90 protein-coding genes and 5 pseudogenes (1 of these 95 only partly in view) are annotated in these 115343 nt (G+C 71.1%); 32 read left to right on the forward strand and 63 right to left on the reverse strand.

Annotation, left to right across the window (positions count from 1 at the left end):
- Positions 1–196: 196 nt before the first annotated feature.
- Together ACIQTP_RS35045 and ACIQTP_RS35050 are read left to right on the forward strand one after the other, a co-directional pair.
- Positions 197–1585: an OFA family MFS transporter gene (locus tag ACIQTP_RS35045; protein ID WP_403407600.1), complete on the forward strand. Its 1389-nt coding sequence runs from the start codon at positions 197–199 to the stop codon at positions 1583–1585.
- Position 1586: 1 nt separating this feature from the next.
- Positions 1587–2990 carry an OFA family MFS transporter gene (locus ACIQTP_RS35050; RefSeq protein WP_403407602.1) on the forward strand — a complete coding sequence of 468 codons (1404 nt, stop codon included), beginning with the start codon at positions 1587–1589 and terminating at the stop codon, positions 2988–2990.
- A 120-nt stretch (positions 2991–3110) separates the two neighbouring features.
- On the opposite strand, the gene ACIQTP_RS35055 is transcribed toward ACIQTP_RS35050, so the two are convergent.
- From ACIQTP_RS35055 to ACIQTP_RS35150, 20 genes are all read right to left on the reverse strand, one after another.
- A complete protein-coding gene (locus tag ACIQTP_RS35055) occupies positions 3111–4277 on the reverse strand; it encodes a sugar phosphate isomerase/epimerase family protein (protein ID WP_403407603.1) in 1167 nt (388 codons plus the stop codon).
- 176 nt (positions 4278–4453) lie between these two features.
- On the reverse strand, positions 4454–5854 hold the full coding sequence (locus ACIQTP_RS35060; protein ID WP_403407606.1) for a nucleotide pyrophosphatase/phosphodiesterase family protein: 1401 nt from the start codon (positions 5852–5854) through the stop codon (positions 4454–4456).
- Positions 5851–7020, reverse strand: a complete 1170-nt coding sequence (eboE, locus tag ACIQTP_RS35065) for a metabolite traffic protein EboE (RefSeq protein ID WP_403407608.1) — start codon at positions 7018–7020, stop codon at positions 5851–5853. The genes ACIQTP_RS35060 and eboE overlap by 4 nt, the downstream gene beginning before the upstream one ends.
- 3 nt (positions 7021–7023) lie before the next feature.
- A complete protein-coding gene (locus ACIQTP_RS35070) occupies positions 7024–7872 on the reverse strand; it encodes a TatD family hydrolase (RefSeq protein WP_403407610.1) in 849 nt (282 codons plus the stop codon).
- The gene (locus ACIQTP_RS35075; RefSeq protein WP_403407612.1) at positions 7872–8576 is read right to left on the reverse strand and encodes an EboA domain-containing protein; all 705 of its coding nucleotides are present in this window, start codon (positions 8574–8576) and stop codon (positions 7872–7874) included. Before ACIQTP_RS35075 ends, ACIQTP_RS35070 begins: the two co-directional genes overlap by 1 nt.
- Positions 8573–9574: a sugar phosphate isomerase/epimerase family protein gene (locus ACIQTP_RS35080; protein ID WP_403407614.1), complete on the reverse strand. Its 1002-nt coding sequence runs from the start codon at positions 9572–9574 to the stop codon at positions 8573–8575. The genes ACIQTP_RS35075 and ACIQTP_RS35080 overlap by 4 nt, the downstream gene beginning before the upstream one ends.
- On the reverse strand, positions 9571–10548 hold the full coding sequence (locus ACIQTP_RS35085) for an SCO3242 family prenyltransferase (RefSeq protein ID WP_403407615.1): 978 nt from the start codon (positions 10546–10548) through the stop codon (positions 9571–9573). Before ACIQTP_RS35085 ends, ACIQTP_RS35080 begins: the two co-directional genes overlap by 4 nt.
- Positions 10545–11678: an inositol-3-phosphate synthase gene (locus ACIQTP_RS35090; RefSeq protein WP_403407765.1), complete on the reverse strand. Its 1134-nt coding sequence runs from the start codon at positions 11676–11678 to the stop codon at positions 10545–10547. The genes ACIQTP_RS35085 and ACIQTP_RS35090 overlap by 4 nt, the downstream gene beginning before the upstream one ends.
- A 123-nt stretch (positions 11679–11801) precedes the next feature.
- Complete coding sequence (locus ACIQTP_RS35095; protein ID WP_403407617.1) at positions 11802–13145, reverse strand: ThuA domain-containing protein; 1344 nt, start codon at positions 13143–13145, stop codon at positions 11802–11804.
- A 15-nt stretch (positions 13146–13160) separates the two neighbouring features.
- On the reverse strand, positions 13161–15665 hold the full coding sequence (locus tag ACIQTP_RS35100; protein WP_403407619.1) for a PQQ-dependent sugar dehydrogenase: 2505 nt from the start codon (positions 15663–15665) through the stop codon (positions 13161–13163).
- Positions 15666–15745: 80 nt separating this feature from the next.
- Positions 15746–16750, reverse strand: coding sequence for a sugar phosphate isomerase/epimerase family protein (locus ACIQTP_RS35105; protein WP_403407620.1), 1005 nt, complete (start codon positions 16748–16750; stop codon positions 15746–15748).
- Between the two features lie 14 nt (positions 16751–16764).
- A complete protein-coding gene (locus ACIQTP_RS35110; protein WP_403407621.1) occupies positions 16765–17994 on the reverse strand; it encodes a Gfo/Idh/MocA family protein in 1230 nt (409 codons plus the stop codon).
- 52 nt (positions 17995–18046) lie between these two features.
- On the reverse strand, positions 18047–19105 hold the full coding sequence (locus tag ACIQTP_RS35115) for a substrate-binding domain-containing protein (protein WP_403407623.1): 1059 nt from the start codon (positions 19103–19105) through the stop codon (positions 18047–18049).
- Positions 19106–19147: 42 nt separating this feature from the next.
- Complete coding sequence (locus tag ACIQTP_RS35120; protein WP_403407625.1) at positions 19148–20170, reverse strand: ABC transporter permease; 1023 nt, start codon at positions 20168–20170, stop codon at positions 19148–19150.
- Positions 20167–21684, reverse strand: a complete 1518-nt coding sequence (locus ACIQTP_RS35125) for a sugar ABC transporter ATP-binding protein (protein WP_403407627.1) — start codon at positions 21682–21684, stop codon at positions 20167–20169. The genes ACIQTP_RS35120 and ACIQTP_RS35125 overlap by 4 nt, the downstream gene beginning before the upstream one ends.
- A gap of 202 nt (positions 21685–21886) precedes the next feature.
- Positions 21887–23068 carry an ROK family transcriptional regulator gene (locus ACIQTP_RS35130; RefSeq protein WP_190168110.1) on the reverse strand — a complete coding sequence of 394 codons (1182 nt, stop codon included), beginning with the start codon at positions 23066–23068 and terminating at the stop codon, positions 21887–21889.
- 256 nt (positions 23069–23324) lie between these two features.
- The gene (locus tag ACIQTP_RS35135) at positions 23325–23999 is read right to left on the reverse strand and encodes a GntR family transcriptional regulator (protein WP_095851607.1); all 675 of its coding nucleotides are present in this window, start codon (positions 23997–23999) and stop codon (positions 23325–23327) included.
- 150 nt (positions 24000–24149) lie between these two features.
- Positions 24150–25097, reverse strand: a complete 948-nt coding sequence (locus ACIQTP_RS35140) for a beta-ketoacyl-ACP synthase III (RefSeq protein ID WP_402045087.1) — start codon at positions 25095–25097, stop codon at positions 24150–24152.
- 181 nt (positions 25098–25278) lie between these two features.
- Entirely contained in the window at positions 25279–25452 is a 174-nt protein-coding gene (locus tag ACIQTP_RS35145; RefSeq protein ID WP_403407630.1) for a hypothetical protein, read from the reverse strand.
- Positions 25418–26755 (reverse strand): OFA family MFS transporter, encoded by a 1338-nt coding sequence (locus ACIQTP_RS35150; RefSeq protein WP_403407631.1) that lies wholly within the window; start codon positions 26753–26755, stop codon positions 25418–25420. Before ACIQTP_RS35150 ends, ACIQTP_RS35145 begins: the two co-directional genes overlap by 35 nt.
- Before the next feature lie 233 nt (positions 26756–26988).
- Here ACIQTP_RS35150 and ACIQTP_RS35155 point away from each other — a divergent pair, with 233 nt between their 5' ends.
- Genes ACIQTP_RS35155 through fdhD form a run of 5 tightly spaced genes read left to right on the forward strand, consistent with a single transcriptional unit; the run spans position 26989 to position 33435 of the window.
- Positions 26989–27960 (forward strand): 2-dehydropantoate 2-reductase, encoded by a 972-nt coding sequence (locus ACIQTP_RS35155; RefSeq protein WP_403407632.1) that lies wholly within the window; start codon positions 26989–26991, stop codon positions 27958–27960.
- Positions 27957–29876: a molybdopterin oxidoreductase family protein gene (locus ACIQTP_RS35160; RefSeq protein ID WP_403407634.1), complete on the forward strand. Its 1920-nt coding sequence runs from the start codon at positions 27957–27959 to the stop codon at positions 29874–29876. The genes ACIQTP_RS35155 and ACIQTP_RS35160 overlap by 4 nt, the downstream gene beginning before the upstream one ends.
- A gap of 4 nt (positions 29877–29880) precedes the next feature.
- Positions 29881–31713 (forward strand): NADH-ubiquinone oxidoreductase-F iron-sulfur binding region domain-containing protein, encoded by a 1833-nt coding sequence (locus ACIQTP_RS35165; RefSeq protein WP_403407636.1) that lies wholly within the window; start codon positions 29881–29883, stop codon positions 31711–31713.
- Positions 31710–32570 carry a 2Fe-2S iron-sulfur cluster-binding protein gene (locus tag ACIQTP_RS35170; protein WP_403407638.1) on the forward strand — a complete coding sequence of 287 codons (861 nt, stop codon included), beginning with the start codon at positions 31710–31712 and terminating at the stop codon, positions 32568–32570. The genes ACIQTP_RS35165 and ACIQTP_RS35170 overlap by 4 nt, the downstream gene beginning before the upstream one ends.
- Positions 32571–32577: 7 nt before the next feature.
- A complete protein-coding gene (gene fdhD / locus ACIQTP_RS35175; RefSeq protein ID WP_402045102.1) occupies positions 32578–33435 on the forward strand; it encodes a formate dehydrogenase accessory sulfurtransferase FdhD in 858 nt (285 codons plus the stop codon).
- A gap of 91 nt (positions 33436–33526) precedes the next feature.
- On the opposite strand, the gene ACIQTP_RS35180 is transcribed toward fdhD, so the two are convergent.
- Complete coding sequence (locus ACIQTP_RS35180; RefSeq protein WP_403407639.1) at positions 33527–34363, reverse strand: LysR family transcriptional regulator; 837 nt, start codon at positions 34361–34363, stop codon at positions 33527–33529.
- Between the two features lie 149 nt (positions 34364–34512).
- Between ACIQTP_RS35180 and ACIQTP_RS35185 the strand changes: the two genes are divergently transcribed.
- Entirely contained in the window at positions 34513–35232 is a 720-nt protein-coding gene (locus ACIQTP_RS35185; protein WP_403407641.1) for an SDR family oxidoreductase, read from the forward strand.
- Positions 35233–35263: 31 nt separating this feature from the next.
- Here the strand turns inward: ACIQTP_RS35185 and ACIQTP_RS35190 are convergent, their stop codons facing one another.
- Entirely contained in the window at positions 35264–35806 is a 543-nt protein-coding gene (locus ACIQTP_RS35190; protein ID WP_403407643.1) for an isochorismatase family protein, read from the reverse strand.
- Between the two features lie 19 nt (positions 35807–35825).
- Positions 35826–36260: a MarR family winged helix-turn-helix transcriptional regulator gene (locus ACIQTP_RS35195; protein WP_403407645.1), complete on the reverse strand. Its 435-nt coding sequence runs from the start codon at positions 36258–36260 to the stop codon at positions 35826–35828.
- Between the two features lie 104 nt (positions 36261–36364).
- On the opposite strand from ACIQTP_RS35195, the gene ACIQTP_RS35200 reads away from it, so the two are divergent.
- The 3 genes from ACIQTP_RS35200 (at position 36365) to ACIQTP_RS35210 (ending at position 40579) form a co-directional block, all read left to right on the forward strand.
- A complete protein-coding gene (locus ACIQTP_RS35200; protein WP_403407647.1) occupies positions 36365–37288 on the forward strand; it encodes a zinc-binding alcohol dehydrogenase family protein in 924 nt (307 codons plus the stop codon).
- A gap of 155 nt (positions 37289–37443) precedes the next feature.
- Positions 37444–39324 (forward strand): exo-alpha-sialidase, encoded by a 1881-nt coding sequence (locus tag ACIQTP_RS35205; protein ID WP_403407648.1) that lies wholly within the window; start codon positions 37444–37446, stop codon positions 39322–39324.
- Between the two features lie 10 nt (positions 39325–39334).
- Positions 39335–40579 carry a hypothetical protein gene (locus ACIQTP_RS35210; protein ID WP_403407650.1) on the forward strand — a complete coding sequence of 415 codons (1245 nt, stop codon included), beginning with the start codon at positions 39335–39337 and terminating at the stop codon, positions 40577–40579.
- Here ACIQTP_RS35210 and ACIQTP_RS35215 read toward each other — a convergent pair.
- A complete protein-coding gene (locus ACIQTP_RS35215; protein ID WP_402045126.1) occupies positions 40512–41552 on the reverse strand; it encodes a bile acid:sodium symporter family protein in 1041 nt (346 codons plus the stop codon). The two genes, ACIQTP_RS35210 and ACIQTP_RS35215, sit on opposite strands and share 68 nt — an antisense overlap.
- A 154-nt stretch (positions 41553–41706) precedes the next feature.
- Here ACIQTP_RS35215 and ACIQTP_RS35220 point away from each other — a divergent pair, with 154 nt between their 5' ends.
- Complete coding sequence (locus ACIQTP_RS35220) at positions 41707–42612, forward strand: LysR substrate-binding domain-containing protein (protein ID WP_403407652.1); 906 nt, start codon at positions 41707–41709, stop codon at positions 42610–42612.
- Positions 42613–42670: 58 nt separating this feature from the next.
- Here the strand turns inward: ACIQTP_RS35220 and ACIQTP_RS35225 are convergent, their stop codons facing one another.
- On the reverse strand, positions 42671–42802 hold the full coding sequence (locus ACIQTP_RS35225) for a hypothetical protein (protein WP_403407654.1): 132 nt from the start codon (positions 42800–42802) through the stop codon (positions 42671–42673).
- 635 nt (positions 42803–43437) lie between these two features.
- On the opposite strand from ACIQTP_RS35225, the gene ACIQTP_RS35230 reads away from it, so the two are divergent.
- Complete coding sequence (locus tag ACIQTP_RS35230) at positions 43438–45264, forward strand: AMP-dependent synthetase/ligase (RefSeq protein ID WP_403407656.1); 1827 nt, start codon at positions 43438–43440, stop codon at positions 45262–45264.
- Between the two features lie 24 nt (positions 45265–45288).
- Here the strand turns inward: ACIQTP_RS35230 and ACIQTP_RS35235 are convergent, their stop codons facing one another.
- The 8 genes and pseudogenes from ACIQTP_RS35235 to ACIQTP_RS35270 form a co-directional block, all read right to left on the reverse strand.
- Positions 45289–47316 (reverse strand): PQQ-dependent sugar dehydrogenase, encoded by a 2028-nt coding sequence (locus ACIQTP_RS35235; protein ID WP_403407657.1) that lies wholly within the window; start codon positions 47314–47316, stop codon positions 45289–45291.
- A gap of 12 nt (positions 47317–47328) precedes the next feature.
- Entirely contained in the window at positions 47329–52806 is a 5478-nt protein-coding gene (locus ACIQTP_RS35240) for a glycosyl hydrolase family 28 protein (RefSeq protein WP_403407659.1), read from the reverse strand.
- An 11-nt stretch (positions 52807–52817) separates the two neighbouring features.
- Complete coding sequence (locus ACIQTP_RS35245) at positions 52818–53618, reverse strand: Tat pathway signal sequence domain protein (RefSeq protein ID WP_403407661.1); 801 nt, start codon at positions 53616–53618, stop codon at positions 52818–52820.
- 7 nt (positions 53619–53625) lie between these two features.
- Positions 53626–54799: pseudogene (locus ACIQTP_RS35250) on the reverse strand (glycoside hydrolase family 105 protein).
- A gap of 23 nt (positions 54800–54822) precedes the next feature.
- On the reverse strand, positions 54823–55908 hold the full coding sequence (pqqE, locus tag ACIQTP_RS35255) for a pyrroloquinoline quinone biosynthesis protein PqqE (protein ID WP_403407663.1): 1086 nt from the start codon (positions 55906–55908) through the stop codon (positions 54823–54825).
- A complete protein-coding gene (gene pqqD / locus ACIQTP_RS35260; RefSeq protein WP_403407665.1) occupies positions 55905–56159 on the reverse strand; it encodes a pyrroloquinoline quinone biosynthesis peptide chaperone PqqD in 255 nt (84 codons plus the stop codon). Before pqqD ends, pqqE begins: the two co-directional genes overlap by 4 nt.
- 503 nt (positions 56160–56662) lie before the next feature.
- Positions 56663–57373 (reverse strand): annotated as a pseudogene (gene pqqC, locus ACIQTP_RS35265) (pyrroloquinoline-quinone synthase PqqC); the annotation flags it as partial.
- Positions 57374–57391: 18 nt separating this feature from the next.
- Complete coding sequence (locus ACIQTP_RS35270; protein ID WP_403407785.1) at positions 57392–57586, reverse strand: pyrroloquinoline quinone precursor peptide PqqA; 195 nt, start codon at positions 57584–57586, stop codon at positions 57392–57394.
- 325 nt (positions 57587–57911) lie between these two features.
- On the opposite strand from ACIQTP_RS35270, the gene ACIQTP_RS35275 reads away from it, so the two are divergent.
- Both ACIQTP_RS35275 and ACIQTP_RS35280 read left to right on the forward strand, forming a co-directional pair.
- On the forward strand, positions 57912–58703 hold the full coding sequence (locus ACIQTP_RS35275) for an aldo/keto reductase (RefSeq protein WP_403407766.1): 792 nt from the start codon (positions 57912–57914) through the stop codon (positions 58701–58703).
- 237 nt (positions 58704–58940) lie between these two features.
- Positions 58941–59636 carry a glycoside hydrolase family 75 protein gene (locus tag ACIQTP_RS35280; RefSeq protein WP_403407667.1) on the forward strand — a complete coding sequence of 232 codons (696 nt, stop codon included), beginning with the start codon at positions 58941–58943 and terminating at the stop codon, positions 59634–59636.
- 37 nt (positions 59637–59673) lie between these two features.
- On the opposite strand, the gene ACIQTP_RS35285 is transcribed toward ACIQTP_RS35280, so the two are convergent.
- On the reverse strand, positions 59674–60375 hold the full coding sequence (locus tag ACIQTP_RS35285) for an SDR family oxidoreductase (RefSeq protein ID WP_403407668.1): 702 nt from the start codon (positions 60373–60375) through the stop codon (positions 59674–59676).
- Between the two features lie 85 nt (positions 60376–60460).
- The gene (locus tag ACIQTP_RS35290) at positions 60461–64063 is read right to left on the reverse strand and encodes a hypothetical protein (RefSeq protein WP_403407669.1); all 3603 of its coding nucleotides are present in this window, start codon (positions 64061–64063) and stop codon (positions 60461–60463) included.
- Positions 64064–64318: 255 nt separating this feature from the next.
- On the opposite strand from ACIQTP_RS35290, the gene ACIQTP_RS35295 reads away from it, so the two are divergent.
- Positions 64319–65707 carry a glycosyltransferase family 39 protein gene (locus tag ACIQTP_RS35295; protein ID WP_403407671.1) on the forward strand — a complete coding sequence of 463 codons (1389 nt, stop codon included), beginning with the start codon at positions 64319–64321 and terminating at the stop codon, positions 65705–65707.
- A 10-nt stretch (positions 65708–65717) separates the two neighbouring features.
- Here the strand turns inward: ACIQTP_RS35295 and ACIQTP_RS35300 are convergent, their stop codons facing one another.
- Positions 65718–66614, reverse strand: coding sequence for a class I SAM-dependent methyltransferase (locus tag ACIQTP_RS35300; RefSeq protein ID WP_403407768.1), 897 nt, complete (start codon positions 66612–66614; stop codon positions 65718–65720).
- 139 nt (positions 66615–66753) lie between these two features.
- Between ACIQTP_RS35300 and ACIQTP_RS35305 the strand changes: the two genes are divergently transcribed.
- Entirely contained in the window at positions 66754–67524 is a 771-nt protein-coding gene (locus ACIQTP_RS35305; RefSeq protein ID WP_403407673.1) for a phytanoyl-CoA dioxygenase family protein, read from the forward strand.
- Between the two features lie 28 nt (positions 67525–67552).
- Here the strand turns inward: ACIQTP_RS35305 and ACIQTP_RS35310 are convergent, their stop codons facing one another.
- Positions 67553–69268 (reverse strand): glycoside hydrolase family 6 protein, encoded by a 1716-nt coding sequence (locus ACIQTP_RS35310; protein ID WP_403407675.1) that lies wholly within the window; start codon positions 69266–69268, stop codon positions 67553–67555.
- A gap of 123 nt (positions 69269–69391) precedes the next feature.
- Positions 69392–70864, reverse strand: a complete 1473-nt coding sequence (locus tag ACIQTP_RS35315; RefSeq protein ID WP_403407677.1) for a cellulase family glycosylhydrolase — start codon at positions 70862–70864, stop codon at positions 69392–69394.
- Positions 70865–71120: 256 nt separating this feature from the next.
- Here ACIQTP_RS35315 and ACIQTP_RS35320 point away from each other — a divergent pair, with 256 nt between their 5' ends.
- Together ACIQTP_RS35320 and ACIQTP_RS35325 are read left to right on the forward strand one after the other, a co-directional pair.
- Entirely contained in the window at positions 71121–74042 is a 2922-nt protein-coding gene (locus tag ACIQTP_RS35320) for a glycoside hydrolase family 48 protein (protein WP_403407679.1), read from the forward strand.
- Positions 74043–74487: 445 nt separating this feature from the next.
- Positions 74488–75033 (forward strand): hypothetical protein, encoded by a 546-nt coding sequence (locus ACIQTP_RS35325; protein ID WP_403407681.1) that lies wholly within the window; start codon positions 74488–74490, stop codon positions 75031–75033.
- A gap of 90 nt (positions 75034–75123) precedes the next feature.
- Here the strand turns inward: ACIQTP_RS35325 and ACIQTP_RS35330 are convergent.
- Positions 75124–76242, reverse strand: a pseudogene (locus tag ACIQTP_RS35330) (rhamnogalacturonan lyase); the annotation flags it as partial.
- A gap of 13 nt (positions 76243–76255) precedes the next feature.
- A pseudogene (locus tag ACIQTP_RS35335) lies at positions 76256–77189 on the reverse strand (helix-turn-helix transcriptional regulator).
- A 40-nt stretch (positions 77190–77229) separates the two neighbouring features.
- Here ACIQTP_RS35335 and ACIQTP_RS35340 point away from each other — a divergent pair.
- Positions 77230–77727, forward strand: coding sequence for a hypothetical protein (locus ACIQTP_RS35340; RefSeq protein ID WP_403407682.1), 498 nt, complete (start codon positions 77230–77232; stop codon positions 77725–77727).
- Complete coding sequence (locus tag ACIQTP_RS35345) at positions 77724–78194, forward strand: hypothetical protein (RefSeq protein WP_403407684.1); 471 nt, start codon at positions 77724–77726, stop codon at positions 78192–78194. Before ACIQTP_RS35340 ends, ACIQTP_RS35345 begins: the two co-directional genes overlap by 4 nt.
- Here ACIQTP_RS35345 and ACIQTP_RS35350 read toward each other — a convergent pair.
- Both ACIQTP_RS35350 and ACIQTP_RS35355 read right to left on the reverse strand, forming a co-directional pair.
- Positions 78163–78921, reverse strand: a complete 759-nt coding sequence (locus ACIQTP_RS35350; protein WP_403407685.1) for a class I SAM-dependent methyltransferase — start codon at positions 78919–78921, stop codon at positions 78163–78165. The genes ACIQTP_RS35345 and ACIQTP_RS35350 overlap by 32 nt on opposite strands.
- A 5-nt stretch (positions 78922–78926) precedes the next feature.
- On the reverse strand, positions 78927–79232 hold the full coding sequence (locus tag ACIQTP_RS35355) for a 4a-hydroxytetrahydrobiopterin dehydratase (protein WP_403407687.1): 306 nt from the start codon (positions 79230–79232) through the stop codon (positions 78927–78929).
- A gap of 255 nt (positions 79233–79487) precedes the next feature.
- Here ACIQTP_RS35355 and ACIQTP_RS35360 point away from each other — a divergent pair, with 255 nt between their 5' ends.
- Together ACIQTP_RS35360 and ACIQTP_RS35365 are read left to right on the forward strand one after the other, a co-directional pair.
- Positions 79488–80339: a helix-turn-helix domain-containing protein gene (locus ACIQTP_RS35360; RefSeq protein ID WP_403407689.1), complete on the forward strand. Its 852-nt coding sequence runs from the start codon at positions 79488–79490 to the stop codon at positions 80337–80339.
- 55 nt (positions 80340–80394) lie between these two features.
- Complete coding sequence (locus tag ACIQTP_RS35365) at positions 80395–81261, forward strand: helix-turn-helix domain-containing protein (RefSeq protein WP_403407691.1); 867 nt, start codon at positions 80395–80397, stop codon at positions 81259–81261.
- An 86-nt stretch (positions 81262–81347) separates the two neighbouring features.
- Here ACIQTP_RS35365 and dnaK read toward each other — a convergent pair whose 3' ends face one another.
- The 6 genes from dnaK to ACIQTP_RS35395 form a co-directional block, all read right to left on the reverse strand.
- Positions 81348–83213, reverse strand: a complete 1866-nt coding sequence (gene dnaK / locus ACIQTP_RS35370) for a molecular chaperone DnaK (RefSeq protein ID WP_403407693.1) — start codon at positions 83211–83213, stop codon at positions 81348–81350.
- A gap of 129 nt (positions 83214–83342) precedes the next feature.
- A complete protein-coding gene (locus ACIQTP_RS35375; RefSeq protein WP_060901013.1) occupies positions 83343–83768 on the reverse strand; it encodes an OsmC family protein in 426 nt (141 codons plus the stop codon).
- Between the two features lie 131 nt (positions 83769–83899).
- Positions 83900–85636, reverse strand: a complete 1737-nt coding sequence (locus ACIQTP_RS35380) for a hypothetical protein (protein WP_403407770.1) — start codon at positions 85634–85636, stop codon at positions 83900–83902.
- Between the two features lie 71 nt (positions 85637–85707).
- A complete protein-coding gene (locus tag ACIQTP_RS35385) occupies positions 85708–86769 on the reverse strand; it encodes an ATP-binding protein (protein ID WP_403407696.1) in 1062 nt (353 codons plus the stop codon).
- Between the two features lie 179 nt (positions 86770–86948).
- Complete coding sequence (locus ACIQTP_RS35390; protein WP_403407698.1) at positions 86949–89033, reverse strand: phage holin family protein; 2085 nt, start codon at positions 89031–89033, stop codon at positions 86949–86951.
- Between the two features lie 88 nt (positions 89034–89121).
- Positions 89122–89556 (reverse strand): hypothetical protein, encoded by a 435-nt coding sequence (locus tag ACIQTP_RS35395; RefSeq protein ID WP_403407700.1) that lies wholly within the window; start codon positions 89554–89556, stop codon positions 89122–89124.
- Positions 89557–89641: 85 nt separating this feature from the next.
- On the opposite strand from ACIQTP_RS35395, the gene ACIQTP_RS35400 reads away from it, so the two are divergent.
- On the forward strand, positions 89642–90415 hold the full coding sequence (locus tag ACIQTP_RS35400) for an MBL fold metallo-hydrolase (protein WP_403407702.1): 774 nt from the start codon (positions 89642–89644) through the stop codon (positions 90413–90415).
- 38 nt (positions 90416–90453) lie between these two features.
- Positions 90454–91104, forward strand: coding sequence for a DedA family protein (locus ACIQTP_RS35405; protein ID WP_403407771.1), 651 nt, complete (start codon positions 90454–90456; stop codon positions 91102–91104).
- Between the two features lie 73 nt (positions 91105–91177).
- Here ACIQTP_RS35405 and ACIQTP_RS35410 read toward each other — a convergent pair whose 3' ends face one another.
- The 4 genes from ACIQTP_RS35410 to ACIQTP_RS35425 form a co-directional block, all read right to left on the reverse strand.
- Entirely contained in the window at positions 91178–92245 is a 1068-nt protein-coding gene (locus ACIQTP_RS35410) for an MBL fold metallo-hydrolase (RefSeq protein WP_403407704.1), read from the reverse strand.
- Positions 92242–93489 (reverse strand): aminotransferase class I/II-fold pyridoxal phosphate-dependent enzyme, encoded by a 1248-nt coding sequence (locus ACIQTP_RS35415; RefSeq protein WP_403407705.1) that lies wholly within the window; start codon positions 93487–93489, stop codon positions 92242–92244. The genes ACIQTP_RS35410 and ACIQTP_RS35415 overlap by 4 nt, the downstream gene beginning before the upstream one ends.
- Before the next feature lie 37 nt (positions 93490–93526).
- Positions 93527–94600, reverse strand: coding sequence for a hypothetical protein (locus ACIQTP_RS35420; RefSeq protein ID WP_403407707.1), 1074 nt, complete (start codon positions 94598–94600; stop codon positions 93527–93529).
- A 158-nt stretch (positions 94601–94758) separates the two neighbouring features.
- On the reverse strand, positions 94759–95346 hold the full coding sequence (locus tag ACIQTP_RS35425) for an ANTAR domain-containing response regulator (protein ID WP_403407708.1): 588 nt from the start codon (positions 95344–95346) through the stop codon (positions 94759–94761).
- A 338-nt stretch (positions 95347–95684) separates the two neighbouring features.
- Between ACIQTP_RS35425 and ACIQTP_RS35430 the strand changes: the two genes are divergently transcribed.
- Positions 95685–96812, forward strand: coding sequence for a PAS domain-containing protein (locus ACIQTP_RS35430; protein WP_403407710.1), 1128 nt, complete (start codon positions 95685–95687; stop codon positions 96810–96812).
- A gap of 3 nt (positions 96813–96815) precedes the next feature.
- Here the strand turns inward: ACIQTP_RS35430 and ACIQTP_RS35435 are convergent, their stop codons facing one another.
- Together ACIQTP_RS35435 and ACIQTP_RS35440 are read right to left on the reverse strand one after the other, a co-directional pair.
- A complete protein-coding gene (locus tag ACIQTP_RS35435; RefSeq protein ID WP_403407711.1) occupies positions 96816–97610 on the reverse strand; it encodes an RNA polymerase sigma factor SigF in 795 nt (264 codons plus the stop codon).
- 189 nt (positions 97611–97799) lie between these two features.
- Complete coding sequence (locus ACIQTP_RS35440; protein WP_403407713.1) at positions 97800–99812, reverse strand: hypothetical protein; 2013 nt, start codon at positions 99810–99812, stop codon at positions 97800–97802.
- Between the two features lie 145 nt (positions 99813–99957).
- Here ACIQTP_RS35440 and ACIQTP_RS35445 point away from each other — a divergent pair, with 145 nt between their 5' ends.
- Together ACIQTP_RS35445 and ACIQTP_RS35450 are read left to right on the forward strand one after the other, a co-directional pair.
- A complete protein-coding gene (locus ACIQTP_RS35445) occupies positions 99958–100344 on the forward strand; it encodes a DUF2795 domain-containing protein (protein ID WP_403407714.1) in 387 nt (128 codons plus the stop codon).
- A 58-nt stretch (positions 100345–100402) separates the two neighbouring features.
- Positions 100403–100945, forward strand: a complete 543-nt coding sequence (locus tag ACIQTP_RS35450) for a type 1 glutamine amidotransferase domain-containing protein (RefSeq protein WP_403407716.1) — start codon at positions 100403–100405, stop codon at positions 100943–100945.
- Positions 100946–101102: 157 nt separating this feature from the next.
- Here the strand turns inward: ACIQTP_RS35450 and ACIQTP_RS35455 are convergent, their stop codons facing one another.
- Together ACIQTP_RS35455 and ACIQTP_RS35460 are read right to left on the reverse strand one after the other, a co-directional pair.
- Positions 101103–101339: a DUF6158 family protein gene (locus tag ACIQTP_RS35455; RefSeq protein ID WP_168497440.1), complete on the reverse strand. Its 237-nt coding sequence runs from the start codon at positions 101337–101339 to the stop codon at positions 101103–101105.
- Positions 101340–101533: 194 nt separating this feature from the next.
- Positions 101534–103153, reverse strand: a complete 1620-nt coding sequence (locus ACIQTP_RS35460; RefSeq protein ID WP_402045249.1) for an ABC-F family ATP-binding cassette domain-containing protein — start codon at positions 103151–103153, stop codon at positions 101534–101536.
- A gap of 157 nt (positions 103154–103310) precedes the next feature.
- Here ACIQTP_RS35460 and ACIQTP_RS35465 point away from each other — a divergent pair.
- The 3 genes and pseudogenes from ACIQTP_RS35465 to ACIQTP_RS35475 form a co-directional block, all read left to right on the forward strand.
- Positions 103311–103898, forward strand: a pseudogene (locus ACIQTP_RS35465) (phosphatase PAP2 family protein); the annotation flags it as partial.
- Between the two features lie 143 nt (positions 103899–104041).
- On the forward strand, positions 104042–104863 hold the full coding sequence (locus ACIQTP_RS35470) for a class I SAM-dependent methyltransferase (protein ID WP_403407719.1): 822 nt from the start codon (positions 104042–104044) through the stop codon (positions 104861–104863).
- Between the two features lie 42 nt (positions 104864–104905).
- Positions 104906–105076 carry a hydrophobic protein gene (locus tag ACIQTP_RS35475; protein WP_402045255.1) on the forward strand — a complete coding sequence of 57 codons (171 nt, stop codon included), beginning with the start codon at positions 104906–104908 and terminating at the stop codon, positions 105074–105076.
- Between the two features lie 173 nt (positions 105077–105249).
- Here the strand turns inward: ACIQTP_RS35475 and ACIQTP_RS35480 are convergent, their stop codons facing one another.
- Together ACIQTP_RS35480 and ACIQTP_RS35485 are read right to left on the reverse strand one after the other, a co-directional pair.
- A complete protein-coding gene (locus ACIQTP_RS35480) occupies positions 105250–107097 on the reverse strand; it encodes a transketolase (RefSeq protein ID WP_403407773.1) in 1848 nt (615 codons plus the stop codon).
- Between the two features lie 17 nt (positions 107098–107114).
- Positions 107115–108458: an NAD(P)/FAD-dependent oxidoreductase gene (locus ACIQTP_RS35485; RefSeq protein WP_403407721.1), complete on the reverse strand. Its 1344-nt coding sequence runs from the start codon at positions 108456–108458 to the stop codon at positions 107115–107117.
- A 180-nt stretch (positions 108459–108638) separates the two neighbouring features.
- On the opposite strand from ACIQTP_RS35485, the gene ACIQTP_RS35490 reads away from it, so the two are divergent.
- Positions 108639–108995 carry a VOC family protein gene (locus ACIQTP_RS35490; protein ID WP_402045263.1) on the forward strand — a complete coding sequence of 119 codons (357 nt, stop codon included), beginning with the start codon at positions 108639–108641 and terminating at the stop codon, positions 108993–108995.
- A gap of 114 nt (positions 108996–109109) precedes the next feature.
- On the opposite strand, the gene ACIQTP_RS35495 is transcribed toward ACIQTP_RS35490, so the two are convergent.
- The 5 genes from ACIQTP_RS35495 to ACIQTP_RS35515 form a co-directional block, all read right to left on the reverse strand.
- On the reverse strand, positions 109110–111083 hold the full coding sequence (locus ACIQTP_RS35495; RefSeq protein ID WP_403407723.1) for a DUF5107 domain-containing protein: 1974 nt from the start codon (positions 111081–111083) through the stop codon (positions 109110–109112).
- A 113-nt stretch (positions 111084–111196) separates the two neighbouring features.
- Complete coding sequence (locus ACIQTP_RS35500; protein ID WP_403407725.1) at positions 111197–111748, reverse strand: GNAT family N-acetyltransferase; 552 nt, start codon at positions 111746–111748, stop codon at positions 111197–111199.
- Positions 111749–111774: 26 nt separating this feature from the next.
- On the reverse strand, positions 111775–112716 hold the full coding sequence (locus ACIQTP_RS35505; protein WP_403407727.1) for an LD-carboxypeptidase: 942 nt from the start codon (positions 112714–112716) through the stop codon (positions 111775–111777).
- Entirely contained in the window at positions 112713–114749 is a 2037-nt protein-coding gene (locus ACIQTP_RS35510; RefSeq protein ID WP_403407729.1) for a prolyl oligopeptidase family serine peptidase, read from the reverse strand. The genes ACIQTP_RS35505 and ACIQTP_RS35510 overlap by 4 nt, the downstream gene beginning before the upstream one ends.
- Positions 114750–114759: 10 nt before the next feature.
- On the reverse strand, positions 114760–115343 hold the end of the coding sequence (locus ACIQTP_RS35515) for a M20/M25/M40 family metallo-hydrolase (RefSeq protein WP_403407775.1). The gene runs 763 nt beyond the window's last position; 584 of the gene's 1347 nt are visible here — the last part of the coding sequence; its start codon lies beyond the right edge, outside the window; it ends in the stop codon at positions 114760–114762.

Consider the following 115343-nt stretch of genomic DNA (forward strand, 5'->3'; position numbering starts at 1 on the left):
AGACGGGGGGGGGGGGGCGCGGCGCTTTTACGCGGGGGGGGGGGGGGGGCCGGGTGGGGGGGGGGGGGGCTGGGGGCCCCCCGGGGGGGGGGCCCGGGGGGGGGGGGCGCCCCCCCCCAGGACCCGTGCGCACACGAAAGGCATTTGGACAGGGGGCGCTGGCCAGATCTTTCGACGCAAGGGGTGCTGAACCGACATGACAACCACCGACCTATCGACATCCGTCCCCTACAGGGAGGTGACGGATCGCAACGGCCGCCTGTACCGCATCGGTGAGACCGATCGGGACATCATGGGGCGACCACGCTGGACCATGGTGCTCTTCCCCTGGATGGGGATGCTGGGCATCAGCTCCTCGGAGTACGCGTTCACCTCCGCCGAGGACACCCTGCACGACGCCCATCTCTGGGGCAGCGGGCACATCTTCTGGCTGATGGGCGTCTGGATATTCTTCCAGGCCGCCGTCGCCTTCCCTGCCGGGCAACTGCGTGAGAGCGGACGGCTGCCCGCGCGGCACGCCATGATGCTCGGCGCGCTGGGCACCGTCCTGGGGTACCTCTCGCTCGCGTTCGCGCCGCATGTGACCGTCGCGTACATCGGTTTCGGCATGTTCAGCGGCATCGGCGCAGGCCTGGTCTACGCGACCTGCGTGAACATGGTCGGCAAGTGGTATCCGGAGCGCAAGGGCGGCAAGACGGGCCTGGTCAACGGCGGTTTCGCCTACGGCTCGGTGCCCTTCGTCTTCCTGTTCACCTCGTACATGGACCTCGGGAACTACCAGGGCGTCCTGGTGGCGGTGGGCCTGTCCTGCTGTGCCGTGGTCGCCTTCGCGGGCTGGTTCTTCAAGGACCCGCCCAAGGGCTGGTGGCCCGCGCACGTGGACCCGCTGAAGGTGTCCGACGACCCGAGGATTCGCCGGGCGCTGGAGAAGAACCCGCCGGCGGTGAAGCAGTACACCCCCAAGGAGGCCGCCCGTACGCCCGTTCTCTGGATGATGTGGTTCTGTCTGCTGTGCACCGCCGGGATCAACATCTTCGGTATCGCCTTCCAGGTGCCGTTCGGCAAGGACATGGGGTTCGCGGGCGGGATCGTGGCCACCGCGATGTCCCTGAAGGCGATCGTCAACGGCACGGGTCGCGGCGTGATCGGCTGGATCTCCGACCGCTTCGGACGCCGCAACACACTGATCATCGTCTGTCTGGTGCTGGGCTCCGCCCAGTTCGGGGTGCTGGTCTCCGGCCAGATGGGCAGCATGCCGTTCTTCCTGTTCTGCTCCATGGTCTCCGGATTCGGCGGCGGGGCGATCTTCCCGCTGTTCGCGGCCATGACGGCGGACTACTTCGGCGAGAACAACAACGCGTCCAACTACGGAATGGTCTACAGCTCGAAGCTGATCTCGGGGCTCGTGGGCTCGGGCATGGGCGCGGTCGTCGTCGGCGCGTGGGACTACCACGGGGCCTTCGTGCTCGCGGGCTCCATCGGCCTCGCCTCCGCCGTGCTGGCGCTGTTCCTCAAATCACCGGGCCGGCCGAAGGCCCGGAGCATCGTCCCCAACCCGCAACCGCTCGGCGAGGAGATGGCGTGACATGACGACAGAACCCATCGCCACCCAGGGCGCTTCGGCCAACGCCGGCGCCTCGAATGGCTCGTACCGCGAAGTCACCGACGCCCGGGGCCGCATCTACCGGATCGGTGAGACGGACCGCGACATCCTGGGCCACTCCCGCAAGTTCATGGTGTATCTGCCATGGATCGCCATGATGGCCATCAGCGTCTTCGAATACGCGTACGGCTCGGCCGAGGACACCCTGTCCCACGCCCACGGCTGGACGCAGAGCAACACCTTCTGGATATTGAGCGTCTGGGTCTTCTTCCAGGCCGGCATCGCCTTCCCTGCGGGCTGGCTGCGGGAGCGGGGCCTCCTCACCGCCCGCAGGGCCATGTACGTAGGCGCGGTCATGTGTGTGATCGGCTTCCTCGCCCTCTCGCACCTGAGCAACGTACTCCTGGCCATCCTGGGCTTCGGCGTCATCGGCGGCCTCGGCTCCGGCCTGGTGTACGCGACCTGCATCAACATGGTCGGCAAGTGGTTCCCCGAACGTCGGGGCGGGCGGACCGGATTCGTCAACGGCGGCTTCGCGTACGGCTCCCTGCCATTCATCTTCATCTTCAACTACGCGTTCGACACCGGGAACTACCACCGCGTCCTGGACCTCATCGGCTGCTACGTGATGATCGTCGTGCTGTCCTGCGCGTTCTTCTTCAAGGACCCGCCGAAGAACTGGTGGCCCGCGGACATCGACCCGCTGACGTACGGCGGCAACAGCAAGACTTCCGCCGCCCTCGCCAAGAACCCTCCCGCGGTGAAGCAGTACACGCCCAAGGAGGCCGTCAGGACGGGTGTGCTGCCCCTGATGTGGATCACGCTGGTCATGACCGCGGGCGTGTCGATCTTCGGGATCTCCTTCCAGGTCGACTTCGCCAAGGAGGTGGGCTTCGGCCCGCTGGTGGCGGCGTCCTCGATGGGCATCATGGCCGTCATCAACGGGATCGGCCGGGCGGTGGTGGGCTGGCTGTCCGACACCTGGGGCCGCAAGCTGACCCTGGTGTTCGTCATCGTCGTGCTGGGGCTCGCGCAGTTCGGCGTGATCTGGGCCGGTGACGTCAAGAGCGAGTGGCTGTTCCTGTTCTTCGCCTTCCTCTCCGGGTTCGGCGGCGGCGCGTTCTACCCGATGTTCGCGGCGCTGACCCCGGACTACTTCGGCGAGAACTACAACGCCACCAACTACGGCCTGGTGTACAGCGGCAAGCTGATCAGCGGTCTGTTCGGCGGCGGTCTCGGCTCGATGGTGGTCGCGGCCTGGGGCTACAACGGCGCGTACGCGCTGGCCGGCGGTATCTCGATGCTGGCGGCGGCGATCGCGTTGCTGCTGAAGCAGCCGGGGCGCGACAGCGAGGTGCGCACCCCCCAACCGCAACCCGCGAGCTGAGAGGTCTTCCGGCCAACGGATCGAGAGGTCCTCTTACCGGCACGGAGCACGGATCGGGCGGCCCTCCCCACGTGGCACGTTGTGGGAAGGGCCGCCCGGTGCAGGTGCGCAGCCGCGATGCTAGTGACGCCGCTCGCGGAGGGCCGCGAGGTTGCCGTAGCCGATCTTCGCGTGCGTGAGTGACTGCCCGGGATCCGTGGCGCTCGGGGCGTTGTCCTGCTCGACCATCGGGTTGTGGTAGTTCCGGTCACCGACACGCGAGAAGAACGTGGTGTAGTCGATGACGCCGGTGCCGAACGGCACCATGTCGTAGCCCATGCCGTTCGTCGTGTTGACGACGCCGTCCTTGGCGTGGAAGAGCGGGTAGCGCTTGTTGTTGCGGACGACGAGGCCGGCGGGATCGAACACCTTCTCCCGGGTGGAACCGTCGTGGGCCGTGTACGTGTGGAACTTGTACTGGGCCACGTGCGCCCAGAAGATGTCCATCTCCAGCCAGACCACCTTCGGGTCGGTGATCTTCAGGAAGTACTCGAGCTTGCGGATGCCGGAGCTGCGGGTCGGGTTGCCCTGGGCGTCCAGCGGGCCTCCGTCGAGCAGGAAGCCGTACGCCGCGTCGTGGTTGTGGGTGTACAGCTTGAGGCCCTCGCGGCGGGCGATCTCGCCGAGCGCGTTCCACTTGTCGCCTGCCACGTCCCAGTCGGCGCGGTAGGCGCTGCCGGTGGGGTCGCCACCGGTGCCCATGTGCGCCATGCCGAGGATGTTGGCGATCTCCAGGTGCTTCTTGAAGGTGTCCAGGTCGGCCGTGGTGAGGGGCCAGGACGGGGGTATGAAGCCGTGGTTGCCCTGCGCCCGCAGCCCGTACTCGTCGAGCCAGGAACGCAGCAGCTTCGCGCCCTGTACGGACTCCAGGCTCGCGCCGCCGGGAGCGTTGGCGTGCTGGCCGTATCCGGCGAACTCCACCTGCCGGTAGCCGAAGCGCGAGAGTTGCCTGAAGACCTCGCGGAAACCGGAGGGCAGGTCGGTGGCGAGCGGGTCGCGGCCCGTGGCGTCCCGGACGGTGTAGAGGATGATGCCGCGCTTGTTCGCGGGGACGAGGACGTCACCGCCGTGGTCGTGGCCGTGGTCTCTGCCCCGGTCCTGGGCGAGGGCTGGCGCGGCGCCGAGGACGGGTGCGGCGATCGCCGCGGTCGCGGCGGCGGTGCAGGTGCTGAGGAAACGGCGGCGGTTGATGCCGAGCGTGCGGCGCAGGGCGTCGCCGGTGGCGGATTCGTCGTTGAACGCGGTCACGGTTTCTCTCTTTCGGATCGGTGTGCGGCGGTGTCGGATGCCGGGTGGTCTGCTGCTCGTGCGCAGGTCAGAGGCGTGCGAAGGGCTAGCCGGACGCGTTGTCAGTGGCGCGTGCTTCACTTTCCGTAGTTGCTCGTGACGGGTCGTGACGGGTTGTCGTGGCTCCTACGGCCTCGTCATGCGAGGCCGGCCAGATCGAGCAGCAGGGATTTCACTTCGGTGGCCGCGATGCGGCCGGGAGCGGTGTGGGGGGTGGAGCAGATGAGGAGCGGACCTTCGTCGTCGCTCGTGGGAAGGCGGCCATGGCTGCCGCGAATAGGTGAGGGGTCCAGCGGCACGACCGCCATGCGGTAGCGCAGGCCGAGCTTCTTGCGCGCCAGTGCCGTGGCCGCCTTCACCTTGACGTAGGGATCGAGGGGATCCATGAAGAGTTCGACCGGGTCGTAGCCGGGTTTGCGGTGGATCTCGACGAGTTGCGCGAAGTCGGGCGCGCGGGCGTCGTCGAGCCAGTAGTAGTACGTGAACCAGGCGTCCGGCTCCGCGACGGCGACGAGTTCGCCGGAGCGCGGATGGTCGAGGTGGTGGATCTTCTTGCCCTCGTCGTCGAGGAGCCGCTCGACGCCGGGCAGGTCGGCGAGGGCTGCCTTGGTGGCCTCCAGGTCCTCGGGGCGGCGCACATAGACATGGGCGATCTGGTGGTCGGCGACCGCGAAGGCTCGGGAGGCCATCGGGTCGAGGTACTCCATGCCGTCCTGTGTGTGCACTTCGAGGAGTCCGGCGCGGCGCAGGGCGCGGTTGATGTCGACGGGGCGGTCCGCGCGGGTGATGCCGTACTCGGAGAGCGCGACGACGGTGCGGCCTTCCGCCCTCGCGTCGTCGAGGAGGGGGGCCATGGCCGTATCGAGGTCGGCGGCCGCCTGGAAGGAGCGCGGGTCGTCGGGGCCGAAGCGCTGGAGGTCGTAGTCGAGGTGAGGGAGGTAGCAGAGGGTCAGGTCCGGTCGGCGGGTGCGGTTGATGTGGCGGGTCGCGTCGATGATCCAGCGGCTGGAGACGAGGTCGGCGCCGGGCCCCCAGAAGTGGAACAGGGGGAACGTGCCGAATTTCTCGGTGAGTTCGTCGTGCAGGGCCGGGGGCCGGGTGTAGCAGTCGGGTTCCTTGCGGCCGTCGGCGTAGTAGACGGGACGGGGAGTGACGGTGATGTCGGTGTCGGCGCCCATGGCGTACCACCAGCAGATATTGGCGACCGTGTAGCCGGGATGCGCGCGGCGGGCGGCGTCCCACAGCTTGTCGCCGGACACCAGGCCGTTGTGCTGCCGCCACAGCAGTACGTCGCCGAGCTCGCGGAAGTACCAGCCGTTGCCGACGATGCCGTGCTCGGACGGGTGGGTGCCGGTGAGGAAGGTGGACTGGGCGGCGCAGGTGACGGCGGGCAGGACGGTGCCGAGCGGGGCGCGGAAGCCGGATTGGCCGAGGGCCTTGAGGTGGGGCATGTGGTCGAGGAGACGGGGGGTGAGGCCGACGACGTCGAGGACGAGGAGAGGAGTGGGGCCGGCCGGCTCCTGTGGTGGTGGGGTCACGGCAGCTCCTTGAGGCCGAGGTCCGTCAACAGGTCCCGGGCGAGGGTGAGTTCGGCGGCGATGCCGTCGGCGAGCTGGGCGCGGGCACGGGGGCGCAGCTCCGGCGGGAGGGCCTGCCAGGTGTAGGTCTCGACCTCCAGGTGGTGGGTGAGGGGGTGCGGGCCGCCGACGAGGCGGGTCAGTGCGGCCCGCAGGACGGGGAGGGTGGAGGTGAGGGGTGCGGCGGGGGCCGCGTGCAGCGGGACGTGGAAGTGGGCGCGCCACGGGGAGGCGTCGGGCAGGGCGTCACCGGCGAGGGCCTCGCCGAGGTCGTCTGTGCCGCGCAGGCCCGCGGCGGTGAGGGTGCGGGTCTGGTGCAGGAAGCGGGGTTCGTCGAAGGCCGAGAGGGCGGCGCGGACATCGGGGAGATGGGGGTGTTCGGCGTGCAGGGCGGCTGAGAGCTGGGATTTGACGATGGGGACGCGGGCCTGTGTGAGCGCGTCCAGGGCGGTGTGCGGGTCTTCGAAGGAGGTGGCGAGGTGGCAGGTGTCGACGCAGATGCCGATGCGGTCGTGACCGATCGCGGTGAGTGGGGCGAGGGCGTCGCGGGTGGTCTCGACGGTGCAGCCGGGTTCCGGTTCCAGGCCGATGCGCAGGGAGCGGCCGGTGAGTTCGTGGAGGGCGTCGAGGCGTTCGGCGAGCGTGGTCAGCGCGGTGTGCGCTGCCGTCGCCCGCTCCTGGTCGTATGCGGTGCGCCAGCCGAGGGGCAGGGTGGAGATGCTGCCTTCGGTGACGTCGTCGGGCAGGAGCTGGGCGAGGACTCGGGCCAGGTCGGTGGTGTGGGCGAGGCGTTCGGGGTCGGCCCAGTCAGGCTGGTAGACGCGGTACTTGACCTCTTCGGCGCCGAAGCCTTCATAGGGGAAGCCGTTGAGGGTGACGACTTCGAGGCCGCGGCGTTCGAGTGCGGTGCGCAGGCCGCGCAGCGCGGCGGGATCGGTGACGAGGGCGTGCGCGGCGTCCCTGGCCAGCCACAGGCCGATACCGAGGCGGTCGCGGCCGAGGCGGCGGCGGACGGGTTCGCAGTGGTCGCGGAGTTGGTCGAGAACGCCGTCGAGGGTTTCGGCCGGGTGGACGTTGGTGCAGTAGGCGAGGTGGACGGTGGAGCCGTCGGGGTGGCGGAAGCGCATCGCTCACTCCCCGCCACGCAGGATGGAGTTGCCTTCGTGGGTGACGTCGGGGGTGGTGACATCGAGGTTCAGCCGTCCGCTGAGGCCGTAGAAGGCGACGGGGTTGCGCCACAGCACCCGGTCGACGTCGTCGTCGGTGAACCCGGCGGCCAGCAGGGCGTCGGCGACGCGGCGGGTCTTGAGGGGGTCGCTTCTGCCCCAGTCCGCGGCCGAGTTGACGAGTACACGCTCCGGCCCGTACTCCGTCAGGACGGCGACCATGCGTTCCTCGTCCATCTTGGTGTCGGGATAGACGGAGAAGCCCAGCCAGCAGCCGCTGTCCTTGGCCTCCTTGACGGTGTTCTCGTTGAGGTGGTCGACCAGGACGCGGTCCGGGGACAGCGCGGACTCCCGGACGACGTCGAGGGTGCGGCGCAGGCCGGCCTGTTTGTCGCGGTGCGGGGTGTGGACGAGCGCGGGGAGCTCGTGGTCGGCGGCGAGTTGCAGCTGGGCGGCGAGGGCGGTGTCCTCGGCGGGCGTCATCGAGTCGTAGCCGATCTCGCCCACGGCCACGACCTGGTCCTTGACGAGATAGCGGGGCAGTTCGCCGAGGACGGGGACGCAGCGGGGGTCGTTCGCCTCCTTGGGGTTGAGGGCGAGCGCGCAGTGGTGGGCGATGCCGTACTGGGCGGCGCGGAAGGGTTCCCAGCCGAGGAGGGAGTCGAAGTAGTCGAGGAAGGAGGCGACCGAGGTGCGGGGCTGGCCGAGCCAGAAGGAGGGCTCGACGAGGGCGCGGACACCGGTGGTGTGCATGGCCTCGTAGTCGTCGGTGGTCCGTGACGTCATGTGGATGTGGGGGTCGAAGATGCGCATCAGGACTCCTTGCCGGATGTGCGGGAGGTACCGCACGGGCCTGCGGGGGCGGCGGTGGGCTCGGTCAGGGCCAGGACGCGGTACAGGTCCTCGGGGACGGGACGGTCCGCGGCGGTGCGTTCGCGCGCGTAGTCGCCGAGCATCCGGGCGAGTTCGGCGTCCGCGTGGGCGCGCGGCGCCAGGTCGGCTACGACGTCCACGGGCACGCCGGTGAACAGGCACTTGAGGACGGCGTGCCGCCAGGTGTGGGCGTCCAGGTGGCGGGCGGCGTACGGGCCGAGGGCGGCGGCGACGAGCCGGGTGTCGTTGGTGCGCAGAGCGTCCTCGACGAGGGGCAGCGCGTCGGGGCCGGGCACGAGGTGGGGCAGGGCGTGCAGGACGGCCCGGCGTTCGGCGGCCGTGCCCTGCCGGTAGACGCGGGCGAGTGCGTCCGGGTCGGCGCGGGCGGCGTGCAGGAGGAGCACGCGGGCGGCGTCGGCGTGCTCGGCGCCGCAGCGGCGGCCCGCCTCGGCGATGCGCAACTCCCAGACGGAGATGGGTCCGTGGGTGCCGGGGTGGTCGGCGGCCTCGTCGAGGGCCTGGTCCAGCCAGGCGCGGGCGGCCGGGGCGAGGGAGGTGTTCAGGCGGGTGCGCAGGACGGCGAGGGCGGGTTCGGCCGGGTGGCTCGCCGTGCTGCCGTGGGGTGCGTGCGGGTGGTGGTTCACGAGGTGCTCCCTTCGGCGCCTGCGGGGATCGCCCGGGCCGCGCGGTGGAGGAACGGGAGGGACTGTGCGGCGAAGTGGGGGCCCGCGTGGGAGTGGCGGGGCAGTTCGACGACGGTCAGCGCCTGGTAGCCGGTGGCTGCCAGGGCTTCGAGTACGGGCGGGAAGTCGATCTCCCCGTCCCCGAAAGGGAGGTGTTCGTGGTGGCCGCGGCGCATGTCCTCGATCTGGACGTGCCGCAGCCAGGGGGCGGCGGCACGGACGCAGTCGGCGGGCGGCAGGGGTTCCAGGCACTGGCAGTGGCCGATGTCGAGGGTGAGGCCGAGGGCGGGCGGGTCGCCGAGGATGCGGCGGAGGTGGTGGAAGTCGGCGAGGGTGGCGAGGAGATGGCCGGGTTCGGGTTCGACGGCGAGCGGGATGCCGGCGTGGGTGGCCGCGTCCAGCACGGGGGTGAGTGCCTCGGCGAGGCGCTTCCAGGCGGTGTCCTCGGCTGTGTCGGCCGTGACAGTTGGGTTGGCCGTGTCGGCCGGGTTGGCCAGGTTGGCCGTGTCGGCCGGGTTGGCCGGGAGCACGCCGGCCGGGAGCACGCCGCTGAAGCAGTGGACGGCGTGGGCGCCGAGGTCGGCGGCGATCCGGACGGCGCGGATGAGGAGGTCGACGCGGCGGAACCGGTCGGCCGGGTCCGGGTCGAGGAGCGAGGGGCCGTGCTTGCGGCGCGGGTCGAGGACATAGCGGGCACCGGTTTCGACGGTGACGCCGAGTCCGAGGGTGTCCAGCCTGCGGGCCACCTTCCGGGTGCGGGCGGCGACGTCCGGGGCCAGAGGATCCAGGTGCATATGGTCGAGGGTCAGGCCGACGCCGTCGTAGCCGAGGTCCGCGAGGAGGCCGAGGGCGTCGTCGAGGCGGAGGTCGGCGAGGCCGTTGGTGCCGTAGCCGAAGCGCAGGGGGTGGGTGTTCGTGGCACGCGGCCGGGGGCTCGTGCGGTGGGGTGCCGGGGTCATGTGACGCTCACCTTCCTCGCGAATCTGCGGGCCGCCGGGGCGAGGGCGGCCGTGAGGAGGGCGGACGCGGGGGCGCCGGAGCGGGCCGCGAGGGCGGCCTGGAGGGGGATCATGGCGCGGATTCCGCCGCTCACGGCTCGCTGGGTGAGCGGGGGTGAGGGGTTGAGGGTGGCGTGGAGGAGAGGGCGGCCCGAGGTGGTGACGAAGGCGGCGGCGAGGGCGGTGCGCAGGGCGTCCGCGGCGGGGTGCCGGGAGGGGACCGCGCCCGAGGCCCCCGGGGTCCTCGTCAACCTCCAGGCGAGCGTGCCCGTCGTGGTGAGCGCGGCGAGCGGTGCGAGCGGGGCACCACCCCGGGTCTCGCCGCGGGACACCGTGGTCACCGCGAGGGTGTGGGTGGCCAGGGTCAGGGCGGCGGGCAGGGCGGGGCGGGCGCTGCCGCCGGTGGCCGTCGCGCCGAGGAGCAAGTCCAGGCCGCGCGCGGTGGCCATCGCCGCCGGCCCGGCGGGGGTTCGCTTGAGCGCGAGGTCGTACGCCCAGACGGTGACGGCGAGGGGGGCCGCGACGGCGAGGGCGGGGCGTCCGGCGCGTGCTGCCAGGGCCAGGCCCGCCGCCGTGAGGGCGCCTGCGGCTGCGAGGGCCGCGGACGGTCGGACGCGTCCGGAGGGCAGCGGGCGGTGTGGGCGTTCGAGGGCGTCCTCGGTCTGGTCGGCCCAGTCGTTGAGGGCCATGCCCGCCTCGTACAGACAGAGGGAGGAGGCGATGGCGAGCAGGGTGCGGGGGCTGGGCCGGGTGCCGGTGGTGGCGGCGCCGGCGAGGGCGTCGCCCGGGACGGTGAACAGGGCGGGCAGGCGGAGAAGTTCGGCCCAGGCCCTGGCACCGGCCCTGGCGCCAACCCTGGCCGTCGTACTCACTCGAGGGCTCTGCGGCGACCTCGTCGTGGTCGGTCGGTCCGGCCTGGGCGAGCGCGGCGTCATCGGGTCTCCCCGGGGAGTGCGCGGAGGCGTTGCGCGAGCCCCGCCAGCGCCGCGTACTGCTCACCCAGCGCCGCGGGCCCGTCGCCCACCGGGTCCTTGAAGTAGAAGCCGAGTTCGCTCAGGGGGCCCGAGAGACCGGCCTCGTGCGCGCGGGACACCAGGCGCGCGAGGTCGAGGATCAGGGGCGCCGCCAGTGCGGAGTCGCAGCCCTGCCAGGTGGTCTGGAGGATCATCCGGGTGCCGAGGAAGCCGTCGAAGGCGATGTGGTCCCAGGCGGTCTTCCAGTCGCCGAGGGCCGGTACGTCGTCGATGTGCACCTCGCCCTGCGGGGCGCCGCCCAGGGTGTCCGCGAGGACCCGTTCCTTGCCGGTGTTCTTGGCCGCGGCGGCGGCCGGGTCGGCGAGGGAGGCGCCGTCGCCGCCGCCGAGCAGGTTGGTGCCGGACCAGGCGCGGACCGCCAGTGCGCGCTGCGCGAACATCGGGCCGAGCACCGACCGCAGCAGGGTCTGGCCCGTCTTGCCGTCGCGGCCGGCGTACGGGAGGCGGGCGGCGCGTGCCGCCGAGGCCAGCGCCGGGTGGTGCAGGCCGGTGGACGGGGTGAAGTTCACGTAGGGGCAGCGGGCCGCCAGCGCTGCCGCCGCGTACAGCGAGCTCGGGGGCAGGGCGGAGCCCACGGGTGCGGGTTCGGTGGAGGCCACGTTGAGCACGACCGCCCGGGTCAGGCCCCGTCGTCGTACGAAGTCGCGCAGGTCGGCCGCGAAGGCGTCCACGAGCTCCGACTCGTCCCGTGTGTCGCCGGGGGCGGGGCCGCCGGGGCGGATCTCCGCGTCGGCGGCCTCCAGTTCGGCCGCGATCGCCGAGGGGAGGCCGGGTGGCAGCACACCACCGGCGGCCAGGGCCTCGGCCCGTTTCGGCAGTGGGCAGTCCACGGTGTCGTGGCCGCCGAAGACGAGGGAGGACAGGGTGGGCAGGCCGCACTCGGCGAAGAGGGATGTCTCGGTGACCATGCCCGTCGGGGGGTGCAGGCCGGCGGTGAGGGCCGCGCAGCCCGCGATGACGGTGGTGGCGACGGAGCCGCGGGCTCCGATCAGCCACACCCCCACCCGAGGTTCGGAAAGGGACGCGGGCATGGGTGACATGGGCAGCCTCCTTGTCGTACGTCAGCCACACAGGAGAGAGGGGAGAAGAGAGGAGAAAGAAGCGTGGGGGGCGAGACGGCGGGCGGGGGTCCGGCGTCCCCCGCCCGCCGCCGGTCAGTCGCCCTTCGTGGGCAGTTCCTTGATCCGGACGTCGCGGAAGGACACCTGGTCGTCGGCTCCGTGGTTCTGCAGGCCGATGTGTCCGTCGCGCAGGCTTCGTACCGGATCGGTGTTGGTGAAATCGTTGATCTTCACGCCGTTGAGCCAGACGCGGAGGTGCTCGCCCTCCACGCGGATCTCGTACGTGTTCCACTCCCCCGGCGGGTTCAGCGCGCGGTCGCGCTTCTTCAGGTCGGCGGACTGGAAGCTGTACACGGCCCCGGTGGTGCGGTCGGGGGCGTCGGTCGCGTCGATCTGGATCTCGTAGCCGTTGTCGACGGCCGACCAGGGGTCGTCGGACTCCGGAAACCCGACGAACACTCCGGAGTTGTCGTCCCCGGCCACCCGCCAGTCCAGCTTCAGCGAGTAGGAGCCGAACTCGGAACCGGCGTACCAGAGCATGCCCAGGCCGCCGTGCGATGTCAGCGTGCCGTCGTCGCTCAGCGAGAACGAGCCCGGGCCCGCCTGTTTCCACGCCGACAGCGACTCGGCCGTGCCGTCGAAGAGCGGCCGGTAGCCGTTCTCCGGGCGGCAGTCGGCCTGTGCGGCGCCGATGGCGTACCGGATGCCGCCCAGCAGGTGCTGCCGGAAGGCGGGTTCCGCGTACGACTCCTTGGTGTGGCCGCCCCCGGTGTAGAAGGCGCGGCCGCCCCGGTACTCCTGGCACCAGGCGATCGGATGATCGCCGCTCATCGTGCCGCCGGTGTAGGAGGACTCGTCGAGCGAGGCGAGGACGTGGGCCCGGTCGCGCGGATTCGAGCGGTAGTTGTACCACTCGTCCGTGCGTTCCCAGGATCTCGGGAGCTCCGAGGTCGCCGGGTGGGAGCGGTCCTCGACGGTGACCGTCGCGGGCTGGATCGCGGGGTGCGACTGGAAGTACGCGCCCGCGAGGCCGCCGTAGAAGGCCCAGTCGTACTCGGTGTCGGCGGCCGCGTGGATGCCCACATAGCCGCCGCCCCGCTTGATGTACCGCTCGAAGGCGGCCTGTTGGGTGGTGTCGAGGACGTCACCGGTCGTCGAGAGGAACACGACGGCGTCGTACCGCGCCAGGTTGCGCGCGGTGAAGGCGCCGGCGTCCTCCGTGGCGTCGACCGCGAAGCCGCCCGTGGCCCCGAGCTCCCGTACGGCCGCGATTCCCTCGGGGATCGAGTCGTGCCGGAAGCCCGCGGTCTTCGAGAAGACCAGGACCCGGCTCCTGTCGGGACCGTCCGCGCCCTTCGAGGCCGCCGGTCCCGACACGCAGCCGAGGAGCAGGGCGGCAGCGGCACCCACGGTGAACATGCGTATCGATGTGCGCATGACCGTCACCCCCCGTCAGCTCGTCGTGAAGGTGAAGTCGTCCACGTCGTAGAGCGCTCCGGTGCCGCTTCCCTTGAAGACGAGATAGAGCGTGGTGGTGCCGCGCGGGGCGTGCGCGAGATCGGCGCTGACGTCCTGGAAGGTGTCCCAGCCGCCCGTCACCGGTACGGTCGCCCGGCCCAGCGTGCGGCCGGTCGGGGAGCCCGCGCGGATCTCGAGGGTGCCGCCCGCGCCGGCGGAGGACACGCGCGCCGTGATCTTCTTGGCGTCGCTCAGGGAGTAGGGCGTGAAGGAGATCCAGTCGCCGCTGTTGATGTCGCCGACGGTCTTGCCGCCGTGCGCGGTGGTCTTCGGCTGGACGGTGATGCCGGAGGCCTTGCCGTAGTGCTCGGCCTGGCGGTGCCTGGGCTGGAGCACGTTCTGGTCGTGGGTGGTCAGCGGGGCCTGGCCGCCACCTCCGCCGTCGGTGTACTCGGCGTCGAGCACTCCGAAGATGTTGGCGTCCTGGTCGTGGCCGCCGTCGGCGCTGGTCTGGAGGGTGCCGGAGCAGCCGTTCGCCGAGGTGAGCGGGTGGCCGTGGCTGTCGTGGCCGAGGATGAAGGTGACCTTCACCTTGGCGCAGTCGATCGCGCGGCCGTCCTCGGGGTCGGTGACCTTCACCTTGAACGGCACGGGGTCACCGAAGCTGAACAGCTGACCGTCACGCGGTTGTTCGATCACAACCTTGGGTGCGGTGTTGCCGACCACGATCTGCACGCTCGCGCCGCCGGTGCGGCCGGTCGCGTCCTTGGCGGTCACCGTCGCCGTGTAGGTGCCGTTCGTCTTGTACGTGTGCGAAGGGTTCGCCGCCGTCGACGTACCGCCGTCGCCGAAGTCCCAGCTGTAGGTGAGGGCGTCGCCGTCCGCGTCGGACGAACCGGCCGAGGAGAACTTGACCTTGAGCGAGGCCTGCCCCGAGGTGCGGTCGGCCGCGGCCTGTGCGACGGGCGAGTGGCCGTCGGTGGCGTTCTCGATGCGGTAGAGGCCCGAGTTCTCGTCGCCGCCGAACCAGGCGGTGCCGTAGTCGAGGACGTACAGGGCGCCGTCCGGTCCGAACGCCATGTCCATCACCTGCGTGCCGGTCCATGGAACGGAGTTGATGGACTGCACCGTGCCGGAGGAATCGCTGGCGATCCACTTGATCCAGCGGCGGCCGAACTCTCCGGCGAAGAAGTTCCCGTCGTACGCCTGCGGGAACTTCACGGGTGAGTCGAGCGAGGCGTCGTAGTGGTAGACCGGGCCGCCCATCGGGGACTCCGAGCCGCTGCCGAACTCCGGGACGGAAGCGCCGTCGTAGGGGATCCAGGCGGGCTGGGCCGGGGGCAGGTCCGTCAGTCCCGTGTTGTGCGGGGAGGTGTTCTTCGGGGCATTGCAGTCGAAGGCGGCGCCGGAGGTCTTCGTCGCGAAGTCGTAGTCCACGTAGGCGTCGTTCTTGCCCGTGCAGTACGGCCAGCCGAAGTTGCCGGGTCCGGTGACGCGGGCGAACTCGACCTGGCCGCCGGGGCCACGCGCCGGGTCGGCCGCGCCCGCGTCGGGGCCGTAGTCACCGACGTAGACGATGCCCGTCGCCTTGTCGACGCTGAAGCGGAACGGGTTGCGGAAGCCCATCGCGTAGATCTCGGGGCGCGTCTTGTCCGTGCCGGGCGGGAAGAGGTTGCCGTCGGGGATGGAGTACGAGCCGTCGGCGTTCACCTTGATGCGCAGGATCTTGCCGCGCAGGTCGTTGGTGTTGCCGGCCGAGCGCTGGGCGTCGAAGACCGGGTTGCGGTCGGGGCGCTCGTCGATGGGCGTGAACCCGTCGGACTGGAAGGGGTTGGAGTCGTCCCCGGTCGACAGGTACAGGTTGCCCGCCGCGTCGAAGTCGATGTCGCCGCCGACGTGGCAGCAGATGCCGCGGGTGGTCTTGACCTCCAGGACGTTCTTCTCGCTGGCGGTGTCGAGGGTGCCGTCCGTCTTGAGGACGAAGCGGGAGAGACGGTTGACGCCGTCGAAGGGTGCGAAGTCGGCCGCCGTGCCCGTCTCGGGGGCGTCGCCCGCCGGGGTGTTCAGCGGCGGCGCGTAGTAGAGGTAGATGAAGCGGTTGTCGGCGAAGCCCGGGTCTATGCCGACGCCTTGCAGGCCTTCCTCGTCGTGTGTGTAGACGTCGAGTTTGCCCGCGATCCTGGTGTTTCCGGCCGCGTCGGTGAGGCGGAGTTCGCCGTCGCGCGAGGTGTGCAGGACCGAGCGGTCGGGGAGCACGGCGAGTGACATCGGCTCGCCGACCTCGGGCTCGCCCTTGGCGAGGGTGACCTGCTGGAAGTCCTCCGCCGCCGCGGTGTTCCCCGGGTCGGCGACGGCTGCGCCGGCCGGGGGTGCGCTGAGGGTGAGCGAGGCGGCCGCGAGCAGCGCGCCGCTCAGCAGGGCGAGCGCTCGGCGGAATACGGGGCGTTGTCTGTGTGTCTGGGTTCTGTCGGTGCGGGTGGCGCGGTCTTTCCCGTGCACGAATGCCTCCAGAAAGGGGCCGGTTGTACGAGCGGGTGCTTGCGCCGGGGTGCGCCGTCACCCCGGAGACACAGGAGAAGTCAGTCGTTGCCGCCGAACGCCGCGTCGAAGGATGCCGACGGCGGCTCGAAGTCGTACGCCTTGAGACGGGTCAGGGCCTCGGGTGCGCCCTGGAGCCGGTCCATGCCGGCGTCCTCCCACTCGACCGAGATGGGGCCCGTGTAGTCGATGGAGCGGAGCATGCGGAAGACGTCCTCCCAGGGGACGTCGCCGTGCCCGGCCGACACGAAGTCCCAGCCGCGCCGGGGATCGCCCCAGGGCAGGTGCGAGCCGAGGCGGCCGCCTCGGCCGTCGAGCCGCTTGCGGGCTTCCTTGCAGTCGACGTGGTAGATGCGGTCGCGGAAGTCGTAGAGGAAGCCGACCGGGTCCAGGTCCTGCCAGACGAAGTGCGAGGGGTCGAAGTTCAGTCCGAACGCCGGTCGGTGGTCGACTGCCTTGAGCGCGAGCTGTGTCGTCCAGTAGTCGTAGGCGATCTCGCTCGGGTGGACCTCGTGCGCGAACCGCACGCCCTGTGCGTCGAAGACGTCCAGGATGGGGTTCCAGCGCGTCGCGAAGTCCTCGTAGCCGCGCGCGATCATCGACTCGGGGGCGGGCGGGAACATCGCGACCAGGTGCCAGATCGCCGAGCCGGTGAAGCCTACGACCGTGTCGACGCCGAAGGCCGCCGCGGCGCGCGCGGTGTCGGCGATCTCGGCGGCGGCCCGCTGCCGTACGCCCTCGGGTTCGCCGTCGCCCCAGATCCGGGCGGGCAGGATCGCCTGGTGCCGCTCGTCGATGATGGCGTCGCAGACGGCCTGGCCGACCAGGTGGTTGGAGATCGCCCAGCACTTGAGGCCGTACTTGTCGAGGAGCGCGTGCCGGGAGTCGATGTACGAGGGGTCCGCGAGCGCCTTGTCGACCTCGAAGTGGTCGCCCCAGCAGGCGAGTTCGAGGCCGTCGTAGCCGAAGTCGCGGGCGAGGCGGCAGACCTCTTCGAGGGGCAGGTCGGCCCACTGGCCGGTGAAGAGTGTGAAGGTGCGCGGCATGTCCGGGGGCCTCCTCAGACCGCGATGGGTGTGTAGACGGAGTTCTTCTCGGCGCTCTCCTCCACCGCCGCGAGGACGCGCTGCACGCGCAGCCCGTCGGCGAAGGACGGTTCGGGGCGCCGGCCCGCGGCGATGGCCCGCACCAGGTCGCGGGCCTGGTGGGTGAAGGTGTGCTCGTAGCCGAGGCCGTGGCCCGGCGGCCACCAGGCGTCCAAGTAGGGGTGGTCGGGCTCGGTGACGAGGATCCGGCGGAAGCCCGCGTGCGTGCCGGGCTCGGTGTGGTCGTGGTACGAGAGCTCGTTGAGCCGTTCCAGGTCGAAGGCGAGCGAGCCGCGCTCGCCGTTGAGTTCGATGCGCAGGGAGTTCTTGCGCCCGGTCGCGAAGCGGGACGCCTCGAAGGAGGCGAGGGCGCCGGAGGCGAAGCGGCCGGTGAAGAGCGCGGCGTCGTCGACGGTGACCGTGCCGACGCCACCTGCCCGCGGGCTCGTCTCCGATACGGCGGACAGCCCGCTCGACGCTCCGGCGGGCAGCGGGCGCTCCCGTACGAACGTCTCGGTGAGCGCGGAGACCCCGACGACCGGCTCGCCCGCCAGGTACTGGGCGAGGTCGACGATGTGGGCGCCGAGGTCGCCGAGCGCTCCCGATCCAGCGAGCTCCCTGCGCAGTCGCCAGGTGAGCGGGAACTCCTGGTCCACCAGCCAGTCCTGAAGGTACGTCACCCGCGCGTGCCGCAGGGCTCCGAGCCGCCCCTCGGCGACCATTTTCCGGGCGAGTGAAGTCGCGGGAATTCGGCGGTAGTTGAAGCCGACCATGGACATCTGACCGCGGGCGAAGGCGGCCTCGGCGGCCTGTGTCATCGCCTCCGCCTCCTCGACCGTGTTCGCGAGGGGCTTCTCGCACAGTACGTGTTTGCCGGCGGCCAGGGCGGCGAGGGCGATCTCGGCGTGGCTGTCGCCGGGGGTGCAGATGTCGACGAGGTCGACGTCGTCCCGGGCGATCAGGGCCCGCCAGTCGGTCTCGGCCGCCGCCCAGCCGTGCCGGTCGGCCATGGCCCGCACCGCGCTCGCGTCCCGGCCGCAGACGGCGGCGAGGACCGGGCTGAGCGGCAGGTCGAAGACGCGGCCCACGGTGCGCCAGCCCTGGGAGTGGGCGGCGCCCATGAAGGCGTAACCGACCATGCCCACGCCAAGCGTCGGCTTGCCCGCGTTCGCCCCGGCTGCCTCGCCCTGGTGCGGCTGTCCCATACGGATGTCCTCCTCGTCGTCGTGACGCTGTGGGGGGTGTGAGCGGGGCGGATCACCTGAAGCCGGTGGCCATGTACTGGCCGACGTTGTCCTTGTCGACGACGGCCGAGTAGAGCGTGAGCGAGACCGGGACCTCGAACTCGGCGAGCCCCCCGATCGCCTTGCCCTGGCCGAGCGCGCGAGCGAGGTCGATCGCGGAGGCTGCCATGGTCGGCGGGTAGAGGACGGTGGCCTTCAGGACGCTGTTGTCGGCCTGGATGGCCTGGAAGGCGGAGAGCGCGCCCGCGCCGCCGACCATCAGGAAGTCCTCGCGCCCGGCCTGCTTGATGGCACGCAGGGCGCCCACGCCCTGGTCGTCGTCGTGGTTCCACAGGGCATCGAACTTCGACTGGGCCTGCAGGAGTTGGGCCATCTTGGCCTGACCGGACTCGACGGTGAAGTCGGCGGCCTGACGGGCGACCTTCTTGATGTTGGGGTAGTTCTTCAGGGCCGCGTCGAAGCCCTGGGTGCGCTGCTTGGTGAGTTCCAGGTTGTCGAGCCCGGCGAGTTCGATGACCTTGGCGTCCTGCTTGTCCTTCAGCTTCTCGCCGATGTAGTGGCCCGCGCTGAGGCCCATGCCGTAGTTGTCGCCGCCGATCCAACAGCGGTACGCCTGCGGGGTGTTGAAGATCCGGTCGAGGTTGACCACCGGGATGCCCGCACGCATCGCCTTCAGGCCGACCTGGGTGAGTGCCTTGCCGTCGGCGGGCAGCACCACCAGAACGTCGACCTTCTTGTTGATCAGTGTCTCGATCTGGCCGATCTGCGCGGCCGTGTCGTTGGAGCCCTCGGTGATCTCCAGTGTCACGTCCGAGTACTTCTTGGCGCGGCTCTTGGCGTTGTCGTTGATCGCGTTGAGCCAGCCGTGGTCGGCCTGCGGACCCGCGAAGCCGATGGTGACGTGCTTGCCGGGCTTGTCGTCGGCGGCCGGCCGGCTGTCCGCGGCCGTCGTCTCGTCCTTGGTGTCGTTGCTGGTGCAGCCGACCAGGAGGGCGCCGGCCGAGGCGGCGGCGGTCCCGAACAGGAGTCCTCTGCGGCTCGTGAAGCTGGTGGAGCTCGTGGATTCTGGCATGGCGGTGGGCCCTTCCCGTGTCAGGTGCTGCTTGCTCCCGTGTCAGGTGCTGCTTGCTGCCGTGCGCCGCTGGACCAGGACCGCGGCGACGATGATCGCGCCCTTGGCGATCTGCTGGACGTCGCTCTGCAGGTTGTTCAGCGCGAAGATGTTGGTGATCGTGGTGAAGATCAGGACACCGAGCACCGAGCCGGTGATGGTGCCGCGGCCCCCGCTGAGCAGGGTCCCGCCGATGATCGCGGCCGCGATGGCGTCGAGTTCGTACAGGTTGCCGTTGGTGTTCTGGCCGGAGCCGGACAGGATGATCAGCAGGAAGGCGGCGATGCCGCAGCACAGTCCGGAGAGCAGGTAGAGGTACAGCCGCTGGCGTCGCACGTCGATGCCGGCGAGCCGGGCCGCCTCCGCGTTGCCGCCTACGGCGACCGTGCGGCGGCCGAAGGTGGTGCGGTTGAGAATCAGCCAGCCGATGATCGTGACGACGGCGAAGACCAGTACCAGCGGCGGGATGCCGAGGACGTACGAGTCGCGTTCGCCGAGCTTCAGGATCCCGTCGATGGTGACGATCTGGGTCTTGCCGTCGGTGATCTGGAGGGCAAGGCCGCGGGCCGAGGCGAGCATGGCGAGCGTCGCGATGAACGGGACCATCCCGCCGTACGCGATGAGCAGGCCGTTGACCAGGCCGCAGCCCACGCCGACGAGCACCGCGGTGAAGAGGATGCCCGCGAAGCCGTACTCCTGGGTGGCGACCGTCGTGGCCCACACCGAGGACAGCGCGACGATCGCGCCGACCGACAGGTCGATGCCGCCGGAGGTGATGACGAAGGTCATGCCGACGGTGACGACGCCGATCACCGAGGCCTGGGTGAGGACGAGTTGGAGGTTGCGGGTGTCGAGGAACTCGTCGGGCTTGGTGATGCCGCCGATGACGATCAGGGCGACGAGCACGCCGAGCAGCGAGAGGGTGCGGACGTCGGCGCGGGCCGCGAGGGTCCGCCACGCGGGGGGTTCGCCCATCGGCGGCACCTTGTCGGTGCTGCCCCGGGGCGGGGACACGGGCTGCGTCATGACGCCGGGCTTCCTTCCATGACAAGGTCGAGTACGCGGTGTTCGTCGAGTTCCTGGGCGGCCGCCGTGTGCACGACGCGGCCCTCCCTGAGCACCAGCACGCGGTCGGCGAGTCCCAGCACTTCGGGCACCTCGCTCGACACGAGCAGGACCGCGAGGCCTTCGTCGGCGAGGCGGCGGATGACCGCGTACAGCTCGGCGCGGGCGCCGACGTCGACACCGCGGGTGGGTTCGTCGAGCAGCAGGACGCGGCAGCCGCGCAGCAGCCAGCGGGCCAGGACGGCCTTCTGCTGGTTGCCGCCGGACAGCGTCCGGATCGGGACGGACGGGTTGTCGGGGCGCAGCGACAGCTCACGTGTCGCGGCCCGCGCGGCGCCTCGCTCGGCACTCCGGTCGATCCAACCCCCACGTGAGAAGCGGGACATGGAGGACACGGACACATTGCGGGTGACGGACTCCAGCATCAGCAGGGCCTGTGCCTTGCGCTCCTCGGGCGCGAGTCCGAGTCCGGCGCGGACGGCGGCGCGTACGCTGCCGGTCCGCAACGCCCGTCCATCTACGCTGACTTGACCAGCCGTCGGCTTGCGGGCCCCGTAGATCGTCTCCAGGATCTCGGAGCGCCCGGAGCCGACGAGCCCGGCCAGGCCGACGATCTCGCCGGGGCGCAGTTCGAGGTCGAGGGGCTCGAACTCGCCCGCGCGTGCGAGTCCTTGGACTCTGAGCACCGGCTCGGACGTGGGCTGCCGCGTGGGCCGTTCCGGGAAGACGTACTCGACGTCGCGGCCCGTCATGAGCGCCACGACCTCGCGCGTCGGGGTGGACTTCGCGGGCAGCCCGCCCGCCACCGCGCGGCCGTCCTTCAGTACGGTCACCCGGTCGCCGATGCGGCGGATCTCCTCCAGCCGGTGCGAGATGTAGACGACGGCGACGCCGTCCGCGGTGAGGTCGCCGACGATACGGAAGAGGTTGTCGACCTCGTCGGGGTCGAGGGCGGCGGACGGTTCGTCCATGACGATGAGGCGTACGTCGTGGGAGAGTGCCCGCGCCATCGAGACGATCTGCTGCTGGGCGGCCGACAGCTCACCGACGAGACGCGCCGGGTCGATCTCCGGATGGCCGAGTCGGCGTAGCAGCCTCGCCGTTGACGCCTTGGCCGCCTTTCCCCGTACGACGAAACCGGCGGCGGTGGGTTCATGCCCGAGGTGAACGTTCTCGGCCACCGACAGGCCCTCCACCAGGTCCAGTTCCTGGTAGATGGTGGCGATGCCGAGGCGCATGGCGGCGATCGGGGAGCGGAGCGTGACGGGTTCGCCGCGCCAGCCGATGGTGCCGCCGTCGGGCTGGTGGGCGCCGGCCAGGACCTTGATGAGGGTGGACTTTCCGGCCCCGTTCTGGCCGAGCAGACAGTGGACCTCGCCGGCCTGGACGTCGAGGTCGACGCCGTCGAGGGCCCGGACTCCGGGGAACGACTTGGTGATGCCGGACATGGTGAGCAGCGGTGGTTCTGGTGCCATGACGGTTCCCCTTGGCGGGCGTGCGGGCCGGTTTCAGGGCGGTGCGTCCGCGGAGCGGGCGTTTTCGGGCAGGGCAGAGCAGGGCGCTGTACGGGTGGGGTGCTTTGGTGAGGTGACCTCTGGTGAGATGACCTCTGGTGCGGCTCTGGCAGGAGTGCTTCGTGCGGCTCTGACGGGAGTGCTTCGTGCGGCTCTGGCAGGGTTACGCGGGCGAGAACAAGTGGTCGCTGATCAGCCGGGCCGCGCCGATGACCCCGGCGGTCGGTCCCAACTCCCCCAGCACGATGGGTAGGTTGCCGGTCGCCAGCGGCAGCGACTGGCGGTACACCTGGGTGCGGATCGCGGCGAGCAGCGTGTGGCCGAGGCCGGTGACACCGCCGCCGATCACCACCAGGCCCGGGTTGAAGAACGAGACGAGGCCGGCGATGACCTGCCCCGTGCGGTTGCCGCCCTCGCGGATCAGCCCGAGGGCGGTGGCGTCGCCCGCGGCGGCCGCGGCGGCGACGTCGACGGCGCTCAGCGTGCCCGCCGCCTCCAGCCGCGCGGCAAGCTCCGCCGAAAGCCCCTGCTGGGCGGCCTCCGTGGCGTCCCGGGCGAGCGCGGCCCCGCTGAAGTGGGCCTCCAGGCAGCCCCGGTTGCCGCAGGCGCACGGACGCCCGTCGGGCACGGCCTGGATATGCCCGATGTCGCCGGCGCTGCCCGTCGTACCGCGGTAGACCTCACCGCCGACGACGATGCCGCAGCCGATGCCGGTGCCGATCTTGACGCAGAGGAAGTCGCCCACGGAGCGTGCTACGCCCGCGTGCTGTTCCCCCATGGCCATCAGGTTCACGTCGTTGTCGACCATGACGGGGCAGCCCAGGTCCTGGCTGAGTGCCTCGCGGACCGGGAAGCCGTCCCAGCCGGGCATGATCGGCGGTGCGACCGGAACGCCCTCGGGGAAGCGGACCGGACCCGGGACGCCGATCCCGGCGCCGTCGAATTCCTCCGCCAGCCCCGATGACCTCAACTTGGCCGCCATGGAAAGGACTTGCTCGAAGACGGCGACCGGTCCCTCGCGGACGTCCATGGGCTGGTTGATGTGCCCCAGGACCTCCAGCTCCGCGTTGGTGACGGCCACGTCGATCGAGGTGGCCCCGATGTCGACGCCGAGGAAGCGCAGCGCCGGGGCAAGCCGGATGTTGTGGGAGCGACGCCCGCCACGGGATGCGGCGAGGCCGTCGGCGACCACGAGCCCGGTCTCCAGGAGCCGTTCCACCTCGACGGCCAGCTTCGACCGGGAGAGGTCGACCTGATCGCCCAGCTGGGCCCGGGAGTTGGGGCCGCCGTCGCGCAGCAGGCGCAGCAGTCGCGCCTGGTGCGCGTTCGCGGGTCGTGCCGTCATGCGTCTCACGAGCCCCTCCCCGCCTCAATCGGCCAGTGTCCAAAGGGTTTTGGCCACATCCCTGTGGCTTGCTTTCGATGGGAACGTAGCAGCGGCTGCCGGGACTGGGAAGAAGTTGCGCAGACATTGCCGTCAACTTTCTCCACTGAGTGGACAAAGAGAGACCCGGACGTAGCCCGTCCGGGTCACAGGGGGAGCGCACGAATGAGGTGGGTTACTCCTCAGGCCACTTCTCGGTGGGCCACTTCTCGGTGGGCTACTTCTCGCGCTCGTGGTACGTCTTGCGCGTGTGCTCCGTGTGGGCGCGCATGACCTGGGTGGCGCGGGGTTCGTCGCGGGCGGCGATGGCCGCGATGAGGTCGCGGTGCTCGATCCAGGACTGGTGGCCGCGCTGCCGGGCGACCGGGGTGTAGTACCAGCGGACCCGGCGGTCGACCTGGGCGGCCAGCTCGGCGAGGACCGTGTTGCCTGCGAGCTCCATGACCTTCGCGTGGAAGCGGGCGTTCATCGCGACCGCGCCGTCCACGTCGTCGGCGGCGACCGCGCGCTCGCCCTCGGCGCACAGTTCCTCGAGCGCGGTGATGCCGGCGGTGCCCGCGTTGGCGGCGGCGAGCCGGGCGGCCTCGGCCTCCAGCAGCGTACGGACCGTGAGGAGCTGGTCGGCCTCCTCCTCGGTCGGCTCGTGCACGAAGGCGCCCTGGGCGGGCCGAAGATCGACCCACCCCTCCGTGTTCAGCCGCTGGAGCGCCTCGCGGACCGGCTGCCGGGAGACGCCGAGATGCCCGGCGAGCTCGCTCTCGACCAGGTGCTGGCCCGGCTGGAGGGCACGGGTCGTGATGAGTTCGAGCAGCGCCTCGTAGACGCGGTCGCGCAGCGGGCCGGGCCGTTCGAGTTTGGGCACCGCCCCCGGCGGCAGTCCTGTCGACAACATCGCGGTCCCCTCCTGCCGAGCCATCCCGTCACAGTCACCGGAAAGCACGTGTCAAAAGACAGTATCGATTGTCTTTCGTCTACAGTCTACGGCGCACCATGGCCAGACCCGCGGAGAGTCGGACGCGTCACACTCGGTGGTCCGCGCACGTCAGGGACAGCGGACGACCTGTCCCGCGTAGGAGAGGTTGCCGCCGAAGCCGAAGAGGAGGACCGGGTCGCCAGTGCTGATCTCGCCGCGTTCGACGAGCTTGGAGAAGGCGATCGGGATGCTGGCGGCGGAGGTGTTCCCGGAGTCGACGACATCGCGCGCGACGACGGCGTTCACTGCGCCGATCTTCGCGGCGAGGGGTTCGATGATGCGCAGGTTCGCCTGGTGCAGGACGACCGCGGCGAGGTCCTCGGGCGCGAGCCCGGACCGCTCGCAGGCCTGCCGGGCGATCGCCGGGAGCCGGGTCGTCGCCCAGCGGTAGACACTCTGCCCCTCCTGCGCGAACCGCGGGGGCGTGCCCTCGATGCGCACGGCGTTCCCCATCTCGGGCACCGATCCCCACAGCACCGGCCCGATCCCGGGCTCTGTGCCGGGGACGGCTGCCTCGACCACCGCGGCCCCCGCCCCGTCCCCTACCAGGACACAGGTCGTACGGTCGCTCCAGTCCGTGACCTCCGACATCTTGTCCGCGCCGATGACGAGGGCGCGGGTCGCCGCCCCCGCGCGCACGGCGTGGTCGGCGGTGGCGAGCGCGTGCGTGAAGCCCGCGCAGACCACGTTGACGTCCATCGCGGCCGGGGAGGGCACGCCGAGGCGGGCGGCCACCCGGGCGGCCATGTTCGGGGAGCGGTCGATCGCCGTGGAGGTCGCGACCAGCACCAGGTCGATGTCGGCCGAGGTCAGACCCGCCGCCGCGAGCGCCTTGGCCGCGGCGTGCGCGGCGAGCTCGTCGACGGGCTCGTCGGGACCGGCGATGTGGCGCGTACGGATGCCCACCCGGCTCGTGATCCACTCGTCACTGGTGTCGACCAGGCCCGCCAGGTCCTCGTTGGTGAGTACCTTGGCGGGCTGGTAGTGGCCGACGGCCGCGATGCGTGAGCCGTTCATTGGGGGGTCTCCCTCATTGCCTTGGGTAGGGGGATCCTCCAGTCTGATCAGTGACTCGCGGGTACGACGGCAGGTGTTGCCACAGGAAAGCGGCGTCAGGCTTGTCGGCTTCTGTCAGACCTTCGGACGCTCTGCCAACGTCCGTACACACGCCCGGCGCCTCAGTCCGTACGGCGCGGCCCTATCCCGTGAACAGCTGTTTGGCCTTCAGGACGAGCTCGTACAGGCCGTAGCAGAGCGGCGCCCCCACCCACAGCCAGGCGAAGGCGATCAGCGGAATGGGGGTCCCCCCGCTCGAGCGAAGCCGAGAGTGGGGGAGGTCAGGCGGACTGCTGGGGCTGGACGGAGTCGTCATCGGCGGCCTCCCTCGGGGCGGGGATGTGGTGGCGGGTGTGGACGGGTCGCACCAGCTCATTGGCGACGAACCCGACGACCAGCAGCCCGATCATGATCAGGAACGAGGTGTCGTACAGCTGCGCGCCGTGCTTGCCCGCCTCCTTCTGCCGGTCCGCGATCCAGTTGACGATCAGCGGACCGAGGACGCCGGCCGTGGACCAGGCGGTGAGCAGCCGGCCGTGGATGGCGCCGACCTGGTAGGTGCCGAAGAGGTCCTTCAGATACGCGGGAATCGTCGCGAAGCCGCCGCCGTAGAAGGAGAGGATCACCAGGGCGCAGACGATGAACAGGGGCTTGGAGGAGTCCCCGAACTGCGAGATCAGCAGATACATGACCGCGCCCACGCCGAGGTAGACGCGGTAGATGTTCTTGCGGCCGATCAGGTCGGACGTGGACGACCAGCCGATCCGGCCCGCCATGTTCGCGGCCGAGAGCAGCGCCACGAAGCCCGCGGCGGCGGAGACCGACACCGGGGTGGAGGTGTCCGCGAAGAAGTCGGTGATCATCGGGGCGGCTTTCTCCAGGATGCCGATGCCCGCGGTCACGTTCATGCAGAGCACGACCCACAGGCACCAGAACTGCGGGGTGCGCACGGCGCTGTTCGCGGACACCTGCACCCCGTCGAGCGGCGCGGGTCCGGTCTTCACCGGAGGCTTGTCGCCGCGCGGCACCCGCACCAGCAGGACGCCGAGCGTCATGAAGACGGCGTACGACAGCCCGTGCACGAGGAAGGCGAGCGCGATACCGGAGGAGTCGGAACCGAAGGACTTCAGCATCTGCGCGGACCACGGCGAGGCGATGAGCGCACCGCCGCCGAAGCCCATGATCGCGATGCCGGTGGCCATGCCGGGCCGGTCCGGGAACCACTTGATCAGAGTCGAGACGGGTGAGATGTAGCCGATGCCGAGGCCGATCCCGCCGACGAAGCCGTAGCCGAACACGATCAGCCAGTACTGCTCGGTGGCGGCGCCGAGCGAGGCGATCAGGAAGCCGGTGGAGAAGCAGACCAGGGCGACGGTCATCGCCCAGCGCGGTCCGTTGCGCTCGACGAGGGTGCCGCCGAACGCTGCGGACAGTCCGAGCATGACGATGCCGAGCTGGAAGGGCAGCGCGCTCTGGGTCCCGCTGAGGCCGAGCGCGGATTCGAGCGGCGGCTTGAAGACGCTCCAGGCGTATGCCTGGCCGATGGACAGGTGGACGGAGAGTGCGGCGGGCGGGACGAGCCAGCGGCTCCAGCCGGGTGGCGCGACAGGGGGACTCATGATCCCGGACGATAGGAAGCGGTTGCCCGGTTGTGAAGCCGTCCGACACCAACTCGTCGACGGTATGCGGTGAGCGGTATCCATCGCGCGACGAACGGTCGGCCGGCCTCTCACGGTGGCCCGTCGAGGTGCTGCGCGAAGCCTTGCCGCTCCAAGTTCCATACTGTAGACAATATTTCGTCGACAGAGTTCGGCAGTTCCTCGGTACCCTCGACCGAACGGAGCGAGCCACAGTGAAAGTCGCCGTTCTCGGCGCCGGTGCGATCGGCGCCTACGTCGGCGCCGCGCTGCACCGCGCGGGCGCCGAAGTACACCTCATCGCCCGTGGACCGCATCTTGCGGCCATGAGGCAGCACGGAGTCCAAGTCCTCAGTCCGCGCGGCGACTTCACCGCGCGCACCCATGCCACCGACGACCCGGCCGAGGTCGGCCCGGTCGACTACGTCCTGCTCGGCCTGAAGGCCAACTCGTACGCGGCGTGCGGGCCGCTGATCGAGCCTCTGCTGCACGACACCACGGCGGTGATCGCCGCCCAGAACGGCATCCCCTGGTGGTACTTCCACCGGCACGGCGGCCCGCACGACGGCCACCGTGTGGAGAGCGTGGACCCGAACGGCGCGGTCAGCGCGGTGCTCGCGCCCGAACGGGCCATCGGGTGTGTCGTGTACGCCGCGACCGAGCTGGAAGGACCGGGCGTCGTACGGCACTTGGAAGGCACCCGGTTCTCCATCGGTGAGCCCGACCGCACCCTCTCCGAGCGGTGCACGGCGTTCAGCGAGGCCATGACGGCCGGCGGCCTCAAGTGCCCGGTCGAACGGGACCTGCGCAACGACATCTGGCTCAAGCTGCTCGGCAACATCTCCTTCAACCCGATCAGCGCGCTGGCCCGCGCGACGATGCGGCAGATGTGTCTGCACGGCGGCACCCGCAAGGTCATCGAGATCATGATGACCGAGACGCTCGCGGTCGCCGAGGCGCTCGGCTGCGAGGTGGGCGTCTCCATAGAACGGCGGCTGGCCGGCGCCGAGCGCGTCGGTGACCACCGCACCTCCACTCTCCAGGACCTGGAGCGCGGCAAGCCGCTCGAACTGGACGTACTGCTGGCGGCGGTCGTCGAGCTGGCGGACATCACCGGCGTCGAGGTGCCCACCCTGCGCACCGTCCACGCCATCTCGGACCTGCTCGCGCTGAGGAGCGCCGCATGAGGAAACGTGAATCGAAGATCTACGCCCGGCTCACTCACCCCCTGGTCCGTGACGCGCGCGACGAGCCCTTCAGGCGGGCCACCTGGGACGAGGCCCTGACCCGCGCGGCGGCGGGACTGAGTGCCGCCCGCGGCGCCTTCGGCCTGTTCTCCTGCGCCCGCGCGACCAACGAGATGAACTACGTGGCCCAGAAGTTCGCCCGGGTCGTGATGGGCACGAACAACGTCGACTCCTGCAACCGCACCTGTCACGCCCCGAGCGTCGCGGGTCTGAGCGCCGCCTTCGGCTCCGGCGGCGGCACCTCCTCGTACGCGGAGGTCGAGGAGACCGACCTCATCGTGATGTGGGGCTCCAACGCCCGCTTCGCGCACCCGATCTTCTTCCAGCACGTGCTGAAGGGGATCAGGAACGGCGCCCGGATGTACGCGGTCGACCCGCGCCGTACCTCCACGGCCGAGTGGGCGGAGAGCTGGCTCGGTCTGAACGTCGGCACCGACATCCCGATGGCGCACGCGATCGGCCGCGAGATCATCCACGCGGGCCTCGCCAACCACGCCTTCATCGAGCGGGCGACCAGCGGCTTCGAGGAGTACAAGGCGCTCGTCGAGCCCTGGACGCTGTCGCTCGCCGAGAAGGTGACGGGCGTACCGGCGGCGGCGATACGGCAGTTGGCGCACGCGTACGCGCGGGCCGAGCGCGCCCAGCTGTGCTGGACCCTCGGCATCACCGAGCACCACAACGGCACCGACAACGTCCGTGCGCTGATCAACCTGACCCTGCTGACCGGGCACGTGGGCCGCCACGGCTCCGGGCTCCAGCCCCTGCGCGGGCAGAACAACGTGCAGGGCGGCGGCGACATGGGCGCCATCCCCAACCGCCTCCCCGGCTTCCAGGACATCCTCGACCCCGAGGCGCGGCTGAAGTTCGAGTCCGCCTGGGACACCGTCATCCAGCCGCACTACGGGCTGAACCTGACGGAGATGTTCGAGGCCATGGAGGAGGGCACGCTCAAGGCCGTCTACTGCATCGGAGAGAACCCGGCGCAGTCGGAGGCGGACAGCGAGCAGGCGGTACGGCGGCTGGGCGCGCTCGACTTCCTCGTCGTGCAGGACATCTTCCTCACGAAGACGGCCCAGTTGGCGGACGTCGTGCTGCCCGCGACCGCCGGCTGGGCGGAGACGGAGGGGACCACCACCAACAGCGAGCGGCGTGTGCAGCGGGTACGCGCGGCGGTGACGCCGCCGGGTGAGGCCCGCGAGGACATCGACATCCTCTGCGACCTCGCCGCGCGTCTCGGGCACGACTGGAAGTACGCCGACGCCGAGGCCGTCTGGAACGAGCTTCGGTCGGTGTCGCCGGACCACTACGGGATGACGTACGAACGTCTGGCGGAGCACCAGGGCATCCAGTGGCCCTGCCCCGACGTCGGGCGGCTCGAACCCACCTACCTGCACGGCCGGTTGTGGGCCTCCGACCCTGTCGAGCGCGGCCGGCCCGCGCCGTTCGGGATCGTCCAGCACGACCCGCCCGTGGACCTGACGGACGAGCAGTACCCGATCCGGCTCACCACCGGGCGGCGGCTCGACTCGTACAACACCGGTGTACAGAGCGGCGGTTTCGCCTCGCCGCTGCGGCGCGGCGAGTACGTCGAGCTCTGCCCGGAGGACGCCGAGCACTACGGGGTCGTGGTGGGCGAGGAGGTCCAGGTCTCCTCGCGCCGGGGATCCGTCGTGGCTCCCGTGTGGATCGACACCGCGCTGCGGCCCGGACTGGCGTTCATGACCATGCACTTTCCCGACGAGGTGGACACCAACCAGCTGACGATCGAGGCGAACTGTCCGATCGCGGGGACGGCGGAGTTCAAGGCGTCGGCCATCCGGATCGAGAAGCTGCCGGTCGCGATTCAAGTGAGGTGATGTGGTGGATCTGCACTTCGGTGACAGCAAGCCGACGGACGAGGAGCGGGCGGCGATCGACGCGCTGCTCGGTCCTCCGGAGTCCTCCTGGGAGGGGGCCGCGCGCGATGAGATGAGGGCCGCCGACCTCAGGTGGGCGCGCGGCGGCCGGGAGGCGCGCGAACGCCGCGACCTGCTGTTGCCGGGGCTGCACGCCGTCAACGACCGGATCGGCTGGATCAGCGAGGGCGCGCTCGGCTACCTGTGCCGCCGGCTGACCGTGCCGCCGGCGGAGGCGTACGGGGTCGCGACGTTCTACGCGATGTTCTCGGTGAAACCACGCCCCGCGACCGTGCTGCACGTGTGCACGGACCTCGCGTGCGCGGCGGCGGGTGCGGCGGAGCTGTGTGCCGGGGTCGAGGCCCGCCTCGGGCCCGGCAGCGGCGTCGGCGTCGAGCGCAGCCCCTGCCTCGGCCTGTGCGAGCGCGCTCCGGCGGCCCTCGCGGTCAGGGCGGGCGATCCCGTGCGTACGGCCGTGTCGGCGCCCGCCACCGTCGCGCGGGCGGCGGAGGCGGCGGAGTCCCCCGACTCCGCGCCCGAGGAGCCGACCGCGGCCTTCGCGGTGCCCCAGGCGGGCGATCCGTCCCTCGTGCTGCTGAGCCGTGTCGGTGTGGTCGACCCCGCCTCGCTCGACGACTACCGGGCGCACGGCGGGTACGCGGCGCTGCGGCGGGCCTTCGTACTCGGGCCGGCCGGGGTCATCCGCGAGGTCACCGACGCGGGCCTGGTCGGGCGCGGCGGCGCCGCCTTCCCCACCGGCCGCAAATGGCAGGCCACGGCGTCCCAGCCCGACCATCCGCACTATCTGGTGTGCAATGCCGACGAATCCGAGCCGGGCACCTTCAAGGACCGGGTCGTCATGGAGGGCGACCCGTACGCCCTCGTCGAGGCGATGACGGTCGCGGGGTACGCCGTCGGCGCGCACAAGGGTTACCTCTATCTGCGCGGCGAGTACCCGCGCGCCCTGCACCGCATGGAGCACGCCATCGGGCAAGCACGCGCGCGTGGCCTGCTCGGCGAGGACGTGCTCGGCCAGGGGTACGCCTTCGACATCGAGATCCGGCGGGGCGCGGGGGCGTACATCTGCGGCGAGGAGACCGCCCTGTTCAACTCGATCGAGGGGTACAGAGGAGAGCCGCGTTCCAAACCGCCCTTCCCTGTAGAGAAGGGTTTGTTCGGCAAACCCACTGCCGAGAACAACGTCGAGACCCTGGTGAACGTCCTGCCGATCCTGACGAAGGGGGCCGAGGCGTACGCGGCCATCGGCACCCCGGGCTCCACCGGCCCGAAGCTGTACTGCGTGTCGGGCAGCGTGGACCGGCCCGGAATCTACGAACTGCCGTTCGGGCCGACTCTGGGCGAGCTGCTGGACCGGGCGGGCGTGCGTGAACGGCTGCGCGCGGTGCTGCTCGGCGGCGCGGCGGGCGGTTTCGTACGGCCCGACGAGCTGGACATCCCGCTCACCTTCGAGGGCACCCGGGAGGCGGGCACGACCCTCGGCTCGGGTGTGGTCATGGCCTTCGACGACACGGTCCCGCTCCCCCGCCTCCTGCTGCGCATCGCCGAGTTCTTCCGCGACGAGTCGTGCGGGCAGTGTGTGCCGTGCCGGGTCGGGACCGTACGGCAGGAGGAGGCGCTGCACCGGATCGCCGAGCGGACCGGCGCGGCGGCGGCCGACGACGTCGCCCTGCTCAGGGAGGTCGGCCGCGCGATGCGGGACGCCTCGATCTGCGGTCTCGGGCAGACCGCGTGGAACGCCGTGGAATCCGCGATCGACCGCTTGGGGGCCTACGAATGACCGCGATACCGCTGGGAGTGCCGCGTCGGCTCGTCGAGTTCACCCTCGACGGGCAGGAGGTCAGGGTTCCCGAGGGCTCGACGATCCTCGACGCCTGCCGGGCAGTGGGCAAGGACGTGCCCACCCTCTGTCAGGGCGACACGCTCACCCCCAAGAACGCCTGCCGGGTCTGTGTCGTCGAGCTCGAGGGCGCCCGGACCCTCGTCCCGGCCTGCTCCCGCAAGGCGGAGGCGGGCATGGAAGTGCGGACGCAGACCGAGCGCGCGCGCCACAGCCGCAAGATCGTCATCGAGCTCCTCGCCTCCTCGGTCGACTTGTCGACCACCCCGAAGATGGCCGGGTGGATCAAGGAGTACAAGGCGAAACCGGACCGCTTCGGCCCCGACGCGGCGCGCCTCAACGAGGAACCGAAGATCGACAACGACCTCTACGTCCGCGACTACGACAAGTGCATCCTCTGCTACAAGTGCGTCGACGCGTGTGGCGACCAGTGGCAGAACACCTTCGCGATCTCGGTCGCGGGGCGCGGTTTCGACGCCCGGATCGCCGTGGAGCACGATGCCCCGCTGACCGACTCGGCGTGCGTGTACTGCGGCAACTGCATCGAGGTGTGCCCGACGGGGGCGCTGTCGTTCAGGTCGGAGTTCGACATGCGGGCGGCGGGTACGTGGGACGAGTCGGCGCAGACCGAGACGACGACGGTGTGCGCGTACTGCGGTGTGGGCTGCAACCTCACCCTGCACGTGCAGGACAATGAGATCGTGAAGGTCACCTCCCCGCACGACAATCCGGTGACCCACGGCAATCTCTGCATCAAGGGCCGCTTCGGCTACCAGCACGTACAGAACCGGGACTGATCAGGACATGGGACGAGTCACGGAACGACGCAAGGTGATCCGCATCAGGGACGGGGCCATCTCCACCCGCCCCGACACGCTCGTCGCCGAGGAGCCACTGGAGATCCGCCTCAACGGGAAACCGCTCGCGATCACCATGCGCACCCCCGGCGACGACTTCGCGCTCGCGGCGGGCTTCCTCGTCAGCGAGGGGGTCTTCGGCCGGGCCGACGAAGTGCAGAACATCGTCTACTGCGCGGGGGCTACTGTCGACGGGTCCAACACGTACAACGTCGTGGACGTCCGGACGGCACCCGGAGTCGTGCTGCCCGACATCACCCTGGAGCGCAACGTCTACACGACCTCGTCCTGCGGCCTGTGCGGCAAGGCGAGCCTGGACGCGGTCCGTACGACGGCCCGCTGGGCCATCGACGACGGCGCCGACACTCCCCCGGTCCGGCTGGAGCCCGCTCTCCTCGCCGGCCTCCCCGACCGGCTGCGCGAGGCCCAGCGGGTCTTCGACCGGACCGGGGGTCTGCACGCCGCGGCCCTGTTCACGGAGGACGGGGAGATGCTCGACGTACGGGAGGACGTGGGCCGCCACAACGCGGTCGACAAGCTGGTCGGGCGCGCCCTGCAACGCGGCGACCTCCCGCTCTCCCGCACGATCCTGCTGGTGTCGGGCCGGGCTTCCTTCGAGCTGGCGCAGAAGGCGGTCATGGCGGGCATCCCCGTACTGGCGGCGGTCTCGGCACCGTCCTCGCTGGCGGTGGACCTGGCCGCCGAGACCGGGCTGACCCTGGTGGGCTTCCTGCGCGGCCCCTCCATGAACGTGTACGCGGGCGAGCACCGCATCGCCCTGCGGGCCGCGGCCGCCCAGGGCTGACCGGCTCCCCGCGGCACGGCGGCGGGGCCCCGAGCGGCGGGGAGCGCCCCCTGCGCCGTAGGGGCCCCGCCTCAGCCCGCCGCGTCCGGACTCACAGCTCCTCGTCCCGCGCCGGGTCGGCGAGGGGGGCGAGCAGGGCGAAGGCGGTGATCAGGGTCGAGCGCCGGCTCGCCTCCCAGGCGAGCAGCACCTCGTCGCGCTCCGCGTCCGGCACCGGTACGTAGGTGATGTCCGGACGCGAGTACTGCTCGGCGACGGACTCCGGAACGAGCGTGATGCCGGCCCCGCTCGCCACGGACTCGAACTTCTCTTCGATGGTGCGGATCGGCAGCTCGCCGGGACCGGGGTCGGCGTACCTCAGGCGGGGTTCGTCCGCCAGGTCGGCCAGGGCGAGCTCCGGTTTGCCCGCGAGCCGGTGGTCGGCGGGGAGCATCGCCACACGCGCCTCGCTGAACAGCGGCAGCAGCGTGAGGCCCTGCTCGCGGATCGGACGGCGTACATAGGCGAGGTCGACGGTTCCGTCGAGGATCAGCCGCTCCTGGTCGTCCCATTCGACGCGGCGGGCGAGCGCCTCGACGTCCGGGTGGGCGGCCCCGAAGGCGCGCAGGGCGCGGGTCACCACGACGCCGGCCCGGAAGCCGACGACCAGCCGGCGCGGTCCGCCTGCGGCCCGGCGCACCCGGAGCCTGGTGGCGTCCGCGGTGGCGAGCAGCTGCCTTGCGTCGTCGAGGAGTTGACGACCGGCCACCGTCAGGGTCACACCATGGCTGTCCCGTTCGAGGAGCGGTGCGCCCAAGTCCTTCTCCAGGGCCCGGATCTGACGGCTCAGGACCGGCTGAGCGATGTGCAGCCGCTCCGCCGCGCGGCCGAAGTGCAGCAGCTCGGCGACCGCCACGAAGTAGCGGATCTTCCGCAGGTCAAGGTCCATGGCCGCCCCTTCCGTCGTCGCGGTGGCGATGCCTTCAGGGTATCGCCACCGCCGAAAGAGGTCTTGGACGGCGGGCTGCCCGCGGCAGCAGGCTGGAACACGTCAAGCAAGCACGGAAGCGGAAAACGGAAGACGAAAGGGGAACGGACATGAGTCTGCGAGGAGAGCGGGTCGTGGTCATCGGCGGCACGGCGGGCATCGGGCTCGCGGTGGCGGAGGCCGCCGCACGGGAGGGGGCGGACGTGGTGGTCGCCTCGCGCCGGCAGGCGGCCGTGGACGGGGCGCTGCGGCGGCTGCCGGAAGGGGCGCGAGGGCATGTGCTCGACGTGACGGACGAGGACGAGGTGCGCGGCTTCTTCGCACGGGTCGGGGACTTCGACCATTTGGTGTTCACCGCCGGGGAGTCACTGCTGCTGGAGGAGCTGGCGAACGCGGACATCGACCGGGCGCGGCGCTTCCTGGACACCCGGTTCTGGGGCGCTTACACGGCGGTCAAGTACGGCGCACCGTCGATCAGGAAGGGCGGTTCCATCGTGCTCACCACGGGCACCGCGGGCCAGCGTCCGATGCCGGGCACGACCGTGGCGGCCGGCCTGTGCGGGGCGATGGAGTCCCTCACCCGCGCACTGGCACTGGAGCTGGCGCCGATCCGGGTCAACGTGGTCTCCCCCGGTGTGGTCCGCACCGAACTGTGGCGGGAGCTGCCGGAGGCCGAGCGCGAGGGCCTGTTCGCGTCCGCCGCGCAGTCGCTGCCGGTCGGGCGGGTCGGGGAACCCGAGGACGTGGCGGAGGCGTACTTGTACCTGATGCGCGGCCGGTTCAGCACCGGTTCGACCGTCATCGTGGACGGCGGCACGGTGCTGGTGTGACCGCGCGGGATCTCCTGCCCCGCTCCGCGCCTCAGCCCGCGCTGAAGTGCACCTGCGCGGCGGTCACGACCGTGCCCAGGCGTGGGAAGTCGAGGCGGACCGACGCCTCGTGCTCGGGCGCGGTGAGGGCGGCCATCGCGTCCTCGGCGAACACGAGGTCGTAGCCGAGGTCGCCGGCGGCGCGGGCGGTGGACTCGACGCCGAGGTTGGTGGCGATCCCGCCGAAGACCAAGGTGGAGATGCCGCGCTCCCGCAGCCGCTCGTCGAGACCGCTGCCCTGGAACCCGCCGATGGTCCGCTTCACGACTTCGAGGTCACCCTCCGCCGCGAGCCCGGCGACGAGTCCGCTGCCGGGCGGCTGCTCGGGCAGCCCGGGCCGTTCGCCCCGGACGAGCACGACGAGCGCGCCCGCTTTGCGGAAGGTGGCCGCCAGCTCCTCGGCGGCGGCGAGGACTTCGGTGCCCTTGCGCGGTTCCACGGGCAGCCCGACGATGCGCTCCATCAGATCCACGAGCACCAGAGCGGTGCGCGCGGCGTCGAGGGCGAGTCGGGGTTCGGTTTCGGATGCGGTCATGACGGAACGTTAGCCCGCCTTAGCCGTCCGTACCGGAAATCCGGATCAACAAGGCCATGAACTGCTCCCGCTCGGCCTCCGAGAGCGGCGAGAGGAGCGCGTCGTTGGCCTCGCGCGCCGCCCGCTCGCAGCGCGCGAGGAGGCGTGCGCCCTCCTCGGTGATGGACACCGCGTTCTTGCGCCGGTCCCTGGGGTCGGGTTCGCGCAGCACCAGGCCCGCGCCCTGGAGGTCATTGAGGACACCGACCAGGTCCTTGGGATCGAGCTGGATGCTGCGGCCCACTTCGGCCTGGGCGACGGGGCCGAGATCGGAGACGGCGGAGAGCACCACGTGATGCCACATCTTCATGCCCTCGGCGGCCAGCGCCTCGGCGACGAGGGCACGGCCGCGGACGGCGGCGCGGCCGAGGAGCCAGCTGGGGAGGGCGCGGATGGCTGGCAGGGGGGCGGGCATGGGACCAGCCTAGCGAATAACCGTTGGGCATCCCCATGAATCTCGGATACCGTTGGGATTCCCAACGACCCGAGGGCGCTCACCCCCTCACCCCTGGAGGTGCGATGCGTCGCGTCCGATACGAGCACACCGGCGGCCCCCTGTTCCTGGAGGACGTTCCCGTGCCCGCCGCCGGGCCCGGCGAACTACTCGTGCGGACCGAGGCGATCGGCGTCACCCTTCCCGTCGTCCGCAAGGTCACCGAGGCCCCCGAGCCGATCCCGCTGGGCGGCGAGGTCGCGGGCGAGGTCGTCGCCGTCGGCGCGGGCGTCACCCGCTTCACGGCGGGCGACCGCGTCACCGGACTCTGCTTCGGGCACGGGTACGCCGACCACGCCCTGCTGAACGAGACCATGGCCTCCCTTGTCCCGGCGGGCGCGAGCGCGGTCGACGCCGTCACCCTCGTCCGCAGTGGACTGGTCGCGTTCGGCGCCCTGGAGGCGGCGCGGCCCGCGCCCGGCGAGGCGGCGCTGATCACCGGCGCGGCGAGCGGGGTCGGCCATCTCGCCGTCCAACTCGCCCGGCTGCGGGGCGCGTCACGTGTCGTCGGGGCCGTGTCCGCACCCGCTTCCGGCAAGGCGGAGTTCGTGCGGGCCCTCGGCGCGGACGAGGTGATCGCGTACGACTCCGGGGACTGGGGCGAGCCGGTCGACTACGTTCTCGACGCGGTCGGCGGCGACCTGCTCAGCCCGGCCGTCGCCGCCCTCGCCCCGGGCGGCCGGCTCGTCGCGTACAGCTCGGGCGGCGGGAGCGTGCGGGCGTACGACCTGCTGGTGGGCGCCAAGTCCGTGATCGGCTTCCAGATGGCCCTGATCGTCCGGAACGAGCCGGAGCGGTACGAGCGGTGGCGCGTGGAACTGTGGCGGCTGTTCGCCGAGGGAGCCCTACGGCCCGCCGTGCACGGGGAGTTCGCCCTGGAGGACGCGGCGCGGGCGCACGCGGCGATCGAGTCACGGAGCAACCTGGGGAAGGTGGTGCTGCGCCCCTGACAGACGAGTTCAGATTTGGCGTGAACACGACCTGTACTCGCTTCTTGTGGGGCCGTTGAGGGCCCAAGTAGCGTCTGCGGCACACACATTGGACGTCGGATGTCGGATGTCCAGATCGCCCTGGTTGCCCAGAGAATTGAAGGGCAGGTCGCACCATGTCGGCACGTCTCCGCGCACGTCTGAGATCCACCCTGACCGCCGTCCTCACGGCCGCCGCACTGTGCGTTGTCGCGCTGCCGAGCCCCGCGAGGGCCGACGCGCCGGACACGTCCGGTGCGTTGTTCGAACAACAGGTGCTCTTCAGGGCCTCCCAGGATCCCGGCTACGCCTGCTTCCGCATTCCGGCCGTGGTGCGGAGCACCCACGGCACCCTGCTGGCGTTCGCCGAGGGGCGCGTGGACGACTGCGGCGACGCGGGTGACATCGACATCGTCGTCAAACGGTCGACCGACGGCGGCCGCACGTGGGGGCCGCTCCAGGTCGTCAACGAGGGCGCGGGCGACACCCACGGCAACCCGGCCCCGATCGTGGATCGCGAGACCGGTCGCATCGTGCTGGCGGAGACGTACAACACGGGCCGCACGGACGGGCGCGGTTGCGACGTCCCCTGCGACCGCACCCCGCATCTCCAGTACAGCGACGACGACGGCCTCAGCTGGTCCGCGCCGCGCGATCTGAGCGCCGAGATCCTCCCGCCGAACTGGAACTCCTGGTACGCCACCGGTCCCGTGCACGGCATCCAGCTGACCCGTGGCAGGCACGCCGGGCGGCTCGTCTTCGGCGTCAACACCGAGACCTGGAACGGCAGTCGGGTCACCGCCAACAACGCCGCCCTCATCACCAGTGACGACGGCGGCGATCACTGGCGGATCGGCGCGAGCGACTCCTGGCCGATCGCGGACGACGGCGCCTTCCGCCAGAAACCGTCCGAGCTGACGCTCACGGAACGCGCCGACGGGTCCGTCCTCGTCAGCGGGCGCGAGCAGGACGGCACCGACCTCGGCCACCGCACCCAGACCGTCAGCCGCGACGGCGGCGACAGCTTCACGGCCCCCTTCCGCGACCTCCCCGGCCTCTACGCGCCCCAGGTCCAGGGCTCCGTACTCCGCCTCGGCGACCGCATCCTGCTGGCCTGCCCCGGCGACCCCGACCGCCGCAGGACCATGATGATCCGCTCCTCGTACGACGGCGGGCGCAGCTGGGACAGCGTGGACCGCGGCACGGTCGTCACCACCGACTGGTCGGGCTACTCCGACCTGGCCGGGATCGGCGACGGCGCCGTGGGGCTGCTGTACGAGGGCGGCGCGGTCGACGCGCGCGACGAGATCCGCTTCGCCCGCTTCACCGAGGACTGGCTCACCCCGCGCCGCGGCCCCGACCCCACCACCGCCGACCTCGCCCGGCACGCCGAACCGGCCGCGGTCCTCGGCGGCGCCCGGGAGACGGCGGGCGTGCGCGGTGGCGCGCTGGAGTTCGACGGCGCCGACGACGCCGTACGACTGCCGTATCAGGACCGACTCCCGCTCGGGACAAAGGACTTCACCGCTTCGCTGTGGTTCCGCTACACGGCCATCGGCGGGGAGCAGCCGCTGCTGTGGATGGGCGGGATCGGGACGACCCAGCCGCAGGTGTGGATGCGCGCCGAACCCGCGTCCCACAGGATCACCGCGCTGATCACCACCAGGAACGGAGCCGCGGCCCCGGCCTCCGCCTCCGTGCGCACCACGAGCGCCTACAACGACGGCCAGTGGCATCATCTGACCCTGCGCCGGGGCGACGGACTGCTCACACTCGCCGTCGACGGTACGGCGGTCAGCGCCGCGGACGTGCCCGGGTCGGTCAGCCGCAACTCGCCGTTCGGGGTCCATGTCGGGCAACGGATGGACAGCCGGGCGTACTTCACCGGAGCGATCGACGAAGTACGTGTCCACGACCGGGCGTTGAGCGACGACGAGCTGTCCGCGCCGCCCTCCCGGGAAGTGACCCGGGACACCGTCCTGTATCTGCCCATGGACCAAGTGCGCGGCGGACACTAACGTCCCGTCCGTGCCCGACGACGCACGAGCACGACGACGACGGACCGGGGCCGGCCTCGGTGTCCTGCTCGCCCTGGTCTGCGCGGCCGTGCTGCTCACCGCCCTCCCCCACCACGACCGGGAGGGCGGCGGCGCGTGCCCGGCCCGTACGCTGCGGTCCTGGAGCGCGGACGCGCGGCTCACGGCCGAGTTCGCGCGGTACGGCGACGACGCGAGCCGTGTCGACGACTGGACCGGCGGCGACGGCACGCACTCGGTGCGACTGCCGGACGGGCGGGTGCTGTGGCTCTTCTCGGACACGTATCTGGGCCAGGTGCACGGACCACCGAACCCGGTCGGCGAGTCGTACACGTGGCGCGACACGAGCGCGCCCCTGGTGCGGAACTCGGCCGTGGTGATGTCGAAGGAGGGGCGGCTGGGGACGACGCTTGCGACGCCGGTGTTCCCCGACCCGGGGCCGGGGCGGTGGCGCTGGCCGGTCGCGGCCCGTGTCGAACCCCGCTCCCCCGGCTCCTCCGAGCGGGTCGTCCACGTCCTGCTGTGGACCCGTACCGCCGGCCAGGCTCCCTGGATCTACGGCGTGCCCACGTCCACCGAGGTCGCCACGCTCTCGCTGCCGGGCCTGCGCCTCGAAAACATCACCACGGTCCTGGACCAGACTTCCGTGGCGGATCCCTCCCGGCGGGTGCTGTTCGGCACCTCGACGGTCGACGCGGGCGCGTGGACGTACGTCTTCGGCGGCGACGACGGGCAGGCCGCCTCGCGCCCCGCCTCACAGGCGTACGTGGCGCGGGTGCCGCGCGGCCGGCTCGGGCAGCCGGCGGCCTGGGAGTACTGGGACGGCACCGGATGGGCGGTACGGGCACGGCCGGGTCCGGTGCTTGGGGACGGGCGGCGGACGGGGGTCGCCAGCGCGTTCACGGTGGTGCGGGACGGCGGGACGTACGTCCTGTTCACGATGGCGGCGGGCACCGCGGGCCTGACGACGATCACCTCGTACTGGGCGTGCGCGCCGACCGGCCCCTGGCACGGGCCCGCCCGGAGCTTCGGTCCGTCCCTGCCGCAGGGGCAGGTGGCCGCGTACAACCCGCAGGTGCACGCGGCGCTGAGCGACGGCGACCGGCTCGTCCTGAGCTATGACGTGAACTGGCTGGACGCGACGGGCGGAGTCTCGGCGCAGGCGAACCTCAGTCGGAACGTGGCGCTGTACCGACCGAGATTCGTGACGCTGCGACTGGGGGAACCGGGGTCGTAGCCGCCTCGGGGTCGTGGGCGCGGCGTTTGGCGATCACCGCGCACACCATCAGCTGCATCTGGTGGAAGAGCATCAGCGGCAGCACGGCGAGCGAGGCGTGCGCGCCGAACAGCACGCTGGCCATGGGGAGCCCCGAGGCGAGGGACTTCTTCGACCCGGCGAACTGGATCGCGATGCGGTCCTCGCGGTGGAAGCCCAGTGCCCTCCCGCCGTACCAGGTGAGCGTCAGCATCACGGCGAGCAGCACGGCCTCGACCGCGAGCAGCCCCGCCAGTCGGACCGCGCTCACCTGGTGCCATATGCCCTGCACCATGCCCTCGCTGAACGCCGTGTAGACGACGAGCAGGATCGAGCCGCGGTCGACGTATCCGAGGACCTTCTTGTGGCGTGTGATGAACCGGCCGATCCAGCGGCGCAGCACCTGCCCGGCGAGGAACGGCACCAGCAGTTGCAGCACGATCTTGACCAGCGAGTCCGCGGAGAAACCGCCGCCGCTGTTGCCCAGCAGTGCCGCGGCGAGCAGCGGGGTGACGACGATGCCCACGAGGGAGGAGAAGGAACCGGCGCAGATCGCGGCGGGCACGTTGCCGCGGGCCATGGAGGTGAAGGCGATCGACGACTGGATGGTCGAGGGGACGAGCGTGAGGAAGAGCAGACCGGTGTAGAGGTTGTGTGTCAGGAGCACCGGTTCGAGGCCGCGGGCGGCCAGGCCGAGCAGCGGGAAGACGACGAAGGTGCAGGCCAGGACGGTGACGTGGAGCCGCCAGTGCTTGAGGCCCTCGACCGCCTCATGGGTGGAGAGCCGGGCCCCGTAGAGGAAGAAGAGGAAGGCGATGGCGGCCGTGGACGCGCCCGACGCGACGTCGGCGCCCGTACCCCGTGCCGGGAGCAGGGCCGCGAGGCCCACGGTCCCGAGCAACAGCAGGATGTACGGGTCGATCGGCATCCAACTCGGCCACTGCAGGCGTTTCACGGTGCTCCACTGCTCAGACGTCGTACGGGGCCGGCCCCGGGCAAGGGGCGGTCCCGGGGCGGGTCGTGCCCTCTCCATCGTCCTCTTCCGGCCCGTGATCGGGAATCCGTCATACCGTTCTGACTGTCATCGCGATTCGCGATAGCGTGGCGGTGTGTACGACCCCTCCCAGCTGCGTACCTTCCTGGCGGTGGCCCAGACCCTGAACTTCACGCAGGCCGCCCGGCGGCTCGGGCTGCGCCAGTCCACCGTCAGCCAGCACGTACGCCGCCTGGAGGACGCCGTGGGACGGCAGCTGTTCTCGCGGGACACGCACTCCGTGGAGCTCACCGAGGACGGCGAGGCGATGCTCGGCTTCGCGCGCCGCATCCTGGCGGTGCACGAGCAGGCGACCGCCTTCTTCACGGGCACCCGCCTGCGCGGCCGGCTGCGCTTCGGCGCCTCCGAGGACTTCGTGCTGACCCGGCTGCCGGAGATCCTGGAGGGCTTCCGGTACGACCATCCGGAGGTGGACCTGGAGCTGACGGTCGAGCTGTCCGGCACGCTGCACGAACAGCTCACGGCGGGCAAGCTGGACCTGGTGCTGGCGAAGCGGCGGCCCGAGGACCCGCGCGGCGAGCTGGTCTGGCACGACCGCCTGGTGTGGATCGGCGCGGAACGCCTGCGGCTCGACCCCGACCGCCCGGTCCCCCTGATCGTCTACCCGCCCCCGGGCATCACCCGCGCCCTCGCGTTCGAAGCCCTGGAGCGCCAGGGCCGCGCGTGGCGCATCGCCTGCACCAGCGGCAGTCTGAACGCCCTGGTCGCGGCGGCCCGCGCGGGCCTCGGCGTGATGGCCCACTCACGCGGACTGATCCCCCCGGGCCTCGTCCGCGTCCCCGACCGTGCGGGCCTGCCGGAACTGGGCGAGGTCGACTTCGTCCTGGTGCACGGACAGCGCCGTACGTCCGCGCAGGGTGCGGCGGACGCGCTCGCGACCGCGATCCTGGGTGGCGGGGACCGGCTGCTCCGGGGCGGCGGGACCAGGGGCCGTCCGCCGGATCAGGCCGGGGGAAAATGACGGTGCCTCATCGGCGCGGTGGCGCGGGCGGCGGTCGGGCCGGTGCTCGGCGGGCTGCTCACCGAGGGGCCGGGCTGCGGTGGATCTTCTTCGTGAACCTGCCGGTGAGCGTGGCCTCAGTACGGATGACGCCACGAGTGGTGCCGGAGTCGCGCGGACCGGCCGGGATGGCCGTGCTGGACGCGGGCACGGGGTGGACGGTGCTGGTGCCGGGCCTCGTCCTGGTCGGCATCGGCACGGGCGCTCTCGCACGACGCGGCCCACACCCTGGCACGGCGGCGGCGCCGGGGCACGGCGCGGCCCCCTCGCCGAACACACCCTGCGAGCCGCGTTCGCCTCGGGGCTCGACTCGGCGTCGGTGGCGGCGGGCGTGACGGGGACGGTCGCCGGTGCGCTGGTACTGGTGTTGGTGCGGACGCCGCGCGCTGTGACGGACACGGCCGAGGCACCGGCGGAGCGGGCGACGGCGTCCCGCGCATGACACCGGTGAGGGCCCGGTCATGACACCGGCGGAACCGGTTCCGAAGCCACCGGGACCGGCTCCGCCGGTAGCCGCAGAGCACGGAATCAGAAGTTCCGTGTCCGGTATCCGGCGCCCCGGACCCCGTAGGAGGGTCGTACAGATTCCGTGGAGATTACGGGACCGAAACCTACGGAACCGTAAGGAATTCTGTCCGGCCCTTCCCCATGTGCGGGCATTTTCTCTGCTGACCTGTGCGTATGCCGCACACACACCCGGCCGACCCCTACACCGGCACCCCTCCCGCCCGACGGCGAGGTGGGGTAGCTTTCACGGCGCTGTGCGGAGCGCCACTAGGAGCGGGATTGCGCGAGTTCACCAACCCTCCGTTGGCGTCGGCGCCGCCGGTGGGCGGCCTGGCCGACGTCGTGTTCGACCATGCCCAGGAGGACCCGCTGCACATCGCGCTCGGCCGCAAGGACGAGCAGGGTCAATGGCGCGACGTGACGTCCGCCGAGTTCCGCGACGAGGTCCTCGCCCTTGCCAAGGGGCTGCTCGCCCAGGGGATCCGGTTCGGGGACCGGGTCGCGATCATGTGCCCCACCCGCTACGAGTGGACGCTCTTCGACTACGCGTTGTGGACGATCGGCGCACAGGTCGTGCCCGTCTATCCGACCTCCTCCGCCGAGCAGGTCTTCTGGATGCTGTACGACGCCCAGGTGTCGGCGATCATGGTGGAGCACGAGGACCACGCGATGACGATCGCCACGGTCGTCGACCGGCTGCCGCAGCTGCACAAGCTGTGGCAGCTCGACGTGGGGGCCGTGCAGGAGCTGTACGAGGCGGGCGCGCACCTCGACGACGAAGTGGTGCACCGGCACCGGCGCGCGGTCACCCCGGAGTCGATCGCGACGATCATCTACACCTCGGGCACCACCGGGCGCCCCAAGGGCTGTGTCATCTCCCACGCGAACTTCATGTTCGAGGCGGACACCGTCATCGAGCGCTGGGAGCCGGTCTTCCACTCCAAGCGCGGTGACGAGGCGGCCACGCTGCTGTTCCTGCCGCTCGCCCATGTCTTCGGGCGGATGGTGCAGGTCGCGGCGGTCCGCGGGAAGGTCAAGTTCGGGCATCAGCCGCAGCTCAACGCGGCGGCTCTGCTGCCGGACCTGGCCGCGTTCAAGCCGACGTTCTTCCTCGCGGTGCCGTACATCTTCGAGAAGGTCTTCAACGCCGCCCGCCGCAAGGCCGAGAAGGACGGCAAGTCGGGTCCGTTCGAGAAGGCCGTAGATGTCGCCGTGCGCTACGCGGACGCCGTCGAGGAGAAGGCATGGGGCATCGGACCCGGCCCTTCGGCGAGCCTGCGGATGCAGCACCAGTTCTTCGACAAGGTCGTCTACTCCAAGGTCCGCAATGCCATGGGCGGCCGGGTCAGGCACGCCATGTCGGGCGGTTCGGCGATGGACCGGCGGCTCGGACTGTTCTTCGCGGGCGCCGGTGTCGTCATCTACGAGGGGTACGGGCTCACGGAGTCGACGGCCGCCGCGACCGCCAACCCGCCCGAGCAGACCCGGTTCGGCACCGTCGGCCAGGCGATCCCCGGGACCACCGTGCACATCGCGGACGACGGCGAGGTCTGGCTGCGCGGCGAGAACGTCTTCCAGGGCTATCTGAACGACCCCAAGGCCACCGACGCCACCCTGCACGACGGCTGGCTGGCCACCGGCGACCTGGGGTCCCTCGACGAGGACGGCTATCTCACCATCACCGGGCGCAAGAAGGAGATCCTGGTGACCTCCGGCGGCAAGAGCGTCTCGCCCGGCGTCCTGGAGGAGCGGGTGCGCGACCATCCGCTGGTCGCCCAGTGCATCGTGGTCGGCAACGACCGGCCCTACATCGCGGCGCTCGTCACCCTCGACTCCGAGGCCGTCGATCACTGGCTCCAGATGCGGGGGAAGGCGCGGCTGTCCGCGGCCGACCTGGTACGCGACCCGGACCTGGAGACCGAGGTGCGGCGGGCGGTGGTCGCCGCGAACACCCTGGTCTCACAGGCCGAGTCGATCCGTACGTTCCGGATACTGGCGAACCAGTTCACCGAGGAGCACGGGTTGCTGACGCCTTCGCTGAAGTTGAAGCGGAAGGCGATCGAGGCCGCGTATGCGACGGAGGTGGAGGCGTTGTACCGGACATGAGCCCGGTACGACGCCTCGGTCCGGCTAGCTGATGCTCACCTTGAAGATCTTGTCCGAGCCGTCCGCCGCTCCTCCGTTGTTGTCGCAGTTGGTGGTGGAGAGCCAGAGCTGGTCGGCGCCGGGCACCTTGGTGACCGTGCGCAGGCGGCCGTAGGTGCCGACGTAGTACGCCGTCGGCGTGCCGACGTTCTCCGTGTCGCCGGTGATGGGGACGCGCCACAGCCGTTCGCCGCGCAGGGACGCCATGTAGACGACGTTGCGGACGATCGCGATGCCGCTGGGTGACGCCTCGGAGACGTTCCAGGTCGCCTTCGGGTTGGTCATCCCGGAGACACTGCAACTGCCCTCGCAGGTCGGCCAGCCGTAGTTGGCGCCCGGTTTGATGAGGTTGAGTTCGTCCTTGGAGCTGTTGCCGAACTCCGCCTCCCACAGGCGGCCGTTGCGGTCGAAGGCGAGGCCCTGCGGGTTGCGGTGCCCGTAGCTGTAGACGTAGTTGCCGAACGGGTTGCCGGGGGCGGCCTTGCCGTCCGTCGTCATCCGCAGGATCTTGCCGTTCAACGACGTCTTGTCCTGGGCCAGTTCGGGTGTCTGGGCCTCGCCGGTGGAGACGTACAGATAGCCGTCGGGGCCGAAGGCGAGGCGTCCGCCGTTGTGGTAGCGGTTCTTCTTGATGCCCTGGAGGAGGATCGTGTAGTCGGTGAGGGTGCTGCCGTCGTAGGTCATGCGGACGACGCGGTTGCCCTCGGAGGCCGTGTGCATGAAGTACACGTAGTGGTTGGTGGCCCATTTCGGGTCGACGGCCACGCCCAGCAGTCCGCCCTCGCCGTTCGTGGTCACGGCGTTCGGCACGGTTCCGACCTGGGTCCTCGTGCCGTCCTTGGTGACCTTCCAGACACGGAAGTCGTCCCGCTCGGTGACCAGCGCCGTCTGTCCGTCGGGCATCCAGTACGTGCCCCAGGGGATCGTCCAGCCGCTGGAGACGGTCCCGATGGACGAGGGGACCCCGCCGTCGGTGGCGCAGGCCTTGGTCGTGAAGGTGACCGTGTTGCTCTGCGGCGACACGTTGCCGGCGGCGTCGCGCGCCACCACGTTGAGCGTGTACGGGCTGTTGCAGGCGAGCCCGGTGAGCGTGGTCGACGTAGCGGTGACGCTCTTGTAGACCGTCGTGTCGCTGCGCACGTCGTAGCCGACGACCGCCTTGTCGTCGGTCGAGGCGCCCCAGCTCAGGTCGGCGCTGGTGGCCGTGACGTTCGACGAGGTGAGGGTGCCGGGCTTGGTGGGTGGGGCGGTGTCGGAGCTGGTCCGGGTCGTGCAGTCGACGACCGGACTGGCCTGGGAGGCGTTGCCGGCCGCGTCGCGGGCGATGACGGTGAGATTGTAGGTGGTGTTCGGGCTCAGGCCGGTGAGCACCTTGGAGGTCGCGTCGCCGACCGCCTCGCCGAGCTTGTTGCCGTGCTCGTAGAGGTCGTACGCGGCCACGCCGACGTTGTCCGTGGAGGCGCCCCAGGAGAGGGTCAGGACGTCTTCGCCGATGGCCGAGCAGCTCGGCTGGCCGGGTCGAGACGGGGCCTGGGTGTCCGCCGCCGCAGCAACGCTGACGCGGTCGAGGTTGGGGCCGCCGTTCGCCGTGGTGGCGGTCGCGCGGATCTTGTTGGACCCGGCGTCGAGCTGGACGTTCACACTCTTCGTCGCCCAGGTGTTCCAGTCGTTGGTGGCCGGGAAGGAGACCCCGGAGGCGACGACCGTGCCGTTGACGGACAGGTCCATCGGGCGGTCGACGCTCGTGCCGTTGGCGTAGCGCAGGGCCAGCGAGGAGGTGCCGGCCGTGGCCGCGCTCACCGTGAACTCCACGTACGAGCCAGTGATGTTGGTGTAGTCGACGAAGCCGGTGCCCGTGTAGCCGGTGTGGTTGGTGGCGACGGCGCCCTGCGAGATCGTGGCGTCCTCGGCCTGGTAGTCGGTGGCCGCCTGCGCCGCCGTGCCGGTCAGTGCGACCAGCGGCACGGCCAGGACGAGCGAGAGGCACCAGGGCAGCGCTCTGTTGGGTTTCATGGGTTCGTCCCCTCAGCCCGTGTACTGGGCGAAGACTTTGAGGTAGTCGTACGGCTGCTGCGACACGCCGCTGCAGGAGTCACCGTCGGAGCCGGAGCCGCAGGCCCGGTCCCGGTTCACGGACCAGTAGGTCAGGCGCCCGATGTGGTGCTGCTGGGCGTAGGCGAGCATCGTCTTGAAGTCGGCGAGGCGGACCAGTTCGCCGGAGTCGTCGGTCTTGCCGTTCATGGACGACAGGCCGATGTGCGCGTACGCCGTCGCGTCGCTGTATCCATAAGCCGACTTGACCCGCGCCTTCAGGCCCTCCATGGCCTGGGTGGTGAGCGTGCCCATGTTCGTGGTGCCGCCGCCGAAGTCGAACGGCATGATGCACCAGATGTCGTTCGCGAGGCCCGAGGCGGCGCCGCGCTTGATCATGTCGACGCCGGTGGAGTCCGGGCCGCTGGTCGTCGTGCCGAAGGTGATGACCGTCTTGAGCCCGGAGTTGCCGGCCTTCACGATCTTCAGTGCGTCGATCACGCGCTGCCGGACGGTGGCGTTGCTCCACTCGGTGTTCTCGATGTCGATGTCGATGACCTTGAGGCCGTAGGCGTTGATGACCTTCTGGTAGGCGCCCGCGAGCGCCGAGGCGCTGGAGCACTTCTCGCCGAGTTTGGCGCCGCTCCAGCCGCCGATGGAGACGACGACGTCACCGCCGGCCGCACGGATCGCGTTGATCTTCGACTGGTCGTTGCCGCCGGTCAGCGGGCGCGAGCCGTCCCACTTCGGGTTGCAGGAGCCGTCGGAGAGGACGAACGCGAGCGTGAACCATTTCACCCCGGTGGCCGACATGACCGAGGTCGGGTTCTGCGGGCTGCCCCAGCCGAGGTACTCGTAGGGCGCCACCGCCATGCCGGGTGAGGCCGCGGCGGCCTTCCGGGCGGTGCTCACCGGCTTCACCCGGATCAGGCGCGTCTCCCCGGGGCGCAGGGTCGCGCTGTACGAGTCGGCGATCGTGCCCTTGTGGGAGCCCGACCACAGGTCCGTGACGTCACCGGAGCCGGTGAAGCCCACCTGCGACCAGTTCACACTCACCGTGGAGTTGCCGGACGTACCGGTGTTGAAGAGGGCGACGACGTACTGGCCGTCGCTCTCCTTCTTGCTCCAGACCTGCTTGACGCCGCTGCTCACGATCCGCTTCGCGGCGACGCCGTCCTGGTCGACACCGATGAGGCGGTCGTTGGTCAGCATCGGTTTGTCGACGGAGTCGAGGTTGGTCAGGTCCGTGCCGAGCAGCAGGGGCGCGCCCGCCATCGCCCACAGGGTGAGGTGCGAGCGGCGCTGGTCCGCGGTGAGGCCCGCCTGGTCGCCGTTGCCGATCTCCAGGGAGTCAAGGTCGTTCCAGCCACCAGGATCTGCGTACTGCTGCCAGTTGGCGGCCGAGGTGAAGCGGGCGGACACATGCGACCAGTCGGTCAGCGGATAGCCGCTGCCGTTGTCGCCGGAGCCGCAGTAGCACTCGACGTCGCCCTGGGTGCGCCAGCTGTTCGCCAGTGACTTCCAGGTGGAGGCCTGGGCGATCGGCAGGTTGTTGGAGAGGGCGAAGCTGATGGGTCGGCCGGTGGCCCGCAGCGCCTTGTCCCAGGCCTGGACGTCGGGGATGTCGGCGCCGCCCACCCCGTCGATCTTCAGGTAGTCGACTCCCCAGGAGGCGAACTGCTCGGCCCATGAGTTCACGAACTCCTGGGCGCCGGGCTTCCCGTAGTCGATGTAGTACATGTTCTTGCAGTTGTAGTTCTTCTCGGTCTTCGAGGTGTCCGCGATGTCGGCCGCGTGGTACGAGGTCCCCTCGATCGGTGTGTTCCTGGTGACGGCGTTCTTGGCGATGCCCGGCGTCACATAGAAGCCGAACTTCAGGCCCTTGGAGTGGATGTAGTCGGCCAGCGCCTTGATCCCGGCGGGGAATTTGGCGGGGTCGACGGTCCAGCGCCCGTAGGAGTCGACGACGAATCCGTTCGCGTCGCACTTCTGCCAGAAGTCGTCGAGGTTGATGTACACGAAGCCGTGGTCCTTGAGCCCGCTCGCGACGAGCGCGTCGGCCTGGGCCTTGATCTTCGCCTCGGTCGGCCACCGGCGCACGAAGCTCCAGCTGCTCCAGCCCATGGCGGGACGGAGGGCCTGGCCGTTGTCCGAGTACGTGTGGACGGTGGCCGCCGGGGTGGCGTACGACGTGCCGATCCAGGCCTCGTCGATCCGCAGCCGCTTGTAGCGGGTGGTGTCGGTGGACGCGGCCCAGGTGGTGTCGACTTCGAGGCGTACGTAACGGGCGTTGGCGGCGGTCAGGTCGATGCCCTGGATACCCCGCCTGCTGGCGAGCTGACCGGTCTTGACCGCGCTGCCCCAGGTGGACCCGTCGTTGCTGAGGAACACCTTGTAGTCCTTGATACGTGCGGACTGCTCGGTGTCGGAGCGCGCGTAGGCGACGGAGTCCTCGCGCTGGTTGAGGCCGATGTACTGGACCTTCTTCGCGCTGCCGAGGTCGAAGGTGAGGTTGACGGGCAGCGTCTTGTTGCTGTCCCAGTAGGTGAGGTAGTCGCCGTCGCCCGCGGCCGCCGCGCCGTGACCGCTCGCCGAGGCGCTCGCGGACATCGTGACGCCGGACGCGATGCCCTGGCGGCCGGCCGTGGTGACCTTGAAGACGGTGTCGTACGGGTCCCAGTTCGCCAGTCCGTTCAGGCTGAGCACGCCTCCCGACTGGGACCACGAAACAGCCGCGCCCGTACGGAGGTTGGTGACGGATGCGATGCGGTAGCCGTTGTCGCGGATGCGCAGGGTGCTGGTGCTGGGCGGGGTCAGTACGTGGATGTACTGGAGGCCGGGGTCGGTCTTGCTGACCGTGGTGACACCGTGGGCCCGGTCGTTCCAGAAGCCGGGCTTGAGACCGCCGTACAGGTAACCGCCGCCCTCGGTGCCGTGCAGTGACTGCCAGATGGGGCCCAGATAGGAGTTGGCGAAGTTGTTGAAGGCCTCCTGGTTCGTCGGGAACTTGCCGTTGACCTGCGCGGTCTCGGCCATCAGGGCCTTCACGGAGGAGCCCGCGTTGGTGATCAGCCTGCCGAGGGTGAGCATCTTGTCGACGGACGGGTTGGAGCCGTCGTACCACCACGCCCCGCTCGACGGCAGCTTGAAGTCGGCTTCGGTGAGGCGGGGCCCTGCCGTGTAGACGGCCTGAGGATAGTCGTAGGACGGGGTCATGCCCGTCTTCTGCTCATTGCTGATCATGTCCATGATTGGCGTGTCTTCGTTGTTGTTGCTGAGCGTGTAGTTCGGGCGCTTCTGCTGGATCTGCGCGTAGAGGTCGTGGCTCTCCCAGTACGCGTTGTCGTTGTCGATCCAGAAGCCGCCGAGGTCCGGATAGCGGTCCATGACCTCGAAGAAGTTGTCGTAGCTGAAGCGGCCGAAGCCGTCGCGGGTGGTGAGGTCGACGTCGGTGCCCTTGTAGGCGGAGTACGCGGCCGAGTCGAGCCACTCGTGGCCGCCCTCGTCGTGCCACTGGGGGTCGTCGGTCATGTAGAGGATGACCTTGAGACCCTTGGCCTTGGCGGCGGTGATGAGTTCGCCGAGGAAGTCCCGCTTGGTGGAGCAGCTGCCGGGGATCTTCGAGGGCCAGGGGCGGGCGTAGCCGAGGCGGCTGTGGAAGGTGGCGAGGACGAGGTACTGGGTGTGCAGTTTCTGGGCCTCGTTCACCCAGTAGTCAGGCGTCCAGCCGCCGTTGGTGACGTCGTTCTCCCAGGCGGTGCAGCTGGTGTGCGCCGGGGCGGTGCGTTCGCCCCAGTGCAGGAAGAGTCCGCCGACGGAGCCGCGCAGGAAGGTCTGGCGGGGGTTTTCGAGGTCGAGCGGCTTCACACCTGTGTGCGGCCGCCGCACGGCGGTGGTCGCCGTCGCCGCGCTCTTGGCCGCCGTACCGCAGTTCTCACTGGAGCCGCCGGCCGAGACCCGCAGCGCGCCGCCCGAGGTGTTGTGACTGTCCGTCAGGCAGTAGCCGGTGACGTTCTGGAAGCCCATGTCGTGGGGTGAGTCACTCCCCCGCTGGGCCGTGAACCGGGTGAACCTGATCCCGCTCGCGGCGTTCGCGATGACGGCCGGGCGTCCGTCGTCGGCCGCGTACTTCACCGAGCTGTCCGTGAAGGTGACGTTGTCGGCGTTGTGGACGTACCAGCCGTAGGCGGGCCGCGTGCCGATGGCCTTCGGGTTGTAGTCGCCCGGGTCATTGCTCGGCACGGCGGTGGACATGGTGCCGTTGCCGCCGGGGACGGTGATGTCGACGTGGGTGAAGGTGACCCCGTTGATCCGGTGGCCGCTCTCGCCCCACAGCGTCGGGCTGAAGGACGGACTCACCCCGGTCGCCGTGATGTTGTCGTACGTGACGTTGCTGATCGACCCGATGCCGGGACTGTTGCCGCAGCGCTTTCGGGTACCGATCTTCTGCATGATGGGCGAGTGGACGCCGGTCATGGTGATGTCGCGGTAGTGGACGTCGGAGATCTTCGCGCCGTCCATGGAGACCATGCCGAGCCCGGACTTGTTGGAGCCCTCGATGCGGATCTTGGCGAACTGGTAGTCCGAGAAGTCGCCGCAGGTCTCGGACCCGAACATCAGGGCGTTGCAGCACACCGCCGACAGATACGAATCGCTCACCTGCACATGGCCGTTGGGGAGCTTGGCGCCGAGCGCGTAGTCGCTCTTGAAGACGAGGGCGTCGTCGTTGGCCTTGATATTGGCATGCGTGACCGTGACGTCGGTCGTGCTGATGATGTTCCAGCCGTCGCGGTCGCTCGCCGTGTCGATGGTCAGGTGGTCCGAGGTGACGTTCGTACAGCCGTTGATGAGGGCCGCGAAGTGGCCGCCGCGCCGCAGGGTGAGGCCGTCGCCGAGGCGCAGGCCGTCGCAGCGGGTCAGCGAGAGGATCTTGTCGGCCTCGCCGGACTTGGGGTTGCCGGTGATGAGGTTGCCGAGGCCGTCGATGACGCCCTCACCGACGAAGCCGATGTGTGTCAGCCGGTCGCCGTAGATCATCGCGTTGTGGAAGTGGCTGTGCCCGTAGTCCTGGTAGGCGTCGTTGGGGTTGGCCTCGGGCGGGTCGTAGGTGTCCGCGCTGGAGCCCTGGATCGTCGCGCCCTTGTCCACTTGAAGAGTGACCTCGCTCTTCATGTGGATGGTGTTCTTGGACTTGTACTGGCCGGCGGGGAAGCGGACGGTGCCGCCGCCCGCCGCGTTGGCGGCGGTGATGGCCTTGTTGATGGCGGGGGTGTCGTTGGTGGAGCCGTCGCCCTTGGCTCCGTAGCCGTGGACGTCGAAGACGGCGGCGTGGGGCGTTTTGGCGGACGTGGACGTGGGTGGGGTGGCGGTTCGGGGGGTCGCGAGGGCCTCGGGGTGGGTCAGGCCGAGTACGACGGCGAAGGCGAAGAAGACGCTCGCCGCCCAACTCCTTTTTCTCATGGGGGGTTTCATGGAACGGCTCCTCATACCAGTTGGTAGCCGCGCAGGTCGGTCAGCAGCAGGTAGCAGTCCTGCAGGGACCCGGAGGTGTCGCCGAGGGACCGGTAGATGCCCCACTTGGGGCGCACCCGGTCGGCGCGGAAGGTGTCGACGCCCGTCCTGGACTTGTCGATGACCGTGGTCGAGCCGCTCTTGAGGATCCAGCGGACCGAGCCTGACGTGCCGTCACCGACCTTGATCTGGAAGTCGACGTCCGTCCACTTGTCGTGCAGCGGATCCAGGTCCGTACGGCCGATGAGGATGTCGTCGATGGCGAGCTTCAGCTCGATGGTCTGTACGCCGTTCACCCGGCGCAGTGACTGCACGACGATCGGCGAGGTGCCGGTGCCCGGCTGCTTCATCTGCATGATGCGGGTGAAGGTCGTGGTCGCCTTCAGCGAGTTCGGGATGTACATCGAGTACGTGACGCGCCACGTCTGCCCGGGGGTCCACTTGAGGTAATTGCCGCCGCTCGTGCGCAGCCCGGTGACCTCCTGGCGCTGGCGGTCGGTGGAGGTGTCGCGGTCGACGGTGTGCATGTTGAAGCGCCAGTTGTCGCCGGTGGCGAAGATATGCGGCCGGCCCGCGGGATGCGAGTCGGCGCGGTCGTCCTCGATCGTCTCGAAGGCGCCGAGCTTGTCGCCGCTCGCCGACGGGGACCACTTCAGCTGCCAGGAGGCGGCGTGGGCGGCGGTGGCCGTCGCCGGGATGCCGACCGCGGCTCCGGCGGCTCCGGCGGCGCCGCCGAGCGCCGCGCCGAACAGGGTCCTTCTGGTGGTGCTCATGGCTGACTCACCTCGTCCTGAGTGGGTGGGCTGTGAGCTGTTCGTTCATGATCAGAAAGGCGCCGAGACCGTGGAAGTCGTTCATGGCCCGGTCGCGGGCGATGTAGTACGCGTAGTCGCCGACATTGGTGCCGATGGAGATGTCGGTGAGGTTGGTGCGGCCGTCGGAGCCGACCGAGATCCTGGCGAGGACGCCCTGGTATCCGCGCCCGGCCACGGACGCGTAGTGCGGGTCGAGGTAGCCCTGCTGGGCGCCGCGTGAGAGGGCGTAGGTGAACATGCTGGAGCAGGACGTCTCGGTCCAGTTGTCGCTGCGGGAGCCCTTGTCGATCACCTGGAACCAGCGGCCGGTGGCCGGGTCCTGGTACTTCTCCAGACCTGCGGCCAACCGCCTGAAAATGCTGACGAGTTGGGGCCGTCTCGGGTGATTGACCGGGATCGCGTCGAGCACGTTGACGATCGCCATCGCGTACCAGCCGACCGCCCGGCACCAGTGTTCCGGGGCGAGACCGGTCGCCGGGTCGGCCCAGCCCGCCGTTCTTGGACTCGTCGTAGGCGTGCTTCAACAGGCCGTTCGCCACCTGGAGATGGTTGCCGTAGACGTAGAGCTGCTTGGCGGCCTCGTCGTTCGCGTAGGTCGTGTCCCCGAACTCCTTGCCGTACTCGACGAGGAACGGGTTCACCATGTAGACGCCGTCCGACCAGAGTTGGTGGGCCCGGCTGCTGGTGTCGGCGTGCCAGAAGCCTCCGTCGGAGGTACGCGGGTAGGTGTTCAGACGGCTTCGGATCTTCAGGGCCGCCTTGCGGTAGCGGTCCTGGCCCGTTTCGTGATGCAGGATCGTCAGCAGCCGGCCCGCCTGCATGCTGTCGAGGCTGTTGAAGCTCTGGCCGATCGAACCGTCGCTCGCCACGAAGCGGTCGACATAGCTCTTGATGTAGATGAGATAGCGGGCGTCGTGCGTGCGCTGGTACGTGAGGTACTGGCCGTAGAGGTACAGCCCGACCGGGTACGACCAGCCGCCGATCGTGCTCGGGGTGTAGCGGGCCATGGTCGAGTCGATCAGGGCGACGGACCAGTCCTGGGCGGCGGCGGGCCTTCCCACAGGCGCTCGGGGTAAGGGTGTCGGGGGTGCGGTGGCGGCCACGGTGGTCAGGCCGGCGGTGGTGAGCACGCCCGCCATCAGCGCTGCCCGCAGTCGTAGTCTCATGTTCCTTCCTCTCGGTAGGCGTAGGCGGAGTTCCTGAGCGGGGCCTCGTCGACGAGCGCGCGGACGAGGTGGTGGTCGGGTGCGCGGAGGCAGGCCGGGTCGGTGCGGGAGGCGTCGCCGGTGAGCGCGTACGCCTGGCAGCGGCAGCCGCCGAAGTCGGTCGTGTGCAGGGCGCAGCCGCGGCAGGGTTCCGGCGTCCAGGCCTCGCCCCGGTAGGCGTTGAAGGCCTTCGACTCGCGCCAGATCCAGTCGAGCCGGTGTGCGCGCATGTTCGGCGCGTCGAGTGCGGGGAGTGTCGCGGCGGAGGGGCACGGGAGCGCGGTGCCGTCCGGGGCGACGGTCAGGGAGACGGCGCCCCAGCCGCCCATGCGGGGTTTCGCGGTGGCGTCGAGCAGATCGGGGGCGACCCAGACCAACTCCAGGGAACCGGTGAGTTGTTCGTGGCGGCGGCACACGGTGACGCGGGCCCGTTCGCCCTGCTCCCGGGTCGGCAGCAGGGCGGTGCGGTTGCGGGCGGCCCAGCCGTAGTACTGCGTGTGGGCGAGCTCGATCCGGTCGGCGCCCCAGGCGAGGGCGAGCGTGAACAGGTCGTCCACGGCGTCGATGTTGGCCCGGTGCAGCACGACGTTCAGACCGAGTGGCAGCCCTGCCGCCCGTACCAGCCGTGCGGCGCGCTCCTTGGCGGTGAACGCGCGTGCTCCCGCGCTGCGTTCGGCGGCCCGGGGATCGGTGTGCTGCACGGAGAGCTGGACGCTGCGCAGCCCCGCGTCCAGCAGCTCCGCGAGCCTTCGCTCGTGCAGACCCACACCGCCGGTGACGAGCTGGGCGTAGAGGCCGGCGGTGTCGGCGCCCGCGACGATCCGGGCGAGATCGCGCCTGAGGAGGGGTTCGCCGCCGGACAGGTGGGTCTGGACAACGCCCAGGTCAGCGCCTTGACGAAAGACGTCGGTCCACTGTTCGGCGGTAAGCTCTCTTGACCGACTGATCAGTTCGACGAGGTTGGAGCAATACGCGCAGCGCAGCGGGCAGCCGTGGGTGAGTTCGGCCAGCAGGGCCCAGGGGGATCGAGCGGTCGCGGTCATCGCAGCCAGCCCTCCTCGTGCAACGCCGAGAGGAATCGGGGCACTTCGTCGGTGACCGGCGCGCCGGGGAACCGTTCGGCGAGCTCGGCGACGATCTCGGGCACCTCGCGCCCGCCGTCACGGAGCCGGACGACATTCCCGGCATGGCCGCGCAGCATGACGACGCGTTCGGGCATGAGCAGCAAGTCGGTGTCGCGGACGGGATCATGGCGGAGCATCACATGGCGGGCGAGCACGGGACGCCAGGTCATGGGAGGCCCCCTGCGGGGCCGGGCACCACCGGGGTGTCCGTCTGCACGGGTGCACCGGGGCGGCGGGCCGGGACCTTCGTCGGCATCGACGCACCCGAGGTCCCTGCCTGCGCCGCCGCGCCCGAGGTCCCTGCCTGCGCCGCCGCGCCCGAAGCCCCGGAGGCCACGTCGCCGCCGACCGCGTCCCGCGTGGCGCGGGAACGCCACTGCGCGGGCCCGCGCGCACGCGGCCCCGCCACCGAATCCGACGGACCCGGCGAGACGACCCCGGGCGAGACATCCCCTGACGCTGACTCAGACACGAGGGGCGAGGCATCTCCCGGCGCACGCTCAGACGCGAGCGGTGAAGCATCTCCCGTCGCACCTTCAGACACCAGGGACAAGGCATCCCCCAGCACATGCTCGGACACAAGCGGCGAGGCATCCCCCGGCACACTCTCAGGCACGACAGACAAGGCATCCCCCGACACCCCGTCCGACGTGCCCGTCGGCAAGGAGTCGCTCGCCTGGTCCACCGCGTCCAGGAGCGCCGACAGCACCTCGCACTTGAACGTCAGCGCCGCCACGGCCCGTTCCTGCTGCTCACGGGTGCGGGCCCAGCCCTGGACCAGGGCGAGCGCCTCCTCGCTGTCACGGCCGCCCTGCCCGTTGCGGGTACGGAAATACGCGAGCCCCTGCGCCTCGATCCAGGGGTAGTACCGCTCGAACGCGGCGATCCGCGTGCGCATCAGCCCTGGTGCGGACAGCTCCGTGAGGGAGGCGGCGACGGCGTCGAGCGCGGGGCGCAGGCGGCAGAAATTGACGTAGCCCTCGACCGCGAGGCGGACGCCGGGCAGCACCCGGGCGGTGTCCCACAGCGTCGGCCGTTCGAGGCCGGCGGCCTCGCCCAGCCGCAGCCAGCGTTCGATGCCGCCCTGTCCTGCGGCCGTGCCGTCGTGGTCCTGGATCCCGCGGACCCACGCCCGCCGCAGTGCGGGATCGTCGAACTCGGCCAGGATCAGGGCGTCCTTGACGGGGATGTGGCGTTGGTAGTGGAAGCGGTTGATGATCCAGCGGCGCAGCTCGGCCGGGGTCAGCTCACCCTGGTGCATACGGACGTTGAAGGGATCGCGGTCGTGGTAGCGGTCCTCGGCGACGGTACGCAGCCGCTCGGTGAACTCGGCGGTTCCCCAAGGGGCCGCAGCACCGTCGTCGCGCGCCGGTGTCGCGGTCATGGTTCGACAGCCGTGGGGCTAGGCCGTAAGTGCCGGGTGCGGCCCGGCGGGTGCCGGTTCGGCCACCAGGCTCGGGCGGTCACCGAGGGCGTACGCGGTGACCCCCAGGGCGTTCTCGACGACCAGATACCCGGGGGTCTCCCAGACCCTTTCCTCCGATGTTTCCCGAATGACCTGCTCCGCGCGGCGGCCTTCGAGGGCGCTCTCGTTCATGTGCGCATACCTGCTTTCCTGATGGGTGGGGGGGTGTAGAGCCCAGACAGGTGCCGATGTTCACATGCGTGCACCGAGTTCATGAACCCGTTCGGTGACGTCCTACAGAGTGGTCGGATGACGGAACTCGGTCAATGGTCCGGACCGATGAGGTCGGATCCATTTCCGGCCAATCCCCGACCCTCACCAGGAATCCACAGAGAATCCGCCGGCCAGGAATGCATAACGGCCGGTGATCGTTGACCATGGGAGTACCACCCGACGACTTAAGGATCGAGAGCTCGTGAGCAAGGTCCCCCCGATCATCCTGAACAACGGCGTCGAGATGCCGCAGCTGGGCTTCGGTGTCTGGCAGGTCCCGGACGACGAGGCGGAGCAGGCCGTCGCCACGGCACTGGAATCCGGATACCGCAGCATCGACACGGCGGCGATCTACGGCAACGAGGAGGGCACGGGCAAGGCCATCGCCGCCTCCGGCATCCCCCGTGAGGACCTCTTCGTCACCACCAAGCTCTGGAACAGCGACCAGGGGTACGACTCGACGCTCCGCGCGTTCGACACCTCCCTGGAGAAGCTCGGCCTGGACTACCTCGACCTGTATCTGATCCACTGGCCGCTGCCGTCCCGGGGCAAGTACATCGACACGTACAAGGCCTTCGAGAAGCTCTACACGGACGGCCGGGTCAAGGCCATCGGTGTCTCCAACTTCTATCCGGAGCACCTGGAGAAGCTGATCGAGGCGACGTCCGTCGTCCCGGCCGTCAACCAGATCGAGCTGCACCCGCACCTCCAGCAGCACGCGGCCCGGGAGTACCACGCGGAGCAGGGCATCGCCACCGAGGCCTGGTCCCCGCTCGGCTCGGGCAAGGGCCTGCTGGAGGTCCCGGCGATCGTCGCCATCGCCCAGAAGCACAACCGCACTCCGGCCCAGATCGTGCTGCGCTGGCACATCCAGCTGGGCAACATCGTGATCCCCAAGTCCGTGACCCCGTCCCGGATCAAGGAGAACATCGACGTCTTCGATTTCTCGCTCGACGCCGAGGACATCGCGGCGATCAGCGCACTGAACGAGGACCGTCGCCTGGGTCCCGACCCGGCGACGTTCGACATGGGCTGAGCCTGATGCCCATGGGCTGACCCGCCCCGACCCCGTCGCCGGCCCGGACGCGCATCGCGTGTCCGGGCCGGCGACGTTTTCCCACGCACGCGTCGACGCGCATCGACACCCCCTCCACGCCGGTTTCCGCTCCTGGACCGGACCAACTCCGCTGGAGGGCTTGACGCGGTCATGTAAGAGGGCCACCTTGTACGGCAACCCGGTAAGGAAACTTTCCTAACAGAAGGGTCCCCCACAGTGTGCTCTCGAACACTGACCCTCGCGGCCGTCGCCGGTGCCGCGCTCCTCGCCACCGCGGCACTCCCGGCCAGCGCGTCGGGCTCCGTCACCCCCCGTTCCGCCCAGGAGGGTTCGGTCAGCGCGGCCGAGCTGCTCGCCAAGGTGACGTCCTGTTCGCAGATATCGAGCGGCAAGTACAAGACCGACGACGAGACCTCGGCCACCATCCCCGTGTGCGGCAAGAACGGCGCGGTGTTCTGGAAGGCCGACATGGACATCGACTGCGACGGTCAGGTCACCAGCAAGTGCAACGGCGACGCCGACCCCTGGTTCCAGGACGACACGGCGTTCCACCAGTCCGACGGGAAGCCGCTGCGCGCCGAGTCACTGCCTTATGTGGTCGTGCCCAGCACCAGCAGCATCTGGAAGTACACGAGTTACGGCATCAAGGGCGGCGGTGTCGTCGCCGTGATCTACAACAACAAGGTCGAGTACGCGGTGGTCGGCGACACCGGGCCCACGAAGATCATCGGTGAGGCGTCGTACGCCACGGCGAAGGCCCTCGGTATCGACCCCGACCCTGCCACGGGCGGGGCCGACTCCGGGGTGACGTACATCCTGTTCAAGAACTCCCAGGTGTCGCCGATCGAGAGTCACAGTGCGGCGGTGTCGCTCGGGGACTCGTTGGCGAAACAGTTCCTGCAGAACAACTGAGGTTCCCGCGACAGCTGAGGCTTCCGCGGTTCCGACGTCAGTTGGGCTGGCCGATCGGACGTACCACCACGGTGTTCACATCGACGCCCGACGGCTGTCCGATCGCCCAGACGATCGACTCGGCGAGCTGGTCCGCCGTCAGCAGATGACCGGGTGGCAGGCTCCCGTTGCTGTCCCAGAACGGGGTCTCCACCCGGCCCGGCGAGATCAGGGTCACGCCGACACCGAACTCGGTCACCTCGCGACGGGCGTTCTCGGCGAGCCCGGTCACGGCCCACTTCGTGGCCCCGTAGAAGTTGCCGGGACCGTGGACGTGGCCCGCCACACTCCCGACCAGCACGATCCGGCCCCGCGTCTCCTTCAGGGCGTCGATGGAAGCCCTGATCAGCAGCGCGGGACCGAGCACATTGGTCAGCACCATCTCGGACCAGCCGGCCGGGTCACCGCCGGCGACGGTGTCGTGCGTGGCGAAGCCCGCGTTGGCGACGACGGTGTCGAGGCGGCCGAACTCCTTGAGCGTCAGCTCGACCGCGGCGCGCACCTGGTCGTACTCGGCCGCGTGCCCGACCACCGTCAACAGCTCCTCGGGACGTCCGAGTTCCTCGGCGAAGGCACGCAGCCGCTCCTCACCGCGGCCGGTGACCGTGACCCGGTGGCCGTCGTCGAGCAGTCGCCGCGCGACCGCGGCGCCGATACCGCTTCCGCCACCGGTGACGAGTGCGACAGGTGAGTCGGTCATGGATACCCCCGTATGTGTGTGAAGACCTGCGGGAGTACATCACTTGGAGCTCTCTCGAAGTCAAGGCCGGCACCGCCGACCTCCCTCAACACGTCTGCCGGTAGGGCACGTCGGGCAGATATCTGCGCCACTCGGCCCGGGTCGCCCCGCCCCCCGCCCGGGCGCACACATCGTCCGCCGCGCGGTCCGGCGTCAACTTCGCCGAGCGCAGAGGCAGATGAGCTGTCGCGATGTGCAACTCCGTTGCACCCGGGGTGAATCCGATCGCGAGGACGGGCCCGTCACCGGCCGGCAGGGTCGCTCCCGCCAGGCGCGGGGACGCCGTCTCCCACACGCGGACCGAGCCGTCGTCCCGGCTCGCGGCCAGCAGCGAGCCGTCGGCCGAGAAAGCCAGGGCGGGCCGCTCGACGGTGGAGTCGGCGACTGCCAGGACGGCGATCCGGTGCTGCCCGCCCGCGTCCCACAGAGTGAGTCGCCCCTGGATGTCGGCGGCGGCCAAGTAGCGTCCGTCCGGGCTGAAGGCCGCGGTCGGCAGGAGATCCTCGCCCTCGAGTCCCTGCCTGCGGCTGCCCGTCGCGACGTCGATCAGGACTCCTTCGGCGGTCACGACCGTACGCCCGGCCGGGTCGATCGCGGCGGGGACTTCGCTCCGTCTTCCGACGACGTGGGAGACGGGGTGCGCGCCCTGACGGGTGACGCGGATCCCGTCGCGGGTGCTGACGGCGGTGTGCACCGTGCCGTCCGCGGCGACCGCACGCACCGCCGGCCGCACCGCGGGTTCGGCCGGCCTCCCGTCGGCGTCGAACGAGGCGTCGGGCCGCGCCTTCTTCCGCCACGCCGTACTGATGAGCCCGTGCAGCGAGAGGGTGCGTACGACTCCCGCCTGGGAGCCTTCGCGGTAGCGCAACACGCCCTCGCGCGGGTCGAGCCGGATGTCGGTGACGGCGGGGGTCTCGACGGGGAACGTGATGAGCGGTCGGCGCGGCCCGCCGTCCGCCGGGGCCGGGCTGTCCGTACGCCACAGGGCGAGACCGGCCGAACCCCGGCCGAGGACGTAGGCGCCCGTGGGGTCGAACTCCACCGAGTTGACGCCCGCGCCGGGCATCGGCAGGAGGGGACGTCCCCCGTCGGCATGGAAATCCCAGGTGACGACGCCGTCCGCGGTTCCCCCGGCCAGCGCGCGGTTGTCGGGGGTGAAGGTCAACTCGTCCGACCGGCACAGCAGCCGCCGCGTCCGCGCGGGCGGATCGGTCACGACCCGGCGCCGCTCGACGACGTCCCAGACGCGCAGTTGTTCACCGTCGTGGGTGCACCAGGCCAGGAACCGGTCGTTCGGGCTCATTACCGGCAGCGGTCCGTCCGGATCGCCCTCTGGATGCCGGAAGAGGACCCGCTCCCGTCGTACGTCCCACACCTCGACGGTGGCCCGCTCGTCTCCGGCCTCGCGCCGTACGACGAAGGTGCGTCCGCTCGGCCCGAACGCCCCGTCAGTGTCGGTCCAGGATCCCGGCGCGATCCGGTGGCTCTCGCCATCGGACAGGTTCCTGACCGTCGCGCCGTCACGGCCGCGGTACGCGATCCAGCGTGCGTCGGCGCTGACGTCGGTGATCCCCTCCGAGAGACCGGGCAACGCGACCTCACGCAGTTGCCGCTGACGGCGCACGTCCCACTGAACGACCTTGTCCCGTACGACCGTTGTGTAGATCCGACCGTCCGCGCTGAGCCAGTACGGCGCGTCGAGGGCGCGGACCTGTGCGGGTGGGGTGAAGGCGGCCTGGTCGCTCTGGGCGGCGGCCGTCCGGACCGCCGCGCGTGTCTCGGGCAGGTCCGCGGTGCGCCAGGCCGCGAGCGCGAGGCGCATCGCCGTGCGCGGATCCGTCGGCCGGAGCGTGTCCGCGAAGGCGGCGACTCGGCGGGCCTCCGCCTCGTCGCGTTGCCGTGCACTGACCCCGCTCTGCCGCCAGGCGGCCACACCGGCCACGACGGCGAGGCAGAGCAGCACGGCGAGGGACATGGTCAAACTCCGCAGACGGCGGGCCGCACGGGCGGCGGCACGAACACCCGACTCGTACGCCGTCACGCTCGCGGCCAGGAAGTCCCGCTCCAGCGGGCTCAACTCACCTTGTTCAGAGCCGAATTGCTCGCGGACCGCCGTCAGACGCACTCCCCGGTAAAGGGCTCCGGCGTCCCGGTCCAGCTGCTGCCAGGTGCGCGCCGCCTCGGTGAGCCTGCGATGCAGCCGCAGCCGTTCGCGGTTCTCGTCCACCCAGCCGCGCAGCCGGGGCCAGGCACTGATCAGGGCCTCGTGCGCGAGGTCGACGGTGTCGCCGTCGACGGTCAACAGGCGGGCCCTCACCAGCTGTTCGACCACGAGCGCCGTGGTGCCGGCTTCCCCCAGTTCGTCGCGGTGGACGGGCCGCCGGGTGTCCTCGGCCCCGTCACCGGGGTTCACCAGCCGCAGCAGCAGCGCCCGTACCGCGGCCGCCTCGACGGGGGTGCAGCGCGCGTACACCTCCTCCGCGGTGTGCGCGACGGCGCCCTGGACGCCGCCGATCGCCTCGTACGCGGCCAGCGAGAGGGTACGGGCGCTGCGGCGCCGCCAGATCTCGCGCAACGCGTGTGCCATCAGGGGCAGACCGCCCGGCTCGTCGGCCACGTCCGCCACGATGCGGGCGGTGAGGGCGCGTTCGACGACGACCCGTCGCGCGGCGGCCGGCCGGACGACCGCCTCGCGCAGCCGCTGCGGGGTCATCGGCCCGACGAGCAGGGAGGAGTCGCGCAGCGCCTCGGCGAGCGGGCCGTGTTCGGCGCACCGTCCGTAGAAGTCGGCGCGGACCCCGATGATCACGCGCAGTCCGCTGTCCGGGTCCAGTGCCGTGAGCAACCGCTCGATGAACAGGGCCCGTTCACCAGGGTCGGTGCAGAGCGCGAAGAGCTCCTCGAACTGGTCGACGACGAGCAGGGTGTCGCCGGGCGCGTCGTGCGGGACGAACAGCGCCTCATGGGTGCGGGCCGGGTGGGCGCCGGGGGTGAGGATGCGGATCGCGGCGGGGGCCGGGGGGTGAGTGGCGGACAGCGGGGAGGGGACGGCGGACGGAGCGGGCTCGGTGGCTGTGGTCCCGAATTCGGACACGGGGGGCCTGCGTTGTCCGGGGAGCGACGCGCGAGCCCGCACTGCGGCTGCCGGCTCCGCTGCCCCGGCGCCGGCCGATGCGCGCAGCGCCGGTATCAGCCCCGCCCGTAAGAGGGACGACTTGCCGCTGCCCGAGGCGCCGACGACGGCCGACACCCGCCTGCGGCCGACGAGTCGCAGCAGTTCGGCGATCAGGTCGTCGCGGCCGTGGAAGCGGTCCCGGTCGGCGGGCTCGAAGCGGGCGAGTCCCGGGTACGGGCCCTCGGCGTCGTCCGGTGCGGGTGTGCCCGCCTCGTCCGCGAGCGCCGCGCGCCAGCGCCGCTCCCACACGGCAGGGTCCCCTCCGCACGCGCTGACGTACGCCAGGAGCACCGGCAGTGTGGGCAGTTTCTCGCCCGCCGCCGCGGCGGACAGTGTGGGCCCCGAGTAGCCCGCCCGACGGGCCATCGCGCGGTAGGTCGGAGCGCCCGCCTCGTCGCGGAGCCCCCGCAGCTCGAAGGCGAACCGCGCCGCCGCGCCCTGCGCCGGATCCAACGGCTTCTCTCGGCGTCCCACCGGTGACTCCCCCCGTCCGCGGCGGCCCGATCCGTCGGCACCGCTCCCCACCTGCATTGATAGGTGCCCCGCGACGGGGCTGCCCATCAATCGTCCGGCGGCTGGACTCGACGGTGCACGTCCTCGGGACCCCGTCGGAGGGGACCGCGAGTCATCGCCCACGCGCCGGAGTCAGCCATCGCCACCACACACACTTCCAGACCGCCACTCGCCCCCGCACGGTTGCCGTCGCCCGCCCCGCGCAGCCCACTGACGGTGTTCGCCCCCGCACTGCTCTCGCTCGCCCTCGGACTGTGGGGCGTACGGCGTGGCGGCACCATGTGGCGGGACGAGGCGGTGACGTACGACATGGCGCGGCGGTCGCTGGCCGACCTGTGGTCGACACTCGCTGACGCCGACGCCGTACACGGTCTGTACTACCTGCTCATGCACCTGCTGTTCGAGGTCAGCGGCGGGCTCGACCCGCTCCTGGTGCTCCGGCTCCCGTCGGTCCTCGCCACGGCCGCGGCGACGGGAACGCTGGCCCTCCTCGGACACCGGCTGGCCGGGCCCCGCGCGGGTCTCCTCGCGGGGTCCGTCTTCGCGCTGCTGCCGCAGGTCCAGCGGTACGCGCAGGAGGGCCGGTCGTACGCGATCGTGTGCGCGCTGGTCGTGTGGGCGACGTATCTGCTGGTGCGGGCGGTGGCGCGCCGGGACGGCCGGACCTGGGTCGCCTACGGCGTGGTACTGGTGGCCGCCGGGCTGCTGCACGAGTTCGCCGTACTGGCCCTCACCGCGCACGCGGTCGCCGTGCCGCGCGCCGCCCGCCGGGCCTGGGCCGGGGCGGCGGCGTTGGTCCTCGTCACGGTGGCGCCGCTCGCCGTCCTGAGTACGCGGCAGTCGGATCAGGTGTCGTGGATCGGCAGACCGGGCGCTGGAGCGCTCGCGGGGTTCGCGGGAACGGCCGCCGTCGCCCTGGCCTGCGCGGCGATATGCCGGAACCCCACCTCCCGCGCACTCCGGGGCGTCCGGCTGCCCGCCCTCGCGCTCGGGCTCCTCGTCCTGCCCGCCCTGCTGCTCCTGCTGGTCTCGCTGGTCACACCCCTGTACGTGGACCGCTATGTGCTCTACGGCCAGAGCGGCACCGCCCTGTTGACCGGCGCGGCGCTGGACCGGCTCACCCGGGCCCGGCGGACCCGCGTGGCGGCGCTGACCTGTGCGGGCGCCGCCGTTCTCGCGCTGCTCCCCGTCACTGTGCAGCTGCGTACACCGCAGAGCCGGGTCGACGACGTGGGCGCCGTCGCCCGGGCCGTCGCCGAGGCCGGTGCGCCGGGTGACGGGGTCCTCTATCTGCCGGCGCGGCGCCGGGTGTGGTCCCTGCCCGACCCCGGATCCGTGCGCGGGCTGCGCGATCTGGCCCTCGACCGTGCACCCGCCGCCTCGCACACCCTGTACGGCACCGAGGTTCCGGCGCCGATCGTCCGCGCCCGCATGCTCACGGCGGCCCGTATCGTCGCCGTGAGCGATCCCGCGGGGCAGCCGCTCGACGCGACCCCGGGCGAGATCGTCAAACGGCGGGTCCTGGCCACGTACTTCGAGAAGTGCGGCACGCGCCGGGTCCAGGGCGCCCGGGTCACCGTGTACGCGCGCCCGGGCATGTGCTGACCGGCCGGAACTACTCCGGCTTCACCGCGACGTGCAGGGTGTGCGCCGCCAGCAGGAAGACGTCCGGCCGGTGGTGGACGCTCGCCTTGTCGTCCGGGTCGAGGAGACGGTCGAGGGTGGCGAGGTCGTCGGCGTCGAGGCCGGGGGCGAGGGAGTCGCGGCGGTGGGTGAGGGAGGTGACGACGAAGGCGCGCGTCTCGTCCGAGACCGGGGCGGGCAGGTCGACGAGGAAGGTGCGGGTCGCGGTGTGGCGCAGGCCGACGGCGGTCATCAGGGCGGGCCAGTCCTCCGTCTCGGCCACCGCTCCGGGCAGCTCGTCCCGCATCCGGGCGAACCACTCGTCGTGGACCGCGTCGACACGGGACTGGAGGCCGGGGCGACCGACGCCGATGTCACGCGGGAAGTAGCGCGTGGGCAGGCCGCCCTCCATGAGGGCGAGGGTGCCGCCGGGCGCCAGGGCACGCGCGAAACCGGCGAGCGCGGCGCGCTGGTCGCCCACGTGGTGCAGGGACCTGCTCGCCCACAGCAGGTCGGCCGGGTACTCCAAGTCACCGAGTCCGTCGCCGAGTTCGGCCCGCATGGCGCTGAAGCGGTCGCCGACGCCGAGCCGGTCGGCGCGGGCGCGGGCTCGCTCCAGCAGGGGTTCCACCTCGTCCACGGCCACGACCCGCGCCCCGGGGAAGGTGTCCGCGAGGAGACAGGAGATGACACCGGGGCCACTGCCCGCGTCCACGATCAGCCCGGTCTCGGACCGCTGGTCCCGCAGCCAGGCCGCCGCCTCGCTGTACCGCGGGCTGAACAGCTCCGCCTCCTGCTCCAGCATGGGGATCATCCTGGCGAAGTCCATGTGGGTGTGGTCGTGAGCGTGCCGGTCGTTCTCGTGGTTGTGGTGGTGGTCGTGCGCCATGGTGGTCCGCCTCTCGTCCGGGTGCATGGACAGCGTGCTCCTCGGCTCCCGGAAACGGCCAACGATGTTGCGCGAACAGCAAATCCGGCGGTCGGAAAATCTGATGCGTCCGAAGCGGCCCGTCCCCGAGCATGGCTCCATGGACGACGAGATGGTGGAGCGGTTCCTCGAGGACGGGTTCGTGAAGATCGAGGGCGCCTTCCCGCCGCGCGTCGCCGAGGGCTGCGCCCGGCTGCTGTGGAAGGAGGCCGGGTACGACCCGCACGACCCCGGCACCTGGAAGGACCCCGTGCACTGGGTGAGCAACATGGCGCAGGGCCCGTTCGCTGCCGCGGCCAACTCCCCCGCTCTGCACCAGGCCTTCGATCTGCTGGTCGGTGAGCGCCGCTGGGAGCCGCGCTACGCGCTGGGCAGCTTCCCGCTGCGGTTCCCGCACACGCGGGAGCCGGACGACGCGGGCTGGCACATCGAAGGGAGCTACCTCCCCGACGGCGAGACGCTCTACCACTCCAATCTCCGCTCGCGGGGCCGGGCCCTGCTGATGCTCTTCCTGTTCAGCGAGGTGACCGAGACCGACGCGCCGACCCGTATCAGGGTGGGCTCGCACCTCGATGTGCCCCCGGTCCTGGAGCCGTACGGCGAGGCGGGGGCCTCGTTCCTCCAACTCGGTCCGAAGGTGGCCGAGGCCTCCGCGCACCGCCCGCTCGCCCTCGCCACCGGCCGCCCCGGCGACGTGTTTCTCTGCCACCCGTTCCTGGTGCACGCGGCACAGCCGCACCACGGCACGCGCCCGCGTTTCATGGCGCAGCCGCCGCTGTATTCGGCGGTGCCCTACGAGCTGGAGCGGGCGGACGGCGACTACTCGGCGGTGGAGTTCGCGATCCGCCGGGGGCTGGCCCAGGAGGCCTGACCCCCGGCGGATCACCAGGTCGGGCGGCCTACAGCGGCGGATACGCGTTCGTCATCAGCTGCTGGAACTGCGCCGAGAACCAGTGCCCCGACAGCGGGGCGTTCGGCAGCGCGCCGGACATGTTGTTGTTGTTCCGGGGGTTGCCCGTGTACGTCGGGTCGCACATCCGGTCGAAGCCCTTGCCCTCGTCGTTGGCGATGGCGGAGCTGGAGCCGTCGGACTCACCCGGGGGCTTCATCCACACATAGGCGTCGATCCCGGTGGCCGGGGATGCCTGCGGGCGCTCGCCGAGACCGGCACCGGCCTGGTTGCACCAGTTCCCGACGTGGATGCGGCGGTCGTAGCGCCCGCCGTCGACGTACGTGTCGACGCTGGTCGTCGCGCCGGGACCGGTGGGCCGGGCGGTGCCGCCCCAGCCGTTCCTGGAAGTGTCGATCAGCATGCCGATGCCGGAGTTGAAGCCGACCGAAACGAGCTGGGTGCGGAAGGCCTGGGCGAAGGACAGCTCGTCGACGTAGCGGTTCCAGTCGACCCACTTGGACTGGCGGACGGAGGTGCCGTTCACCGTGTCGTTGATGGTGAAGTTGTTCTCCTTCAGGGCGCTGTAGTTCGCCGTGTTGGTGATGAACCCGGCGACGTCGTCGACCGTCGCGCCCTCGCTGGTTGCCGCCTGCTTGAACAGGGTGGCGGAGGGGGCGAAGTTGTCGTCCCAGCCGATCCAGCCGTGGTGGCCGGCGTCGAGGTAGTTGTAGACGTTCGGGATCGCGCCGAGCTTGGCGAGCGCGTAGCCCACGCCCTTCACGTAGTTGCCGTTGGCGAGCATCGTGTCGCACTGCGGGGTGGCGGTGGCCCGGCTGCCGGTGTTGGTGACGAGGTTCGGCAGCGAGTCGATCTCGATGGTCGTGACGATCCGCAGCGAGGCGTACTTGCTGTCCGCGAGGATCGCCGCGATCGGGTCGATGAACTGGGTCTTGTACTTGTCGATCTCCGTCGGGCCGAGCTCTCCGTTGGAGGCGAGGGCCGCGCAGTCACGTCCGGGCAGGTCGTAGACGACCAGTTGGACGACCTCTTCGCCGCTGCCCTTCTGCGCGAGCGCCGCGTCGAGGTGGGCGCGCAGGCCCATGCTGCCACTCGCCCCGTTGATCGCGGCGATCCGGTCGAGCCAGACGCCGGTGGGCTGGTTGGAGATCCGGCTGCCGCCGGTCTCCGCAGCCGCCTTCGCGGACCACTCCGGGTTCACGTACACCTTGGCACCGGCGTACGGGTTGTCGACTCTCCCGGAGGGGTCGCTGCCCCCTCCGCCGCCTCCGCCACCGCTGCCGTCGTCAACATTGCAGGTCACCCCGTCGAGGGTGAAGGAGGTGGGCAGTGCGTTGGTGCCGCTGTAGGAGGCGTTGAAGCCGAAGCTGACCGAACCGCCGTTCGCCAGCGTCCCGTTGTAGGTCTCGTTGGCCGCGGTGACGGCGGTGCCGCTCTGGCTGATCTTCGCGTTCCAGCCCGAGGTCACCTTCTGGTTCCCGGCGTACGCCCACTTCACCGCCCAGGAGGTCTTGGCGGCGCTGTTGTTGGTGACCGTGACGGCGGCGGTGAAGCCGGTGTCCCACTGGTTCTGCACCTTGTAGTCGACGGTGCAGGGGATGGCGGCGATCCCGGCGGGGTCCGCCGGGACGGCCGCCACGGCGGTGCCCGAGGCCCCGGCGAGCAGGACGAGCGCTCCTAAGAGCGCGGATTTGGTACGACTCATGAGTGCGGGTTCCCATCTCGTCTTGTGCGGGTGTCCGTTGACTTCCTGCACTGGTGTCCGTTGACTTCCAGCGCAGGTGTCCGTTGACTTCCAGCGCGGGTGTGCGGCTGATTCCTGCGCCGGTTATCCGTTGAGGGCGCGCAGATGATCACGCAGCCCGACTCCGTACGACGTGGGAGTGCCGCCGTAGTCGGAGATCAGGGAGGGACCGGAGGAGCAGTCCCAGGTGTTCCAGGTCCAGCCGAGGTAGGAGAGCCCCCGGTCGTCGAACCACTTCATCGCGGTGTCGATGAAGCCGTGGGAGCAGGTGTTCTCGCCGATCTCCCCCGCCACGAGCGGGACTTGGGCCGCCACCGGGGCGAGCGTCGAGTTCCAGCAGCTCTCACTGGCGCAGGTGTTGAAGTTGTAGGTGTGGAAGGCGGCGGCCAGGTTGCCCGTCGGATCGCTGGGCTTGTACGTCAGCCACTGGCTCAGGTCGTTGGAGTACGCGAGCCCGCCGGCCAGGATCAGGTTCCTGGCGCCGGTGCCGCGCACCGCGTCGACCAGGTCCTGCATCCCGGCGACCTCGTAGCCGATGCCCGGGCAGGTGCCCCCGTCCTTCCAGCAGGCCCACGCCTGGGCGGTGGTGGAGGTCGCCCGGTCCGGGTAGGGCTCGTTGAACAGGTCGAAGGCGACGGCCTGGTCGTCCTTGAAGGTGCCGGCGACCGAGGACCAGAACGCCGGGCTGTACTGCGCGTCCGGCATCGGCTTCTGGCAGGTGGCGTGCACGTCGGAGCAGCCTGCCGAGTTCCCGGTGTACTGCCCGTAGTTCCAGTGCAGTTCGACGAGCGGGGTCATCCCGTGCGCCTCGACCTTGGCGACCAGGTCCTTGACGGCGGAGATGTAGTTCGCGCCCGCGTACTCCGGTTTGATGTTGGACAGGCCGAGCCAGCACTCCTCGTTGAGCGGAATGCGGACCGTGTTGGCCTTCCAGTCGGCGATCGCCTTGACCGAGGCGTCGTCGACCGGGCCGTCGAAGACGCCGTATCCCTGGACGCACATGAACTCGCCGCCGGAGCGGTTGACGCCGAGCAGCCGCCGCGTGGTGCCGTCGGCGTCGACGAGCTTGTTCCCGGAGACGTGCAGCTTGGGTGCCGTACCGGTCGTGGGCGGCGGGTCCGTCGGGGTCGGCGACGGCTCCGTGTCCACGTTGCACGTCGTCCCGTTGAGCTTGAACGTCGTGGGTACGGCGTTGCTCCCCGACCAAGAGGCGAGGAACCCGGCGCTGACACTGGCCCCTGAGCCGAGCGAACCGTTCCAGCTCTCGTTGGCCGCGGTGACCGTCGTGGCGGACTGGGACCACTTGGCGTTCCAGCCCTGGCTGACCTTCTGACCGCCCACGAAGTCGAAGGTGAGACTCCAACTACTCAGCGCGGCTATGTTGTTGGTGATCTTCACGGCGCCCTGGAAGCCGGTGTCCCACTGGCTGGTGACGGAGTAGTCCACCGTGCACGCGGGTGTGGCTCCTGAAGCCGTGACGACCGGCGCGATCGCGGTGCCCACGAGGGCGACCGCGGCGCCGACCACTAAAAGTCCTGAAAGCGGAGGGTGTCGCATGAGCGACTCCTTGCAGCTCGGGCGCGTCGTGACGGACGCGTCGACTGATGGAACCGCTCCCACTGGTGCGGATGAAGTTAGCGCCAAGTGCCGGTAAAGGACAGAGGCGTCGCACTGTTGATCAATCGAACAATTTCGACTCTTCAAGCACCTTGACCCCTTCGACCCCCCTCTCCAATATGGGAGCGCTCCCACTGGTTCAAGGCTTGTTGCTGCTCCGCCCCCACTTCTCCGAGCCGCAAGGAGGAACCAGCACATGCACCCCAGTTCCAGAAGGAGACGCCGCAGGACCCGCCGACTGTGGACCGCCGTGGTGGCGGCCCTCGCGCTTCCGCTCACGATGCTCGCGAATGGTTCAACTCCAGCTCACGCAGCGGGAGTTCAGTGCAGTGTCGACTACAAGACCAATGACTGGGGCTCCGGCTTCACCGCGGATCTCACCCTCACCAACCGGGGCACGGACCCGATCAACGGCTGGACCCTGACGTACGACTACGCGGGCAACCAGACGCTGACCAGTGGCTGGAACGGGACCTGGTCGCAGTCCGGCAGGACGGTCACCGCGAAGAACGCCTCCTGGAACGGGACGGTCGCCGCCGGGGCAGCGGTCTCCACCGGTGCGCAGTTCACCTACAGCGGCGCCAACACGGCGCCCGCCTCCTTCGCGGTCAACGGCACCACCTGCACCGGCGCCCACCAGCCGCCGGTCACCGTGCTGACCAGCCCGGCCGCGGGCGCGGTCTACACGCAGGGCGACGCGATCCCGCTGGCCGCGACCGCCGCGGCCGCCGACGGCGCGACGATCAGCAAGGTCGAGTTCTACGACGACACGACCCTGCTGGGCACGGACACCAGCTCCCCCTACACACTGTCGACCTCCGGCTTGACCGTGGGCAGCCATTCGCTGGTGGCCAAGGCGTACGACAGCCTGGGCGCTTCCGCGGCGTCCACACCGGTCGGCATCACGGTCGCCTCGGGTCCCGCCGTGGTGGCCTCGCCGACCCAACTCGGCGTCCAGCAGGGGAAGTCGGGAACGTTCGCCATGCAGCTTTCGAAACAGCCGGCCGCGAACGTGACGGTGACGACCGCCCGTGCGGACGGCAATCCGGGACTGTCCGTGACCGGCGGCGCCTCGCTCACCTTCACCCCGGCCAACTGGAACACGGCACAGAACGTCACCATCACCGCCGACGCCTCCGGGACCGGCGCCGCGACCTTCACGGCCTCGGCGACCGGGTACGCCAAGGCGACGGTCACCGTGACGGAGCTGGCCGCGTCGAAGGCGTACGACGCGCGCTTCCTGGACCTCTACGGCAAGATCACCAACCCGGCGAACGGCTACTTCTCACCCGAGGGCATCCCCTACCACTCGGTGGAGACGCTGATCGTCGAGGCGCCGGACCAGGGTCATGAGACGACGTCGGAGGCCTACAGCTATCTCATCTGGCTGCAGGCGATGTACGGGAAGGTCACCGGCGACTGGTCCAAGTTCAACGCCGCGTGGACGACCATGGAGACGTACATGATCCCCACCCACGCCGACCAGCCGACGAACTCCTTCTACAACGCCTCGAAGCCCGCGACCTACGCACCGGAACTCGACACCCCGAACGAGTACCCGGCCAAGCTCGACACGGGCGTCTCCGTCGGCTCCGACCCGATCGCGGCCGAGCTGAAGAGCGCGTACGGCACGGACGACGTGTACGGCATGCACTGGCTCCAGGACGTCGACAACGTCTACGGCTACGGCAACGAGCCCGGCAAGTGCGAGGCCGGACCGACCGCGACCGGACCGTCGTACATCAACACCTTCCAGCGCGGCGCGCAGGAGTCGGTGTGGGAGACGGTGCCGCAGCCGACCTGCGACGCCTTCAAGTACGGTTCCACGAACGGCTACCTGGACCTCTTCACCGGGGACTCCTCGTACGCCAAGCAGTGGAAGTACACCGACGCGCCGGACGCCGACGCGCGGGCCGTGCAGGCCGCGTACTGGGCCGACGTGTGGGCCAAGGCGCAGGGCAAGGGCGGCGACGTGTCCGCGACCGTCGGCAAGGCGGCGAAGATGGGCGACTATCTGCGCTACGCCATGTACGACAAGTACTTCAAGAAGATCGGCAACTGTGTCGGCCCGTCCGCCTGTGCGGCCGGCACCGGCAAGGACGCCTCGCACTATCTGCTCTCCTGGTACTACGCCTGGGGCGGCGCGACCGACACCTCGGCGGGCTGGGCCTGGCGCATCGGCTCCAGCCATGTGCACGGCGGCTACCAGAACCCGCTGGCCGCGTACGCGCTCAGCTCGTACGCCGATCTGAAGCCCAAGTCCTCGACAGGGGCGGCCGATTGGGGCACCTCCCTCACCCGGCAGCTGGAGTTCTACCGCTGGCTGCAATCCGACGAGGGCGCCATCGCCGGTGGCGCGACCAACAGCTGGGCGGGCCGTTACGCGACCCCGCCGGCCGGGACGCCGACCTTCTACGGCATGTACTACGACCAGCAGCCCGTGTACCACGACCCGCCGTCCAACCAGTGGTTCGGCTTCCAGGCCTGGTCCATGGAGCGGGTCGCCGAGTACTACCAGCAGACGGGGAACGCGAGCGCGAAGGCGATCCTCGACAAGTGGGTCTCCTGGGCGCTGTCCAAGACCACGGTCAACCCGGACGGCACCTACCAGATCCCCTCCACGCTCCAGTGGTCCGGCGCCCCGGACACCTGGAACGCGTCGAGTCCCGGTGCCAACAGCGGACTTCACGTCACGGTCGCCGACTACACCAACGACGTCGGTGTGGCCGCCGCGTACGCCAAGACCCTGTCGTACTACGCCGCCAAGTCCGGCAACGCCCAGGCGAAGACGACGGCGAAGGCGCTCCTCGACGGCATGTGGAGCAACTACCAGGACAGCCTGGGCATCGCCGTCCCGGAGACCCGCGCCGACTACAACCGCTTCGACGACACGGTCTACGTCCCGAGCGGCTGGAGCGGCAAGATGCCGAACGGCGACACGATCAACTCCACCTCGACCTTCGCCTCGCTCAGGTCCTTCTACAAGAACGACCCGAACTTTTCGAAGATCGAGGCGTATCTGGCGGGCGGAGCCGCGCCCTCCTTCACGTACCACCGGTTCTGGGCCCAGGCGGACATCGCCCTGGCCATGGGCTCGTACGCGGAGCTTCTCGAATAGTCCCCGCCGGGCGCTCCGCGGGTTGGGCGGTATGTGAGCTGCGGGCCCGTAGTGGCCGGTCGCGCAGTTCCCCGCGCCCCTGAAGGGGCGCGGTAGCTCGCCGCGCTTCACCGGAACCGCCTGAAAGCTCCGCGTGCGCGGTCCCGTCACCTGACGACGGGGCCACCTGGCCGGGCGGCCCCCACCCGCACTGGGGGCCGCCCGGTCGTCATGCCCTCCTTCAGAGAGGCCCCTGGAAGAGCGCGCGGGGACGAGGGCGAACATGAAGCCATCGTCCTTCACCGCGCATGACGGTGCGCTGGAAAATAGCGACGAAGGTCCGATTGGGAAGCGTTTACCCCACCCATCATGATCACAACTCCGTCACTACCCTCACCCCCTACTCACATTTTCTTCACACCTCCCTATACGGTCACCCCACCTCGAAACATCCCTGGGGGGGACCATGTCGTACAACCAGCCGCCGCCACCGCCCGGATACGGTCCGCAGCCTGTGCCGCCCGCCCCTGCCCCGCATCCGGCCAGGCCGCGCTGGGCACGGAAGCGCTACGTGCTGGGCGCGATCGGTTTCGCCTTCTGTCTCGGCATCGGCGCCGGCGGAAGCGACAACGGTGGCGACAGCACCAGCCAGGCCGACCACACCACGAAGGCGGCGGCAGGCAAGGTGCGGCCGACCCCCACCGTCACCGTCACCACGACGGCCACCGCGAAGCCGGAGCCCGCACCGACGGTCACCGCGACGAAGACGGTCAAGGTCAAGGTGACCGTCACCGCGAAGGCCGCCTCGGGCAGCGGCTCCGGCAGCAGTGGTGGCAGCAGCAGCAGCGGGGACAGCGTCGGCACGTGCTCGATCACCTCCAACTCCGGCAACTGCTATTCGGCGGGCCAGTACTGCCGGAACAGCGACCACGGTGCCAGTACGACCACCGCGAGTGGCAGCAGGATCAAGTGCGTGTACCGCTCCAACGCATGGCGCTGGTCCTACAGCTGACAGCGAAGCCCTTGCCTGCGGACGGCATCCTCGGGGCCGCCCGGACCGGCAGGGCTTCCCGGCCCTCGTAGAGCACCGGCCCAGCTCTGTTCAGGGGGTGTACACCGTGGGGCGCGGTGCTGTCGGCATTCCGTCGCCGATGAAGAAGCTCGGGTGTGGGGGCTGGTTGTAGGCGGTGTTCTGCCAGGCCAGGGCCGTGCGGTACTGGGTGTCGTGGAGGAGGGTGGTGATCCTTGTGGTCGTCTCGTAGGGGGTGGAGTAGATCCTGAGGGCCGTGTTGTCGGTCGTCGGCCAGACGACCTCCTCGCGCCAGTCGCCGAGGATGTCGCCGGACAGTGACGGGGTCGCCTTGGTGCTGTTGTTGGAGTGGACGCCCGCGCCGGTCAGCAGCCGGGCGTCGGACGAGGTGCCGTACTTGTCGATGTGGGTGTCGTCGAGGAGTTCGCGGACCGGGTCGCCGTCCCACCAGGACAGGAAGTTGACGCTGCCCGGCTTGCGGGTCGCCACCACCGTGCCCTCGGGGTTGCGGACGCCGTCGGCACGCGAGGACCAGGACTCGGCGCCCGCGCTGCCCGCCCAGATGTCCCCGGACACGCCTCGGCCGTTGTCGCCGTTGGCCGCCGTGGACCACAGGATCGCGCCCGTCTTGGCGTCCGCCATCCAGGACGCCGGTTTCGAGGAGTCCTCGTCGACCTTGAACTCCTCCAGGCCGGGGCGTGCGGGGTCGAGGTCGCCGACGTGCATGGCGTCCCCGTGCCCGTTCTTGGTGGTCCACAGGCCGTTGCCGTCGTCGTCCACGGCCATCGAGCCGTACGCGACCTCGTCCTTGCCGTCCCCGTCGACGTCCGCGACCGACAACTGGTGGTTGCCCTGGCCGTCGTAGCCCTTGCCGCTGTTGGTCGAGGAGTTGGTGTCGAAGGTCCAGCGTCGGATGAAGGCGCCGCCCCGCCAGTCCCAGGCGGCGACGACGGTACGGGTGTAGTAGCCGCGCGCCATGACGAGGGAGGGCCGGGAGCCGTCCAAGTAGGCCGTTCCCGCGAGGAATCGGTCGACGCGGTTGCCGTACGAGTCGCCCCAGGAGGAGACCGTGCCGCGCGCCGGGACGTAGTCGACGGTGCCCATGGCGGCGCCCGTCCGCCCGTTGAACATGGTCAGGTACTCGGGCCCGGACAGCACGTATCCGTTGGAGTTCCGGTAGTCGACAGTTGCGTGCAGGTGCTCTCTACACGTACAGACGGGCCAGTGCCGCCACCGTGCGCGCGATGCGCTCCCGCAGTTCGGCGGGCTCCAGCACCTCGATCGCCGCGCCCAGTCGGAGGAATTCGTCGTGAGCCTGGTCGATGGACTCGATGGGGACGGTAGCGCGCGTCCAACCATCCTTGTCCGTAGGGCCTTTGACCTCGAGGGGCCGGGCCGCCGGACCGGCGAGAACGGTTCCCGGCGCGATCCGGATCACTGCCTCGGCGCGGTGCAGCCGGTCGTGGAACTCCTGTTGGTACGCCGTCCAGGTCGAACGTCGCCGGCCGGCCGAACTCCTCTTCGGTCGAGGTGAGTTCGAGGATCTGATCGACACGGAAGGTGCGCGGTCCGGGGCCCGCGACGACGTACCAGCGGCCCGCCTTCAGGACCAGGCCGTACGGCTCCAGGCGGCGCCGCACATCCGTGGGCTCGCGCCAGCGGCGGTACAGGACGTGCAGCACCCGCGCGTTCCAGACGGCGTCGGCGACGGCGGGGAGGTACGGGGTGTCGTCGGCGTCCGCGTACCAGCCGGGGGCGTCCAGGTGGAAGCGGCCGCTGATCCGGTCGGCGTGCGTGCGCAGCTCGCGCGGGAGGGCGGCGCGCACCTTCAACTGGGCGGCGGCCAGGACCGGGCCGAGGCCCAGCTCGGCGGCGGGGCCGGGGACGCCGGCGAGGAAGAGGGCCTCGGCCTCCCCCTCAGTGAGGCCGGTGAGACGGGTGCGGTAGCCGTCGAGGAGGCGGTAGCCGCCGGCGTGCCCCGCGTCGCCGTACAGCGGGACGCCCGCCGCGCTCAGTGCCTCGACGTCCCGGTAGACCGTGCGGACCGAGACGTCGAGCTCCTCGGCGAGGTCGGCGGCGGTCATCCGGCCGCGGGTCTGGAGCAGCAGGAGGATCGAGACGAGCCGGCTGGACTTCACTGACACAGGATGTCAGTGAAGCCGGCCTAGCGTGCGCGTCATGGCTTCCACCACCTTCCCGAACTTCAGGGAGAAGTTGCTGACCGTGCCGCCGCCCATCGAGGTGGCGGGGCGACGGATCAAGCGCTACCACGTCACCGCGGACCCGGCCGGTATCGCGCCCGACGTCGAGGCGGCGGCGTACGCGACGCTGCCGCAGCTGCTGCCCGAGCCCGACGGCACACCGCCCGCCACCTTCGTCGTACTGCACCGGGGCGGCGACGACGGCGCCTACCTCAACGCGTACAGCTGGGTGTGGGACAACGTCCTGCACTTCCGCGGCGCGTCGGCGGGCCAGCCGGTCCTCGGCTGCCCGGACCGGGACCCCACGCACTTCATCACACCCGACCTCCCCTGGATCGGCTGCGTCTGGGAGCTGCCGCCGATCCTGCACGAACGCGACGCCTGGGTGCGCCACATGCTCGCGCCCGACGCCCCCGACCTCGACGCCTACCTTGCCGACTCCCTCCCCGAGGGCACGACTGGAGACCGCTCATGAGCAGCCCGCGCGACTTCGACTTCTTCCACGGCGAGTGGGACGTCCACCACAGGCGTCTGACCGACTTCCTCGACCCCGGCAGCGGCTGGGAGGAGTTCGGGGCCACGAACCGCTGCTGGAGCCTGTTCGACGGCGCCGCGAACATCGACGAGATGACGGTGCCCGGTCAGGGCTGGCAGGGGCTCACCCTGCGGCTCTTCGACCCCGCGGCGCGGATGTGGTCGCTGAACTGGTCGTCGAGCCGCAGCGGGAAGCTGTTTCCGCCGGTGGTGGGGCGGTTCGGGCCCGACGGGCGCGGCGAGTTCCACGGCGACGACACGCACGACGGGAAGGACGTGCGGGTGCGGTTCGTGTGGTCGGGGATCTCCCCGACCACGGCCCGCTGGGAGCAGGCCTTCTCCGTGGACGGGGAGAAGACATGGGTGACCAACTGGGTCATGGAGTTCGCGCGGCGGGGAGCTTCCTGAACGCGCGGAGAGCGAACTGTGGGTCGGGGCGCGGGACTTCCTGATCGGGCAGAGCTTCGAGCAGCGTGACGAAACGCTCGGCCAGCGGGTCGTCCGGGGCGATCCGGGTGAACCAGCCGCGGCGCAGGTCCGCCACCGTGCCGCGCGGGCTGCGGCCCTGGCCGTGGCCCCGGAAACGGGCACGCCCGGCCGGGGTGAGGCCGTGCTCGACGGCGTACGCCTCGACGTCCTCGGGGCGGTCCTGGGCGGGGCGGCGCGGGCGGGAGGCGAGTACGGCGTCGATGTCGCTGCCCACGTCGTGTGCGGCGGCCTTGTCGACAGTGGTGACGTACACCCCGCCCGGGCGCAGGACCCGCGCGCACTCGGCGACGATGGCGCGGACGTCCTCGGCGCCGTCGACCAGATGGAGCAGCCAGACGCTGGTGACGGCGTCGAACGAGGCGTCGGGGAAGGGCAGTCGGCGGCTGTCGGCGCGGATCACCGCGCCCGGGAGCCGTGCCGCAGCCATCCGGGCCATGCCCTGCGCGGCGTCCGCGCCCGTCACCCGGAGCGTCGGGCGGGCGACGGCGAGGCGGCGCGTGACGATCCCGGTGCCGCAGGCGACGTCGAGCAGGGCCTGTACGTCGTCGGGGACGAGGCCGAGTACGGCGGTCGCGGCCGCGGCGGCTCTGGGCTCACCGCCCCTGCTGGCGTCGTATGCGGCGGCTTCCTTGTCGTAGTCCAGCACGTGGATCAGTGTGCGCCATGTCCCGGAGCGAGTGCCTCCACCCTGCGGGCGAGCTTGAGGTCGAGCTCCGTGACCGCGCCGCCGACGCTGTGGGTGTTCACGGTGAGGGAGATCGTGTTGTAGCCGAGGGTGAGGTCGGAGTGGTGGTCGAGCTCCTCCTGTACCTGGGCGATGTGTACGACCATCGCGGTCGCGGCGAAGTGGGAGGGGAGGCGGTAGGAGCGGGCGAGGTGGTCGCCGTCCAGCGACCAGCCGGGCAGCTCCGCGAGCTGCTCCTCGATCTCCTTCTGCGACAGCGGTTCGACGGGCATGGCCTCGCTCCGTTCTTCCTGCGGTGGGGTGCGGTGGGGGCTGTTCCTCAGCCTGCCACACTCCCCCGACCAGGGCTCTCCGGCGCCCCGTCCCATCCCTGGGCTTCGCCCCCGGACCCCCCGGGTGTGTTCTTCGGCCGCGGGTGGGAGAGGGCTGGTCGCGCAGTTCCCCGCGCCCCCAAAGACCCCGGCCGTCCGGCGTTCGAAAGCAAGGCCCACGCTCCACCCACGGCGTTCCTCGGTTACGGTCGGCGTATGTCCATCGTCGCGTCCGGTCCGGCCAGGCCCTCAACCCATCCCGTCGGCAAGGGCGTCGGCCCGCTGCTGCGCGGCTGGCGGGAACAGCGTCGGGTCAGCCAGCTGGAACTGGCGCTGCGGGCCGACTCCTCGGCCCGCCACATCAGTTTCATCGAGACCGGCCGCTCCCGCCCGAGTGAGGAGATGGTGCTGCGGCTGGCCGAACACCTCGACGTCCCCGTACGGGAACGCAACGCGCTGCTCCTGGCCGCCGGCTACGCGCCCCACTACCCGGAGACCCCCCTCGACGACCCCTCGATGGACGCCCTGCGCCAGGGCATGGAGCGGCTGATCCAGGGCTACGAGCCCTACCCGGCGCTGGTGGTGGACGCCACGTACACCGTGCTCGCCGCCAACCGTGGCATCACCATGCTCCTGGAGGGCGTCTGCGAGTCGCTGCTCACCCCACCGCTGAACGCGATGCGGCTGACCCTCCACCCGGAGGGACTGGCGCCTCGGATCCGCAACCACCGCGAGTGGCGCGACCACCTGCTCGCGCAGATGGACCGGCAGATCGCCCTGGACCGCTCCGAGCCACTGCGTGCGCTCTACGAGGAGGTGGCGGCCTACCCGGTGCCGGACCCGGACCAGGGACAGGGAGTGGGACCGGAACTGGAGGAAGGTGTCGGGCCCGTTCCCTATTTCGCGCTTCCCCTGCGGATCGAGCACGGCGGGCGCGTGCTGTCCTTCATCTCCTCCATCTCCACCTTCAACACCCCGATGGACGTCACCGTCGCCGAGCTGGCCATCGAGACGTTTCTGCCCGCGGATCCGGCGACCGTCAAATACCTTCAGTCACTGGTGTCTTGACGGAGCGTCGCCGATCCGTTTGAGTGGAGGCTTCGGCGCTTGGGGAGGGCGTGGCGTGAGTGAGCGGCGGGCTGCGCCCACCGTGGGGCAAGTGGTGCTCGGGCGGCGGCTGCAGGAATTGCGGGAGGCCACCGGGCTGAAGCGCGAAGAAGCCGCGCGTGTCCTGCGTGTCGCCCCGGCGACGGTGCGGCGGATGGAGATGGCCGAGGTCGCCCTCAAGATCCCGTACCTCCAGGTGCTGCTGACGACGTACGGCGTGGCCGACGACGAGGTGGCCGCCTTCGTCACGCTCGCCGAGGAGGCGAACCAGCCGGGCTGGTGGCAGCGGTTCCACGATGTGCTGCCGGACTGGTTCAGCATGCACGTCAGCCTGGAGGGCGCCGCCCGTCTGATCCGCTCGTACGAGCCGCACTTCGTGCCCGGGCTGCTGCAGACCGAGGAGTACGCGCGCGCCGTACTGGAGGCGGGAACGGTGGGCCAGACGGGGCCCGAGGCCATCGAGCGGCATGTGACGCTGCGCATGACGCGGCAGCAGCTGCTGCTGGGGCGCGAGCACCGGCCGCGCCTCTGGGTGATCATGGACGAGACCGCGCTGCGGCGTCCGGTGAGCATCCGTGGGGAGGTCATGCGGGACCAGATCGACCGGCTGCTGCGGGAGATGGAGAGCGACGACATCTCCGTCCAGGTCGCCGAGTACGCGAGCGGCCCGCATCCGGGGACGTACACCTCCTTCGCGCTGTTCCGCTTCGCGGAGCCGGAACTGCCCGACATGGTCTACAGCGAGTACCTGACCGGTGCGATCTACCTGGACTCGCGCCCCGAGGTGGCCATGCATCTGGAAGTGCTGGACCACATGTCCGCCCACGCCGCCTCCGTGCCCCGCACCAAGGAGATCCTGCGGGAGATCCGGGACTCCTACTGAGAGTTCTCAAGGAGGAGTTCCCAGGGAGTTCCCAAGGAGGAGTTCCCAGGGAGGGGCTCTCAGGGAGCCCCTCTCCTCGAAGGCCTTTACGCCGCGCCGCCCCTCGTCTCCCTCTCGTCGTCCACGATCTCGGCGTCCACCACACCGTCCTCCGCCGCCGTGGTGTGCTCGGCGGCCGGCTCCTCCCGGGGCGTCTGCTGGGCCTGGGCATACATGGCCTGGCCCATCTTCTGGCTCACCGAGGCCAGTTTCTCCACGCCGGTGCGCAGGTCGGTGGTGTCGGTGGCGGAGTCCTCCAGGAGACGCTTGAGGTCGGCGACGGCGGACTCGACCTCGGGTTTCGTCTCGGAGGGGATGCGTTCGTCGTTCTCGCGGAGGAACTTCTCGGTCTGGTAGACGAGTTGTTCGGCCTGGTTGCGGGTCTCGGCGGCCTCGCGGCGCGCGCGGTCCTCCTCGGCGTACTGCTCGGCCTCGCGCATCATGCGGTCGATGTCGTTCTTGGGGAGCGCGGAGCCGCCGGTGACGGTCATCTTCTGTTCGCGCCCGGTGGCAAGGTCCTTCGCGGAGACGTGCATGATCCCGTTGGCGTCGATGTCGAAGGCGACCTCGATCTGCGGGACTCCGCGCGGCGCGGGCGGCAGCCCGGTGAGGTCGAAGACGCCGAGCTTCTTGTTGTACGCGGCGATCTCGCGTTCGCCCTGGTAGACCTGGATGCCGACCGAGGGCTGGTTGTCCGCGGCCGTGGTGAAGATCTCCGAACGGCGGGTCGGGATCGTGGTGTTGCGCTCGATGAGCCTGGTCATGATGCCGCCCTTGGTCTCGATGCCGAGGGACAGCGGGGTGACGTCGAGGAGCAGGACGTCCTTCACGTCCCCCCGGATGACACCCGCCTGGAGGGCCGCGCCGAGCGCCACGACCTCGTCCGGGTTGACGCCCTTGTGCGGGTCCTTGCCGGTGAGCTCCCTGACCAGGTCCGTGACGGCGGGCATCCGGGTCGAGCCGCCGACCAGGATGACGTGGTCGATCGCGGCGAGCTTGACGCCCGCGTCCTTGACCGCCTGGTGGAAGGGGGTCTTGCAGCGGTCGAGCAGATCGGCGGTCAGCTCCTGGAACTGGGCGCGGGTCAGTTTCTCCTCGAGGTGCAGGGGGCCGTCGGCGGTGGCGGTGACGTAGGGCAGGTTGACGGTGGTCTCGGAGGAGCTGGACAGTTCGATCTTGGCCTTCTCGGCGCCCTCGCGCAGCCGTTGCAGCGCCATCTTGTCGTGGCCGAGATCGATGCCGTACGCGGCCTTGAAGCGCTGCGCGAGGTGTTCGACGATCCGCTGGTCCCAGTCGTCGCCGCCGAGCCGTGTGTCGCCGTTGGTCGCCTTGACCTCGATGACGCCGTCGCCGATCTCCAGGAGCGAGACGTCGAAGGTGCCGCCGCCCAGGTCGAAGACGAGGACGGTCTGCTCCTCGCCCCGGTCGAGGCCGTAGGCGAGGGCGGCGGCCGTCGGCTCGTTGATGATCCGCAGCACCTTCAGGCCGGCGATCTCGCCCGCCTCCTTGGTGGCCTGACGCTGGGCGTCGTCGAAGTAGGCGGGCACGGTGATCACGGCGTCCGTGACGTCCTCGCCCAGGTAGGCCTCCGCGTCCCGCTTCAGCTTCTGCAGGACGCGCGCCGACAGTTCCTGGGCGCGGTAGCGGGTGCCGTCGACGGATCCCTGCTCCGGGAAGCGCCAGCTCGCGTCGCCCATGTGGCGCTTGACCGAGCGCGCGGTGCGCTCCACGTTCGTCACGGCCTGCCGTTTGGCGACCTCGCCGACGAGCACCTCGTCGTTCTTGGCGAAGGCCACCACCGAGGGGGTGGTGCGCGCGCCCTCCGCGTTGGTCACGACGGTGGGGTCGCCGCCTTCGAGAAGGGCCACCACCGAGTTCGTCGTACCGAGGTCGATCCCTACCGCACGTGCCATGTCCGTCCCCTTCCGCCAGGGCGCTGCCCACCTTCAAGCACAAAACTTGAGTGCGTTCTTGTCAATGGGGCGGACATGACAGCGCCGCGGGCCCTGCGCGGGACCGCGGCGCCGTACTGCTCCCGGACGTCAGGCCAGCTTGGCCGTCAGGGTGATCGTCGTGCCGGTCAGCGCCGCGCTGACCGGGCAGTTCTTCTTCGCGTCCTCGGCCGCCGCGACGAAGCCGTCGTTGTCGAGGCCCGGCACCGTGCCCTCCACGGTCAGGTGGATGCCGGTGATGCCCTCGCCGGGCTGGAAGGTGACGTCGGCGTTGGTGACGAGCTTGGTGGGCGGGGTGCCCGCACCCGCGAGGGCGTGCGACAGCGCCATGGAGAAGCAGCTGGAGTGGGCGGCGGCGATCAGCTCCTCGGGGCTGGTCTTGCCGTTGGCGTCCTGCGCCCGCGACGCCCACGTCACCGGCTGCTGGCCGATGCCGGAGGAGTCGAAGGTGACGACGCCGCTGCCCTCGAGCAGGTTGCCTTCCCACACGGTGTGCGCGGTGCGCGTGGTTGCCACGATGATTCCCTTCGATGAGGTCCCGTTTTCGGGGGTCCGTACGCACCATCCGATCACACCTGCGCGCCACTCACGCAGAATGACGGCTCAACGGGACCGCGAAGAAGTCTCGCCGCGCCCGCGAAGGTGGTTCACCGCACCCGGAAGACCGGTCCCCGCGCCGTGAACGGGAGCCGCGCGCCCTGCGGAATCAGATACGCGTGCTCGCGCCGCACCCGCAGCACGTCGCACCAGCCGTCCGTGATGACCAGCAGCGGCGCGCCCGGCGGGAAGTCGTCCGCGCGGTGCAGCAGATCGATGCCGGGCTGCAGCACCGTACCGCCGCGCCCGTGCACCCGTACCCGCCCGGCGATCTCGGTGACCGGCAGATAGCCCGCGTCGTGCGGCGCCGCGTCGCAGAACACCACCCGCGCGGCCGGTACGTCCCGGGCCTCGGCGTACGAGGCGATGGCGCCCAGCGCCTTGCCGAGCAGGGTGCGGTCCATGGAGCCGGAGGTGTCGAGGACGACGCCGAAGGTGCAGCGGGCGATCTCCTCGGGCGGGAAGTACCGTCCCGCGCGCGGGATGTCGGGGGTGGACGCCTGACGGCGCGAGGAGCGCGCGTACGTCCGTACCGGCTCGGGGCGGGGCACGAACTCGTCGAACCAGCGGGCCAGGCGGGCGTCCCAGGGCAGCGGCGGATGGTTGAGCGCGCGGATCTCCTCGACCAGACCGCCCGGCAGATAGCCCCGCTCCAGCTGCTGGTGCAAGTCGAAACCGTGGCTCAGGCCACGGCGGTAGAGCTCGTCCAGGTCCACGTAGTCGCGCGGGGAGCCGAGCGGGGCGCCGAGGATGTCACCCGCGCCCTTGCCGCGCAGCGTGGACAGCCGGCGCATCCGGCGCAGGTCCTTCGCGATCCGGTCGTACACCTCCTCCGCCGAGAGGTCCTTCAACTCCGCGTCGTACAGGAGCCCTTCGGGCATCGTGCCGACCTGCATCTCGCACAGCCAGCCGTTGATGACGTAGTCGGCCGCGATGTTGAAGAGGTACGGGTCGCGGGCGCCGCAGCGGTCGCCGTGCCGCAGGGCGGCGTGCAGCATCTCGTGGGCGAGGACGAACCGCCATTCCTCCTCCTCCAGTTGACGCAGCGGGTTGATGTAGATCTCGCCCGCCTCCGCGTTCACGGCGGCGACGGAGATGTCGTAGGCGCGGGCCAGTTCGGCGTCGGCGACCAGGGTGATGCCGGCCGCGACGCCGCCGAGCAGCGGGTAGGAGGAGATGAACCAGCTCAGCGCCCGCTCCCAGGGCTGCAGCCGGGTGGGCCCGCCGCGCATCGAGCCGCGGCGGCCGCCGGCCACGTCCATCGCCGTGGCCACGGTTCGGGTCAGGGCGTGCGCGAACTCGAGCTGCCAGTCCGGGGCCTGGCCGCCCTTCCAGGTGTCCCACGGCACCAGCAGCTGGTCCGGCTCGCCGCCTGCCGTACCGCAGCGCTCGTACGGGGCCGGAGTCCCCTCGCGCCGCCAGCGGGCGGCGAGCTGCTCCTCGTCGCCGTCGGGGTACGAGGGCGGCAGGTCCTCGGGGGTGAGGCCGATGGGGAAGCCGAGCAGGAAGCGGTTGACGACCGCGCAGCGGGCGGCGAGGGCGTGGCGGTCGGGCTGCTCGCGCGTCTTCGGCGCCGCCGGGACATGGCCGAAGCCCAGGTGGATGACGGCGTGCGCGACCGCCCAGGCCCACTCGACGGGTTCGGCGCGGCGGGTGGGGTGGATGTGCAGCACGCCGTTGGAGTCGACGCGGACGAGACCGTCGCGGGGCGAGTCGGGGCAGTCCTCCTGGCGGCAGGTGCTGAAGCCGATGGCGGCGAGCGCCCGGTTGGCCCGCACCAGCCGCATCCCCTCCGCGAAGGCCTCGGCCGCGAGGTCCTTCTTCGGCTGTCCCTTGCCGCGGCTGGTCGGGGTACGGCTCACTGCCGCGCCTCGACCAGCCGGGGCATGTCGCGGGCCGCCTCGACCAGGAACCAGGCGGGCAGGAGGGGGTTGCCGTCGGTGTCCGGGGCGATGACGCCCTGCGCGACCTCCACGGAGATCTCCGCGAGCTGCACGAGCAGCGACTTGGCGCGGTACGCGGTCTGCTGTCCGCTCGCGGAGAGGTGCTCCTTGCTGGCGGGCAGCTCCTTGACGAGCCGGCCGCGGAAGGACTCGGCGAGGTAGTACAGCAGGTCGCGGTCCTCGGGGCGGTGCGGCCAGCGGGCGTCGCCCTTGACGATCGCCTCGATGCCGAACCGGCTGCGCACGATCTTCACATAGCCGCAGAAGGCGACCGCGTGCGCGGGGGTCAGGGTGCCGTGCGCGATCACCTTCAGGGTCGGCTCGTCGAGGGCCGGTCCGAAGGAGTGCAGCGCGTCGGAGAGCATGTGCCAGGAGCGGGGTGTGGAGAACGGCTCCTCGGTCTTCGGCGGCTTGGACCACAGGTGGTCGGGCCGGTCGGTGAGGTGGTCCACGACCCAGGGGTGGATGCCGTTGGCGGCGGCCCAGCCGAGCCAGTCCTTGGAGGAGGCCTCCAGGTGCACGTGCGTGAGGCGGTTGATCAGCGCGGAGGCGATCGGGCGGGCCAGCGCGTTGTCGGTGGCGCGGTTGCCCGCGCCGATCACGATCGAGCCCTTGGGCAGCTCGTAGTCGCCGATGCGGCGGTCCAGGATCAGGGAGTAGAACGCCTTCTGCACATCCGGCGTCGCCGCGTTCAGCTCGTCCAGGAAGAGGCAGTACGGCTCGTCCCGGGCGATCGCCTCCGGCGGGCAGAACACCGAGCGCCCGTCGCGGATCTGCGGGACGCCGATCAGGTCCTCGGGTGCGAGCTGGGTGCCGAGCAGGCTGACGCACTCCAGTCCCAGCGACTCGGCGAACTCCCTCACCAGGGAGGACTTTCCGATGCCGGGGGCGCCCCAGAGGAAGACCGGCCGCACGGTCGCGAGACCGAGCAGCAGTTCCGGTATACGGGCGGGGGTGACGGTCACGACTGCCTGCACGCGGCATCCTCGGGGGTCGGCAAGTGCCCCGCGGGTGCGCGGTGCTCCATGCGAACAGTGTGTGCGCGGGGCTCGCCGACCGCAGCCCATTTTCCGCCGCCACCGACCGCAGCCCGTCTCCCGCCGCCACCGACCGCAGCCCGTTTCCCGCCGCCCCGGCCCGGCCCCCTGGCCGTGGCTCAGGCGGCGCGCTCGTCCACGGGCGCCGCCAGCGGCACTTGGGGGCCGTCGCACTCGCGCAGCCAGCGTCGCAGTACGCGGTGCACCTGCTCGGCGCCCACGAGATCCGCGTCATCCTCGACCGGTAGGGACAGGGCCGTCGGTGACAGCAGGAAGGGGCGCGCCTGGGCGCCGCCGAGTCCGCCGTGCGAGCCGATCTGCTCCTCGAAGGCGAGGACTTCGCCCTCCTTCGGATCGTACGAGGAGTTGACCATGATGTCGGCGACGTGCGGGAAGGAGTGCGTACGTCGTACGGCGTCGGCGGCGCCGGGGCCGAAGTCGGCGAGCGGGCCCGGGCGCGCGTCGTCGAGCTTGTCGACCGGCATCTCCGCGCCGTTCGCGCCCAGCACGAGTCCGCCGTACTCCTCGCTGCGGACCAGCACGAAGCCGACGCCGGGGTGGTTGGCGAGGGTGGACAGCAGCGCGGGGTGGCGGCGGTCGATCTCCTCCCGGCTCATCCGGTGCGGCACGTCGGGGAAGGAGACCAGGCCGAGGTTTCCGGAGGCCAGCACGATGGGCTCGGAGCGGCGCGAGGGACGGTGGTGCTCGCCGCGCTCCTCGACGGGTCTGCGCAGCGCGGCCCGCACCGCCGCCCGTGCCTCGGTGCCACTGTGCGTGCGCTGCGCCCTGCGCGGCACGGGCAGCCCGCACCCGGCCCGGACCAGGTTGCCGAGGCTGAGGCCGTAGCGGGTCAGGAAGGTCTCGCCGGGGCTCTGGCCGTGGTCCGACAGCACCACGATCCGGTAGGGCCGCGGGGCGTGTTCGGCGACCTTGGCCACCAGGGCGAGGGACCGGTCGAGGCGCTCCAGGACCTTCTCGGCGTCCCGGCTGCGCGGCCCGGAGTGGTGGGCCACCTCGTCGTACGCCACCAGGTCCGCGTAGACCGCGTTGCGCCCGGCGAGCATGTCGCCGATCACCGCGGCGACGACGACGTCCCGCTCGACGACGGTCGCGAAGGCGCGCACCAAGGGGTACAGCCCGCCGCGCTTGACCCGGGGCCGCCGCTTCTTCATCCGGGCCCACGTGGACTGCCCCATCTCGCGCAGCACCTCGGCGACGAAGGACATGGCCGTACGGACGGCGTTGGCGGGGTCGCTGAAGTACGCGAAGTAGCCCGAGCGGGAACGGTTCTCCCGGCCCCTTCGCGCGGCCATGGACAGCACGAGGGCCAGCTGGTCGGCGCCGCCGCTGAAGAGGTTGCCGCGGCTGGCGCCGTCGACGGTGAGCAGGCCCCCGTCGCCGGAGTGCTCGACGGCCCGGCGCTGGAGTTCGGCGGCACTGGAGGGCCGGTTGCACACCATGACCTCGTGCGTGTCCTTCTCGTACCAGCGGAAGGCCGGCACGTCGTGGTTGCTGCCGTGCAGGATGCCGAGCTGGCTGGCGCCGGTCTGGCTGGACCAGTCGGTGCGCCACGGGGTGAGCCGGTGGCTGGAGCGGCCGCCTTCCACCGGGCCGTCGAGCCATCGCGCGACGGTGGGCATCAGCCCCTTGCCGACCGCCTCCTCCAGCACGTCGTGGCCGACGCCGTCGAGCTGGAGGAAGACGGCACCGGGGGCCGAGGGCCAGGCCTGCCCGTCACCGCGCCTGCGGCGCCGGTCGGCGAGCCGGGAGAGCCTGCGCCGGTAGGCCTCGTCGTCCCGGACGGCGAGGGCACCCCCGGTGGCCGAGGCGACCGCGGACATCACGGCGGCGACGACCACGGCGGTCTCGGGCGCGGCCTCGCCCTGCCCGGAGGGGTTGACGCGCAGGGCTATCAGCAGCAAGGACCCGTTCAGGAAGAAGACGAGCAGACCGAGCACGAGGGCGGGGACCAGGAGCAGCGCCCGTACGAGCAGGGGCCACACGAGCGAGGAGAGCAGACCGAAGACGGCCGCGCCGGCCCCCGCGGTGACGGCGATCCGCGTGGCGCTGTCGCCGTTGCTGGACTCCAGCTGGAAGTCGGGCAGCACACCGGCGAGGACGAGCATGGTGACCGTGGACACGGCCCACACCGAGACGCTCCGCCACACCCCGCTGAGAAGTCGCCGCCAACGCCTTCCGCCCACGCCCTGTCCACCTCACGTCCCGGCCCGCCCGGTGTGCGAGGCCTGCTCCCACCCTGTCACAACGGTCGAGTGGCCCCCGGTGTCCCCGTCAGCGGCCGTCGTAGCCCGCGGTCGGCATCGACAGACGGCGGTGGACCCGGGCCTTCATCTGGGCGTCGTACGACGGTTCCGCGCACCCGACCGTCTCGATCCGTACGCCGCGGCGGGCGCACTCGGCGGTGAACTCGTCCACGGAGGCGAGCGCGCGCTCCAGGACACGACGGCTCGGCGCGACGAACAGGTCGACGAGGCCCGCCTCGACATCCGCCCACAGGGTGCGGTGGTCGGGGCGCAGATCGCGGACGAGGAGCTCACGGGTGACGACGTAACCGCGCTCGGCGGCCCAGCGGGCGCACATCGCGTACTGGCTGCGGGAGTCCACGAGGAAGGGGTCCGCGTCGAGCTCCTCCAGGGGCGTCAGGCTCGCGATGGCCGTGACGCGGACTGCGGTCGGCGCGGCGGAGGCGCTGCTCGCGTGTCCCATGGCGTCCCCCCTCACCTCCGGGTTTCGCCGCCGACCCTACTCCTGCACGTAGGCTCGGGGGGAGTCGCACGGAGGAGGCAAAGAAGTGCCGGTGGAGATCACCTGGTGGGGGCACGCCACTTGCACGCTGGAGGACTCCGGCACACGCGTCCTCACCGATCCGCTCTTCGCGCGCCGGCTCGCGCACCTGCGGCGCAGGCGCGGGGCGCCGCCCCCTGCCGAGGCGGCGGTCGCGGACGTGGCGCTGGTCTCTCATCTGCATGCCGACCATCTCCATCTGCCCTCGTTGCAGCGGCTCGCGCCGGGCACTTTGGTACTGGTGCCGAAGGGCGCGCCGCGTGTGGTGCCGGCGCTGCGCAGGCTGGACCGTCTGCGGTTCCTCGAGGTGGCGCCCGGGGACCTGACCGAGGTCGGTGACCTGGTCGTACGTACGGTGTCGGCGCGGCACGACGGGCGGCGACTGCCGGTCGGACCGCACCGCTCCCCCGCGCTGGGCTTTGTGGTGGAGGGCGAGGCGCGGACGTATTTCGCCGGGGACACCGGGCTGTTCGAGTCGATGGCCGAGGAGGTCGGACCGGTCGACGTGGCGCTGTTGCCGGTCGGCGGGTGGGGCCCGTTCCTGGGGGAGGGGCACCTGGACGCGGGGCGGGCCGCCGAGGCGCTGGCCCGGCTGATGCCGAGGAGCGCGGTGCCGGTGCACTACGGCACGTACTGGCCCATCGGTATGGACGGTGTGCGCCCGCATGAATTCCATGCGCCGGGTGCTGAGTTCGTGCGCCTGGCTGGTGAGCGTGCGCCCCAGGTGGCGGTGCACCGGCTCGAACACGGCGAGAGCGTGCGCCCGGAGGTCGCGCGGTGACGCCTCTGACCGCCAAGGGCGCGGCCCCGGCGATATTCCTGTCCGCCAAGAGCAGCGCGCCGGCCGTGTTCCTGTCCGCCACGGGCGCGGCCGTGTCACCGGAGAGCACACAACAGGCGATCGGCTATCCGTCACTGTTCGTGCTGGTCCTGATCGGCGCGCTGGTCCCGGTGGTGCCGACGGGCGCGCTGGTCAGTTCGGCGGCCGTGGTGGCCTTTCACGAGACGGCGCCGTTCGCCCTGCTGCTGGTCTTCGCGGTGGGCTCGCTCGCGGCGTTCCTCGGTGACATGGCGCTCTACTGGCTCGGCCGGCGCGGCATGGGATCCAAGAACGGCTCGCGCTGGCTGGAGGCGATCCGTGTGCGCGCCCCGGAGGACCGCCTCGTCCAGGCCCAGGAGAAGCTGGACGACCACGGCGTCGCCGTCCTCGTCCTGTCCCGCCTCGTCCCGGCGGGCCGCATACCGGTGATGCTCGCCTGCCTGCTGGCGAAGATGCCCCTGCGCACCTTCGCCCGCGGCGACATCCCCGCCTGCCTCGCCTGGGCGGCCACCTATCAGGTCATCGGCATCCTCGGCGGCTCCCTCTTCGACGAGCCGTGGGAGGGCGTGGTGGCGGCGGTCGTACTCACACTGGCGATCAGTGCGGCGCCGGGGGTGTGGCGGAGGGTACGCGGAACCGCGCCGCGATAGAAGCAACGCCCCTGGAAGGGGCGCGAGGAACTGCGCGAGCAACCACGGCCCACCGGCAGGCACCCCGCCGCCGTCACCCCAGGACCCGAGAACCCCCCACCGCCAGATCCCACAGATTCCCCCGCTCCAACCCCAGCCGCTCCCAAGCCGCCTTCACCCGGGTCAGCGGCTCCAGCACGGGCTCCGCGGACAGCACGAACGTCCCCCAGTGCATCGGGGCCATCCGACGAGCCCCCAGGTCGACAGCCGCCCGGACAGCCTCTTCCGGGTCGCAGTGGACGTCACTCAACCACCACCTCGGGTCGTACGCCCCGATGGGAAGCAGGGCCAGGTCTATCCCTGGATACCGCTGCCCGATGGCCGCGAACCAGTGCCCGTACCCCGTGTCCCCCGCGAAGTAGACCCGCTGCCCTTCGGGCGCCGTCAGCACCCAGCCGCCCCACAGCGTGCGGCAGGTGTCGGTGAGGCTGCGCTTGGACCAGTGGTGCGCGGGGACGAAGTCGAAGCGCACGCCGTCGAGTTCGACTGCCTCCCACCAGTCCAGCTCGGTGACCCGGGTGAACCGGCGGCGCCGGAACCAGCGCCCGAGTCCGGCCGGCACGAACACCGGTGTGTCGCGCGGGAGTCGGCGCAGCGTCGGCGCGTCCAGATGGTCGTAGTGGTTGTGACTGATGACGACGGCGTCGACGCGCGGCAGCGCGCTCCAGGCCACGCCGACCGGGGTGACCCGGGCCGGGGTGCCGAGGATCTTGCGGGACCAGACCGGGTCGGTGAGGACGGTGAGCCCGCCTATGCGGATCACCCAACTCGCGTGCCCCGCCCAGGAGACGGCGACGGTACGGGCACCCACCCGCGGCAGCGGCCCCGGCTCGAAGGGCAGCAGCGGGATGTCGGCGAGTCCCTCGGGCCCCGGCCGCAGCGCCCCCTCACGGGCGAACCGCGCGAAGGCCCGCAGCCCCGGCAGCGGCGCGGTCAGCCGGTCGACGAACGACCGCGGCCACACACGGCGCTCACCGAGCGGACGGGGTTCAGCGAGAGGAGGGGGCTCGACGAGCGGACGGAGCGGAAAGGGCGTGCTCGTGAATATGGGCGTGCTCGTGGACGTACTCGTGCTCGTGGTCGACTGGGACTGCTGCGTCATCGAGGAGGCTCCCATCGCTGAGCGTCGTCACGGAGATCGTCGAACGCCGACCCCAGGAGGGTCAACGCGCGTTGCACCTGTGGCAGTTCCAACGGTGCGGGTGAACTGAGACACTCCGCCCGCTCCGCGTCGGTGGTGCCGAGCAGCGGTCCGGTCTCCAACCGCACGCGAAGCGCCTCGAGATCGTCCCCGAAGCGGTGGCCGCCCGGCGCGGGCATGCCGAGCCGGGCGGTGAGGAAGTCCTCCAGTTCCTGTGCGTCCCCGACGCCGAGGGCGGTCAGCGCGGAGCTCAACGGGCCGAGATCCACGTACAGATGTCTGCCGGCCTGCGGCGGCCGTGCGAGGGCCCCCGACCCGACCACCGCGCGGTGCGCGGCGAGAGCCACGCGCGCGTGCAGGCGTACGGCCGCGGTCAGCCGCTCGGTGACCGCGTCGGGCTCGCCGAGCGCGTACGCGGCCGCCGCGGCGACCGGTTCGGCGACCCGGGCACCGAGCACGGTGAGCACGTCGAGGACGCGGGCGCGCAGCCGAAGGCCCTCGTCGGTGTCCGGGAAGCGGGCGACGGCGGCCGGCCAGCCCTGCGGCAGGAAGGCGCCCGCGAGGTCCGTGAGCACAGTGACCTCGCCGGGGAGCATCTCGGCGGGGCTGAGCAGCACGGTGTCGTGCGGCCGGTGCAGGGTGTCGCGCCAGGTCTCCTCGCTGACCACGTGCAGTCCCTCGCCCACCGCGGCCTCCACGGTCTCGTGCACCACCTCGGGCGGTGCGACGGTGGCGGTGGGGTCGTCGGCGACGGAGAGCACGAGCAGGCGCGGGTCGCCGCCCTCGGCGCGGACCCGGCGGACGGTCTCCAGTAGTGCGTACGGATCCGGCAGGCCGCCGCACTCCGCGGGCGTCGCCGCGTGGAACACGGACCGCCCCAGCAGGCGGACCTGCGGTGCCCACCAGGCGGCGCACGGGCGCGGCACCAGGACGTCGCCGCCGAGTGCGCCGGTCAGCGCGAGGAGCAGGGCGGGGGCGCCGGGGGCGGCGACCACCCGGTCGCGGTCGGCGGCCAGGCCCCGCCGGGTCCAGTAGCCGCAGGCGGCGTCGAGAAGCGCGGGGCCGCCGCCGGAGGGCTCGGCGTGGGCGTGGCCCGCCGCGTCGGCGAGCACGGCGCGCAGCTCGGCCAGTACCGGCAGGCCCTGATCGGGAAGGGGCGGGCCGTAGCGGACCGGACCGTGCCCTTCCGGAACCGTCCGCCGCATACGTGCCTCCGTGCAGTCCGTGGTGCCGTGCCCTGTGTCAGCGGTTGGAGGAGCCCTTTTGGCGCAGCCGGTGGAGGGCCGCGCCCAACGCGCCCACGATCAGGACGCCACCGGTGATCAGGGCCGGGACGGAATCGGTGAAGGCGCCGCCCTCGCCACCCTGCACTCCGTACTGCGCACCGGCGGGGCGCTCCGCGGTGTCGTGATCCGCGCCGGTGTCACGCCCGCTGCCGGTGTCGTGAGCCGCGCCGGTGTCACGCCCGCTGCCGGTGTCGTGAGCCGCGCCGGTCTCGCGCCCGGTGCCCGTGTCGTGACTCGCACCGGTGTCACGACCCGCACCCGTGTCGTGACCCGCCCCTGTGTCACGACCCGCGCCCGTGTCGTGACCCGCGCCTGTGTCACGACCCGTACCCGTGTCACGACCCGCACCGGTGTCGTGACCCGCCCCTGTGTCACGGCCCGCGCCCGTGTCACGCGCCGCACCGGTCTCGCGCCCCGTACCCGTGTCACGCCCGGCACTTGTGCCGACGCCGGTGCTGCTGGTGCCGGTACCGATGCCGGTACTGGTGCCGGTACCGACCCCGGTGCTGGTGCTGGTGCCGTGGGACACGGTGTACGAGGTGTTCCACGGGCGCTCCTGGCCGCCCGGCGCAACGGGACACACGCCGTTGACGGCCCATTGGGCCTCACGGTCCCCGGCGTCGGAATCGCTGTTGAACTGCCCGCCGGTCCCGCCCGCCACTCCGAACCCGCCGACCCCTGCAAGTCCGCCCACCCCTCCGAGTCCACCGGATCCACCGTCGGAACTCCCACCCGCCGGGATACGGGCCGTCCCGCGGTACGAGGCGGCGCCGCCCGTCTTCTCGTCGCCGCCGATGACCCGGTGCAGCTGGACCTTGCCCCCCTCGAAGCCCTGGGAGTGGGCGTCGATCGACTCGGGCTGGGTACCGCCGATCGCGTCACAGGTGACGGAGATGGAGAGGAGACCACCGGGGCCCACGGAACGGGGATCGACCTCCGCGCCCGGATCCGCGGACGCGGCCGTGGCGGCCGCCCCCAGGGCGGCACAGGCCAGGGCGGTGGCGGACAGGACACGGACGGTACGGCGCATGGGTCGGGCTCCTTCGGACAGACACTGTCTGAAGGGGGCACGGCCGTCGCGCCCCCCGCCCCATCACAGCCCGCCCCGGCGCAGGGCGCGCGCGGCCGGACACCATTCGCGCGACACGGGCGCCCGAGCGGGTGACACCGGAGGCTCGGCCGACCGGGTCAGTTCGAGAGGGAGACGAGCTCCCGTTCCAGGCCTCGTCCACGCTTGTCCACGACGGCCGAGGCCACGTCGGACAGTTTGCGCTGGGTCGCCTGCGAGACGCGGCGCAATACGCCGAAGGCCGCTTCCGCGTCGCAGCCCAGTACGTGCATGACGATCCCGCACGCCTGGTCGACGACGGGCCGGGTGCGCAGCGCGGCGCCGAGCTGGTCGAGCTCGGTGAGCGCGGCCCGGTAGGAGCGGTCGCGGACCAGGCAGGTGACGGCGAGGTCGCCGAGCGCGCGGGCGGGTCCGTGCGGGGCGTCCTCCAGGGCGCCGGGCCGGAAGCTGTAGAGGCTGAGGGTCACGGTCAGCCCGGAACGCCGGAAGGGGATCGTGACACTGGAGCGGACACCCGAGTCGAGGGCCATCGCGCGGTACGCCGGCCAGCGCTGCTCGCGCAGCAGGTCCGCCGAGTCGACGGGCTCACCGCGTTCCAGCGCGGCGGGGATCGGACCGTCTCCGGAGCGGAGTTGGACCGCGACGAGTCCGGCGAGGTCGGGGTGGGTGACCGCGGCGGGCCGTTCCGGGGCGCCCTCGGAGACCATGCAGCTGGCGCCGCAGCAGTCGGTGGTGCAGCGGGCGGCCTGCTCGGCGAGCTCCGACAGCCGCCTGCCCGGAAACGTGGACTCCGGCGACCGCGTCCCCAGGTGACCGAGTTGACCACATTGACCGACTTGACCGCCTTGACCGCGCTGATCGTTTCGACCGCGCCGATCGTTTTGAGCGCGCCGATCGTTTTGACCGCGTTGCTCAAGTCGCCCCGCATACGGCATGGTTCACCCCTCCTCCCTCCGCGCCTTCCCGCTCACCTGCGCGGAAAACAGGCGCGGCGGGTTGCACCCCCGCCACACCCGGAACCAGATCTTCGGGTTACGTTCATGGCATGGCGCAGACGGACGAATTCGGTGAAGAACTCGCGGATTTCGTGCGCCGCGTGGCGGAGCTCAAGGCGGCTCGATCGGTACCGGCCGACGACCTGCCGACGGTGCTCGACGCGGCGATCTTCGAACTCGACCACGTGGCGGGCCGGTTGTGGCCCTGGTACGAGACTCTGTCCTCGACGGGGCCGTCCGGCGTCGCCTCGGTCGACCGCCAGGAGCAACAGCTCCTCAAGGCGCTCTTCCAGCGGGTGCCGGTGCCTGTCGCGCTGGTCGACCGCGAGACGGTGGTGCGCAGGCTGAACTTCGCGGCGACCTCGTTCACCGGCGTCCGGGCCGGCTACGCGACGGGCCGGCCACTCACCGGTTTTCTCGCGCACGCCGACCGCGCGGCGTTCCGCTCGCAGGCCGCGGCGGTGGCGCGCGGCGAGGGCGACCGCAGCCTCACCGTGCACCTCCAGCAGCAGCCCGCGGTGCCGGTGCGGGCGACGCTCACCGCGCTGCGGCCCGGCGGCGAACCCCGCACCGCCGTCCTCGTCGTCCTACAGCCCGCGGACAGCCGGGTGCCGTCCCACGAGCGCGTGCCGGGCCCGGCGCCGACGCTGACCGAGACGACCCGGCACGCGGCGCTGATGGACCTGGTGGACGCCATGACCACGGCGCTGCTCAGCGGCCCGGTCGGCGATCCGTCCGGGGTGCTGGAACGGGCGGCCGGGGTGCTGCACGGGCGGTTCGCCGACTGGGTGGTGGCCGACGTGGCGGGGGCGGCGCGGCTGTCCCGTACGACGGTGCTCGCCCCCTCCGACAGCGTGGAGAAGGCGAACGACGTGGCCGCGCAGGATCCCGCCGCCTGTCCGCTCGTCGTCGAGGCGGCCCGAGGCGGATCCACGGCGCTGCGGGTGCGCCCCGAGGATCCCGACGCCTTCGGCCGTGACACCTCGGGCGCCCCGGTCCTCGTACGGGCGAACGTGACCTCGCTGCTGTGCGTGCCCCTGACCTCCGCGCCCGGCCCCGTGCAAGGCGTGCTGACCCTGTTCCGCAGCGGCGCCCGCGGGGCGTTCTCGATGGCGGAGGCCCAGGCGATGGACATGATGTCCCGCCACCTGGCCCTGGCGATGAGCGCGCCCCGGTAGCGGCTACGCCGCGTCGCGCATCACCTGGTCGCGCAGCCGGTGGCAGCACCGGCTGATCAGCCGCGACACGTGCATCTGCGAGATCCCGAGTTCGTCGGCGATCCGGCTCTGCGTCATGTCGCCGAAGAACCGCATGTAGAGGATGGTGCGTTCACGCTCGGGCAGGGCCTGCAGCCGGGGCTTGACGGCCTCGCGGTCGATGACGACGTCGAGCGCGGGGTCGGACGAGCCGAGGGCGTCGCTGAGCGAGTAGCCGTCGTCGCTGCCGGCGACCTCGGCGTCCAAGGAGAGCGCGGTGAAGCTCTCCAGGGCCTCCAGGCCGGCCCGGACGTCCTCCTCGCTCATCCGGGCGTGCTCGGCGATCTCGGCGACGGTGGGCCTGCGGCCCGAGATGGTCCCCGAGAGTTCCTGGACGGCGAACCTCACACGGCTGCGCAGGTCCTGGACTCGGCGCGGCACGTGCAGGGTCCACATGTGGTCGCGGAAGTGCCGTTTGATCTCGCCGGTGACGGTCGGCACGGCGTAGCTCTCGAAGGCGTTGCCGAGCTCGGGGTCGTACCGGTCCACGGCCTTGACCAGACCGAGCGCCGCGACCTGGCGCAGGTCCTCCAGGCTCTCACCGCGGTTGCGGAACCGGCCCGCGAGCCTGTTGGCCATCGGCAGCCAGGCCTCGACGATCTGCTCGCGGAGCGAGTCGTGCTGCCGGCCCGGAGGGAGCGAGGCGAGCCTGCGGAATGCCTCCGTGGTGTCGGGGGCGTCGTCGTGCGGATGGCGTTTCGCGCTCACTTGGTTTCGCATGGTGCGTCGCAACTCCCTTTGCAGGTGCCTTGGGTTGGACGGTCACCGTGGGAGCGCACGGGTGCGTCGAACGGCACACCCGTGGCGAGGACTTCCCCGCTCCCACGGACGTGCCTCCTGTCCGAAGCACTTGAATTCCGCCTGCCCCGGCATGTCCGGGGCAAACACCCGCCTGTCGGCGCCTTGGGCTCAGGGAAGGGCGAGCAGGTACTCGATCGCGGCGCGCAGCTCCTCGTCCTGGAGGAAGGCCTCGTAGTTCCGTGCCTGTGCCAGGCGGCCGTCGAAGCCCCGTACCGTCCGCAGCGCGGCGCGCGTCGCGGGGGTGAGGGTGCCGATCCGGGCCAGCGCTCGCAGCGCCTCTCCGAAGAGCCCATAGTCGTCGCCGCCGTCGGCGATCGGCAGGACGAACTCCGCCAGGACCGAGATGCTCGGCTCGGGCTCGCCCGTGCCCGACCAGAGGGCGAGCGCGGCCTCGATCCGGCGAAAGCCGTCGGTGTTCTCCATGATGTGCCGCACCCGGTCGGCGTACGGCGCGGCCGCGGGACCGAAGTCGGTCAGCAGGCGGACAGGCCCGTAGTAGGGACCCTCCTCGGTCAGCACCGCGTCGCCGATGAGCCGCAGTGCCGCCGTACGGTCTCCGCCCATGTGCGAGGCGGCCCACGCCGCGTTCCCGTGGTACCCCGGCCAGTTGAGCGGCTTGCAGGCACGCAGGGCGGGCTCGGCGGACGCGGCGCCCGGCCCCATCGCGGCCAGCACCTCGACGATCGGGAGCGAGCCCCTGGCGTGGTCCATCAGCGCCAGGACCTCCGGCAGCGCGGGCAGCGCGTCCGGCCCCCACGCCTTCAGGACCTTCAGGAAGGCGTCGGTCAGCGGGCCGTGGCCGTCGTTGTGCGCCGCGTGGTGCCGCATCGCCTCCCGCAGTGCGGGCAGCAGGACGTCGGCGTGCGCCCGCAGCGGAACCAGCACGGCGTCGACGTCCGGAAGTCGCGGGTCGCTGACGCAGTAGCCACGTCCGTAGTGCTCCCGATAGGGCTCGTAGAGCCGCTCGACGAGCCCCGGCATCGCGCGCGGGTCGCCGATCCGGGTGAGCGCCCAGCGCGCGTAGTCACCGACGGTCCCCTCCAGGCAGGGGTCCTCCCCCGGGTCGTCGAGCAGCGTGACGAGCCGGTCGGCGTACCGGGCCGACTGCCGGCCGAGCACCGCCAGAAGGTGTGCCGCCCGCAGGCGCACGGGGTCGGCCGGGTCGTCCAGCAGTCGTCCCGCCACCGGCAACAGCGCGGGCGCCGCGGACGGCCTGAGCACCAGCAGCCGCCATGCCTCGTCCAGCACCGCCTGGGACAGTTCGGTGTCCCCGGTACGGGCCGCCGCGTCGGCCAGCCGGACCACGAAGGAGGCGGCCGTCCGGGCGTCGTGGTCGAACAGCTCGGCGGCCCAGGTGACGACCGCTTCACGGCTGAAGGGTTCCTCGACCGCTGACACGTACCAGATCTCCTCGAACCTGGGCCGTACGGCGAGGTCGGAGAGTGTCTCCACCAGCAGGTCGATCCGCCGGACCGGCTCCTGCGGATCGAGCTGCGCCCAGGCGATCACGGCCGCGACCTTCATGACGGGGTCGCCGTCACGCAGAACGCCGTCGAGCACCGTCCGCACCTCGTCGACCGGCCGGGCATCCGCTTCCGCCGCCTCGGCGGCCACCCGTCCCAGCTGCAGCAGCACCGGCAGACGCATCGCCGGGTCCGTCTCGGCCCGCCACCGCTCCAGGAGCGGTACGACACCGTCGGCGAGGGGAACGGCCTCCCGCCGCACATCGGGGTCCGGGTCCGCCAGCAGCGCCAGGACCGCGCCGCGGTGGCGGCTCCACTGCGCCGGCCACCCCTCGTCCACCAGCTCCGGCCGGGCCTGCTCGGCCGCCCGCTTCAGGGACACCAGCAGTCCTACGAGGTCGCCGCGCGCGCCCGTCCCCGGATCGGCGGCGAGCGCGACCAGGAAGGGCAGTGCTGCGGTCGCCGCGGAGGGCACCCGGCCGTTGCCCGCGGCCAGGCAGGAGTACAGCGGGTAGCAGTGCTCCTCCGTCGCGGCCCCGCCCGCGAGCGCCAGTCGCCGCAGCGCGCGCGGCACCCCCTCGGCCGGGTGCCGGGGCAGCGCCGACTCGAGCCGGTCCCACGCCACCGCGTCCAGCGCGTCCAGCGATATCCCCGTCACTTCCACCCCCATGACCTCGGAGAACCGGTTCTCCGGCCGTCATCTTGCCGCCCGGCGGTGGAGCTCGTCGTGCCGTTTTCCCACGGACGTGTCGACCCCGGGTCCATGGGTACGCGATCACCATCCCCGACCCTTGGAGGGAGTCATGCAGCGAGGCAGCGACCGGCTGAGCGTCCACCGGGACGAAGAGATGAAACACGAACTGCGGGGCCTGCTCAGGTCGGGTCACCCCACCCGGACCGAGGAGTGGCACGACCCGGAGCCGACTGCCGACGACGACCCGGAGATCGCGCGCGGCCCCGTGGCACCGAACCGCGCGCCCGACTCCATCGAGACGGTGCGCCTGGAACTGGCCCGGTTCCTGAGCCGTAGCGCCTTCCCCGCGGGTCCCCGCGACCTGGCCGACACCCTGCGCGACAAACACGCGCCCGGCCCCCTGGTCGAGGCCGTGGAGCGGCGCCCGCACAAGGCGCGCTACGCCACGGTGCACGAGCTGGCCGAATCCGTCGTACACGCCCGCCGGACGCGATGAACCGCGCCCAGGCGCTGTGCACCACCACTCGGGGGCTGGGAAAGGAAACGGAGGAATCATGCGTATCGCGTTCCTGGTGGCGCCCGAGGGCGTCGAGCAGGTCGAGCTGACCGATCCCTGGCAGGCGGTACTGGACGCGGGCGGCGAGCCCGTCCTCGTGTCGACGAAGCCCGGCCGGATCCAGGCCTTCCATCACCTCGACAAGGCGGACACGTTCCCTGTCGACGAGGTGGTCACCGATGTGTCGGCCGAGTCCTTCGACGGCCTCGTGCTGCCGGGCGGTGTGGCCAACCCTGACGCGCTGCGCCTCGACGAACGGGCCGTGGCGGTCGTCCGCTCGTTCTTCGAGGGCGGCCGTCCGGTCGCCGCGATCTGTCACGCCCCCTGGGTGCTCGTTGAGGCGGACGTGGTCTCGGGCCGGGTCCTCACGTCCTGGCCGAGTCTGCGCACCGACATCCGCAACGCGGGCGGCACCTGGGTCGACCGGCAGGTGCAGGTGTGCGAGCAGGGACCCAACACCCTGATCACCAGCCGCAAGCCGGGCGACCTCAAGGCGTTCGACGAGGCGTTCCTGGAGGCATTCGCCCGGCAGGCCGCCTGACGGAGCGCAGGCCGCATGACGAAGCGACCGCCCTCGCGGGATGCGGCACCATCCGGCGCGCCTCGGTTCACCGGCGACAGCGGGAACCGAGGGCGACGGGTGCGGGCCGCAACGGGCGTGCGGGCCGGGCGAGTTCGACCCGACTTCGGTCCGTCGTTCAGCACTCCGCCGCGAGACCCCGCTCCCGGGCCCCGTCGCGTGTACGGCCCGCGGCGACGGGACGGCGCGGATGGCGGCGCAGGTACTCGCCCTCCAACTGCGCCATGCGCATGTTGTGGGTCCGCAGGGCGTCGTTCGAACCGTGCAGCAGTGTGTCGTGGCGGGTGCGGTGGATCGTCTCCAGCTCTTTCATCAGCTGCTGGTCGTCCAGCCGGTCAGGGTCGACTCCGGTCATGGTGGTACCCCGCTCGTCGTGTCCTGCGGCGCGGTCCGGGTACCCGCCGGGCAGGCGCTGCCGTGCGCGGCGCCCGAGCGGCGTCCGGGAGGAGCCGTGGATCTCGCCGTCCTCCCTCCACTCTACGAACTTCCGGGCCCCCGGTCCTCCGGGAAGCACCGGACGACCGGGCCGGGGTCCTACCGGCCCGAGTCCTACCGGGCCCGCTCCACGCGCCGCTCGTCCCACACCGGCTCCGCCGTCTCCCGGATCCTGCCGTCCGAGCCGAAGACCAGATAGCGGTCGAAGGAGCGTGCGAACCAGCGGTCGTGGGTGACCGCGAGCACCGTCCCCTCGTACGCCTCCAGTCCCTCCTGGAGTGCCTCGGCCGACTCCAGGTCGAGGTTGTCGGTGGGCTCGTCCAGCAGCAGGGCCGTGGAACCCTCCAGCTCCAGCAGCAGGATCTGGAAGCGTGCCTGTTGGCCGCCGGAGAGCTTCTCGAAGCGCTGCTCGGCCTGGGCGGTCAGCTCGTAGCGGCGCAGCCGGGACATGGCGGCGCCCCGGTCCTGGGAGTGCTCGCTCCACAGGATGTCGAGAAGGGGGCGGCCCTGGAGCTCCGGGTGGGCGTGCGTCTGGGCGAAGTGTCCGGGCACGACGCGCGCCCCGAGCTTCCACTCGCCCGTGTGCGCGACGGTGTCGCCGGCGAGCAGGCGCAGGAAGTGCGACTTGCCTGAGCCGTTGGAACCGAGCACGGCGACCCGCTCGCCGTAGAAGACCTCCAGGTCGAACGGGTTCATCAGCCCGGTGAGCTCAAGTCCCTTGCAGGTGATGGCCCGTACGCCGGTACGCCCGCCGTGCAGACGCATCTTGATGTCCTGCTCGCGCGGCGGCTCCGGCGGCGGGCCGGCCTCCTCGAACTTCCGCAGCCGGGTCTGCGCCGCCGCGTACCGGGACGCCAGCTCATGGCTGATGGAGGCCGCCTGCCGCAGATTCAGCACGAGCTTCTTCAACTGGGCGTGCTTCTCGTCCCAGCGCCTGCGCAGCTCCTCGAACCGGGCGAACCGCTCCTGTCGCGCCTCGTGGTACGTCGCGAAGCCGCCGCCGTGCACCCATGCGTCGGCGCCGGTGGGGCTCGGCTCGACGCTGACGATCTTCTCGGCGGCGCGGGCCAGCAGCTCCCGGTCGTGGGAGACGAAGAGAACGGTCTTGCGGGTCTCCTTGAGCCGCTCCTCCAGCCAGCGCTTGCCCGGTACGTCGAGGTAGTTGTCCGGCTCGTCGAGGAGCAGTACCTCGTCGGTGCCGCGCAGCAGGGCCTCCAGCACCAGCCGCTTCTGCTCTCCTCCGGAGAGGGTGCGCACCAGTCGCCACTGCGCCTTCTCGTACGGGACGCCGAGCGCGGCCATCGTGCACATGTCCCAGAGCGTCTCGGACTCGTATCCGCGTACCTCGGCCCAGTCGGAGAGTGCCTGCGCGTAGCGGAGCTGGGCGGCCTCGTCGTCCACGGTCATCATCGCGTGCTCGGCCGCGTCGACGGCCTTGGCGGCCTCCTGTATGCGGGGCGGCGCCACGGAGACGAGCAGATCCCGCACGGTCGTGTCGTCTCTCACAGACCCCACGAACTGCCGCATCACGCCCAGACCGCCGGTCACGGTGACGGTGCCCCCGTGCGGCTTCAGCTCCCCCGAGATCAGCCGAAGCAGCGTGGTCTTGCCCGCTCCGTTGGGGCCCACCAGCGCGACGACGGCCCCTTCCCCCACCCGAAACGACACATCGCCGAGCAGCGCCCTCCCGTCGGGAAGGTAGTACTCAAGATGTGCGGCTTCGAGATGTCCCATGGGCAGGCATTCTGCGGCCCCCCGCCCCACGGAGCAAACGCATATCCCCTACGAGCTCCCACGCCCCGGCCTGGGGCTCCGCCCCCAGTCCCCCGGATAGGTTCCCGTCCGGCGCTTGAGGACGAGGAAACGGTGATTCGGCGGGTACGGGGATCTCATGACCGTCATCCCGGATATCGACCTCACGACCCGCCCCTCGAACCACCGCACCCTCCGAAACCACTTCCTCGCAGCGGACTCCCGCCTCTTCGAGGCCATCGCGTCCCGCCACTGGCCGGGCTGCGACCCCCTCCTGCCCAAACTGAGCCGCAGCGCGAACCACGGCCTGCTGTGGTTCGCCACGGCCGCGGCACTCGCAGCGACCCGCACCCCCCACGCCCGCCGAGCCGCCGCCACCGGCCTCGCCTCCCTCACCCTCGCCTCCGCCACGATCAACACCGTGGGCAAGCGCTCGGTGCGCCGCCCCCGCCCACCCCTCGCCCCGGTCCCGCTGGCCCGCCAGCTCAAGCGACAGCCGATCACCACCTCGTTCCCCTCGGGCCACTCCGCGTCGGCCGCCGCCTTCGCCACGGGCGTGGCACTGGAGTCGCACGGCTGGGGCGCCGCGGTGGTACCGCTCGCCACCGCCGTGGCCCTGTCCCGCGTCTACACCGGCGCCCACTTCCCGAGCGACGTCCTCGCGGGCGCGGCGCTGGGCACGGCAGCCGCGTACGCCGTACGTGGCCTTCTCGCACGCCACCGACCGTGACTCGTCCGGACCCCTCACCACCGTCAACACTCAGGCCTCAACACTCGACTCGTCCATATGGCAAGACGTGGGTCTCACCATGCGACATGCGGGCGTACGGTGATGCGCAACCGACGAGACGACGCGAAGGGGAAACGGTCATGTCGAAGTCGCAGGAGACCGCCGTCTACACACACGGCCACCACGAGTCCGTACTGCGTTCGCACACCTGGCGCACGGCCGCCAACTCGGCCGCCTACCTGCTCGACTCGCTGAAGCCCCACATGAAGATCCTGGACATCGGCTGCGGCCCGGGCACCATCACCGCCGACCTGGCGGAACTGGTCCCCGAAGGCCACGTCACCGCCGTCGACCACGCCCCCGGAATCCTGGACCAAGCCCGCGCCGTGGCCGCCGAACGCGGTCTGGACAACGTCGAGTTCGGGGTCGCGGACGTGCACGCCCTGGACTTCCCGGACGACACCTTCTGCGTGGTCCACGCCCACCAGGTGCTGCAGCACGTGGGCGACCCGGTGCAGGCGCTGCGCGAGATGTACCGGGTCACCAAGCCGGGCGGTTTCGTCGCCGCCCGCGACGCGGACTACTCGGCGATGGCCTGGTATCCCGAGGTGCCGGGCCTGACCGACTGGCAGGACCTGTACCTGCGCGTCGCCCGGGCCAACGGGGGCGAACCGGCGGCCGGCCGCCGTCTCAAGTCGTGGGCACTGGCGGCCGGCATCAAGGACATCACGGCGACGTCGGACACCTGGACCTTCGCCACCGACGACGAGCGGGAGTGGTGGGGCGGGCTGTGGGCCGATCGTACGCAGGCCTCGGTGTACGCGGAGCGCGCCACGGAGGGCGGACACGCGACCCCCGCGCGACTGCGGGCGGTTTCGGAGGCGTGGCGGGAGTGGACGCGGCAGGAGGACGGCTGGTTCTCCGTCCTGCACGGAGAAATTCTCTGCCGAAAGGGAGCGTGATCCGCCTGCTTCGGGAAACACGGACGGCAGGAGGTACACATTATGGTTCCCATTCTTCTGGTACTACTGCTGGCCCTGCTTCTCTTCGGCGCCGGATTCGCGATCAAGCTGCTCTGGTGGGTAGCGCTGGTGGTCATTGTCCTGTGGCTGCTGGGATTCCTGGTGCGCGGAACGAGCGCCTCGGGGAGCAGGGGCCGCTGGTATCGCTGGTGAAGCCATTCCCGTAAAGCTGTTTCCGGAGTCGGCCCGAGGCCTTGACAAGGCCTCGGGCCGCAGGCATTTCACGCGGACGTTTGACAAGCCGCATTTCACAGGCGGCCATTCCACAGGCCCAATTCAAATTCGGCATCGGATCCAGCGGGTGCGGCGGATCCAGCCGGTGCGGCTCAGCGCACGATCGCCGTCTCCACCAGCAGCCGCGCCGCCGCCGCGATCGACTCCGCGTCGATGCCGGCGGCGTGCAGTTGCTCGGCGGGGGTCGCCGAACCCGGCATCGTACGGACGGCGAGGCGGACCAGGCGCGGCACCGGGCGGCCGTCGAGGAAGGCGTCGAGGATCGCGTCGCCGATGCCGCCCTCCTCACGGTGGTCCTCGACGGTGACGAGGCAGCCGGTCTGTTCGGCGGCCTCGCGCAGGGTGCGGCGGTCGACGGGCTTGACCGAGTAGAGGTCGATGACCCTGACCTGGATGCCCTCGCGGTCGAGCGACTCGGCGGCGGCCAGCGCCTCGTGAAGGGTGACGCCCGCGGCGACGAGCGTCAGCCGGTCCTCGTCACTGGCGCGCAGTACCTTGCTGCCGCCGACGGGGAACTCCTCGGTGGGGCTGTAGATCACGGGGGTGTCGCCGCGTGAGGTGCGCAGATAGCGGATGCCCTCGCGGTCCGCCATCGTGGCGACGAGCTTGGCCGTCTGGTTCGCGTCGCACGGGTAGAGCACGGTGGTGCCGTACAGCGCCCGGAACATCGCCAGATCCTCCAGGGCCATCTGCGAGGGGCCGTCCTGGCCGATCGAGACGCCCGCGTGCGAGCCGACGAGGTTGATGCCGGAGCCGCTGATCGCTGCCATCCGGATGAAGTCGTGGGCCCGGGTGAGGAACGCCGCGAACGTGGTGGCGTATGGCACCCAGTCGCGCGCGGCCATGCCGACGGCAGACGCGACCAGTTGCTGCTCGGCGATGTAGCACTCGAAAAAGCGGTCGGGGTGTTCCTTGGCGAAGAGCTCGGTGCGGGTGGAGTCGCTCACCTCGCCGTCCAGGGCGACGACGTCACCACGGGCGGTGCCGAGCGCGGCGAGCGCCTGTCCGTAGGCGTCGCGGGTGGCGGCCTTGTCCCCGATGTCGTAGCGGGGCAGTTCGAGGTGGCCGGAGCGGACGGCATGCAACACCCTTGCCGGGGGCGGCTGTTGGACTTCAACGTGCAGGTTGCGCACTCCACCGAGTTCGGCGATCGCCTCCTCGGCATCCGGCAGCGGTTTGCCGTGCAGGCCCTCGCGGTCCTGGACGGACTCGACACCCTTGCCCTTGAGCGTGCGGGCGATGATCACGGTCGGCTGCCCCTTGGTGGACTCGGCCTCGGCGTACGCGCGGTCGATGGCGTCGACATCGTGTCCGTCGATCTCCACGGTGTGCCAGCCGAAGGCCTGGAACCGGCGCGCGTACGCGTCGAGGTCGTGACCGTGCCGGGTCGGGCCGCGCTGGCCCAGCCGGTTGACGTCGATGATCGCGACGAGGTTGTCGAGGTGCTCGTATCCGGCGTGCTCGGCGCCCTCCCAGACGGATCCCTCGGCGAGTTCGCTGTCGCCGCACAGCACCCACACCCGGTAGCCGGTGCGGTCGAGCCGTTTGCCGGCCAGTGCGACGCCGACCCCCACGGGCAGCCCCTGGCCGAGCGAGCCGGTGGCGGTCTCGACCCACGGAAGCCGCCGGGGTGTCGGATGCCCTTCGAGCCGGCTGCCTAGCTTGCGGAAGGTGAGCAGTTCGGCCTCGCTGATGGCCCCGGCCGCCCTGTACGCGGCGTACAGGAGGGGTGAGGCATGGCCCTTGGAGAGGATGAAACGGTCATTGCCGTGATGCTGGGGGCGCTCGAAGTCGTAGCGCAGGTGCTTGGCCAGCAGGACCGCCATCAGGTCGGCCGCCGACATCGAGGACGTGGGGTGCCCGGATCCCGCGGCGGCGGCGGCGCGCACGCTGTCGACACGCAACTGCTGTGCCAGTTCCTTGAGTTGACGGGTTTCCATGGCGTTCACGGTGGTGTTCATGACTCTCCTTCCGGACGGCTCGCGAAGTCGCCGGGCGCACCGGCCACCCGTGCCAGTTCCGGCGAGGCGGTGTCCAACGGCACCGACCACGAGCGGACCAGGCCCAACTGCACGGCCTGGCGCGGCAGTACGGCGTTCAGCAGCCAGTCGGCCGCGACGCGGACGCGGTTGCCGGGCATCGCGGCGAGGTGGTAGCCGCGGGTGACGGCCCCGGCGAGGGGGCCGGACAGCGGGATGCCCAGGGGGTTGGCGGCGGCCTGCGCACCCCCGAGGTCGACGGTGAAGCCCAGGTCGCGGTGGCGGTAGGCACGTCGGCTCCCGATACCGAGCGAGGCGGCGACATTGCGCCCCGCGACCCTCCCGTGCCGCCAGGCGTGCTGCGCAGTCATCGGCGTGTACTGGCCGGGCCGCTCGAGATCCGGTACGGCGGCGGCGTCGCCGCACGCGAACACCTCGGGACGGCCCGGCACCTGGAGATACGGGTCGACGAGCAGCCGCCCCCGTTCCAGGGGCTGCCCGAGCGCCTCGACGAACGGATCGGGCCGTACGCCGACACACCACACCAGCGTCCGCGTGTCGACCAACTCCCCGTCGCTGAGGCGGACGCCGCTCGGGGTCGCCTCCTCGACCGAGGTCCCCGTGCGCACGTCGACGCCACGTCGTCGCAGGACGCGGTCGGCGCTGCGGGAGAGCCGCTCGTCGAGCTCGGGCAGGACGCGCGGCGCGACGTCGAGCAGCATCCAGCGCGGCCGCACGCCCTCCCGCAGCGGTTGCCTGCGTACCAGCGCGTCGGTGAACAGCTGTCCCTGGGCCGCGACCTCGGTCCCCGTGTACCCGGCGCCGACCACCACGAACGTGCACCGCGCGGCACCGCTCTTCGGGTCGTCGGACGCGGCTGCCAGTTCCACCTGCCGGGTCACGTGGTCCCGGAGGTACAGCGCCTCGGGCAGTCCGCGGAAGCCGTGCGCGTACTCGGCGACACCGGGCACGGGCAGCAGCTTGTTCACGCCGCCGACGGCCAGCACGAGACGATCGTACGTCAGGGTGCCCGGCTCGCTCTCGGGATCCGTGTAGTGCACGGTGCGTGCGTCGAGGTCGATGCCGTCGGCCTCGCCGAGCACCAGGCGTACGTGGGGCAGGGTGCCGGGGAGCGAGATGGTGACACGGCGTGGCTCCAGGACTCCGGCGGCCACCTGGGGCAGCAGGGGCAGATACAGAAAGTAGTCGGTCGGGTTGAGAAGGGTGATGTCGGCCTTGTGCCGGGTCAGCCGCGCCAGCGTGCGGGCGGTTCGGTACCCGGCGAAGCCGGCACCGACGATCACGATGCGGGGTCGACTCACGGTTTCGCCTCCGGCGATGTCGCTCGTACCTCGTACGGGGCTTTCCGCGTCCCCGCGGTCGGGGCGCCCAAACCCGGAGGGCTCCGGTGTTTCCTCCTCGCCACGGGAGGTCATTCGGCCGTCCGGAGGAGACGTCCGAAACGATCTCGTCCTCCGGCGTGCCCAACTAAGCTCGTCCGCATGGAGATTCTGGGAGCCACGTTAAGGATCTGCGTCGACGACCTGGAGGCTTCGGTCCCCTTCTACGAAAGACTCGCGGGTGGGCGGGCCCTGCGGTTCGAGCGCGGCGGTGTGTCGGTGGCGGCGGTGGGCTGTTTCCTGCTCATGAGCGGACCCGAGGCCGATCTGGAGATCCTGCGGAAGGTCTCCGCGACCATCGCCGTCAAGGACGTCGAGGACGCGCATCGGGTGCTCAGTGAGCTGGGCGCGCGGATTCTGGCGGGACCGGTGGGGACGCCGGCCGGGCGCAATCTGATCGCCATGCATCCGGACGGCGTCGTATACGAGTACGTCGACCGCGGAGCCACATCACTGTGACCACCCCGCCCTGAATCGCCCCGGTGCGGCCCGGCGGGGGCTGATCGCGCGGTTCCCCGCGCCCCTTGAGAGCGCCGGCGCTCATCTTTCAGCCCGTCGGGGGGCGAGGAAAGGCTAGTTGGAGGGCGGGCGCATGCGGAAGTCGTAGTGGGGCGGGAGCGGCTCGTCCGTCAGGCGGGTCCACAGGGCGGTGATGGTCTCCGCCCCCTCCCGCAGGTCGGCGACCTCGAACGCCTCGTCGAAGACAGCCCGCGCCCCGTCCCGGTCCCCCTCCGCGAGGAGCAGCTCCACCTCCAGCAGCCGGAACCGGCCGCGCGCCCGCGTGACGGGCCGCAGTCGATCCCAGACCCGCCGCGCCTCCCCGGTACGCCGCACCGCGAGCAGCGCCCCCACCGCCTCCCGCCCGAGCGCGGCCGTGGCCGCGGTCCAGGCCGGACCGTCGTCACGCCGCTCCTGACACAGATCGTCGAAGGCCTCGGCGTACCGGTCGGCGGCCCGCTCCCGGTTGCCGGCCTCCTGGTCGGCGACGGCCAGACACCGCAGCAACGGCCAGAGCGAGGGGGCGAGTTCGAGCGCCCGCTCCCAGCTGCGCACGGCCTGTGCCAGGTCCCCGGCATGCCACTGCGCGACGCCGAGGTGGTACTCGGTGAGCGGTTTGGCGGGCGCGGTCTCCAGCATGTCCCGCCAGTGCGGAGCGACCAGGCTCTCACCGGGTGGCCCGACCCGCCGCGGCTCCGGGAAGGCACCGGTCCGCAGGAGCCTCGCCCAGGGCGCCTGCGCCTCCCCCAGCGTGGACTCCTCGAACGGCGTCCCGGGCAGCTTGTAGGAGGCGCGGAGCACTTCGAGCGCACCCCAGCCGGACCCGACGGCCAGCACCTCACCGGGTTCGGTGTCGGCGCACGGCAGCCACTCCTCGTACGCCGCGTCGACGTCCCCGCGGGGGAGGACCTCCGACAGCCGGCGTTCCGTCTCCGCCCGCGCGAGCGCCCAGTCCGGCCCGTGCACCGCCCCCGCATCCGTCGCCAGCGGCCCGTACGCCTCCAGCCAGGACACCTCGCTCTCCGCCTCCAGCCGGACATGTTCCAGCTGGGTGCGGGCGAGCCCGGCCTGGATCTCGCAGTAGCCGCCGGTGCCGGGTTCGGTGAGCCACTCCTGCCAGCGCCGTCCGCCCGGACCGGAGCCCCAGACGAACAGCTTGCGCCCGCGCAGCACGTCGGTGGACGTCTGCACGAGCCCGTCGCCCGCGTCGTCGAGCGCGGCGATCCAGCGGCGCTGCCCGTCGGGCATCTCGTAGAAGTAGTCGGCGGGGAAGACGCTGCGCGGCGGATACGTGCGGTCCACCCCCTCGTACTCCGGTACCGGCTCCCTCCGCAGCCGCCGCTCGTACCCGAAGTGCCAGGCCTCGTCCGCGGGGGCGAGTACCCGGCGTTCCTCGGGGACGGCGATGTTGGACCACCAGTACAGGGGCGCCGGCTTCTCGTGCGGATTGCGGACACGGACGCCGACGTGGAGGAAGTCGGAGCCGTCCGGGAGCCACAGGTCGACCTGGAAGGGCAGGTCGCGCAGCCGCTCCCACTCCCACAGGCGGAGCATCTCGCCGCCGTCGGGGGCGGGGACACGGGCGGCGTGCACGGGGGCGCAGGACAGGGTGGTGTGGCCGGTCGCGCCGATGTTCCACTCGATGCCGCCGGAGAACCAGGCTCCGTTGAGGGCGAAGCAGGCGGGCTGCACCACCGGGTTGCGGTAGAGGAGTTCGCGCTGTGAGGGCTTGTGGAACAGCGAGGCCACCCGGCCGCCGTAGCCCGGCAGCACCACCGCCCGCAGCCGGTCGTTCTCGATCACGATCGTGTCGATCCCGCGCGGCTCGCGCCGTCTGTCGTATCCGTCCCGGACGCGCTCGGGCAGCACGCTGCGCAGCGGCTCGTAGCGGATCTGCCGGGCCATGTCGCGCGGCAGGTCGGCGCTTTCGCGGTCGTCGACGCGGTGTGTCTCGTCGAGCGGCCGCAGGGGCGGCAGCGGGTTGTCCGGGCCCAACTCCGCTACCGGCAGGGTCAGTACGTCACGTCGGATCGTCGTCACGATGACCATGGAACAGGGACATCGACCACCTGACCAGGGTGTCCGCTCGTCAGGATCCGGTCAGGATTCCGCAAAGGCGACGACGCCGGTGTGCGAAGGGAGGCTCGACTCGGGGGGGAGGTTCAGGTCGAAGTGAGCATCTCCGAGGTGATCGCCCATCGCTCGTGGTCGCGCCACGCCCCGTCGATGTAGATGAAGTCCGGCGAGAACCCCTCAAGCCGGAATCCGCAGCGCCGGGCGAGGGCGATCGAGGCCGCGTTCCGGGGCTGGACGTTGATCTCCAGCCGGTGCAGCCCCATCGCCCCGAAGGCGTATCGGACCACGAGCCCGAGCCCCTCGGCCATCAGCCCGCGCCCGGTGGCGTGTGCGAAGACGCCGTAGCCCAGCGCCCCGCACAGGAATCCGCCCTCGACGATGTTGTTGATGTTGATGAAGCCCGCGATGGCCCCGTTGTCCCGTTCGCAGACCAGGAACCCGGCCTTCGTACGGTCCTCGATGAGCCGCCCCGCGTAGGCGGCGTAGGCGTCGACGCTGCGGGGCGGGAAGAGCCAGGGCTGGTGCAGTGCCTTGCTCTCCCGGGCCCGTGCGGTGAACTCGGCACCGTCCTCGAGGGTGAAGTGCCGGATGCCCACGCGGGGGCCCTCGGCAAGATGGACGGAGGCGTTCTCAGGCATCCCGACACAGTACGCGACGACGGCCTTCACGACAGGTTCTGGGCGAGCGCCGGCTCCTCCAGCGTCAGGGTCCCCGCGTCCGCGTCGAGCTCGGCCCGTACCCCGAAGGGAATCGTCAACGCGCCCTCGCCATGTCCGAATCCGAACTCCTCGACGACCGGCACCCCGAGGCCGCCGAGCCGGTCGGTGAGCAACGTCCGCACGCGCTCGTACGGCGAGCATTGCGCCCAGGAGCCGAGCAGGATCCCGGCGACCCCGTCCAGCCAGCCGGCCCTCAGGAGTTGGGTGAGCGCCCGGTCCAGGCGGTACGTCTCCTCACCCACGTCCTCCAGGCAGAGCAGGCCGCCGCGGGCGGAGGTCCGGCCGTGCGGTGTGCCCAGGTCGGCGGCGAGCATGCTCAGGCATCCACCGAGGAGGACACCCGAGGCGCGGCCCGGCACGAGCGGTGCCGCTCCCCCGCCGGACTCGATCACCCGTACCGTCTCCGGTTCGAAGAGCGTCGCCCGCAGATGTTCCTGTGTCCGCGCGTTCTTGATGAAGTCGACGGCGGCGACCATCGGCCCGTGCAGCGTCGCCAGCCCCGCCCGGCCGGCGAATGCCTCGTGCAGTGCCGTGATGTCGCTGAAGCCGAGCAACACCTTGGGTCCCGCGGCCCGTATCGCGTCCCAGTCGAGGAGGTCGACCATGCGCTGGACGCCGTAGCCGCCCCTGGCGCAGAGCACCGCGGCCACGTCCGGGTCGCACCAGGCGGCCTGGAAGTCGGCGGCCCGGTCGGCGTCGGTGCCCGCGAGGTAGGTGAACTCGGGGTGCCGGTCCAGGACATGTGGTGCCACGACGGGGTCGAGGTCCCAGCCGCGCAGGATGTCGAGGCCTGCCGCCAGCCGCTCCTCGACCACGGGCCCGCTGGGCGCGACGACGGCGACTCGGGCCCCGGGGGCGAGACGTGCGGGACGGGTCAGGGCTTTCACTGGGTGGACTCCACGATCGGTGGGACGGATCCCGTCGGCGCTGTGACGGGCTCTTCTTGGGCGGTGAGGCGCAGGGTGGGGATGCCGGGCGGACGCAGGCCGAAGACCTGTGCGTACAGGGAGAGTTCGGACTCCAGGGCCCGCACCATGGTGTCGGCCCGCCGGAATCCGTGTCCCTCACCCTCGAAGGTGAGGTAGGCGTGCGGTACGCGTCGCCCGGTCGACCGGGCCAGCCTGGCGAGGAACCGTTCGCACTGCGCGGGCGGACAGATGACGTCGTCCAGGCCCTGCAGGATCAGGAAGGGCGCGGTGATGCGGTCGGCGCGCTCGGTGGGCGAGCGTTCCACGTACCGGGCCGGCACTTCGGCGATCGGCCCGATCAGCGTCTCCAGGTACTGCGACTCGAAGTCGTGGGTCTCCCCCGAGCCCCATTCGCCGAGGTCGAGGACGGGATACAGGATCGTGCCGCAGGCGTAGACGTCGGTGCTGGTCAGGGAGGCCGCGGTGGTCCAGCCGCCCGCGCTGCCGCCGCGGATGGCGAGCCGGTGCCGGTCGGCGGTGCCCTCCTCGGCGAGGGCGAGCGCGACGGCCGCGCAGTCCTCGACGTCGACGACGCCCCACTGCTCGCGCAGCCGGTTGCGGTACTCCCGCCCGTGCCCCGCCGATCCGCCGTAGTTGACCTCGGCGACGCCGATGCCGCGCGAGGTGAAGTAGGCGATCTCCAGGTCGAGAACGAGGGGCGCGCGGCCGGTGGGTCCGCCGTGCGCCCACACGACGTAGGGCGGCAGTTCGTCGCCGGGTGCCACGTGGTCGGGGTGGTGCGGCGGGTAGATGTGGGCGTGGACCTCGCGCCCGGCGGGGCCGGTGAAGGTGCGGATCTGCGGCTCCGGGTAGTGCGCGGGGTCCACCGGGTCGGCGTGGCCGGCGCCGATCACCCTGGCGCGGCCGGTGCGGGCGTCGAGTTCGACGACCTCGTACGCGCTGCGGGGGCTGGCGGCGACGCCCACGATGCGGCTGCCGTGGACCGCGAGTGTCGGGGTGAACTCGGTCCAGGGGCCGGCCGCGTCGACGACCTCGCCGGTCTCCGGGTCGAGTATCCCGAGGGCGGTGGCGCCCCGGCCGTGCACGACGGCGACGAGCCCGCTCTCCAGCGGCGCGAACCAGCGGTACCCGATCTTCCACAGCGGGCCGCCGAACTCCTCCTCCCGGGGGCAGACGGGCGTGTCCTCCCCGAGCCGGTACAGGTTCCACCAGCCGGTGCGGTCACTGGCGTACAGGAGGGTGCCGTCGGAGGTCCAGTCCGCCTGGGCGATCGACTCCTCCGGTCCGCCCGCGACGGCCCGCGCGCCGTGCAGGATGCCCTGCTCGGTGACGTCGGCGAGGATCAGTTCGGTGCCGTCCCAGGGCATGCGCGGGTGGTCCCAGGCGAGCCAGGCCGCCTGCCCGCCGTCGGGCGAGAGCCGGGGCCCCGTGACGAACCGGTGGCTGCCGTCGGTGAGTTCGCGCACCGCGTCGCGGTCCTGCGCCGCCGACCCGTCGAGCGGCACCGCGGCCACGACCCGGCGTACGTCGGTGGGTCCGTCCCCGGTGAACTCCTCCAGCACGCACCACACTTCGCCCAGCTCGGGGCGCAACCGCGGGTCCACCCAGCGCAGTCCGCCGCCCACCGGGGACAGGGGGGTCAACGGGCGGGGCCGCGCGTCCGGGGCATCGGGCTCGTAGGCGTAGAGTCGCTGGTCGGCGAAGTTCACGAACACCACGAACGGGCCCTCGGGGCGCATCTCGCCGGCCCACGGCTGTCCGCCGTACTCGATGACCCGGCTGCGCACGTTCCAGGGGGCCGGCAGCACCGGCTCCTGGGTGCCGTCGGCCTGTCGGCGTACGAGCGTGCGCCGTCCGCCCTCCGTGGGCCGGGGTTCGGTCCACCACGCCTCGTCGCCGACGAAGCCGACGAACTCGGGATGCCCGTCGTGCGCGGCGGCGAGCGCCGCGTCGATGGGCGAGGGCCACGATCCGTACGCCAGGTTCTGCATCCTGTCCTCTCTAGGCCGTGCGCAGGAAGCGGTCGAGGACGCGGACGCCGAAGTGCAGCGCCTCGACGGGAACGCGTTCGTCCACTCCGTGGAAGAGGGCCTGATAGTCGAAGCCCTCGGGGAGCTTGAGCGGGGCGAAGCCGTAGCCGGTGATGCCGAGGCGCGAGAACTGCTTGGCGTCCGTACCGCCCGACATGCAGTACGGCACCACGTGTCCCTCCGGCGCGAACTCCTCGACGGCGGCACGCATCTTGGCGTACGTCGGCGAGTCCACCGGCGACTGGAGGGCCACCTCGCGGTGGTGGAACTCCCACTCCACGTCCGGTCCGGTGAGCCGGTCGAGGGTCGTGCGGAACTCCTCCTCGCCGCCCGGAAGAAAGCGGCCGTCCACGTGGGCGACGGCCTCCCCCGGAATCACGTTGATCTTGTAACCGGCGCTGAGCATGGTCGGGTTGGCGCTGCCCCGGACGGTCGCCTCGACGAGCGCGGCGGCGGGCCCGAGCTTGTCGAGGAGCCCTTCGACGTCGTCCAGGTCGGCGTCGATGCCGTACAGCGTGGCGAGTTCGGTGAGGGCGGCGCTGACGGTCGGGGTGA

It is taken from the genome of Streptomyces sp. NPDC090798, from assembly GCF_044768965.1.
Lineage (GTDB): Bacteria > Actinomycetota > Actinomycetes > Streptomycetales > Streptomycetaceae > Streptomyces.

What these genes read in the sequence shown, in the direction of transcription:
- ACIQTP_RS35420 (WP_403407707.1), bottom strand. Translation starts at nt 94,600, where the DNA reads ATGCGCCGTACCGTCCGTGTCCTGTCCGCCACCGCCCTGGCCTGTGCC.
- ACIQTP_RS35315 (WP_403407677.1), bottom strand. Translation starts at nt 70,864, where the DNA reads ATGCGACACCCTCCGCTTTCAGGACTTTTAGTGGTCGGCGCCGCGGTC.
- ACIQTP_RS35320 (WP_403407679.1), top strand. Translation starts at nt 71,121, where the DNA reads ATGCACCCCAGTTCCAGAAGGAGACGCCGCAGGACCCGCCGACTGTGG.
- ACIQTP_RS35475 (WP_402045255.1), top strand. Translation starts at nt 104,906, where the DNA reads ATGGTTCCCATTCTTCTGGTACTACTGCTGGCCCTGCTTCTCTTCGGC.
- ACIQTP_RS35180 (WP_403407639.1), bottom strand. Translation starts at nt 34,363, where the DNA reads ATGGACCTTGACCTGCGGAAGATCCGCTACTTCGTGGCGGTCGCCGAG.
- ACIQTP_RS35130 (WP_190168110.1), bottom strand. Translation starts at nt 23,068, where the DNA reads ATGACGGCACGACCCGCGAACGCGCACCAGGCGCGACTGCTGCGCCTG.
- ACIQTP_RS35430 (WP_403407710.1), top strand. Translation starts at nt 95,685, where the DNA reads ATGGCGCAGACGGACGAATTCGGTGAAGAACTCGCGGATTTCGTGCGC.
- pqqE (WP_403407663.1), bottom strand. Translation starts at nt 55,908, where the DNA reads ATGACCGCGACCGCTCGATCCCCCTGGGCCCTGCTGGCCGAACTCACC.
- ACIQTP_RS35235 (WP_403407657.1), bottom strand. Translation starts at nt 47,316, where the DNA reads ATGAAACCCAACAGAGCGCTGCCCTGGTGCCTCTCGCTCGTCCTGGCC.
- ACIQTP_RS35095 (WP_403407617.1), bottom strand. Translation starts at nt 13,145, where the DNA reads ATGCGCACATCGATACGCATGTTCACCGTGGGTGCCGCTGCCGCCCTG.
- ACIQTP_RS35135 (WP_095851607.1), bottom strand. Translation starts at nt 23,999, where the DNA reads ATGTTGTCGACAGGACTGCCGCCGGGGGCGGTGCCCAAACTCGAACGG.
- ACIQTP_RS35285 (WP_403407668.1), bottom strand. Translation starts at nt 60,375, where the DNA reads ATGACCGACTCACCTGTCGCACTCGTCACCGGTGGCGGAAGCGGTATC.
- ACIQTP_RS35050 (WP_403407602.1), top strand. Translation starts at nt 1,587, where the DNA reads ATGACGACAGAACCCATCGCCACCCAGGGCGCTTCGGCCAACGCCGGC.
- ACIQTP_RS35245 (WP_403407661.1), bottom strand. Translation starts at nt 53,618, where the DNA reads ATGAGCACCACCAGAAGGACCCTGTTCGGCGCGGCGCTCGGCGGCGCC.
- ACIQTP_RS35450 (WP_403407716.1), top strand. Translation starts at nt 100,403, where the DNA reads ATGCGTATCGCGTTCCTGGTGGCGCCCGAGGGCGTCGAGCAGGTCGAG.
- ACIQTP_RS35410 (WP_403407704.1), bottom strand. Translation starts at nt 92,245, where the DNA reads ATGACGCAGCAGTCCCAGTCGACCACGAGCACGAGTACGTCCACGAGC.
- ACIQTP_RS35085 (WP_403407615.1), bottom strand. Translation starts at nt 10,548, where the DNA reads ATGACGCCGCGCTCGCCCAGGCCGGACCGACCGACCACGACGAGGTCG.
- ACIQTP_RS35305 (WP_403407673.1), top strand. Translation starts at nt 66,754, where the DNA reads ATGGACGACGAGATGGTGGAGCGGTTCCTCGAGGACGGGTTCGTGAAG.
- ACIQTP_RS35150 (WP_403407631.1), bottom strand. Translation starts at nt 26,755, where the DNA reads ATGAGTCCCCCTGTCGCGCCACCCGGCTGGAGCCGCTGGCTCGTCCCG.
- ACIQTP_RS35270 (WP_403407785.1), bottom strand. Translation starts at nt 57,586, where the DNA reads ATGAACGAGAGCGCCCTCGAAGGCCGCCGCGCGGAGCAGGTCATTCGG.
- ACIQTP_RS35275 (WP_403407766.1), top strand. Translation starts at nt 57,912, where the DNA reads ATGCCGCAGCTGGGCTTCGGTGTCTGGCAGGTCCCGGACGACGAGGCG.
- ACIQTP_RS35080 (WP_403407614.1), bottom strand. Translation starts at nt 9,574, where the DNA reads ATGACCCCGGCACCCCACCGCACGAGCCCCCGGCCGCGTGCCACGAAC.
- ACIQTP_RS35360 (WP_403407689.1), top strand. Translation starts at nt 79,488, where the DNA reads ATGTCCATCGTCGCGTCCGGTCCGGCCAGGCCCTCAACCCATCCCGTC.
- ACIQTP_RS35470 (WP_403407719.1), top strand. Translation starts at nt 104,042, where the DNA reads ATGTCGAAGTCGCAGGAGACCGCCGTCTACACACACGGCCACCACGAG.
- ACIQTP_RS35125 (WP_403407627.1), bottom strand. Translation starts at nt 21,684, where the DNA reads ATGGCACCAGAACCACCGCTGCTCACCATGTCCGGCATCACCAAGTCG.
- ACIQTP_RS35110 (WP_403407621.1), bottom strand. Translation starts at nt 17,994, where the DNA reads ATGGGACAGCCGCACCAGGGCGAGGCAGCCGGGGCGAACGCGGGCAAG.
- ACIQTP_RS35345 (WP_403407684.1), top strand. Translation starts at nt 77,724, where the DNA reads ATGAGCAGCCCGCGCGACTTCGACTTCTTCCACGGCGAGTGGGACGTC.
- ACIQTP_RS35240 (WP_403407659.1), bottom strand. Translation starts at nt 52,806, where the DNA reads ATGAAACCCCCCATGAGAAAAAGGAGTTGGGCGGCGAGCGTCTTCTTC.
- ACIQTP_RS35380 (WP_403407770.1), bottom strand. Translation starts at nt 85,636, where the DNA reads ATGCGGCTGGTGCGGGCCAACCGGGCGCTCGCCGCCATCGGCTTCAGC.
- pqqD (WP_403407665.1), bottom strand. Translation starts at nt 56,159, where the DNA reads ATGACCTGGCGTCCCGTGCTCGCCCGCCATGTGATGCTCCGCCATGAT.
- ACIQTP_RS35145 (WP_403407630.1), bottom strand. Translation starts at nt 25,452, where the DNA reads ATGACGACTCCGTCCAGCCCCAGCAGTCCGCCTGACCTCCCCCACTCT.
- ACIQTP_RS35170 (WP_403407638.1), top strand. Translation starts at nt 31,710, where the DNA reads ATGACCGCGATACCGCTGGGAGTGCCGCGTCGGCTCGTCGAGTTCACC.
- ACIQTP_RS35115 (WP_403407623.1), bottom strand. Translation starts at nt 19,105, where the DNA reads ATGCCAGAATCCACGAGCTCCACCAGCTTCACGAGCCGCAGAGGACTC.
- ACIQTP_RS35140 (WP_402045087.1), bottom strand. Translation starts at nt 25,097, where the DNA reads ATGAACGGCTCACGCATCGCGGCCGTCGGCCACTACCAGCCCGCCAAG.
- ACIQTP_RS35310 (WP_403407675.1), bottom strand. Translation starts at nt 69,268, where the DNA reads ATGAGTCGTACCAAATCCGCGCTCTTAGGAGCGCTCGTCCTGCTCGCC.
- ACIQTP_RS35090 (WP_403407765.1), bottom strand. Translation starts at nt 11,678, where the DNA reads ATGCCCGCGTCCCTTTCCGAACCTCGGGTGGGGGTGTGGCTGATCGGA.
- ACIQTP_RS35190 (WP_403407643.1), bottom strand. Translation starts at nt 35,806, where the DNA reads ATGACCGCATCCGAAACCGAACCCCGACTCGCCCTCGACGCCGCGCGC.
- ACIQTP_RS35300 (WP_403407768.1), bottom strand. Translation starts at nt 66,614, where the DNA reads ATGGCGCACGACCACCACCACAACCACGAGAACGACCGGCACGCTCAC.
- ACIQTP_RS35455 (WP_168497440.1), bottom strand. Translation starts at nt 101,339, where the DNA reads ATGACCGGAGTCGACCCTGACCGGCTGGACGACCAGCAGCTGATGAAA.
- ACIQTP_RS35500 (WP_403407725.1), bottom strand. Translation starts at nt 111,748, where the DNA reads ATGCCTGAGAACGCCTCCGTCCATCTTGCCGAGGGCCCCCGCGTGGGC.
- ACIQTP_RS35045 (WP_403407600.1), top strand. Translation starts at nt 197, where the DNA reads ATGACAACCACCGACCTATCGACATCCGTCCCCTACAGGGAGGTGACG.
- ACIQTP_RS35460 (WP_402045249.1), bottom strand. Translation starts at nt 103,153, where the DNA reads ATGGGACATCTCGAAGCCGCACATCTTGAGTACTACCTTCCCGACGGG.
- ACIQTP_RS35435 (WP_403407711.1), bottom strand. Translation starts at nt 97,610, where the DNA reads ATGCGAAACCAAGTGAGCGCGAAACGCCATCCGCACGACGACGCCCCC.
- ACIQTP_RS35120 (WP_403407625.1), bottom strand. Translation starts at nt 20,170, where the DNA reads ATGACGCAGCCCGTGTCCCCGCCCCGGGGCAGCACCGACAAGGTGCCG.
- ACIQTP_RS35425 (WP_403407708.1), bottom strand. Translation starts at nt 95,346, where the DNA reads ATGGTCTCCGAGGGCGCCCCGGAACGGCCCGCCGCGGTCACCCACCCC.
- ACIQTP_RS35395 (WP_403407700.1), bottom strand. Translation starts at nt 89,556, where the DNA reads ATGGGACACGCGAGCAGCGCCTCCGCCGCGCCGACCGCAGTCCGCGTC.
- ACIQTP_RS35480 (WP_403407773.1), bottom strand. Translation starts at nt 107,097, where the DNA reads ATGGAAACCCGTCAACTCAAGGAACTGGCACAGCAGTTGCGTGTCGAC.
- ACIQTP_RS35325 (WP_403407681.1), top strand. Translation starts at nt 74,488, where the DNA reads ATGTCGTACAACCAGCCGCCGCCACCGCCCGGATACGGTCCGCAGCCT.
- fdhD (WP_402045102.1), top strand. Translation starts at nt 32,578, where the DNA reads ATGGGACGAGTCACGGAACGACGCAAGGTGATCCGCATCAGGGACGGG.
- ACIQTP_RS35355 (WP_403407687.1), bottom strand. Translation starts at nt 79,232, where the DNA reads ATGCCCGTCGAACCGCTGTCGCAGAAGGAGATCGAGGAGCAGCTCGCG.
- ACIQTP_RS35445 (WP_403407714.1), top strand. Translation starts at nt 99,958, where the DNA reads ATGCAGCGAGGCAGCGACCGGCTGAGCGTCCACCGGGACGAAGAGATG.
- ACIQTP_RS35160 (WP_403407634.1), top strand. Translation starts at nt 27,957, where the DNA reads ATGAGGAAACGTGAATCGAAGATCTACGCCCGGCTCACTCACCCCCTG.
- ACIQTP_RS35490 (WP_402045263.1), top strand. Translation starts at nt 108,639, where the DNA reads ATGGAGATTCTGGGAGCCACGTTAAGGATCTGCGTCGACGACCTGGAG.
- ACIQTP_RS35495 (WP_403407723.1), bottom strand. Translation starts at nt 111,083, where the DNA reads ATGGTCATCGTGACGACGATCCGACGTGACGTACTGACCCTGCCGGTA.
- ACIQTP_RS35205 (WP_403407648.1), top strand. Translation starts at nt 37,444, where the DNA reads ATGTCGGCACGTCTCCGCGCACGTCTGAGATCCACCCTGACCGCCGTC.
- ACIQTP_RS35185 (WP_403407641.1), top strand. Translation starts at nt 34,513, where the DNA reads ATGAGTCTGCGAGGAGAGCGGGTCGTGGTCATCGGCGGCACGGCGGGC.
- ACIQTP_RS35105 (WP_403407620.1), bottom strand. Translation starts at nt 16,750, where the DNA reads ATGCCGCGCACCTTCACACTCTTCACCGGCCAGTGGGCCGACCTGCCC.
- ACIQTP_RS35415 (WP_403407705.1), bottom strand. Translation starts at nt 93,489, where the DNA reads ATGCGGCGGACGGTTCCGGAAGGGCACGGTCCGGTCCGCTACGGCCCG.
- ACIQTP_RS35510 (WP_403407729.1), bottom strand. Translation starts at nt 114,749, where the DNA reads ATGCAGAACCTGGCGTACGGATCGTGGCCCTCGCCCATCGACGCGGCG.
- ACIQTP_RS35195 (WP_403407645.1), bottom strand. Translation starts at nt 36,260, where the DNA reads ATGCCCGCCCCCCTGCCAGCCATCCGCGCCCTCCCCAGCTGGCTCCTC.
- dnaK (WP_403407693.1), bottom strand. Translation starts at nt 83,213, where the DNA reads ATGGCACGTGCGGTAGGGATCGACCTCGGTACGACGAACTCGGTGGTG.
- ACIQTP_RS35340 (WP_403407682.1), top strand. Translation starts at nt 77,230, where the DNA reads ATGGCTTCCACCACCTTCCCGAACTTCAGGGAGAAGTTGCTGACCGTG.
- ACIQTP_RS35200 (WP_403407647.1), top strand. Translation starts at nt 36,365, where the DNA reads ATGCGTCGCGTCCGATACGAGCACACCGGCGGCCCCCTGTTCCTGGAG.
- ACIQTP_RS35070 (WP_403407610.1), bottom strand. Translation starts at nt 7,872, where the DNA reads ATGCGCATCTTCGACCCCCACATCCACATGACGTCACGGACCACCGAC.
- eboE (WP_403407608.1), bottom strand. Translation starts at nt 7,020, where the DNA reads ATGCGCTTCCGCCACCCCGACGGCTCCACCGTCCACCTCGCCTACTGC.